Raw genomic sequence first — 115,343 nt, forward strand, 5'->3', positions numbered from 1 at the left:
AAAAGCATTATCACTCAGGCAACGGCTGCTGGGAGAAGAGCATCCCGATGTCGCCCTCAGTTACAACAACCTGGCAGCACTCTACTACTCCCAAGGACGGTACAGCAAAGCCGAGCCACTGTATAAAAAAGCTTTGTCAATTGCTGAACTTAGCTTAGGAGTAGATCATCCCAATACATCCAAGATCCGTGAAAATCTGAAATTGTTGGGCGATAATTATACTTAATGCTAGTGTAGTAAAAAAATTATAAATTATCTGTTCCTTTGATGAAACCGCGATCGCCTCTTCCACATTAGAAAAGCGATCGCTCTCTCAAGTCGAGTGATTTCATTTTGACCCGCGATCGCCAATGACAATCAAAAAAAGGGGGGAAGCAAGCTACGCGTAGCGTCTCGCAGAGAAGGGATGCCCAATCCCCAATTAATTCAACGGCTCCACAATAGCTCTTAAACCTTTGCTAGAAAGTGTTTTAAGCATTTCTTTAGCATTATATTCACTGTTAAATACTCCTGCTTGCATAACTTTTTGACCTTGCCAAACTGTGGGAAACGCATCAGGAGCAAGGAATCGCACTAAATCTTGATCTCTCTCGGTTGCTAGTGGCACTACCACGCGATAACGTACACCGAACTGCGTCGCAGAGTTACCGCCATAAGGAATACTTGCAGAACTTGTTTGCATATTGCGAGTCTTGCTAATGGGGATATTGTGACTAGGAAGTGGTAAAAGTGCTGAAGCACCTGGGGCAGAAGTTTCTAGTATTGGCAATGACTGCTGTGCAACTGGATTGGATGGGTACTCAGGGGCAGTAAACTCAATCGTATTAGGATCAATCCGCACATAATTTAACTGTCGTGTATCAGACTGCTGTGCTGGACTGGAATTTGCAACTCTTGAAGTGTTAGTTGGTATTTGTCTACCTGACAAGCTGCTAGGAGTAGGAAAACCCGCGACTCCAGAGGTGGGGAGTTGTTGATTGGATCTAGGCGTGGAAACTGATGTATTGACTGGCGCTAATGGCAGCATTTGACTGTTTAATTGTGTAGAAACAGGATTATTTGCTGAAATGCTGTTGCTGCTTTGCCCATTGGTAGTTTCAGAGATTTCGGGAGCCGAGAAAGTGATTTCTCCAGTTGGTGGTATTTCTCGTAACACGTTGTTGGGAGCGGGTTGAGAATTTTGGGTTGCTATTGCTGTTGTACCGTCAATATCTACTTTGCCAGTGATGCGATCGCTCACAAGGTTGTTACCAGCAGCAACAATTACCTGTTTAGCAGCGCTAGCGTTAATGTCGTAGCGGCCATTATTTTGAAATTGATTACCCCCAGGTTCGGATGCACTACCCAAATCTGGCATTGATTGAGCGATCGCAACTAAACCATCTTCTTTATTATCTTGAATAGAATTATTCCGCAAAATCGGGCGGGCATTTGCTTGCACCACAATTCCCGATCTATTATTTTGGATTTGATTGCCGATGACTACAGGAGCGGCATTTTGGGCAATATTAATCCCAAAACCCGTTTGGTGAAAGATATTTTCCTTCACTTGGGGACTGGAGTTACCGGAAATTGTGATCCCATTGGCTCCATTGCGATCAAAGTAATTCTTGGTAATAGTCGGTGCAGCATTACCACTGACGGAAATCCCATCTTGAGTACTGCCAGTAAATGTATTTTCCGCGACTACTGGATTGCTAGATTCAATCCATAAACCGTAACCACGGGGGTTAGAGTTTGTCACTGTTACCCCAGTGAGTAAAGCTTGATTTGCTCCAACAATTGTGACATTTTGACCGGCGAAGCTCCGACTCAGGTAATCACCACCTCCCTGAATGATAATATCTTTGCCTTGATTGCTAGGGTTGCCTTGAATTAAAATACCCGGTTTTAGCATTAAGGGAAATTCCTCTCCTGTCTCGGCGCTATAAGTGCCCGTAGAGAGCATAATTACAGTATTGGCGTTAGCTAATCGCAACGCTTGAGTAATCGTTTTCACAGGAGCGGATTCGCTGCCATTACCTGCGCTGTCATCTCCAACCTTTGGGTTGACAAACAGCACATTAACCTGAGATGGTGTTTTTTCACCAGAGGGTATAGAATCTGGTGTCGATGGTATTTGAGCGATCGCGCTACCCAAGCTTGTACCCAGGAACGCCATACTTGCCGCTATCATACTTAATGTAAAATATAATACCGAATTACTAAAAAATAAAAGCCTTGCTGATTTCAGAAACTTCAGCTTTGCAAGCATAACATCTACTCTACGGTACTTAGGAAACACACGATAGTGAATCATCTTTAACACGACTCCTTAGAAGTATCAATAAATTCTTATACTCTTAGAGAGTATTATGTCGATAATATTACTCACAATATTGACCGATTGGCGATTTTTAATACAGAGTATTGAAAAAGAAGGCAGGAGGCAGAAGGAGTAAATCAGTAGGGGATTCAGACTCTTCCTGAATAAGACTCCTTTAGTCGCGGTACTTGAGAGAGGGCAGTTTTCCTCCAGCAAGACTGCCTTTCTTGATAAATTAATGTGAGTTCCACTTATTTAGAACTTACGCACTGTACAACTTAATCATGGTATGAATATACAAAAATGGGTCGTTTCAGCCTTTTATTAATCGTTCTTCGATGGTCAGCTGTAGGGGTTTAGCATTGCGCTTTCCCCCTACGACAGTCGTGCTTTTTCAAAGAATTCATATTTGGTATTTTCTGTCAATGCGTAAATCCTATTTTTGAAAAAAAGATTTTTGTTAGATATTTTTAGTCTCGGCGTTTTTTGTGACTTTTTTAAGGCTGAAAATAAAACTCAGTAGTCTTAGAGGACTTTTAAAACATCCTCTAATTGAACAAAATTTGTTGCTAGCAATTTTACGGTAAAATCTAACTGGTTAAATCACCGCAATACATCAAGCGTGAAAACTGACAGCATTTTTTATCGCCTTTTTCAAGAACTTCCTGGCATCTTTTTTGAATTAATTGGTAATCCACCCCAAACCGCAGAGACTTATCAATTTTCCTCAATTGAAATCAAGCAAACTGCCTTCCGTATAGATGGTGTTTTTCTCCCAACACAAGGAGAAGAAAATCCGATTTACTTTGTTGAAGTCCAGTTTCAAACCGACACAGAAATTTATTCACGCCTATTTTCAGAAATTTCTTTATACTTACGCCAAAATAAACCTAAAAATTCTTGGCGAGGAGTAGTTATTTATCCCAATCGCAGTCTAGATACAGCAGATATCAAGAATTACAGCGAATTTTTCACTAGCCAGCGCATCAGTCGCATTTATCTTAATGAATTAGGTGAAACAGCATCGCTGCCAGTTGGAATTGCTACTATGAAATTAGTGGTCGATGAAGAGGATACAGCAATTACATCTGCTAGGCAGTTAATAGGCAGAACCCAGCAAGAAATCAACATTGAACCACAACGGCGGCAGTTACTAGAATTGATAGAGACAATTTTGGTTTACAAGTTTCCGGCAATGAGTCGAGAGGAGATTGAAGGTATGTTTGGGTTAAGTGATTTGAAACAAACACGAGTTTATCAAGAAGGCAAGCAAGAAGGTAAGCAAGAGGGCAAACAAGAGGGAGCGCGTGAAGAAAAGTTGAGAATGATACCTTTGTTGTTGAGATTGGGATTGAGTTTTGAAGAAACAGCGAAAGAGTTAGGTTTGAGTCTAAAAGAGATTCAGCAAGAAATGCAAAAACAGCCTCCAAGTCAGGATACGTAACCGACAATTAGCACTGATCACAAATCCCTCTAAATATTCCTGCTATTTTTTATCCGCACAATTTTTAATTTTTTCTATGATTTCCCTGTCTCCCATTCTCCAAGCTAGACTTTCCCAACCCTTGAAAATTGGCTCCTTCGAGGTAAAAAGTCGGGTTCTCCAGTCGCCTCTATCTGGGGTTACAGATATGGTGTTTCGCCGTCTGGTGCGTCGCTATGCCCCAGATTCCATGATGTATACCGAAATGGTGAATGCTACAGGGTTGCATTATGTCAAGCAGTTACCCAAAATCATGGAGGTAGACCCTAACGAACGCCCAATTAGCGTTCAACTATTTGATTGTCGTCCAGATTTTCTAGCAGAAGCAGCAATCAAGGCAGTTGCAGAAGGTGCTGATACTGTTGATATTAATATGGGTTGTCCAGTAAATAAAATAACTAAAAATGGTGGTGGTTCTTCGTTATTGCGCCAACCAGAAATAGCAGAAGCAATTGTGCGGGAAGTGGTAAAAGCTGTTGATGTACCTGTGACAGTAAAAACCCGCATTGGCTGGAATGACAACGAAATTACTATTCTCGACTTTGCCAAGCGAATGGAAGATGCCGGGGCAAAAATGATCACAGTCCACGGACGTACCCGCGCTCAAGGGTACAATGGCAATGCTCGTTGGGAATGGATTACCCGTGTAAAAGAAGTGCTTTCTATCCCAGTAATTGGGAATGGAGATATTTTTTCTGTTGAAGCGGCGGTGAGATGTTTAGAACAAACTGGCGCTGATGGCGTTATGTGTTCTCGTGGAACTTTGGGTTATCCGTTTTTGGTGGGAGAAATTGATCATTTCCTGAAAACTGGGGAAATATTACCGAAACCTACCCCGATTCAGCGGTTGGAATGTGCAAGAGATCATTTACAAGCCTTGTGGGAATATAAAGGCGATCGCGGCGTGCGTCAAGCCCGTAAGCACATGACTTGGTATGCTAAGGGTTTCGTTGGTGCTGCCGAACTGCGAGGACAGCTAAGTTTAGTTGAAAAAGTAGATCAAGGTTTGGCAATGCTTGACCAAGCAATTGAAAAACTGGCCAATGGTTATGAACTTGAAGAAGAAGCAGAAGGTAGTTTGGTAATGCTTTAGAAAATTGATTTTACCATTAGCTTGGGATGATATTGGTGATTGCGAAAAGTGACGCGATCGCTTAGATACTGCTAACTTATTTTATTTGGACAAATTTAACAGTAAAGTAAAAAGTCAAGCAAAATTATTAAATCACAATACAAATTTTAGCTTATCTGATAATAAAATCAGGATATTTCTTAAATTCACGGTTGCAGTTTCAGTCCCTAATAAGAAATTTGGTTATAGCGTTTCTTTGTGAAGCTGCATATAATTCAATACAGTTCAGATAAGACCAAAACACTTGTAGAGACGGCGATTTATCGCGTCTCAAAAACCCACGTTTTTGTACAAGTAGCGCTTAACTAAACCGTATTGGCATATAATTTCCCCCCCGGCTATCGCCGTCCCCCTGATGCCTTGGGGGGACTACAGGGGGTATTATGATGTGCATCTTCATACAGAATTGGTATTAATTACAATCATTTTCAGCAAAGAATTTCATCACCTTCAATCAGGTTTCAATCCCTAATAGGGATTTTGTTGAATTGCAATTACTTACTCTCTACTTGCAAGAAAGAGCCACACACAGTTTCAATCCCTAATAGGGATTTTGTTGAATTGCAATGATATTTTACCAAGTTCTAATAGTGATAGGGATGGTTTCAATCCCTAATAGGGATTTTGTTGAATTGCAATACTCTGACCCTAAAAGTTAACTAATCAAATGTAGTTGTTTCAATCCCTAATAGGGATTTTGTTGAATTGCAATGGCATCAGATAAACGGGAACCAGGCAGCCTCCACGTTTCAATCCCTAATAGGGATTTTGTTGAATTGCAATTACCTGGTAGAGATGGTAGACCTGGTAGGGATGGGTTTCAATCCCTAATAGGGATTTTGTTGAATTGCAATACCATCGTTTCACCCTATGCCAGAGCAAGATACACGTTTCAATCCCTAATAGGGATTTTGTTGAATTGCAATAGCTGGCGTCTGAAAGCGCTGCTGTATTTGATTTTCAAGGTGCGGTTGCGCGAATGAGTGAATCATAACACAGGGAATAGTCATGGCATAAGATGCAAATCGCTGAAAACCAGTCCCCATAAGGTGCGCGGATGTTTTCAGAGTAACATTGCCCTCAAAGTCTTGTATAGATAGAGTGTGCAGCTTTTTTTGCCCCATCTCATTTTGTACACCTACCCATCCGCGCATTTTGCAAGTAAATTAGTCAGATTGCTGAGAACTAAGCTTACTACTTGATGATTTGGGAATACTGAGATTAGAGGTATATATTGCAAATCCAGTAACCTTTAAGATCATGTTGACACTTTTAAACTATCCTTTGCACTCAATTGGTTTTATTCCCCACGGACATTGTTATCTCTGGCAAACGGGGCTAGTTTGGTTACACATTATTTCTGATGCAACGATCGCACTCGCCTATTATTCTATTCCCTTCTTGCTGATTTACTTTATTTCCAAGCGCCAAGACGTTCCTTTTAATGGAGTCTTTATATTATTTGGTGCTTTTATTATTGCTTGCGGAACTGGACACTTGATCGACATTTGGACGCTTTGGCATCCAGATTACTGGGTTGCAGGTAGTCTCAAAGCTTTAACTGCCATTATTTCAATATATACAGCCTTTGCCTTATTTTATCTCATGCCTCAAGCTCTAACATTGCCTAGCCCTGCCCAGCTAGAAGTAATTAATCGAGCGCTCACAAGTGAAATTGTACAGCGCAAGCGTATAGAGCAAGAACTGCGTAAAGCTGAGGAAGTTGCTCAAAATGCTAGCCAAGCAAAAAGTGAATTTCTTGCCAATATGAGTCATGAATTACGCACACCCCTTAATGGCATCCTGGGCTATACACAAATTCTCCAACGCACAGAATCTTTAAGCGAGAAAGGACGCAAAGGAGTCAGCATCATTTACCAATGTGGTTCTCATCTATTAAACCTAATTAATGATGTCCTGGATCTCTCCAAGATTGAAGCCCGGAAACTGGAATTAAATCGTGTTGGTTTCTACTTTCCTGCTTTTATAGACAGTGTGGTTGAAATTTGCCGTATCCAGGCAGAACAAAAGGTTATTGCATTTCATCTTCAATTAGATCCTGATTTGCCAACAGGCATTTATGCTGATGAAAAACGCTTGCGACAAGTACTGATTAACTTGCTAAGTAATGCCATCAAATTTACTCATGAAGGTAGCGTTAGCTTTCAGGCTAAGGTTATTAGTCAAGAATCAAATGCCGATGGAAAAATAACAAACTACAAAATTCGTTTTGAGATAGCAGATACTGGCGCGGGTATAACCCCTGAGCAAACTCAGAAAATCTTCCAGCCCTTTGAGCAAGTGGGAAATCAGAAACGACAAAGTGAAGGTACTGGCTTGGGATTAGCAATCAGCCAACAAATTATTTTACTGATGGGTGGTCAAATTCAGGTGCAGAGTGAGCTTGGTAAAGGTAGCACTTTCTGGTTTGAGGTGCAATTGCCAGAATCTAAAGATTGGGCAAAGGTTTCCAGAGTGGTAGAGCAGGGAACTATTATTGGTTATCAAGGACAAAAACGCACCATTTTGATTGTGGATGACAAATGGGAAAATCGCTCGGTAATTGTAAATTTACTAGAGCCAGTTGGGTTTACAGTTATAGAAGCTAGTCATGGTCAGGAAGGATGGGAACAAGCTGTAGCTCATAAACCAGACTTGATTATCACTGACTTAGTTATGCCTGTAAGCGATGGATTTAAGTTCATCAAACGTTTACGTTGGTCTAACCAATTTAAAAAGATTGCTGTTATTGCTTCGTCAGCTAGTGTATTTGCAGCCGATCAGTACAAGAGTGTTGATGCTGGTGCGAATATATTTTTACCAAAGCCTATAGAAGCTGAAGCCCTGCTGGAATTACTACGAAAACTTTTGCAACTGCAATGGATTTTTGATGGCAAAGCAGACACAATCAAAAAAACTGATGCAGGTGGTATGGATCATCTAGAGAAGATGATTTCTCCTAGTAATGAGGTTTTACAACAGTTACTCGAACTAGCACAAGACGGCGATATTCAACTACTTTTAGAATCAGTTCAGGAACTTTCTACATCTGATGAGCAGCTTAGTACTTTTACTGAGCAAATCATCCAGCTTGCTAGTAATTTCCAACTTAAACGTTTGGAAAGCTTCATTCAACAACATATTAATTAATTAGAATCAAATTTCGCTTTTTAATCCATCATGCTCAAGACCTCAAATACTGGATTTCTTTTGATTGTGGATGATAATCCGACAAATTTATCTGTCCTGTGCGAAGCGCTCAGTATTGAGGGGTTTCGTTTTCGTGTTGCAGTGGATGGAGAAACTGCGATCGCTCTTGCAGAACGTAATCGACCAGAGTTAATTTTGCTCGATGTACAAATGCCTGGGATTGATGGATTTGAAACCTGTCGCCGCCTCAAAGCCAATCCTGTTACTCAAAACATTCCCATTATTTTCACCACAGCTTTAGCGGATACGGAGAGCAAAACCAAGGGATTTTCTCTTGGTGCAGTAGACTACATTCCCAAACCTTTTGCCCAAGAGGAAGTTATTGCGAGAGTGCGTGTGCATTTACAAGTCAAACACCTGACTGAATCTTTAGAACAACAGGTGAGCGATCGCACCGCTGCTTTGCAACAAATCCAAGTCCAACTAGTACAGCAAGAGAAACTCTCAACACTAGGAGAATTAATTGCTGGTGTCGCCCATGAAATCAACAATCCTCTCAGTTTTATCACTAGCAATATTCCACCTTTAGAGGAATATTTTGCAGGAATAAGTAAAATTATCCAACTGTATCAACAAGATTATCCCAACCCGACAGCTAAAATTAGCACTGCTATTGATGAATTGGATCTGGAATTTATTCTTGAAGATATAACAAAAATCCTGAACTCACTTAAGCTAGGTAGTGAACGGATTCAAAATCTTTCTACCTCACTACGCAACTTTTACCGCTCGGATAGTGATGAAAAATTACTTGCAGATTTGCACCAAGGACTGGATAGCACATTAATGATTTTGCAGCACCGCCTCAAAGGTAATGGCGATCGTCCTGCTATTGAAGTGATTAAGAGTTATGGAACATTGCCAGAGATAAACTGCTATCTCGGTCAAATGAATCAAGTATTTATGAATATTCTAGCTAATGCAATTGATGCTCTTGATGAAGCTCTGATATTAGGCAAAATCAGTGATCAAATTCCTCAAATTCAGATTACTACAGAAGTAGATTCCGAACAATGGATTGTAATTCGGATTGCTGATAATGGCACCGGCATTCCTGAATCTGTGAAACAACGGCTGTTTGAGCCTTTGTTTACCACAAAACCTGTCGGTAAAGGCACTGGACTCGGCTTATCGATTGCCCATCAAATAGTTTTGGAAAAACACAATGGTACATTGGAAGTGAATTCTCAAATGGGGATGGGAACCGAGTTTACGATTAGAATTCCAATCATCAGCAGTGTAGATTAAGAAAACATCCACCTTTTCTATGGCTAATATCAAAAGCCAAATAGAATTCGGGGCTATAGAGACAAAACACAAATGACAATGCTTTCAAATTTCTGAAGTCCGCGTATCCTTCGCAAAAATCGCAGGTTACGCGGACTGCATTAATAGGAATTTTGGTGAATTGCAATCCGTATCCTTTTGCTGCCATTTAGCCCCAAAATCCGAGTTTCAATCCCTAATAGGGATTTTGATGAATTGCAATTCCAGATATGCTTTTTATCTGTTAGGAATTGAGTGTTTCAATCCCTAATAGGGATTTTGATGAATTGCAATGTCAGCAAGCCAACACTGCTGCCAGAATTTTAAGTTTCAATCCCTAATAGGGATTTTGATGAATTGCAATATAATCAGTTGTTTCAATCTGATTTTTACCGTCCGACGTTTCAATCCCTAATAGGGATTTTGATGAATTGCAATGAGTAAATCAATGGCTTGGATACGTATTTCGGTTAGTAAAAGTTTCAATCCCTAATAGGGATTTTGATGAATTGCAATCAAGTAATCAACATTCGCACTAAAGAGGCTTTGTTGTTTCAATCCCTAATAGGGATTTTGATGAATTGCAATTCTAAAGAGCGTGGTAGTGGTAGATGACTTATTTAAAGTTTCAATCCCTAATAGGGATTTTGATGAATTGCAATGGAAGCGATCGCGTCTTTGCCGGGGCGATCGCTTTTGTTTCAATCCCTAATAGGGATTTTGATGAATTGCAATCATGCACTTAACACAGCCTTGGGTAATCTACGTAGTTTCAATCCCTAATAGGGATTTTGATGAATTGCAATGCAGTATCCCAGCCTAATGCCATACCAGATATGTTTCAATCCCTAATAGGGATTTTGATGAATTGCAATTCACTTGCTTATAGAGTGGCCTTGCAGTCCATCAGAAGTTTCAATCCCTAATAGGGATTTTGATGAATTGCAATAGTGATGTGTGGCTGGGATGTTTGCCTTGTGGCTTGTTTCAATCCCTAATAGGGATTTTGATGAATTGCAATGATATTATTCAGCATGGCGTTTATATTCCTTACGGTTTCAATCCCTAATAGGGATTTTGATGAATTGCAATTTAGAGCAATTTGTAAAAGAGTATGAAGAAGATGTTTCAATCCCTAATAGGGATTTTGATGAATTGCAATTTCGTCAATACCTTGACTGCTATCCGCTTCAATGTTGCACGGGTTTCAATCCCTAATAGGGATTTTGATGAATTGCAATCGCTGGCGTCCGAAAGCGTTGCTGTATTTGGTTTTCAAGGTGCAGTTGCGCGAATGAGTGAATCATAGCACAGGGAATAGTCATAACACAAGATACAAATCGCTGAAAACCAGTTCCCATAAGGTGCGCGGATGGTTTAAAAGTACCATTGCCCTCAAAGCCTTGTATGGATGCAACATACAGGCTTTTTTGCCCCATCTCATTTTGTACACCTACCCATCCGCGCATTTGGCAAGAAAATTAGTCTAACTAGCGATCGCTACCACCATTAAAATAAGCGATCGCCTAGCACTTGCAAACCTTAATTTACCAAATCAGGGAATACCTCTTGCACAGCCGGATGCACTAAATTATGATTCCGCACGTTCACACCCTTAGCTAATGCTGGGTTAACTTCCAGTGCCATAATTCCCAAATTTGCCAACTGGACAACATAAGGTAATGTACTATTGTTAAGTGCCTGAGTTGCTGTCCAAGGTACTGCTCCTGGCATATTGGGAACGCCATAATGCACCACGCCCTCTTCAATGTATACCGGATTAGTGTGGGATGTAGGGTGTAAGGTTTCTATGCAACCACCTTGGTCAACAGCTACATCAACTATTACAGAACCAGGACGCATTTGTTTGACCAATTCGCGAGATACTAATATTGGTGCCCTACGTCCTAACACTAAAACTGCACCGATGAGTAAATCTGCTTCTTTAACGGCGGCTTCAATATGAGCAGAGTTGCTGTAAAGTAATTCAACTCTAGAGCCAAATAAGGTTTCTAAGTAAGATAAACGCTCGACACTCACATCTAAAATCTGGACGATCGCACCCATGCCCACGGCAATTTTAGCTGCTTCTGTGCCGACAACGCCGCCACCTAAAATTACTACTTTGCCTGGTTGGACTCCAGGTACACCGCCCAAAAGGACGCCTCTACCACCTTGCTGACGTTCTAGGAATCTGGCCCCAAATTGTACTGCTAGCCGACCGGCAATTACGCTCATGGGCGTGAGCAAGGGTAGTTTGTTGGCACCAGGTTGTTCTACAGTTTCGTAGGCGATCGCAGTTGTGCCACAATCAATTAAATGCTCTGTCAATTTGCGATCGGCTGCTAAATGTAAATAAGTAAATAATATCTGCCCTTTCTGCAAAAATTTATACTCAGATGTCAGCGGCTCTTTAACTTTAACAACCAATTCTCTATTCCAAGCTGTTTCTGATGTCGGGACAATCTCGGCTCCAGCACTTTTGTAATCGTCATCAGAGAATCCAGCACCATTACCCGCTTGCGTCTCGACGAAGATGCTATGACCATTTTCTCGCAGCACCCGCACGCTAGAAGGACTTAAACCTACACGAAATTCTTGATCCTTATTTTCCTTGGGAACGCCGATTTCCATATATCGCCTCTGATATTTTTTTTGTTTAACTGTAGCCTGCCAATCTCAAGCTTGCTACTTCTGTCTTGCTACTTCAGTATTAGAGATAGCTGTATTAGAGATAGCTAATCTCTGTTCTAAGTTTCTCAATTCAATCTGAGTAGCCCAAACTCTTGCCCTTGACTATTGCCCCAGTATTTATACAATATATAAAGAATAGTAACAATTTATTAAAAGACCGATTGTATAGCTCCCGACTAGGAAGCTTTTGCTGAATTTCTCAAGTCATCTTGGTATTCAAGCACTGCAATCAGCTTTTAAGCTACCAAGTGTAGGGCAAAAGTTAAGGGGAAAAAACGAATCTATTCCTTTAACCTTTACCACTTATCACCACTTTCCCCGACTTCTGCTGCGAAGTCTGATATCATGTCCCGTTTGCCGAAAAAGGTTTCTTAAAAATGACACAAACACAACCAACGATTACACCTAAACTAGAGGAGCCTAAGTTTGGCTTTAACGAATATGCCGAACGCTTGAATGGTCGAGCTGCAATGATTGGCTTCGCTTTGATGTTGGTGATTGAATATGTCACCAATCAAGGGGTGCTATCATGGCTGGGTCTGAAGTAGTGCCATAAACAAGCACGATATTGAAGTTGTAAGCTAGTAATTAAAAGAGTTTTAACCAGCTGGAACAACCAGTTGGTTTTGACTTTAACAATTGATAGCCAAGTACTTCACCTTACATACTTTAATTAGACTTATTTATAAATAATTGACCTAGAATGTAAGCAAGAGAGGAATGGAAATACCTATTAGTGATTGAAATATCATAGACTTGCAACTAATATATGCAAGGTATATGCAAGGCAATTAATGAGTAAACTTCCTCCCCTACTAAAGAAAATCATAATTAATGCCTGCCTTGGATAAGAAAGGCAAATGACGGGTGAGGTATTCTGGGTAAATATACACAAAAGGTGAACTGGAACCAACCAAGCTGTGATGAATGCTGTATTACCTCGTTTTTTGAAGTCAACTTACCGAAAAGAGCCAATAGTCACTGTATTGATGACGATGGGCGTTATGGATGCCCTGATTGGCGGTTTGAATGATAGCTGGTCATTGTTCGCTTTTGGTTTGGGAACAGCAGGGATAGCGCTCGGCTTTAAGTTGTGGCGTGTCCAGCAGCGTCGTCCCTTACCAGAGGAACCTGTAGTGCAACATTATTTGCCCTCTCGTTCTTCTAGTCCGCCTTTACCAATGTTAAGCGTTTCTAAGAAAAAACCACCTCTTTAGGATATGCAGAGTTATTACTTAAATAACTCTGCAAAATGTATGGGGGTAACCGTATCTATAAAAGTGAGGAAAAAGAGTGAGTAGTGAGGGAAGAGGTGGGGGTAGTTTTCTGCGTCCGTATATTATCCTGGCATTTATGGCAGCTGTTGCCCTTCCAGTGACTACCTGGGAAGGGTTTTACATTCATCAAGCTCATGCTGTCGTTGAAGTAACGCCAAATTCCCAAGCTACCAGCAGCTTTGGTAATGCTCAACTACTTTACACACTTAGAGGACATAGAGGAACCGTTAAATCCCTCGCTTTTAGTCCAGATAGCAGAATACTTGTGAGTGGAGGTGCAGAAAACGAGGGTATAATTCGCCTCTGGAATTCCGCAAACGGCAAAAAGTTGGCGGATATTAACAAAGCACACAAAACATCTGTAGAATCTTTAGTTATTTCGCCAGATGGTCAAACCCTCGTTAGCTGTAGTAATGACAACACGATTAACCTCTGGAGCCTGAAAAATTTTAAATTTAGCCGCTCTTTTGTCGGACATACCAGTAACGTCTTATCTTTAGCGGTGTCTCCTGATAGTAAAGTTCTCATTAGTGGAGCTTTGGATGGGATTCGTATATGGGATTTGCTACAGCAACGCCCTCTAGGAACTCTAGTGCGCTTTGATAATTTGATTTATACCCTAGCTATTAGTCCAGATGGACAGACCTTGGCTAGTGGTGATAATAAGGGTGTAATCAAGCTGTGGAATTTGAGTACTGGTCAATTAGTTAGTGAATTGCCAGCTCATTCTAATGGTGTGAGCGCTGTAATCTTTACACCAGATGGACAAACATTAGTTAGTGCAAGCCGCGATCGCACAGTCAAACTGTGGAATATTAATACTGGAGAAATAGTCCGTACCCTCACAGGACATAATAACTGGGTAAATGCGATCGCCATTAACCCTGATGGAGAAACCCTTGCTAGTGCTGGTAGGGATGGGATTAAATTGTGGAATTTAACTACAGGCGAGTTAGTAAATACACTAAGTGGACATACAGACTGGGTAAGTGCGATCGCTTTTAGTCCAAATGGTAAAATTCTTGCCAGTGGTGGTTTTGATCAACAAATCAAGATTTGGGGGATTCCACCAAAACGTAAATAATCGCGATGGTACAAAATAATTGAACTAGTGAAGTAGATCCCCGACTTCTTAAAGAAGTCGGGGATATAAATTGTCTTATATTTTGACCGAAAAGGGGACTGGAGACTAGGGGATGGGGACTTTCAGCATTTACCCAACTCAGCACTCTTCATCGTGTTTGCTAAACTGTGGTCTTGCATTTTTAGAGTTTTTATAGTAAAAAATCAACCAAAGCTCAGATCAGATTTTGCGAGAACTAGCCAAAAGCAATCATGGTAGTAACCAAGAGCAATGTCTAAGACGGGCTACGCCTACCCCAAATGTTCAATAACTGTGAATACTTGATGAAAATACAGCCAAGCTAATATCTTATCCAGCAAATTACTGTAAGTATAAACATAGGTAACTTCAAATCATCTATGCAGCTACTTGCCCTCTAGATCGGAACAATTTCTCAACTTAGACAATCTTAGAAATGGTTATCGTCAGTAAATGCACTCAGGTAAAAATTACTATCTTGGCTGAAGCAAAGGTTTGTAGCGTTTAAGCGCTATTTGAAAGGTAGGATAACTTGCTACTGAAATGATATTTAATTTTCCCGAACTGCTTTTGATCCCCATTTCGATAGAATGACTAGGCAGAACCCTAAAACTCAAAACCGCTTTTGACTGCGACGCCCATGAATCAATTGAACAATGGTTTTACGCTATTTTTAAGTCTGCTAGTCGAGGCGATGCCTTTTTTGCTTCTTGGGGTTTTATTCTCCAGTTTGCTGCTATTTTTTGTTGATGAGCGCAAACTAGTAGAAAAAATGCCCAAAAATCCGCTGCTAGGTGCTTTAGTTGGCAGCATGATCGGCTTTTTATTTCCGGTGTGTGAGTGTGGGAATGTACCGGTAGCGCGGCGGTTCCTAATTCAGGGAGTACCCACACCAGTTGCAATTGGTTTTTTGCTCGCAGCACCAACAATTAACCCAGTTGTAATTTGGGCAACTTGGACAGCATTTCGAGATCAGCCAGAAATAGTGGTCTTACGAGTCGTATTTTCTTTATCCATTGCCACAATTATCGGGTTTGTTTTCAGTTTTCAAAAGGACTTAAATCCCATAGTCCAACCTGCGATCGCTCGTTATATGAAGTATAATCCGCCCGCACAACCTGAAACCAAACGCCGTGGTAAGCGTTATCAAGTACAACAGGAAGCACCTGTATCGAATCTCTTACAATCCGGGACTTATATCTTAGGAGGAAAAGCAGGTATACCTCTGCGGATAGATCCGAATTTGGTACCGCCTACCATAATTTCTACTGCCAGTAAACCGCTTGGAGATAAACTGCGCCTAGTGGTGGATAATAGCATCCAAGAATTGCGAGAATTGGGCGGAGTGATGATTTTAGGAAGTGCGATCGCAGCTGCTATTCAAGTCCTAGCTCCCCGTGAATTAATTCTCAGTTTGGGTGCTGGGCCCATTAGCTCAATTGTGGTGATGCTGATATTAGCAGTAGTGGTGTCAATTTGTTCTACAGTCGATTCTTTCTTTGCCCTATCTTTTGCCTCAACATTTAGCAGCGGTTCATTGCTGGCATTTCTAGTCTTTGGGCCAATGATTGACATCAAAAGCGTTGGTTTGATGTTATCTATTTTTAAACCCAAAACTATCTTTTACTTATTTGCCTTAGCAGGACAATTGACATTTTTGTTTACTCTTTTCCTGAACTTACACGTCTTTTAAGAAATTATTTGTCATTTGTCCTTTGTTAATGACTAATGACCAATGACTAATGACCAAATGACCAATGACTAATGGCTAACAAAAATTCCAAATCTAAAATCCCAAATTTGTTACTCCCTTGGCTGGATACCCTAGCAATTACTGCTTGGGGCATTTTGATGTTGAGATATTGGCTAACTAATAAGCTGAACCTGTTGATTCACCCAAATTACTTTTGGTTGGTGATTGTGTGTGGTATCAGCTTCATCATTATTGGTTTATTCAAGATGCAGGAACTTTGGCAACGGCATCGCCGTGATGTTACACCAAACACCCAGCATATTAGTTTATTTCCCCCTGGTTGGGGCAGTGCTTTGTTGTTGACTACGGCGATTCTAGGTTTTATCATTACACCGCAAGTTTTTGCTAGTGACAAAGCACTCCAAAGGGGTGTGACGACTGATCTACTGGGAAGCACACGTGTTAAACCCCAAGCCTTTCGGGTTACTGTTCGTCCAGAAGAGCGATCGCTTGTAGACTGGGTACGCACCGTCAATGTCTATCCAGAACCAGACGCATATACAGGGCAAAAAGTCAAGGTGCAGGGATTTGTGATCCACCCGCCCGATATAGGAAAAGAATATTTGTTTTTAGCACGATTTGTCTTAACTTGCTGTGCAGCAGATGCTTACCCTGTGGGATTGCCCGTTAAACTACAAAATAATCAAGAGCGTTACTCCCCTGATACCTGGCTAGAAGTTGAAGGACAAATGGTGACAGAAAATTTGGCAGGTAAACGCCAACTTACCATTGCCGCTACCTCTTTCAAAAAGATTCCTCAACCGGAGAATCCTTATAGTTATTAGTCATTAGTCCTTTGTCCTTTGTCATTTGTGGATGACTAACGACCAATAGCCCAATGCCCCATGCCCCATGCCCAATGCCTAATGCCCAATAATCAATGACTAAATCTAAAGCATTTATTCAACCACTGGATCGGATAGCGATCGCACTAATGCTACTGCTGAGTGTGCTGATTGGGTTACTCGTATTGCAAGGTGATGTGGTAACTGCTCGTGTCCGGGAATTTACCTGGCAAAATCAACAAATTGGGGCAGAAGATAACTCCTTCACCCTCACCTTCAGCCGCCCAATGGAAGTAAAAAGTGTCGAGGATAACTTGAAAATTGAACCACCCCTAGCAGGTAAATTCAGTTGGGCAGGGCGGCGGATGGTTTATACACTGGTGACACCAGCACCTTATGGCACGAATTATAAAGTGCAGTTACAGGGAGCCAAAGATAAGTTTGCCCAGCAAGAAGGCAAAAATCGGGTGATACAGGCCTTTACAGGTAGCTTCCGCACACGCGATCGCGTCATCCTTTACATCGGAACCAATCAAGAAGAACAGGGACGATTAGTTCTTTACAACTTAACCGAAGAGCAAAAAAGGGTACTTACCCCCAAAGATTTGGTAGTAATGGACTTTGAATCGTTTCCTGATGGCGAGAAAATTTTATTTTCTGCTCGCACCAGCAACAATCAAGACTTACTTTCAGCCCAGCTGTACACAGTGACAACAGGCGTTTCTGGTAAATCTGAACAAGAAGTAGAACCAGCAGGTAGAGTTGACCTGATTTTAGATAGTAAAGATTATCAAAATCTCAAATTTGACTTATCACCTGATGGGGAAACTATTGTCATCCAGCGGGGAAACAAAACTAATCCCGGCGACTTTGGACTATGGTTTATGCCAGCAAACAGCGACGGTTCAGCAGAAAAACCCACCCCTAAACGTCTGCAAAGCCAACCTGGGGGAGACTTTATGATCACACCAGATAGTCAAGCCGTAGCAGTTGCTCAAGGACAAGGGGCAGCCATTCTACCACTGCAAGGTGATGCTAGCAAACCCCTAGATTTTCTGCCGCAGTTTGGTTTGGTACAGGCTTTCTCCAAAGATGGCTCTCAAGCAGCGATGGTAAAGTTTAATACAGATTACACGCGAGATTTGTTTTTAGTGACAAACCAAGGTGTGCAGAAACAACTATTAAAAACTACAGGCTCAATTCTCAGCTGCCAATTTGACATCGCCTCACCCACTCTCTACTGCTTGCTAACACAGCTAGTATCCAAAGAACAATATATAGAACAGCCTTATGTGGTGGCAATTGATCTGAAAAGCGGACAACAAAAACCACTGCTAGTACTGCCTCCCGCTCAACGAAATGTGCAAATGAGTTTATCTGCCGACGGTTTAGGCTTGTTATTTGACCAAGTAGTACCGCAGACAAATCCCCCAACATCATTACCTCCAAACACTTTGAAAACTGATGATGGAGATGCGATCGATACCAGTAGCCTGTGGTTAATGCCTTTGTTACCCATCGCTGATGCTGCGACAGTTGAAATTAGACCAGAACAACTCCCCTTTGCTGGATTTCGTCCCCGATGGCTACCTTGACGAACCAAATTCTGAGTTCAAAATGCTTAACCGAGTAGTATTGGGACTAGGAGGATCTTAAAACTTTGCTCCTGACAGTAGTTAGAAGGTTCGGGAATTTAAAAGAAGGGATAAATCTCTCCTACTCCTGCCTTGGTTAGTAAGAGTTTTGAACTACGAACTACGAATTATCATGACTCTTTCTTGGTAAAAAGCTAACAAATTTTCATTTACTGGAGATTTTAAAACCATGAATTGATAATTTGTCCAAGCTTCCCAAAAAATATAGATTGATAGTATTCCTAAGAAAATACGAAGTCCTAAACTCACTGTGGAATCTGGTAGTTTTGGCAATGTGCGAGTACTCATTTGAACGCCTAAAAGACCTCCACATCCCAAAACTATACCTTGAACAAACAGAATATTTCCCTCTAATGTGTGTCCTGTACAGGCAGCTAAAGCAGTGATGACAATTACACCCAAACTAGTTTGAATTGCTACTTTAATGTCTTCTCCTAGTAGCAACATTTGCAGTGGCACCATAATCGTACCGCCACCTAAGCCGAATAAACCTGCTAAAATACCTGCTGCTCCCCCAGTGCCGATTTTAGAAATTAATGGGTTAAATATTGGTGCTGTATTCTCTGTATCTTTAAAGGCCAATTGCTTACGAAGCTCAATCAAATAGATATTAGCGAGTAGGATGATGCCAAATGTAAAAAGTATTATATAAGATGGAATTTTATTGGCGAAATATACACCTATTCCAGTAGTTAGAAAAGCTGGAATTCCTAAGTAAATTACTCGTTTAAAGTCAAAGTAGCCCATCCACCAATTCTGCAAACTTCCAGAAATTGAAGTAATCACAATAGCAAGGCTACTAGTAGCGATCGCCTGAACGGGAGTATAACCTAGTGTGACTAAAAGAGGAATTGTGACAATACCGCCACCTATTCCTAAAAGTCCAGCTATGATTCCAGATATTAGACCCCCCGTCACTAAAATCAACCAACTATAATCAATCATAAATAGGTCTTTTTCTAGAGAACTGATAGTGCTGAGTGGGCATTGGGCATGGATTATTTTTGTTGTCCCCCTCATCCCCGTACTGTCACTGGATGGCTAACAATGCCTCCGTATAGCAATCCAGAATCATTCCACGGAACTTTAGTCGGTTGTGTATTACCTAAATTGTCAGTAGCACGAGCTTGGAGAAAATATTCCCCAGGAATTGGGTTCCATTCAATATCCCAGCGTACCCATGCAAATGGAAAGTTTGGTTCTCTGAGTCGTGCGAATTGCCAAGTTTTACCGCCATCTAGGCTGACTTCCACACGCGTAATCTTTCCTTTCCCAGACCAAGAACGTCCACGCAGTAAGTGAGTTCGAGCCGAAAGTGTAGCGGGCCAAGCCAACTCGAAAGCGCTCTTAACATTTTGATAGGTAATTAGTTTACCTTTATATGGTGCGATCGCTGGATAATCTGCACCAACCAGCACCATTTGCTCTGTCACCCACTGGGTATATATCGGTGTTTCCGAAACTTCAATCCGCTCAATCCATTTAACGTTGGCGTTTCCTCCCCAACCAGGGAATAAAACACGGCATGGCTGACCGTGATCTGGAGGTAATGGTTCTCCGTTCATTGCATAGACGACAAGCGAGTTATCTGCTAATGCCTTACTAATTGGAACTACACTGCTGAACTTGGATTTATTTGTCTCCTTTGAATCCAGCGAATCCACATCTGCACCTTCAACTAGTACATCTTTCGCTGTGGCTTTCAATCCAGCTCGCTCTAATAACATGCCAAGCGGTACACCAGTCCACTCAGCCACACCAATAGCTCCAAGTCTCCATTTTGCTCCAGAGAGTGGTGTGTTGTAAGCTTCTTCAAAGAAGCGCCGACCATTAGCAGCACACTCAATGGCACAAGTGACTGAGATGGACGGCATGGCAACGATTTCATCGTAAGTGAACTCACAGGGTGCAGAAACGCCAGTTCCGTGAATCTGCAAACGCCATGTAATCGGGTCAAAAGGGGGAGGTGTATGGCGGTTGTGAACATAGAACCAATCATTTGGTACTAAATAACCACGCCCATACATTGCTTCCCAGTTCATCTCTAATGTGCCTTTGCTATGAGAGATATACCCTGGTGGCAATGGCTTAAGTATTTTACTGCCTTTAGTTTTAATAGATGTCTGGCTGTGAGCAGGTGCAGGTTTAGCTAACCCAGCGACGGCTGTTGCACCAACCATAGTGGCTAGTATTTTTAGAAAGCGCTGGCGCGAAATACCTGCATCTGTACTTTTTTGCCAGATACACTCATCAACCCGTGCCTGTAAATAATCTTCCTGATCAAAGAGGTTTTCATCGCTCAAGCTATTACCCCCTTTTAATTCGTAATTCGTAATTCGTAATTAAGGCACAGAGAATAAGGCTTGATGAAGGAGCAGGGGAAATAGGGGAAGAACTATTGCCCAATGCCCAATAAATGCCCTATGCTCTGAAAAAACTAGCTGTTTATTGCTGTCCAGACACCAGTCATCTGATCTTGTGTGTAGTTGGGCAAATAATGAGTCAATCCGTTTTTAGCTATTTGAGCGATCGCATCTATAAAGCGATCGCAGTCTTCCAATGTATTATATACAGCAAAGCTGGCTCGGATAATACTAGGAATGTTACGTGTAATTCCTCTGTCTACTTCCTTGGCAATCTCACAGTCTTGCTCGTCTGAAATATTCTTGAGCTTGCGAATGTATTCATAAGTGCAGAAAGCCCCAGCCCGAACCCCAATGCCATATTCTTGTGCCAGAATTTCTGCCACTAAGCGTCCATCAAACCCATCAATATCAAAGGGAATAACATGGGCTAAATTATCTCCTGGAATATGTACTTTGACCCCAGGAATCAGCCCCAGCCGTGTATATGTGAATTCAACTAGAGAGTGTTCATACTGAGCGATGCGATCGCGCCCTAATGCTTCGATAATTTGAATTGCCTTGGCAATGGCGATCGCACCCATTGCGTTTGGTGTTCCAGGGTCATGGGCCCGTTCTGTATAAAAACGCTTGATCTCTAGATTCCTGGTGATATAAGGCAGGTTTCCACCCCCGATTTGATAAGGGTAAGAGCTATCAAAAAATTCCTTTGGCCCCAGCAAAACCCCGGTTCCATAGGGTGCATACATCTTGTGTCCAGAGAAAGCTACGAAATCTAAATGACATGGGTCATCATCTGCACCCATGTTTACTTGTTCATGCTGAATTAACTGACACACATCGGCAAATATCTTTGCACCATACCGATGTGCTAAAGCTGCAATTTCGTAAATCGGGGGTCTGTAACCTGTAATTGTTGAAGCACCTGTAATAGTTACTAACTTAATTTGCTCGGCTTCGGGGAGATTTTGGTGTGCCTTGAATATATCCTCAATTTCTGCAACACTTACACTTCCATCCGGCTGGGTTCTGTACTGCACAACTTCGTCTCTAGTGACCCAAGGTAGCAGGTTGGATGAATGCTCAATATCAGAAACTAAGATTTTCCCAGGTTTTTTTGCCCAAAGTGTGGCGGCTCCATTAATTGCTTCTGTTGTATTCTTCGCAAAGATTACATAGTTGTCTGAAGATGACCCGACAAAGTCCCGAATCACGTTCCGACTAGCGTCATATTCTCGTGTCGTAATGACGGATTTTTGCCCAGAACCTCGATGCACACTGCCATAAGTGTCAAGCATTTCGTCCACATGCTGCTTAAGGGTTGCAAAGGGTGTGGTTGTAGCTCCATTATCCAAGTTGACGTACTTGACATATTTTCCGTTAAGAGTTTTCACCTTAAAAGATAGAGATTCATCTGTGAATAACGGTCTGATTTCTTTATCCCAAAAACTGTCAAAATTTTCTGCAACCAGCGGTAATTGGGCAGCTTCTTGCTTTATATTTGCGCCCATTGCAAGTACGTCAGTCATCTTTAGCACCCCTATTTTAAATTTGGATTTTTTGGACAAGCCTAACTGCCACAACGCTTTATTTCGCGCCACATTTATATAAATAGGCAGTAATCATGGTCTTTATAACTACTTTGTTGCTAGTGGAAAACTCGGTTCTTACAATTATTCTTTAATAAGTTAATTAAAAATGATATCCGTACTAACACTTGATTAGAATAAAAATTCTGTTAATAAATATACAATGTAAACAATATTAATAAGTAGTCAAGTATACTTTAGACAATTTTCTTGTAGTCATTAAACAAACTTGACATATTGAAGGTAAGTTGAGATGAAAAGCCTCTCACTAACCAAGCCTGGAATTGCCCACTAGGACTGTATTTACTGAGAAAAAAGCCCATACTAAGTTGAGATTACTCTTTAAAAAAAATTTATTAATTTACTTAGATGGTTTGCTACTTCTACAACAATTATTTATAAGTATTTATTCTTATTTGTCACAATTTCATAACATTGTAGTTATGGCAGAAGCTCTTACTTGTTTGCTGACATTAAATAGCGATCGCTCAGATTACAGAATAATCATCGAATAGTAGATACTTGTACGGGCATCTATCTTAAGTAAGAAATGAGTCAGTATAAAATTGTGTTGAAGGAGACATTTTTGATTTGTATCTTAAGACGGATGCGATTATAAAAAATAAACTATAAGGTGAGGCAGTTTTTTCATGTAAAAAAACTTCATCAGCTAATAAAGTTTAGTTTTTAACGTATCGGGTTTCTCCTCCCTGCCGCCTACCTTCGAAGGCGGCCCGAGTTCCCCTTCCACTTCTTCTTGACGGCGCAGAGCATCATAGTGTTATAACGGCATCAGTCTAGATACAAAATAGGGAACACCAATTGATGATTAATTGCTGGTGCTTGGAGAGAGTTAAACTTAGCTTCTAGAGCAAACCCTGATTAGACACAGTTAATAAGCAATGCTAATGCCAGCACTGCTGAATTATTTTTAAGCGGGTGAGTCAAGAGTGATGAATGAAGCTGACACCTCAAACAAGGGGGCTGTGATGGAATCCCTAAATTCTGCTAATTCGCCACAATCAGAGCAGGCGAGTTGTCCCTTTTACTCAGTTGTGCCTAATGACAATATGACAGTTAGAAAACTGCCACTCCTCATGCCAGCTGAAGATACACAATTTTCACAAGATACTACCCAGCAGGACTGGGTTGCAGAGCCTGAAAGCGGCAAACAAGCACTTATTGACTCGGAATTTCAGAACCTGCTGGCATTGAACGAAGAATTACGTGCAGCTAACAATAACTTGTATGAACAAGTAGAGCAGCTAAAAGACAACCTAACTGAGTCAGAAAAGGTTTTGCAGTGGCAGAAAACGCGTTCCAGCGTGAGTGAGTCGATGCTCAACCAACATACTCAGGAACTGGCGGCGGCTCAAGAACAGATAAAGTCTTTATTTCAACAACTAGAAACTGCTGTACAAACTGTTCAACGCCAGGAAATTTTCATTGATACTTATAAAGCACAGCTACAAATTAGCCAACAACGCCTTGCCCAGCTAGAGCGAGAATGTACGTTGTTACACACTAACAACAGCGAACAGTCTCAGCAGCTATTGCAGTCAGAAACTGCTTGTCGGGAGTTACGTACTAGGCTGATGCGACAGCAACGCCAGACGCTGCAATTCAAAGCAGCTCTAGAAAAATGTTTAGATACATCGGTTCCTAGCTATGATTCCCTAGAAGATGCTGCAAAACATCCTAAAGACATAACTAGTGGACAAGGAAGATTCTCTAGAAAAGCTCGGTCTTTGTTTCCGAATGCACATCCAATTCAACCTTGGTCAGCAGAATCAGAATCTTTGACTGATAATCTAGATAATTCTTGGGGTGAACCCTCAGCACCAATCCCATTCCAAAGAAATGAAGCCACTCCGACGCCATCATCTCCTTGGAACTGGACAGTTAAGAAAGATACGCCAACACCAACACAGCCAGGATCATCTCCAGAAATTGATGATTCTTCAGATACAACGGAAGTTGTTTCACCTTTGGGTTCATCAAATTTAGATCAGCAATTAGATAGTCTAATCCAAATGTTTTTTACTTCCCAGCCTGCATCAGTATCACCACCACCACCTGCGAAAACTGATGTAGGTGATTCGCCCATCTGGGAGACTTTAGCAACAATCTTAGAAGACGATGAAGAACTAGAAAATCCACAGAAGGAGCAGTTGGAGGCAGAAATTAATCCCCCTGCAACTACCTCTAATTCTTGGAAAACAGATTCTGTGATTTCACCAGCCAATAACTTACCGATTTCCTCCACTCCACCTGACACCGAGACGCCTGTTGGAGAAACTGAAGACTACTGGTCAGAAGTTTCCCAATTGTCAGCAAGTGATTTGTCTTCAGAGTTATTAGGTGATAATACCAATGATGACAATTCACCTTCACCAGTAGTTTATCCTCAGCGTCCACCCAAGGGGCGTAAGTCATTGGCATCTGTGGAACTGCCGAATTTTCGCCCCAAGAGTTAAGAGAGACGCGATTAATCGCGTCTGTACAAGAGTTGGGAGTAATAAAGTGATTAGTGATTAATGACTAATGACTAATTCTTACTTCTGACTTCGGAATTATGGCTTCTGGGTTGGATTTTACTACCTGACTGCGCGATCGCGGTTTGCCTGTGGCGATCGCATAGTTAATCGCCAATAGCCACAGCCATAAGCCGGGATTCCGGGGTTCTAGCCAAAAACCTACCCGATTCAAGAAGCGCCCAAACCACGGACTCAGCAAAGCGCTAATTAGGGCATGACGACCAAAGTTGAAATAACTACCAAGCCATCTCAGCAAATCTCTTGGGCCAGCAAGTTCCCAAATCCATAAAAGCAAGGCAGGATTTTTCCTAGCTGCTTTCAGTGCGAGGCGGTTAAAGGTTAACCAATCACACCGATCTTTGATGAAGTTATCTGCCACCTCTGGCGGTTCATCTGCTAACAGCCCAAAAAAGGTGTTGAGCATGGAGTTAATTCGCTGGGGTGGTAAAAATTTCCCTGTGGGTACCATCATCCCTTTGGAAAATAACCAAGTCACTGAAACGTTGCTTTGGTAGGCGCGTATTTGGTTCAAGTGGCGGAAACTCAACAAGTCATGTTTGAGAGCAGTATCCAACAGCATTGTTAAGCGCTCTAAGTTGCGAACTAGGGAACCAAAACCGGTGAAGACGAGGGGAGACTGGAGTGATGCGGCATCACCGATCGCAATCAATCGATCAAAGGCAACTGTGCGATCGCGACTTCCCAGACTAAAATGCCCCGGTATATACCCAAATGTCGGCTTCTTCCACACCAATTTGTCCATATCGCACCTGCGATACTCTGGCAAAATTGTGAAAAAGTCTTCGTACATCTCTAGCAAGGAACCGGGATTTTCAGCATTGACTTCGTGGTAATGAAATAAATAAATCGTCAGTTCATCATCTGCTGCGGGAAACAATTCCCAAATCAACTGCCTTCCCCGCGAAATGTCTCCATGACTGTAAAGAACGTCCCCATATTGCGAATCCCATACTCCCGGCTCAAATCCGCTCTCAATTGCCGCTCCCACTGTTGGACAGACACTATCAAAAGCACGACCACCATTTAATTGCCAAGCGATGGGGGACGCAGTTCCCATTGCATCTATCAGCAGTCGTCCACTTACTTGCTTCTCAATCTGACTGGGCAAGTGCTTGACTTGCAAAACTACTTGTGATATATCAATATCTGCACGGATAAACTCTGTTTCATCCCAAATTTCACCGCCTGCCGCTTGCAGTTTTTGCCCACACATTTGGAGCCATTTTTCGGAATCTAAACCTAAATTTAGGACTGTGGGTGTGTGGAGGACGGGCGATCGCAGTTTGGCTGGATTATTAGCATCAAAAAACTTATTGAATCCGTCTTTGTATTCTCTGGCAATGATGGTTTCTAACTCAGCGGGGGTGACTAAACCCAGATTAACCAAGCTTTGAATCTCATCGCGGGAAATATTCCATTCTCGGTTCATTCGCCCAAAGGGCATCCGTTCCACCAGCAGGACTTTATATCCCAATTTTGCCATCAGTGCTGCATGGATTGCGCCTAGTGCGCCACCGATGTAGATGATGTCGTAAGTAGGGGATGAGGAGGATGAGGGGGATATTATTTTTCCATCTCCCCCTGCTCCCTCATCTCCCCCTGCTCCCCCTGCTCTTGTTCCTGAGTGGGAAAACACCACCTGACGCGGTTGCTGCGGATTCCGTACCCCTTCGCGCCATCGTTGTTCCCACCAGTAGGCACGCGTTAGATCATATTCACCGTTGGGCATTTTCTGAAAATACTTGACGGTGAGGGGGTAAGCAGAGCCTAGTGCGGCAAAAATCGATTGCTGGGATAAATCAATTGCTGGCGGTTCTGGGTAATGATGCGGAAAACGGCTTCTGATTTCCTTGGTCAGGCGTTGCAGGATTTGTCCCTCACAGGGAAAGGTTTGTTCTGCCCAACGAAACACTTTTAGATAGGTAGTTCGTTGCACCGACCAGACAAATACCGAAAGTTCCGCAGGCAAGTTTTCGGAAAGAGCCACTCCAGCAGTTGTAGTAGCACTGGGTATTTTGAGGCGAAAGCCTTCCGAGGTAAGCACTTTTTCTCCATTACCGGGTTCAAAATCTGTTTGTAACCAGTTACGCACAGTTGCTATATCCGGAGTTGGAATTTCTAAATAAAGGATTTCTCTCATCTTTTCCTGACATTTCCGATCAATCTACTCACTAAGACAGATTTTATTAAGGCACAAAGTAAGGTAAACTCCGCCCTAACTAGCTTCGTAAAGATTCAGTGAAGAAATTTTAAGAGTTTGTCAAATTTATTGTTCATTTTGTATTTCTGTAAACCCACGCCATGAATTATCCCATTCCAGACAGTCCCCAAGAAATTATTGACCTACGACAACAGCCGATTGATGAAGAACTAGTTGCTAGTGCGATCGCTGGAGTTATTAAAATTGTCCGCGCTCAAGGTCAATCTTTGGAAGAATTAACCGCTCAGTTGCTAGCAGATGATTCACTGCTGGATCAGCAACAACGTCGCTGGTTGAGCCAATTAGTTGCTCAATCCTGGGAAAATTTCTCCTAAAACCTTGTATATGATAAAGTTTTTGTCGCAGCATTAGATTTCTAGGTCTGTACCTAAATGTTAGCGATGCCTGCGGCGGGCTGCGCCTACGCATTTTAGATATAAAGTAACAATAATTGCCAGCATGGAATTGGCAATAGGTTTACTATTTTTGCATTTATGGCACAGCAGCCACTAAATTAACCATATCAGCACCGGGCACTAATCAGGAAAAAGGCGAAAGGTAAAAGTAATTACTTTTACCTTTTTAAATTGAGTTAGATTGCTTGAAAAAGAATTTTAGCTAAACCATTTCAGCTTATAGCGTTTCCTAATCACATGAGCTATATAATAATCCCCTCATTGCCTGCGGGGAGGGGGTTGGGGTGGTGTTCTTGTACCTCACCCAAGCGAGATTTCCTTAGATAAGCTTCGGAAAATGCTTATTAAGGCAAGTTTTATTTTTTACTTAATAATAAATAATTACCATACTTGAGGCTTTTTTGTGGTCTAAAAACCCATGCCTAATCACCTACGAAATTCGGGAAGCTCTTTTCCGAAATCTTATCAATTCATCTTGTGTAATATATTAATGTTTAAAAAATTCAATATACTATTACGCAATAACTAGTATTAAATAATACGTAATCACGTATTGCAATCCAACATATAAATCCTATTTTTTTTTTGAAAAAACTCAGTACATATCTATTTACTTCTTGGCTGTTCAGAGTTCCCTCCCTATACAAGTAAGTTCAGGAATAAAATCGGATTCCTATATAATATTTATGCCAGACTCACAGTTTCGACGAAATAACTCCCGACCTAAAAAGATATACAGTTTTTTTAAAAAGATGCAAAAGCTATCACTTTTCTCTATTACTTTTGCATACAATAGCGGAGTTGTTTTTTTGACAACACTTTACGCTATTGGCTTGAGCCTTGCAATAATCTTTTCTCTGACCAATAAGAATATTTTAGATATTAATAATAGTGGCTTTTATATAAGCTTTTTAGTTGTGATCATAGCAACAGTAGGAATATTTCCTGCTTCATATTTTGCTTATCTTTTTTATAGAAGAGAACGAACTCAAGCTGAACGTATTAAAAATGATTTAAAGCTATTAGGCTTGGTTACTGAAGATGAATATAATAATTTTGATCAGCTATATAAAACAGTTTACGATCCAATTCAGTTTGGAAGTTTTATACTTCTACTTACTTCAATATCAACACTTGTTTTGACAGTTTATTATATCAGTAAAGTAGAACCAGATAATCCAATTAAAAATTTACTTACTAGTACTCAATTAGGAATAATTTTTTATTCTTTCTTAGGAGCTTATTTGTTTGGAATTCGGCTTGTAATACGTCGTTACAATACATTTGACCTACAACCTCAAGTTTATGCCACTATCGTCCTACGTATTCTAGTTTCTGGAGCAATAGCATTTGGAATAGGGTTATTAATTGAACAAGGATATCTGATATCAGAAATGCCCCAGGAATCATTATCTCCTATTTCAAGCGCTGCGAAGGTATCTGATAGTAGCATCGTACAACAAAATCCATCTTCTGAACAACAGATACCTGATAAAGATAAATCAAATATCAATCGGAAAAATGATTATGCAGAAAAACTTCTTCCGTGGCAGATATTAGCTTTTCTGATTGGATTTTTCCCAGAACAAGGTTTACGCTGGATTGTTCTTGTTGGTAAACGCGCTTTTCGAGATCCAACACTTTATCAATATAATGAGCTTCCTTTAAGGAAAATTTTAGGTATCAATGAATGGCATCAAGCGCGATTAGAAGAATTGGGAATTGATGATGCTCAAAGTTTAGCGACTGCTGATATTTCCAAACTGCTTTTAACTACCCAATTTGATACTATGCAAGTAATAAATTGGATTGATCAAGCCATCTTACATATGAAAGCAGGAACAAGAACTGAACAATTTATTGCGTTTCAAATTACAACATATCACGAGTTATATACTCTACTCAACCAAATAAAATTAAAAGTATACGAAGCTGAAGTAAAACGAGAAGGTAGAAATAATTATAGTCAAGAGATCCCTAATGAAACTAAACAAAATCTAACAGATGAGAAATACAAACTATTAGATATTTTAAATGAAATTAGTTCTCACGTTAAAACAACGCCTAATAAAATTTCGCTTCAAGAGGATTACAGCAAACTTTTAGTTGCATTAGGATTTAACTTAACAGAATTAGAGCGTCTTTGTGATTACTCAAATTATCCTAATTATGTGCGGATAGAGGAGTATTACAAGAATCTTGAAAATATTACGCGTGAGCAAGCAAAGCGAGGGGCAAAGGAAATAATACGCTCTATAGATTTCGGTGGCGAAGTTGTTGATTTTACCAGAGGTAGTTATGGAGAAAGCTTAACTTCGCAGCAAAGAGAGGTAATTGAAAATCAAGTTAGTAGAATTTATGCTCAATTGCAATTTAGCCGCCCGACTCGTTCAACCGCTGAGGGATGGGTGCAATTGGGAATACGATATTATTTGCTCAATAAATTAGAGAATGCTCTAGAGGCTTATGAACGCTCTTTAAAAATTGACCTTCAAGTTGGGGCTTATATCGGACGGAGTTTGATATACATTGCTCTGGGAAATCAAGAAAGAGATCAGGGAAACTTGAAAGATGCCCTGAAAAAACAGAAAGAGAAAGATGTTCTGGTAAAACAGAAGCCAAATGAAGATATACCTGTCAATGCAACCAATGAAATCACAAAATTGCAAAACGAAATCCTATTTCATTATACCAACGCTCAAAATTACTATGAAAAAGCTATTTCTGACAACACATTTGCTATCAGAATAGTGCCTTATAATGCAGACGCATTTAATAATCGTGCAGTAGCTTACATGGAACAAGGTAACTTCATTACAGCCTTGGAAAATCTTGAAATAGCTTTACAGCATAATGATAGTCTTGCTACTGCTTACTACAATCGAGGAACAATTAGAAACACTCTAGGAACATCAGAAAAGAATTTTATAGAAGCAGCTTTTGACCTGGAACGGGCGTATTTATTAGGCTATCGCCCTGCTGCACTATGGGCAACTTGGGGATTAGTCTTACTTAACACAGGGCATTATCAAAAGGCAGTTGAAAAAATTAGTCAAGCTATTGCTCTTAGCGATGAAAATCCCGCACTACACTATGCGCGACGGGGGTTTGCTTATGTAGAATTGAGTAAGGAAGCGAAAGTGCAAAAGTTAAATTATTCCTCGGAATATGCCAAGCAAGCTAGTCGTGATTTTGATAGAGCAATTGAACTGTCTCCAGAGCTTACTATCACTTATATTCACTATGGATATCTCAAGATATTTGAAGGGAAATACGACAAAGCTATTAAGTACTACAAAAAAGCAATTGAGCAAGGAGCTAAAGATTACATAATCTACGCAAATCTAGCTGAAGTTTATTTCCAATGGGGGCAATTTAAGAACACAGGAATGACTGCGGATAATACAGATGCCAAACAGGATTATGAAGAATCCATAAAAAACTATGAAAAAGCAATTGAGCTAGAAGATAAAAGACCCGAAACCTTCTTCAATTTAGCAGTAGCATATTATATTACTAACAATATAGACAAAGCAAGAGAGAAGGCCTTAGAATCTGATAGAATAGTAAGTGAAATGACATCTTTGGAATCTTCTAGATATAGCTATCTCGTAGAGATTAACCAACTCAAAGTAGAAGTTTCTGATTTTCTAAAGGGACTTCCAAAGGATGGAGTCATTTAAGTATATTCAATTTGTAATGAAAAGCGAAGATTTGTAGTCATGAACATCACAATGTATTCTCCCAATAGTGCCCAAAAAGAAGATATAAGCGAAACAGATCCATCAATAAGCATGGGAATTAATATCTATAATCTTCCTCGTGAAAGTTGTGACAGCAAACGATCCTCGGTAAAGATGCCATACGGGGTTTATTTTGGCGGAGATATTTCTACAGGAGGTGGAGAGCCTGTTGGAGTTAAGAGATGGGTTGCTAATTGGCGCGATCTAGAAGGGAGCAACGCAAAAAAATGAAGTTCAGTTTTTGCAGTTGATTGCTATTAAAAAATCTGCATTTTTTATGTAAATATTTGTACTTTTTTTGGCATTGAGTGAAATTAAGTCGCCCCATTACCAGGGTGACTTAGTTTTACTCGTGCCCTAAAGAAAGAATTGATTTGTCAAAAGGGATTTTTTTGAGCCATTCTCGGACACAAGCAGTACAGAGATGGTATATAAATGCCAATAAGACAGCGACGGCATTCAATACGGTTCAGATAAGCACTCTTCACTTTCCTTGTGGTCTGGGAAAAGGTTAAAGGGTAAGCGGTAGCTGTATTTAAAACCTTTCCCCTTTAACCGAACCGTATTGCGACGGCATCCACCTACTGTCGTGCCATAACAGTACGCATCTCGGCTTCTGTGTCTTGAATCAAATCTCCACTAACATCAACGATCGCACGATAAATCTTGCCTGTAAACTTGAAGGGCGGTTCATAATCGGGTGTTACAGGCGCACCAGGGGCTATCCCACAGGTCACGCCACTGGTTAGACCTAGTGCTAAGGGAGTAGTTACAGGGATATCAGCTTGTCCGACTAATTTCCCGTCGATATAAAGTTGGGCGCGACCCGGCGATCCTTTCCCCTTCGCTAAATCCGGCTGACCCGTTACTTTGAACTCAAAGCGCAACTGATGGCGACCCTCCGGGACTGACTCTACAGACTCTACATGATAGAGCGATCGCGCTACATAGTTATGAACCCAGTGAAGTTTACCATTTTTGATATAAAAGGAGTAGCCACTATCATTACCCCCGTGAGCAAGTAATACTCCTTCTGCACCACCGATGGGAATTTCGACATCAGCCGTAATACTATGGGGACGATTTAACACTCTAACGGCACTATTGGCTGGAATCGCCTGAGTATCGGGATAGTAAATATAGCGGGTACGATTGACAGCAATCTGAGGACGTTCTTCTGCCAATCGTTGCGTGCCACGTCCATCCACAGGCAACACATTATATTTACCCGCCTCTACATACCAAGTAGCAATCATCTCAATTAGCTTAGGGCGGTTGTCAGCAGCAATGTTGTGATTTTCCGCAAAATCCTTAGCGACATGATACAGTTCCCAATGATGGGTATCCAAGTCTGTAAGGGTTTGGGCTGAGATTGACGCACCAAAAAACTGCCCTGCTTCTGTAAATGATGGCCCAGGCCAAGGACAAACCGCCCGCCAGCCATCATAGTAAAGAGAGCGATGTCCCATCATCTCGAAATACTGGGTAAGATGCTTAGTGGGTGCGTCAGTATGATTAAAAGTATGGGCGAAGCTTACACCTTCAAGGGGGGATTGAGTAACACCCTTGATAGTTGTGGGTGGTTCAATTTCTAGTAGGTCAAGCACCGTCGGCACTAGGTCAATGGCATGGGCATACTGAGTACGGATTTCGCCTTTTGCCTCAATGCCTTTAGTCCAATGGACGATCAAAGGATCGCTGATTCCACCCCGATAGGTTTCCCGTTTCCAACGACGAAAAGGCGTATTACCTGCCCAAGTCCAGCCCCACGCATAATGGTTGAAGGTTTCTGGACTGCCTAGCTTGTCGAGTGCCTTGAGATTTTCCTCTAGGGATTCTGGCACATTGTTAAAAAAGAGGTTCTCATTAACCGAACCAGTGGGCCCACCTTCCGAACTTGCCCCATTGTCCGAGATGACCATAATTACAGTATTGTCGAACTCGCCGATAGATTTGAGGAAGTCGAGTAAGCGACCAATGTGGTAGTCAGTATGGGTTAAAAAGCCAGCAAAGACTTCCATCATACGGGCATAAAGCCGTTTTTCTGCTGCTGAGAGAGTATCCCAGTGAGAGACATCGGGATCATGGCGGGAGAGTTCGGCATCGGCGGGGACGATACCCATTTCCTGCTGACGGGCAAAAACCTTTTCCCTGTAAGCTTCCCAACCATCATCAAACTGTCCGGCGTAGGCATCAGCCCATTCTTTCGGCACATGATGAGGGGCGTGCATCGCCCCAGGACAGAAATACATGAAGAAGGGCTTATCGGGGGCAACCTGCTTGGCATCAGCGATGAAGCTAATTGCTTTATCTGCTAAGTCTTCAGTTAAATGGTAGCCTTCTGCGGGGGTCTTTTCTGGCTTGACGGTGTGGTTATCATAAACCAATTCGGGATAATACTGGTGGGTTTCTCCTCCCAGAAAACCATAAAAACGTTCAAAACCGCGACCAAGAGGCCAGCGATCATAGGGGCCGGCGGCAGAAAGCTGGTGTGAGGGTGTTAAATGCCATTTCCCGATCGCATAGGTGTTATAACCCTTCTGTAGTAATATCTCCGAGAGAAACCCATTTTCAAAGGGAATATTCCCGTTACCACCGGGATAACCGGTAGAACCTTCTGTAATGCAGGACATGGCGTTGGAATGGTGATTGCGCCCAGTCAGCAGACAAGAACGGGTGGGTGAACACAACGCTGTCGTGTGTAAATTGTTGTAGCGCAAGCCATTGGCGGCTAATGTGTCTAGGTTGGGTGTTTTGATCGGACTTCCGTAACTCCCAAATTGCCCAAAGCCCGTATCATCGAAGACAATAAATAGCACGTTTGGTGTGCCTTCTTTGGCTCGCAAAGGTTCTGGCCAAGCAGGACTGGATTTATCAACTGTCCGTCCTATCACACCAGGGAAAGTATTTCCGGATTTGTATTCACGTAGAGACATAAACCTAAACTCCTTATCTAGGTTGACGGGTGGCTGACTATAACGAGTTAATTTCCCTACTCAATCCGGCTAATCTGCGCTTATTCCAGATTGAGTAAGGAACACCTACAAAAGCTCCCAAAATTACATAAGCTACCAGCGTTGGAATCACCTGCTGCTGTATATGATTCAAAATAGCGATAAATAAAGCTAAACCAAAATTGCGAGCAATACAGAAAATTGCCAAGATAGCCCGCGTATCATCATCAAGTCTGCCTAAAGCGTGTCCAATTCCTAAAGAAGCAATCACCATAATCGAGATCGCAACGAGTGGTAATTCCCCAACTTGGAAAAACAGCGGAAGCCCTAAGATGCAAGCTAAAACGACCAATACCGAAAAAACACCATTAGCAATAAAAGTTAAATGTTGGGCAATCTTTTCGGCAAATGTAGGAGCGAACTTTTGAATCAAAAGACCGAGGCTGACAGGCAATAACTGTACCAAAATGACTTGCTGGGCAACTTCTGAAATTGCCACCTTTTGCGAAATATTTTTAAATAAAGTGGCAAAAATCTCCAAAGTGAGGGGAGTAACAAAAACCGCAAGTATTGCCAGGGTTACCTGAAGACTCGCTGCGTAGCATAACCTGCCTCCAGCCGTTTGCGATCGCTTTGTGCTTAGAGGCGCACCTGGTGAAGCTGCTAACAAAGCCAACCCTATCATTACTTCTGATGGTAAGTTAAACAGTTTCAGCAAGAAAATAACCACTAGAGGAACTAGCACAATAACGGCTAGAAGCACACGGAATACTAAGGCAGGTTTTCGCCAGAAGGAAAGCATCTTTTCAAAAGAGAGGTTGCTCCCTATGGCTAACATCAGAGAAAAAATAGTGACTTTAACGAGAATCAATAGTAAAGGATGATGCATACCTTTAAAATGGCTGATATTGGGTGTGGTCAACTCACCCTGATTCAATAGTTTATCTAGTCAATATTTCAACTCATCTACTAATTTTAATAGACGATAAGCAATGCATTCTTTACACAAAAATCAGACTAATTTAATGATGTTGTAATCCGAATTATATGCGGGTAAAAACTTTAGTTGAAAGTTATGAAGTACTTGGATAACTAATCTAGCAATATCTTGAGGTTGATGAAAACTAGCATTAGGGACTTGCAGAGAAATAAGATAACAGCTAGTGTAAAAGATTAACCCCAAAGCATTTGTAAATGGTGGCTAGTACCACAAGGCAGAAATAAACCAATCATTCCAAATCAACGAAACTCTTATGCTGTATTCATTTTTAATTTTTAATTTTTAATTTTTAATTCCGCCTTGCGGTACTAGGTGGTTAAATTATCTGGCTGATGATTACCCAATTGTTGATAAATAATCGGAGAAAGCGATCGCACATTGGCGATCGCTTCCCCTTCTCATCCAAAAACGCAAACTTTTATTACACTACACGTCCCTTTTGTCAACTAGAAGCTTTCACCGCCGCTTCCGCTTGGGAGTGTAATAACAAACCATATTCCAAGCCCTCCACCACAGCTTGATAGGAAGCCGCCAAAATATTGGTAGAAACCCCTACCGTCGTCCAGCGTTGACGACCATTACCCGATTCTACCAACACACGAGTTTTTGCCGCAGTGCCCGTATGTCCGTTGAGAATCCGTACTTTGTAATCTGTCAAATCAAAGGTTGCAATTTGGGGATAAAAATTCACCAAAGCCTTACGTAAAGCCGCATCCAAAGCTGCCACGGGGCCGTTACCTTCCGCCGCCTCCAAAATATTTTTCCCTTCAACGGCGACTTTGACAGTAGCTAGGGCATTGCTAGTTTCTTTCCCTTCAATCAAGTCACAGTGGACTTGGAAACCTTTGACTTCAAAAAACTTCTGGCGATCTCCCAAAGCTTCGTGCATCAACAGCACAAAACTAGCCTCGGCTGCTTCAAATTGAAATCCTTCACTCTCCAAATCTTTGAGGCGCTGGAGAATTTCCCTAGCCTCTGCCTTTTGCTGATCCAGTTCAATGCCAAAACTGCGGGCTTTGGCTAAAACATTACTGAGTCCAGACTGTTCAGAAATCACGATGCGGCGACGATTTCCGACTTGTTCCGGTTGAATGTGTTCGTAAGTTAGGGGATTACGTTCCACAGCTGATACATGAATACCGCCCTTGTGGGCAAAAGCCGAACGTCCCACAAAGGGAGCATGTTCATCTGGCGCGAGGTTGACGACCTCACTCACAAAACGACTAGCTTCTGTAAGTTGTGTGAGCTGGTCTTCTGTGATACAACTGTAACCCGCCTTCAGTTGTAAATTGGGAATTAACGAACAGAGGTTAGCATTGCCGCAACGTTCACCGTAACCATTAATTGTGCCCTGTACCATCTTTGCCCCTGCCATCACGGCAGCTATTGCGTTAGCAACCGCCATTTCCGAATCGTTATGAGTATGAATTCCAATTTGAGGAATTGTCCTTTGTCCTACCCTGCGGGAAGCCGCTGGCGCGTCTATGTCCTTCGTCATTGGTTCTTGACAAATGACTAATGACAAATGACTAATGACATCTTGAACAATTTGGGTAATTTCGTGGGGTAAAGTGCCACCATTGGTATCACAAAGAACTAGCCATTCAGCACCAGATGCGATCGCAGCCTCTAATGTCTGTAAAGCATAATCTCGATTGTGCTTGTAGCCATCAAACCAATGTTCGGCATCGTAGATAATACGACGACCTTGAGAACGGAGGTACTCAATAGTGTCGCGAATCATCGCCAAATTTTCTTCTAATGTCGTCTTGAGGCCTGTTGTGACATGTAAATCCCAAGACTTACCAAAAATCGTTACCCAGCGAGTTCCCGCAGCCAAAATATCCTGTAGCATCGGTTCGGTGGCGGCAGTAGAATTGGGGCGTCGAGTCGAACAAAAAGCAACAATTTCAGCTTGTTTGAGCGGATCTTCTTGAAGTTGCCAGAAAAATTGTACATCCTTAGGATTGGCACCAGGCCAACCGCCTTCAATGAAGGGAATTCCCAGTTGATCAAGTCTACGGGCAATGCGTAACTTATCTTCTATCGATACCGATAGCCCCTCGCGCTGAGTGCCATCCCGTAGTGTAGTGTCATAGAGCCAAAGTTGAGGTGAGGAATTTGTGGTCATAAAACTGGGACCGACGAGACAACTTTCGAGGCAATGTGTCAATATACAACAAAAAGCCAGTTTGGCAATTTAAAAATGCCTAAAGTACTAGCTGAAGGTAAAACAATTGATTGCGAACAGGGAAGCAATCTCCGAAAAATTTTGCTGCAAAATAGTATTGAACTCTACAATGACGGTGCTAAGGTAATAAACTGTCGGGGCATTGGCAGTTGCGGTACCTGTACGGTTAAGGTAGAGGGCAAAGTATCAGCAGCGAATTGGCGTGATCGAGCACGGCGTTCGCTTCCTCCCCATTCTCCTACAACAGACTTGCGTTTAGCCTGTCAAACTCAGGTTTTGGGCGATGTGAAAGTGACAAAGTTTGATGGATTTTGGGGACAAGGTTCTCGAATAGTGTGGACACCAAAAGGTTAAAAAGGAGTTAAGACAAGATGGGTAGATGGACACCCTTAATTTTAATGGCTGGAGGTTTAGCCATTCTGCTTGGTACATTACTGGGCATCAACTTTCCTATGGGCGTACAAAGCGCTAACGCTCCCAGCGACAAGAAATCAGAAGTCCTGCCAGCTAATATCAATGTTAATAGCAGTGCTGGCAGCAAGAATGAAGAAACTGCAACTGAAGGAAACGAAACTGCTGAAACTAACGAACCCAGACGTAGTATTGTAGCCCCAAGACCTGACAACAGGAGTAGCGTTGCTCAGAATCCTTCTGATGACTCAACATCACCTGCTGACAGTACAACAGACGGCACAGATACTTCTGGAACAGACACGCCATCAAGCGATGTCAATCAAGGCAACGAACCAATTCGAGCTTTGTGGTAACTGAACAGTGCTAAGTTCTGTTAGCGGTAGCGGGGCGTTTAGCTCGTAACGAGTGCTGAGTAAAAAATAAAATTAATTGCACTCAGCATTCCTGATGAAGATAGATCCGTCTTTAGTTACGAGTTATAAGTTATAAGTTATGAGTTATTAGTTATGAGTTATTAGTTATGTACTAATGATAAATGGCTAATGATAGATGACTAATGACTAATGACTAATGACTAGTGAGACTGTAATTATTGGTGGCGGCGTTATTGGTTTAGCGATCGCCATTGAACTAAAACTGCGCGGGACACAGGTCACCGTGCTTTGTCGTGACTTCAAGGCTGCCGCTACCCACGCCGCCGCTGGGATGTTAGCACCAGATGCGGAAAACATTTCTAATGAGGCAATGCGCTCCTTGTGTTGGCGATCGCGTGCTTTATATCCCGACTGGACGCGCAAATTAGAAGAACTGACCGGCTTAAATACTGGCTACCGTCCCTGCGGTATTCTTGCACCCCTCTTTGAAGAGGCAGGGGGGCAGGGGGGCAGGGGAGCAGGGGAGCAGGGGAGCAGGGGGGAAAGTCTTTCCCCTTCATCCCCGGCTTACTGGTTAACCAAAGAGGCAATTCATCAATATCAGCCAGGATTGGGAGCAGATGTAGTTGGTGGGTGGTGGTATCCTGAAGACGCACAAGTTGATAATCAGGCTCTAGCTCAGGTATTGTGGACGGCGGCTGAGTCTGTTGGTGTTGAACTGAAAGACGGGATTACAGTAGAAGCATTTTTACAGCAGCAGGGACAAGTAGTTGGCGTGCAAACCAATGCTGGAATAATTCGCGCCGCGCACTATATTTTAGCTTCAGGTGCTTGGTCAAATGAATTGTTACCATTACCTGTGCGTCCCCGAAAAGGACAAATGCTGAGTGTGAGAGTACCGGAATTTGTACCGGAATTGCCCTTAAAGCGGGTTTTATTTGGACAGGATATTTACATCGTACCAAGACGCGATCGCCTTGTTCTTGGGGCAACCAGCGAAGACGTTGGCTTCATCCCTGACAATACCCCAGAAGGTATTCAAAAATTACTACAAGCTGCTATCCGGCTGTATCCCCAACTCAAGCATTATCCCATCCAAGAATTCTGGTGGGGATTTCGCCCAGCCACCCCTGATGAGTTGCCCATCCTTGGCACTAGCCACTGTCAAAATTTAACCCTTGCTACTGGTCATTACCGCAACGGAATTCTACTTGCGCCCATAACCGCCGCATTGATTGCCGATTTCATCTTGGAACAAAAATCTGACCCCCTACTTGCTAATTTTCACTATTCGCGCTTCCAGTCCAAGCCATCTACCTCCACCCCAATGCTGACTCACTCTGCCAATTTCTCCAATGGGCATCGTACCCTAGACACGATGAATCGCGTCTCTACAGATTCCCCATTAATTATTGCTGGTAAAACCTTTCAATCTCGTTTGATGACGGGAACTGGTAAGTATCGCAGCATTGAGGAAATGCAGCAAAGCGTCGCCGCTAGCGATTGCCAGATTGTCACCGTAGCAGTACGACGGGTACAAACCAAGGCCCCCGGACATGAAGGTTTAGCTGAAGCCTTAGATTGGACAAAAATCTGGATGTTACCCAATACCGCAGGTTGCCAAACTGCTGAAGAGGCGATTCGGGTAGCGCGTTTAGGGCGAGAAATGGCGAAATTGTTGGGACAGGAAGACAATAACTTTATCAAGTTAGAAGTAATACCAGACCTTAAGTATTTACTTCCAGATCCAATCGGGACGCTGCAAGCCGCAGAACAATTAGTCAAAGAAGGTTTTGCAGTATTGCCTTATATCAACGCTGACCCCATGTTAGCCAAGCGCTTAGAAGAAGTAGGCTGTGCTACGGTAATGCCTTTGGCATCGCCAATTGGATCTGGACAAGGGCTGAAAACAACCGCCAATATCCAAATCATCATCGAAAATGCAGGTGTACCAGTGGTAGTCGATGCAGGTATTGGTTCACCCTCAGAAGCCGCTCAGGCAATGGAATTGGGAGCAGATGCCTTGTTGATTAATAGTGCGATCGCACTTTCTCCAAATCCAGCAGCAATGGCTCGTGCTATGAATTTAGCAACAGTTGCCGGTCGTCTAGCATACCTTGCTGGCAGAATGCCTATTAAAGACTACGCCAGTCCTAGTTCACCTCTAACCGGGACAATTACTAGTTAGGGAATGGGGAATGGGGAATGGGGAATGGGAAATGGGGAATGGGAGAAGAGTTTTCCCTTTTTCCCCCGCACCCCTGCCTTTTTTCAATGCCCCATGCCCCATGCCCAATCAATGCCCAGTCCCTAGTCCCCAGTCCCCAGTCCCCAATGTAACGATTTGTCTAGCAGTTTCAGAGCGGATCTAGCATTTATGTAACATTAAATGAACAATAAAGATAAAGGAATTAATTCATGCCCTATACGAATGAAGAAGGCGGTCTTCTGAATAATTTTGCCCGTGAACCAAAGATTTATCAAGCAGAACCTCCCACGGAAGGGCAAAAACGAACTTATATCTTACTAGGAATCGCCGCTACAGCTTTGGTTGTCGGTTTGATTCTAGTCGCCTTCTTTGTTTCTAAGAGCAGTTGAGCATAAAACATTTTAATAAAATTTCAACTTTTTTACAGTTTTTCAGGTTCCAATCTTAAGAGGGGCCTGCTTTTTTATAAGAAGAACTCAGGAGTCAGAATTCAGAATTCAGAATTGAATTCTGTACGACTGGGTAATGAATATTGGTTTAAAACCTTGCCTACAAGTGGCGCGAAAAAAATTAAAATATTCTCACTTTAAAACTTTATCCCTTTATGGGTAGAGTATTCACCAATTCTGAATTCTGACTCCTGTTTTATTTTTTGTTAAAATTGAGTTAGCAATTAAAGTATAATTACATACTTTATTATTTATGTAGACCTGAAGGCTTAGTTTATCCTGAGCAGCACAATATCTACTTAAAAATAATTTTTATTATGAGTTTAGTCCACTTGGATGCACCCAGAAAGGTGATATACACTGTGTTTTGGCTCTTTAGCCGCTATGAGCGTGAATGATACTGCACACAACAATAATTCTACTTGGAATCGGCAAGTATACCACCGCCTGAAACTTGCCCTAAGTCTTGGTTTACGACGACAACTTTTTTTAGCTGTATGTGATGATTTACACTTAAGAAATCAGGTAGCAGCCCGTTTGCATTCTACATTGGCTTATCCTGTTGGACAGGTGCTATATCAGTCATCAAATGCTCAGGAAAATAGCACTCCAGCTTATCCGCGATTAGTCACATTGCGTTTGAATTTAAATGATCCCGATCCCATAGTCCAGATTAATCAATGGTTGGCTAATTATCCCCCGCCAATTGTCGGAGCATCAAAAGATACGCCTGGAAGACCTTTTCCAGTACCAGCTTTTCAGATTGTAGGCGTGGAGCATCTCACCAAGCAACCAGTTGCGACACAGCGTTTATTTTTGCACTATCTCCGCTTAAGCGAACAATATTTTTCTACACAAGAATCCGGCCGATTCTTAGAATCTAACTTGCTGTTGTGGATACCGCGCCCTTGGTTATCTGCTATTAAGCAATCAGCACCACAGTTTTGGCGTTCCCGGACTGGCGTATTTGTGTTTGCTGGAGAACCCACACCAGCAACTCAGAATTCCGGCTATCCAGAACGTTTTTCACGTTCTGGAAGTTTGGATTTAGGAAATATTGAGCAGTCGATTTTAGATGAATCAGTTAACCAAGAAGAACTTAGAACCGCAGCCACCGGGTTAAACTTTGAAAATAATTCCGATTTTCCCGCAGAGATACAAGGGAATGGCATACATAAAACCCAGGAAGTTTCGCCGTCAACAGCAGATTTATTGAAGGTTGCACCACAACAGCAGGAATCTACTACTAGATATGGTAGTGGAAGTAATAATCAATCACTGTCGTCTTTATCTTATGTTAGCAGTGAGTTAACGGAGCTAGTAATTGCAACAATCAACACAAATACTGCTCAGAATACTGAGGATTACTTACAACCGCAGCAGATTTTGTTGGAGATTGAAAAATTACACGAAAAGCAAGTTTCGGCGGAGATACTGGCAGAAGCTTATCATCGATTGGGTACTTTATACCGTCTTCGGATTGAACAAGGAGAGTCAACCCTAGAAAACCTGATGGTAGCAATTATTGCCTATCAGGAAGCAATTAGCTATGACGAAAGCTCACCGCAACTCCCAGATATCTTGAATGATTTGGGTACACTTTACTGGATGTTATACCGTACACCACCCAATTCGGAGGAAGGACAAACTTATATAGATCAGGCAATAGAATTTTATCAGTTGGCGTTAAAGATGATTTCGCCCCAGACACATTTGGAAACTTACGCTCGTGTGCAAAATAATTTGGGGACGGCTTATGGTGACTTAGCTCGTTTTTCTCACCCATCTGAAAATTGGCAGCAAGCAATTTTAGCTTACAGTGAAGCACTCAGCTATCGTACAGCCGAGATGGATTCATTAAAGTATGCGGCTTGCCAGAACAATTTGGGTACTGCTTATTGGCATCTGGGTCAATATAATCAACCGATTGTCCATTTAAAGAAAGCGATCGCAGCTTACAATGAAGCACTTGTACACTACAACCCCGAAGAGGAGCCGCTCAAGTATGGCATGATTCAAAATAATATCGGTACTGCCTGTTGGAATCTGGCACAATACGAACAACCTGCCCAAAATCTCCAGCGAGCTATAGTTGTCTACAGCGATGCTCTCAAGTATCGCACTCCAGCTAATGTTCCCAGTGCCTGCGCCGCTACACAAAATAATCTGGGTACTGCCTACTGGCATCTAGCAAACCTATCTCAGACAACTAAAGAGGCACGGCAAAAGTATCTGAAATTATGTATCAGCGCTTATGAAGAAGCTATAGCTTTGGCTCACTCACTTAGCGGGACTTCTTTAAGTTTTGATTTGCTTGCCTCTTATAATAATTTGGGACTAGCCCATTATCAGCTAGTAATAGATAAGTCTTTTAATGGCGAGAAAGCAATACGTTCTCAACACTTAGAAATAGCATTAGATAACCATTTACAAGCCTTAAACGGATTAAGTAAACAACCAGAGGCTTATCAAACAACCTTCGCTTATGTGGTGAAAACTATTCGTGCTTTTCATAATGAATTAGGAATACAGGGACAAAATCTAGCTTTATCTAAAGTTCCTAGTCAGTTGTTGCCAGAGATTTTGTCAAAATTGTGAAGAAGGCAGGAGGCAGGAGACAGGAGGCAGGAGGTAGAAACTCTCTATAATCTGATGCGTGAGTCCTGCATGTTGTACTTCAGTTACTTGCAAACTGCTGCAAGCAATTATAAATAAAAATTTAGAGAAGCTATTAATAGCTTCTCTAAAAGGGTTTGACGTTTTTTGAGATAACTCTATGCAGGGTTAGGTTGAGTTCGGTTTTGAAGTAGCTGGATAATTGCAGCTTTTTCTAAGATTCCAACTAGAACGCCATTCTCACGAATCACGGGAAGTACAGATAGCTTTTGTTGTTCGAGTAGCTGCATGACTTCCAGCAGAGGTTGATCGGATTGAACTGTGGTAGATTCAGTAATTGGTCGCATGACTTCTTTAACTTGAGTTTCTGACCACATTACTGTTGGGATGCTTCGTAAATTATCAACTGCGATCGCACCTACTAATTGTCCATCATCATCAGTCACTAAGAATCGATGCCAGTTTTGCCCACTGATGACTCGCTCATCGGCAAACTCTCTTAAGCTAAGATTACCAGATACAATCGGGCTGTCATGAGTTACAGCATCTTCAGCTGTCAAACCTGTAAGTTTTTCTTGCACTCTGGCAAATTGAGCCGCATTACCAGCATTTTGCAACAAGAAGAAGCCAATTAACAAATTCCAGATGTTACCGAAGCTGCCAAACAATAGTAGGGGAACTATACCTGAAAGAATTGCTACCCAACCAAAGATTTGCCCAACTCGACTAGCAAAGGTGACACCTTTATAAGGATTACCTGTAATTTTCCAAACGATGGATTTCAGTATATTTCCGCCATCCAAAGGTAAGCCAGGAATCAGGTTAAATAGAGCTAATGCCAAGTTAACAGAAGCTAGAACACCAAGAATTGCAGCTAACGGCCCTGATGCAGTGGTAGTAACACCAATCGCTGTAACGATACCGCACAATAGTAGACTAACTAAAGGCCCTGCGATCGCAACCCAGAAAGCCTCACCTGGGGTTTTCGACTCTTTTTCTAAACTCGCCAAACCGCCAAATATAAACAGTGTGATGGATTTGACATCAATCCCCTGACGAATAGCAACGAAACTGTGGCCTAATTCATGGGCGACGACAGAGGCAAATAACATCAGCGCTGTCATCAATCCTAGTAGCAAAGCTAATCCCGCAGATAATTGGGGAAATTGTGCCGCCAGTCCACCGCTATAACTCCAAGTTACTAAACCCAGAACTAAAAACCAGGACGGATGGATATAGAAGGGAATTCCGAAGAGATTACCAACGCGAATTGTGCCATTCATGTCGTTCACCTTTGATTTCAGCTTTGAGAAGTTCGTTTTCGTCCTTCTCGATGTCTCTAGTGTAACGAAAGGTTAAGAGATTTTAATCTTCGTGACGGTAGTGGTGTCCGTCTGTAAAGGTGCGGTTATTGGTAATCAGGAGGCAGGAGGAAAGAAGTATTAACAAAAAGTTGTGAGTATAGCACAATACAGATCAGACCAAAACACTTGTAGAGACGGCGATTTATCGCGTCTCGAAAACCCACAATTTTGTATAATTAGCCCCTAACCCAAGCGTATTTGGGTATAGCAAGCCCACTAGTATAAAAAAATTGTATCAAGAGGCGCTTTCGATGTGATCCAAAGCGTCCTCGATCCTTAAGTGTCGATTCCTTCTGCCTCCTGACTTCTCACTACCTCTCGATGGCTACATCAGGCAGGCGACTCCATTCATTCCAAGAGCCATCGTAATTCCGAACATTCGGATAGCCCAATAAATACTTCAAGACAAACCAGGTATATCCAGAACGCCCGCCGATGGCACAGTAGGGAAACACTTCCTTATCAGCTGTAATCCCCTTACTGTGATAAAGATTTTTCAATTCGTTGAATGATTTAAAAGTTCCATCCTCGTTGAGAGTTAAGATATGCTCAAGATGGACTGCACCTGGAATATGTCCAGTCCGTTCACCTTCTTTTGGTGGCTGATCGAAAAACCACTCGCCACAGTATTCTTGAAGTGTTCGGACATCTAACAACACGCAATCGCTTCGACCAATTGATGCTTTAACTTCATCATGTAATACTCTCAGACTAGGATCAGTAGCTTTGGCACGGTAATCAGTAGCAGAAAACGTAGATAACTCAGTTGCTAGCGGACGACTTTCTGATTTCCATTTTTGGTAGCCGCCATTGAGAACTTTTACATTTTTATGCCCAAAGACTTGTAACAACCAGAAAATCCAGGCTCCGGTTCCAGGATAACTGCCATAGGCAATCACTGTAGTGTCATTGGTGATGCCTGAACGTGCCATTAGCCTCTCAAAAGCTCGCACATACCAATTTATCTTCAAATCGGGCAATAATAAGTCTGTAAAGATGTTCCAGAAGACAGCACCAGGTATGTGAGCATTTGTGTACGGCTTTGGACTGATATCAACTTCGATAATGCGGACATTTGGATCGTTGAGATGATCTGTAAGCCAGTGAGTATCAACGAGAACTGATGGATCAGCGTATTGAGACACTTGTATTTCTCCTGTAATAGCACGAAAAGAATTGAAAGTTGTGTTTCCTCTTCGGATTTAGTCTTGGTTGTGGTTGGGAAATACGATGTGTGATGTCCGATGCACTAGGGTTGTGGAAATAGAGAATAAAGAAAAGCCAATGAGTGGGTGAAACACTGCTAAAGGAAAAGGAGTGTGTAAATGAATTGTGAGAAATTGCAGTCCCAGCAGTACTGGCATACTTGCTGTAAGGCTTTGGATTCTTCGAGGAAACGGGATTAAAAATACCCATACCAACAAAATTAGCGAGAGTCCGCTATATCCTCGCACGAGCCAAATATGTAGATTCCACCAATCAGAGTTGTAAAAGTAAGCCAGTCCAACACTGAATACTTGGGTTGCTAAACAGAGATTGAAAAACACTGCTGCGATAAAAAAACTGATTTGAATCCAGCGCCCGGATCTCTGTGTATTATCAATGCCAGAATTTACATTCATGGTTAAGTAATCCAAAAAAAGCAACCAAATTAGTCATTGGTCATTGATAAAGAGTTTGTTAGTACATATCTCGCAAGAGAGTGGCCAAAAAACTAATGACAAATGACAAATGACAAAAGCTAGGATAAGTCTGGTTGTTATACTGCGCCTAGACCTCGAAAGGGTACAATTTGCCAATCATGATTGCATTACAAACTCTATTTCATGCAATTGCTCAAGCTAAAGATGAACAGACATTGCGATCGCACATATCCGTAGAAGTGAGTGAGTATTTTTCAGCTACACGATGTGGGCTGTTCTTCTTTGCCCAAATTTCTCAAATTGACAGCAAGATTCAAAAAACACTGCAAATTGCATTATCACCGCAATACAATCCAGTTGCACGCTACTTGCTAGAACGCCATGCCCCTGTTCATGAAGCTTTGGTAGTAGAACCTAAGACATGGAAGTTGATTTGTCCTCGTGCTGACCACTGGCACGTTATGGCAGGGCCAATTGTCAATAATGGTAAGTTAGTGGGCGTGGTAGGTTTGACCCGTGAGCAAGGAATGCCTGCATTTGATTCACAAAATCTCACGGATTTAAGTGCCATTTGTCTGCACATTTCTACTTGGGTGGCAATGGCGAGATTGCAACAACCATTATTACAGACAGAGCTTTTAACACCTCGTGAAATGCAAATTGCTTCCTTAGTGGCTCAAGGACAAACCAATGCAGAAATTAGTGCTGAACTTTGGATTACTGAAAACTCTGTCAAGCAAGCCTTAAAAAGGATGTTTCGCAAGCTTGAGGTTTCATCTCGTACTCACATGGTTGCAAAGCTTTCCACTGTTTCAAAATAAATGACCTTTTATTCGCTTCATTTCCCCCTGATAACCATTTATTATCAAAATTCAACTGAAACGCTATCAGGGGGGAGATTTTCTGGCTTAAGCATTCACTTATGCTGCAATTGTCTCCATCTGTTGAGAACTTTTCTGCAACATCTGGACAATTATATCAGCGGGAACAGGACAACTGAAATAGAAACCCTGACCTTCGTGACATCCCTGCATTTGCAGGTAGTCAAGTTGTTCTTGGGTTTCCACACCCTCTGCGGTGATTTTCAACCGGAGGCTCTTTGCGAGGGCAATAATGGCATCAGTGACGGCGGCGCTATCAGGATTGGACATGACATCTTGTACAAATGACTGATCAATCTTGAGCATATTCACGGGAAAGCGCTTCAAGTAGTTGAGGGAAGAATAACCAGTGCCGAAGTCATCTAGAGCCAACCATATACCCAGTTCGCGTAATTCTTTTAAAGTTTTAACTGATCGCTCCATGTCAGCCATCAAGAAGCTTTCTGTCACTTCCAGTTCCAGGCAAGATGCTGGGAGTTCCGTCTCCTCAAGAACTTGGCTGACGATTTCAACTAGATTCGGTTGTTCAAACTGTCGAGCTGACAGATTCACAGATATCCGAATTGGGGTAAATCCAGCAAGTTGCCAAGCACGGTTTTGGGCACAAGCAGTTCGCAAAACCCATTCATCAATTGGCACGATCAAACCATTGGCTTCTGCGATCGGAATAAACTTTGCAGGAGAAATCAAACCTAATGTAGGATGCTGCCAGCGAACCAATGCTTCCATCGCTGTAATTTGTCTGCTGTGTAAATCAATCAGAGGTTGATAATAAACCAGCATTTCATTACGCTCAAGCGCTCCATATAATTCATTTTCTAAACTCAGTCGCTCCTGTAACTGAGCATTAATTTCCGGCGAATAGAATTGGTATTGGCTACGCCCTCGCTGTTTCGCCTGGTACAGTGCCATGTGAGCCTGTTGCAAGAGTTGATCTACGCTATTACGATCATTTAGTCCATTAATTGTAATGCCGATACTAGCGGTGATATGAATCAAGTTACCCTCTAAAGAAAAAGGTTTACTCAGAGTACTTAACAGCAACTGAGATAGCTTAATCACACTTTCAAAAGAAACAATTTCTATGCGGGCGATGGCAAATTCATCTCCGCTTAAATGGGCAAGGATATCTGTTTTCGCCACACAGTTTGATAATCTCTGGGCAACTGTTCTTAACAACAAATTTGTTGTCTGAGGCTCCAACCCATGACTCATACCAGTGAAATCATCAATACTCAGCAAAAAGATAGCTACAAGGCGCTGGTTGTTTTCAGGTTGAGATAGGGTCTGATAGAGGCGATCGCGAAATAAATCACGATTGGGCAATCCAGTTAGATCATCATAATTACTGATGTAGTGAATTAATTCATCTAATTTGTGAAGAGTTTGTGAGGTATCCGCCATCAATGTACCCGCTTCATCAGCAAATTCTGTGGGCAATCCAGGTAGGGTTTTGGTGTTCAGATAATTTTGCAATGCAGCAGATGTCAAAATAACCGGTTTGAGAAGGTGGTGTATTGCGTAGAGGGTGGCAGCAGTACCTGCTAATGTTGCCAAGAGAGCAACAATCATAACTCGCACTGCCATCTCTAAGGAGTAAGAGTTTGAGATAACGAAACTGAAAAGTAAGGTCAGAAGCGGTACGTGAGTGCCCAAAAATGCCACCAACATGATTTTAGCGGTGTAACTTTTCTTGAGCCATCCAAAATTAGCTAGGAACGAGTACAGGTAGAGGTTGTGATTGAGCTTCATAAATTCTGTTTGATAGTTGGTAAATTAGTTCCGAGCTATGCTGACAAAAGAAGATTTTTGATTCATATTCCAGTGGAATTAGCTCTCATGGAACCCAACCCTGATAAGGTCATATATTATGTTTCCCAATATCGCTTTCTACTTGATATGTATAACGATAAAGTTTCTGTAAAACTTATTCCAAAAGTGATTTCACAATCAATACCGAAATTATATTGATTGTTACGCTATTAATATTTATTAGGTTGTCTTAATGTGATATGGCAGTCCTAACTCATTCGTGAACAATAAGAATAAGATCCCCGACTTCTCAAAGAAGTCGGGGATCTGAAGCTCTCGATTTTCGCAAATCATTTAGGATCGCTATATAGCAATCTTGAATCATTCGTGAGAAACAAGATTACCTATTTCTAGAATTTTTATAACAAAGACGCAACAGATTATTTATAGCTATAGCCTGAAAAGAGTAGATTTGTAACTTGCTTTAACACCTTTAATGCTGTTAATGAACCTCGAATCAGCCGAGCAGCAGCAACGGGTTGTTGAAGCATTCCCATCGCTAAAGGAAAAGGGTTTAGGGAGCCATCAGAATTAATTGCTGATGTGAGATCGGGGATATTATGCTGACAATCATCGCTAACTACTCGTAGTATTGCTACGTCTACCCCAGCGGCATTGAAAAACTCTAGGGCGGTAAATCCTTCCATATCAACAACATCAGCCGCTAAAGTTTCACCCAAATGACGTTTTTCGGCAGCAGACCAAATCACACGATCGCTTGTCAGTGACTTGACTAAGGATACTTTATCTGATATTGAAGAGTGCAATTGTGCTGTAAAAGTGCGATCGCATTCTTGCAGTTTCCCCTGATAAATACAATCTTGATACAGCACAATATCACCAACTGTGTGGCGATCGCTCAAGCTGCCACATATACCCATAATCAGTACTCTGGATTTTGGAGCTATCAATTGGGATTGTTGCAAATATTTGAGCAAAGGCTTCATCCCAACAGGTATGGCTACTACTGTTGGGATGGAGCCAGTAACGCCGCTTAATCCGCGACACACAGCTTTATATTCTGCTCCTTGAGGCACCAGAATTGTGTTGATAAGTGGAAAATTAGACATTAGCGCTCTTGAGAGTCTGAGTTTGCGTCTGAATTTTTATGCTCAACAGAGCTAATTTTGTCTTTAAAGTTCGATTAAATATTGGTTCATATTTGAGTGACAATAAGTAATATTACTGCTTGGTGAGGATCAAAACTCGCAAACCAAAGCCGATTGCTGTAGCATGACTAAATAATTGTGTCACCCACACGATAATTTTCCAAGATGGTAAAGCTTCGTAACTCAAAATCCGCACGAGAACTCTTCAATATCTCTAAATTGGCGATTCAATTTTCGTGGCTGACGGTGAGTTTTTGGATTGCCGTAACGGTAGCTGGTGTTCTGGCTTTCAGTTCTCTCAAGTATGCTTTGTTTCCAGATATTACCTTTCCAGTGGTGGTTGTAAATGCTACAGCCCCTCTGGCAACTGCCCTGGATACAGAGGCGAAGCTCACCCAACCCCTAGAAGAACGCCTCCGCTCCCTAGAAGGACTGGAGAATATCCGCTCATCTACTTATCCTAGTCAAACAGCCGTTGCCCTCTCTTTTGCCGTTGGAACGAATTTAGAAACATCAACAAAAGAAGTTGAAGCTGCTCTCAAGCAGTTGACTCTACCTCAAGGAGCAACTTCCAAAATTATTCCCCTGAATCTAAACGAGTCAGCCGCCATTAGCTATGCCATTGAGAGTCCGACGCGGAATCTTACAGATTTGACGAAGTTAGCGCAAGATGAAATTGTCAGTGCGATCGCTAAACTACCAGGAGTCCTGAAAGTTTCATTGCTAGGCGCTGCTACTGCAACTCCTCCGGTAAATCCAGCGAATGCGAGTGCAGCGGCTCTACCCCAGGGTGGCGCAACATTAGTCAGGTTTAATGGCCAAGATGCACTGGCATTTCAAGTCATCAAACGCGGTAGCGCTAACACCTTAGAAGTAGTGAGTTTAGTTGAAAAAGAAGTTCAAAGGCTACGCTCTACCCTCAAGGATGTTAACCTCACTTTAGCTGCAACCCAAGCAGAATATATTCGCCAAGCCACCCAGTCAACAATCGATGCGCTGATGGAAGCCGTTGTCTTGTCGATAGTGGTAATTTTTCCGTTTTTATGGAATTGGCGGGCAACTCTCATCTCTGCTTTGGCGATTCCGACATCTTTGTTGGCGACGTTTATCGTCATGGCAATTTTTGGCTTCAACTTAGAAACGATTACGTTGCTGGCTTTGGCTTTAGTTATTGGCAGTGTAATTGATGATGCGATCATCGATGTCGAAAACATCATGCGGCACATTGATGAAGGGGAAACTCCTCGCCAAGCCGCTTTTTCAGCTACAGATGAAATTGGCTTAACAGTCATCGCCACCACTGCTACAGCAGTAGCGGTTTTTTTGCCCATTGGTTTGATGGGAGGAGTCATCGGACAGTTCTTCAAGCCATTTGGAATCACAGTTTCGGCAGCCATGATTGCTTCAACATTGGTTGCTCGTACATTGTCACCAGCCTTAGCTACTTATTGGTTAAAACCTGCTAATTCAACTCCCCAACACCGCCAGGAAGCAAACATCTGGGCGAATTTTACCCGATTTTACAGAAACTTACTCCACTGGTCTTTAAACCACCGCAAGACAGTCGTCGCATTAGCCATACTTAGTTTTATTGCAGGTATGGCACTGAGTCTACTAATTCCCAAAGGATTTATTCCGAAATTAGATCGCGGCGAGTTCAATATTACTTACACCGCCCCCTTGCCGAGTATTCCTGGTAGAGCAGAGGGACAGGAAGGCAGAGGGGCAGGGGAGCAGGGGAGCAGGGGAGAAATTTCAATCGCCAATCGCCAATCGCCAATCCCCAACCCCTTAAACGATTCCCTAGAGGTTGCTAAGAAACTAGAAGATGTGGTGAGAAAATCTCCAGTAGTGGAAACAGTCTTTACTACTGTTGGTTCTCGTGAAGGTGAGCCAAATAAAGGTACGCTTTATGTGAAGCTCAAAGAAGACCGCAACATCAAGACTGCGGAAGTACAAGACCAATTACGCTCGTCTTTGCCTAATCTCCCTGGTGTGAGTACCAGTGTGGAAGATATTCAATTTGTTGACACTGGTGGACAAAAACCTTTACAGGCATCATTACGAGGCGATAACCTCCAAAGCCTCAGCAAAGCTGCCCAGGCAATTAAAGAGCGCATTGAGAAACTACCGGGATTTGCTGATGTGACTGTAACAAGTGAAACAAATTCACAGGGTACAGTTTTTCAAATTGAGCGGCTCAACAATCAAAGGGTCGCCTATATCAGTGCCAATTTGGGCAGAGATTTGTCTTTAGGTAGTGCCACAGATCAATTGGTAGCGGAAGCAAAAGCAGTGTTACCTGCTGGTGTAACTTTAGACTTGGGAGGAGATTCTGCCCGCCAAGGTGAAGTATTTGCTAGTTTTGGCACTACTTTGGTATTATCAGCACTCTGTATTGTTGTGGTGCTGATTTTGCTGTTCAAAAGCTGGATAGACCCAGTAGTTATTGGTGTTTCTTTACCCTTATCAATTGTCGGTGCCATGCTGGCCTTACTCTTCACCAAGAGTGACTTTGGCATGATCTCGCTGATTGGTTTTGTCTTTTTGTTGGGACTAGCAAACAAAAATGCCATCTTACTGGTAGATTACATCAACCAACTCCGCAAATCTGGCTTAGACCGCACAGAGGCGATTCTCAGAGCAGGGCCAGTGCGCCTCAGACCAATTATGATGACCACAGCCTCCACCCTCTTAGGAATGCTACCGATCGCATTGGGTTTTGGTGCTGGTTCTGAATTGCGATCGCCAATGGCTGTTGCGATCGCAGGTGGACTCGTAACTTCAACTATCCTCAGTTTAATTGTCGTGCCAGTCGTCTACGCCATTTTAGATGATTGGTTTCCCCGATTTCAGAAGCAGGGGAGCAGGGGAGCAGGAGAGCAGGGGGGAAGTTGATGCAAGTCTTTGTCACAGGGGGTACTGGTTTTATTGGCGCTCACTTGGTACGGTTGCTTCTGCAACAGGGATATGCAGTGAAAGCGCTGGTACGCTCAAGCAGTAATTTGGAGAACCTACGCGGTTTGGATGTGGAAATTGTCAAAGGCGATTTGAATGATCCAAATCTCTGGCAACAAATGAGAGGTTGTAAATACCTATTTCATGTGGCAGCCCATTATTCTCTGTGGCAAACAGACCGAGAGTTACTCCACCGTCATAATGTCCTGGGTACGCGCAATGTTTTGGCAGCCGCTCGCAAAGCTAACATTGAGCGCACCGTCTACACCAGTTCAGTGGCAGCAATTGGGGTAGGATCATCAGGGGAGGTTGTGGATGAAACACATCAGAGTCCCTTAGAAAAGTTGGTGGGTGACTACAAAAAGTCTAAGTTTCTGGCTGAACAAGAAGCCATGCAAGCCGTTGCTACAGGTCAGGAGGTAGTTATAGTCAATCCCAGTAGCCCTATTGGCTCGTTGGATATCAAACCTACCCCGACGGGTGATATCATCCTGCGATTTTTGCGGCGACAAATGCCCTTTTACTTAGATACTGGTCTAAATTTTATCGATGTGCAAGATGTGGCATGGGGACATTTACTGGCTTTGCAGCGGGGTAAATCAGGCGATCGCTATATCTTAGGTCATCAAAACCTCAGTCTAAAGCAACTACTTGAACAACTCGCTGATATCACCGGTCTAAGCGCACCTCAACGAACCGTACCCCCTTGGTTGCCCCTTAGCGTTGCCTGGGTTGATGAAAAGATTCTCGCACCCTTGGGAAAATTGCCTTCAGTGCCATTAGATGGCGTGCGGATGGCGAAACAACCTATGTATTACAATGCTGCAAAGGCTGTCCGAGAGTTGGGTCTACCCCAATCTTCGCTGAATGGGGCACTCAAAAATGCTGTAGATTGGTTTGTTGCTCAGGGATATGTCAACCCCTCTGGGAAATTCAAAATTCAAAATTCAAAATTCAAAATTGAAGACCCCACAGATAAATCTTGGGGTTGAGAAAGTGGTGCATTTATCTTTAAAAGAGGAGCGATCGCAACAATGGCAGTTAATCTACAACAAGCTATGGATATCGGGAAGTATCTTGTTACGCAGCGTTTGAAAGGACGTAAACGCTTTCCTTTAGTATTGATGTTGGAACCTCTTTTTCGGTGTAATCTAGCTTGTACGGGTTGTGGTAAGATCCAACATCCCAAGGAAATTTTAAAGCAAAATCTCACCCCAGAACAGTGCTTTGCCGCAGTGGAAGAGTGCGGCGCACCGGTTGTCTCAATTCCTGGAGGAGAACCTCTGCTACATCCCCAGATTGATGAGATTGTTCAGGGATTAATTGAGCGCAAGAAATATATTTACTTGTGTACCAATGGTTTGCTGTTAGAAAAGAGTTTAAATAAGTTTCAACCTTCCCCTTACCTAACTTTTAGTGTGCATTTAGATGGAATGCGGGAGTTGCATGATCAGTGTGTCGATCGCCAAGGTGTTTTTGATATTGCTGTCAAAGCCATTCGCGCAGCTAAAGCTAAAGGCTTTCGTGTTACAACTAACACCACTATATTTGAGGGGACTAAACCCCAAGATATGCAAGAGTTCTTCAACTTTCTGGAAACACTAAATACTGACGGGATGATGATTTCTCCCGGCTATAGTTACGAGTGGGCACCAGATCAAGATCATTTTCTCCACCGTGAACAAACCCGCGCCCTTTTTCGAGAAATTCTAGCTCCATACAAAAGTGGTGAGAAAAACTGGAACTTCAATCACAATCCGCTGTTCCTAGATTTTCTCACTGGTGAGAAGGACTACGAATGTACGCCTTGGGGTAGCCCTAGTTATAGCGTTCTCGGTTGGCAAAAACCTTGCTATCTGCTGAACGAAGGTTATTACTCTACCTTCAAGGAATTACTGGCACAAACTGACTGGAGTCAATACGGCCAGAAGAGTGGTAATCCCAAATGTGCCGATTGTATGGTTCACTGCGGCTACGAACCCACCGCCGCAATGGATGCAATGCAACCGCAAAATATGGCACGCGCCCTTGGCAGTGTGTTTGGCAGGAATTAGTAGGTATTAAATAGTACATACTAAGGGTGCGATGCCTGCCTGCTCACGATACGTATAATCGACTTTCTCGGATGCATCTTCCCGTTTATATCTGCGGTGGTCGTTACGATGGTATATCTTCTCCTGCTAATCTTGAGAAAATGTATAAAAAGATACCAAATGCGTATTTAGAGTTCTTTAAGGGTGGTCATCGCTTTCTTTACCAAGATACCCAAGCATTTAAGCGAATCATAGCGCAATACAGTTCAGATAAGACCAAAACACTTGTAGAGACGGCGATTTATCGCGTCTTGAAAACCCACAATTTTGTACTATTAGCCCTTAACCCAAGCGTATTGAATCATAGCGTTCCTGCAAGATAAATTCGATTAGGTAATTGTATGACCGCATTGTTGACCCCGGCGATGAATCTACGGTTGCAGTGTCGTTGTTAGAAGCGAGAAATTAGTTAAATATTACACCAATTTAGGGTGCGATACCTATTCTTTAAGGGATTTTCCATCACATAGGTTGTGATTGCCCTTCTTTTGATGTGCAGAGATGTCAGTACGGGTGTCGATCGCTCGAATATTCTCGTATCAGCATACATACTTAGCTCCAGAAAGCAGAAGAGTACTGCTTATTTCATCAGCTTTTTAGCTTTTTTCAAGTGGAGAGTAATTTTTATTATCCTGTACTAACCTCTCATAAACTAAAGAGACAAAGTGTTAACTTATGTAAATCAAATTAACAAACATAACAATAATTTGTAATAAATTATGATGCGGCAGCATTGTATAAAGAGAACTTGGAAGTGAAAAACAACATCTTAATCAGGTTTTCCAGTCGTTCGCAGAAGTTTGAAGTTTTCTAACAAAAGTTTTAATCTGAAAGCCTGGAGATCGTAAACTTATTCCTTGGATGTCTGTTTTAAACCTTTCGTAACTCGTCAGGCAGTGCTGACATCGGAAAATAAACTGAACCATTCAGTTTTGAGTCCAATTATTCTTAACCGAGCAAATTAGGAGATTTAACGCAATGGTTTTAGATGCATTTGCAAAAGTAGTTTCCCAAGCTGATACACGTGGGGAATATCTCTCCGATGCACAATTGGATGCATTGAGCGAACTAGTCAAAGATGGTAACAAGCGTGCAGATGCTGTTAACCGTATTACCAGCAATGCGTCAGCTCTTGTTGCTGCTGCGGCTCGTGATTTGTGGGCAGAACAACCCCAATTGATCACTCCCGGTGGTAATGCTTACACCAGCCGTCGTGCAGCTGCTTGTATCAGAGACTTGGACATCATTCTTCGCTATATCACCTACGCTATCTTTGCTGGCGATTCCAGTGTGCTAGATGACCGCGCCCTCAATGGCTTGCGTGAAACCTACTTAGCATTGGGAACCCCAGGAGCTTCAGTTGCTGTTGGTATTCAAAAGCTGAAAGCAGCTTCTTTGGCAATTGTTAACGATACAAACAACATCACCAGAGGCGATTGCAGTGCTTTGGCATCTGAAATAGCTAGCTATTTTGATCGTGCTGCTGCTGCTGTTGCTTAAGCAAAGCTTGCATTGCTGAATGTTGACTAAATAATTGTCCATAGGACAAAACAAAATTTCAACCATAACGTTTGTAAAAGGGAAATACCAAAAATGACAAAAACACCTCTAACTGAAGCAATTGCATCAGCTGACTCTCAAGGTCGCTACCTCAGCAGCACCGAAATTCAAGTTGCTTTTGGTCGCTTCCGCCAAGCACCAGCTAGCTTACAAGCAGCAAAAGCATTGAGCGCTAATGCTCAACGTTTGACCGAAGGTGCTGCTCAAGCAGTGTATAACAAATTCCCTTACACCACCCAACAACAAGGCCCCAACTTCGCGTCTGATGCACGCGGCAAAGGCAAGTGTGTTCGTGATGTTGGCTACTACTTGCGGATTATCACATACGCTTTAGTTGTTGGTGGCACAGGCCCCTTGGATGATTTCTTGATTTCTGGCTTGGCTGAAATCAACCGGACTTTTGACCTGTCTCCTAGCTGGTACATTGAAGCTCTCAAGTACATCAAAGCTAACCACGGTCTAAGCGGCGACCCAGCTGTTGAAGCCAATTCTTACATCGACTATGTAATCAATACTCTAAGCTAGAGTGTTCTTTAGCCCGGAGAGGAAATCAGCTCTTATGACAAGTAAGTTCTATGAGTTGTTTACTTCTCCGGGCAGTTTTATTTTCAAAAGACTGTTAAAAGACTAGAAAAAAAATTTTCTAAAAAGTTTTCAGTTTTGCAGTTAAAACTGAGGAGGTTAAGGATGGCGGCTTTGGGACAAGCAGCAAGATTAGGGATTGGAGCATTTGAAAACTCAGCACTGGTAGAACTACGTCCCGATAGAACAGAAGCGGATGTTGCAGTGGTTATCCGGGCGGCTTACCGTCAGGTTTTGGGTAATGCATATCTACTAGAAGGAGAACGTCTAGAGAGTGCAGAATCACTGTTGCAGCAAGGTGCAATCTCCGTCCGGGGATTTGTGCAAGCTATTGCTCAATCGGAACTCTATCGGGATAAGTTTTTCCACTCCAATTCCCAAACTCGGTTTATCGAGTTGAATTATAAGCATTTATTGGGGCGTGCCCCGGAAGATGAGTCAGAGATTTCATACCATGTTGAGCTTTACAACTCAGAAGGTTATGAAGCTGAGATTAATTCCTACATTGACTCACTAGAATATCAAGAAAGTTTTGGCGAGAACATTGTACCCTACTATCGAGGCTTTAAAAGTCAAGTAGGACTGAAAAACGTTGGATTTGGCCGACTGTTCCAACTGTATCGGGGTTATGCCAATAGCGATCGCGCTCAAGGGCAAAAACAAGGACGGCTAACCTGGGAAGTGGCTAAGAATCTAGCCTCACCCATTTATCCAGTCTCCGCCGGAGCCTTAACAGGACTCTCTACAGGTGGTCGTGGAGAAACATACCGCATCAGAGTGCTACAAGCAGCTTCCCCGAACTCAACAGTAGTGCGGCGCGGTACTGCGGAATTGATCGTACCCTACGAGCAACTGTCTAGTAAATTGCAGCAGTTGAATCGCAAGGGCAGTAAGGTTATTAGCATTACAGCCGTATAAATAGAGATTGGGGACTGGGGACTGGAGACTGGGAACTAGGAATTGGGGACAAGGAGGACGAAGGGGATAACCAATACCCAATACCCAATACCCAACGCCCGATCCCTAATCCCCAGTCCCCAACTATTAATTACAAAAGGAAAATTACCAATGGCTATTACAACAGCAGCTTCCCGTCTGGGAACAGAACCTTTTAGTGACCAGTCTCCTGTGGAATTGCGTCCTAATGCAACCAAAGAAGACATTGAGAGAGTAATTGCTGCGGTCTATCGTCAGGTGTTGGGCAATAACTACATATTGACATCTGACCGCCTCACAAGTGCTGAATCTATCCTGCGCGATGGTAAAAGCACAGTACAAGAGTTTGTACGTCAAGTAGCTAAATCAGAACTGTACAAATCCAGGTTTTTCTACGACAACTTCCAAACTCGCGTCATCGAACTGAACTATAAACATTTGTTGGGTCGTGCCCCTTATGATGAGTCTGAAGTGGTTTATCACTTGGACTTGTACCAAAACAAGGGATATGAAGCCGACATTGATTCTTATATTGATTCACCAGAGTATCAATCTAGTTTTGGTGAAAATATAGTCCCTTACTATCGCGGTTTTCAAACCCAAACAGGACAGAAAACTGTAGGATTTAGCCGGATATTCCAACTTTATCGCGGCTATGCCAGTAGCGATACCTCCCAACTTAAAGGGAAATCTTCTCGCCTTGCTAGCGAACTAGGTCGCAATAGTGCATCCATCGTTGTTCCCCCCTCTGGTGGCCCCTCTGGCTTTTCATACGTTGCTTCTGAAAAAGGCGTTACCCCCAACAGTACTTTTGGTGGTGCGGGAACTTTTGGCAAAGAAGGCAGACTTTACCGCATTGAAGTAGCAGGCGTTTTTGGTGCCGGATATCCTAGCACACGCCGTGTAAATCAAGCGGTGATCATACCTTATGAAGAACTATCAACTTACTTCCAGAGAGTGGTAAAACAAGGTGGTAAAATAGCGAGTGTGAAACCACTTTAGTATCATTTGTCAATAGTCATTAATAATGACTATTGAAAACTTAAAATTTAAAATTTGGAAGTGATTTATGGTTGGACAAATTGGTAGTAGAAGTAGTAGTCGTTACTTTCGATATGAAGTAGTGGGTCTGCGCCAAAGCGAAGAAACCGAAAAAACTAATTATCCTATTCGTTCTAGTGCCTCTGTGTTTTTCACAGTACCAGAGAACCGAATGAATCAAGAAATGCAGCGGATTACTCGCTTGGGTGGGAAAATAGTCAGCATTCAGCCATTAAACGCTGAAGCTAAAACAGATAGCGAACAAAGCGATCCTCCTTCTTCATAATGAATTCCAGTCCGCAGAAATTTGAAGATTTGTCACCGACAGGTAACTCTGGCGATGGTGAATCTTTGACAGTAGAGCAAGCGATCGCTAATCTTGAGAGTGCAGATTTAGGTCTGCGCTTTTATGCTGCCTGGTGGTTGGGTAGGTTTCGGATATGTGAAGCAGCTGCGGTGACAAAATTGATCGCAGCTTTAGAGGATGAAGCCGATCGGACACCAGAAGGCGGATATCCTCTGCGACGGAACGCCGCTAGGGCTTTAGGGAAACTAGGCGATCGCCAGGCAGTCTCACCTTTAATTGTGTGTTTAGACTGCTCAGATTTTTATGTGCGGGAAGCAGCGGCACAATCTTTAGAAATGCTGGGCGATCCGGTTTGCATCCCCCCCCTGATTAAGCTATTAAAAGTAGGCTTGCAGGGAGAGCAGCTGATATCAAAGCAGCCTGATTTATCTCAACCCTATGAGGCCATTTTAGAAGCCTTGGGAACCTTGAGGGCAACTGAGTCTACTCCTTTAGTAAAGCCATTCTTAGAGCATCCAATTGAATTGGTGCAATATGCTGCTGCGAGAGCTATGTATCAATTAACCCAAGAACCAGTTTATGGAGAACGGTTGGTAAAGGCTTTGGCGGGTGAAAGATTGCAATTGCGTCGAGCAGTGTTAGCAGACTTGGGAGCGATTGGATATCTACCCGCAGCAGATGCGATCGCACAGACTCTTGCCGAAAATAGCCTGAAGCTAATTTCTCTTAAAGGATTACTAGAACATCAAGTTAATCACACAACAGCAAGCACTTTGTCAGCAGGTGCAATCAAAGTGATTAATTTAATGGACTCGCTGTTGTAGTCCTAAGTTCTAAGTAATGAGTTTTCATTAATACGTTTAAATCAAATGTTTAACACACATAAACCTCCAACCCAACTGCAAAATCAGGGCTAGGGGGTTTATGTATGATGTCAACTACGGAGAAGTTCAGCTACAATTGGCTGACCACTAATGACTCATGAAAAATTATTATGAATAACAGTGAGCTTGCCCAAATATTGATTCGTGCTGTGGAAGAAGCAGACTCCTCAGATCGCTTATTAGACGCAGTTCAGGAGTTAGCAGCAGCTGGTATAGAAGAATCTGTTCCTACTTTGATTGCAGCTTTGGGCTACAACAATCCAGGAGCGGCGGTGGCGGCGGTAGATGGGCTGATTGCGATCGGGGAAGCCGCAGTACCGTCACTATTGGAACTGATTGATGACTACAACTACAGTGCTAGAGCTTGGGCTATTCGTGCCTTAGCGGGAATTGGTGATGTCCGGGCGCTGGATACCTTGTTAGAGGCAGCAAAAAACGATTTTTCCTTAAGTGTGCGGCGAGCTGCTGCTAGGGGATTAGGCACTTTGCGCTGGCATCAACTACCGCCTGAGAAACTAGAATCTTTTCAGACTCAGGTATTAGAGGCGCTATTACTAATTTCTCAAGATCCAGAGTGGGTAGTGCGCTATGCAGCAGTGACAAGTTTAGAAACATTAGCCATTGCCACAGCAGTCAGTTTACCCGATCAAGCGTCGCAGATTACAAATCAACTTCAGCAAATGCTCAATACTGATGCCGATCTGGGAGTTCGCACCCGTGTAAAGTTTGCACAGGAAAAAATTCAGCAGCAACAGCATCAAGAAGTGTTTGCACCGAAAAGAAAGCTACAAGATGCTGAAGTTGAAGTGCCTCATCGTGGCGGTGGTAGACGTTAACTAAGGGATTTCCAGCAAATTTATAAGTGATACCAGAGGGAGAAGGCAGCGACTATTGGTATATTGCGTACACATCAATGGCCAAGCCTTCTGCCTAACCCTCGCGCACTTAATAAAAAGGAGTCAGAAGACAGAATTCAGAATTCAGAATACTCTACCCATAAAGGGATAGAGTTTTAAGGCGAGAATATTTTAATTTTTTTTCGCGCCACTTGCGGGCGTTAGCGTAGCGGGACGAAGTACGGTTTTAACCAATATTCATCAACCACTCGTACAGAATTCATGCTGAATTCTGACTCCTGATTTCTGAATTCTTCTTATAAACTCAAATTATAGGATTCTGACGCTTAACAGGTTTGGGCTTAGGAATCGGTTTAGTGTTTGTAGGAAGTATCAAGTTTTCAACAGCTTGGGCAATTGCCTGCACTTGCATTGGAGTTAAACAATCAGGAGAACTATTTATCATCTGTAGCAGTGCAGGGATACCTTGTAAAACTGGAACTGAGCAATCATTTGCTCCTATCCATGTAGCAATTGGGAAGACTACTGGAGCCGCAACAAACCCATTAGGAAGGTTAGGCATTAATGAAGTAATCCACTGACTAAACATTTTTTCATGGTAAATACTTTGAGAAGTCGGACTATTGTCAACTGCTACCCAATTGTTACCTTCACGCCGTTTCCATTTATCTTTATAAGCGCTAAATGAACCTTTCCAGGTTTTGACCTCTACTAAAAAAACACCACTTTCACCGATAATTAAATGGTCTATTTCCGTTAGAGAGCCTGAGTTAGTGGGGATGAAGGCATTATTAAATATCACCCATGTATCGGGGAAAGATTGCAAAAGTAGTGATACTCCCCATTCCCCCATATTGCCTTTGAATTTATTTTTTGCTTGCTTAAATTCAAACATGAATGAACCCAACCCACCTAAAAAGCCATCACCTAATCTTTCATGAATTTCTTGGTGTTTGGTAGATTTTTTGGTGTCGATTTTTTGTTGGAATACTGCCCTAAGTGAGGGTGATTGTTGAAGAGTTCTCATCAAAGTTGTAGTAATGTTTGTCAGTAACTGCCATTTTTAGAGTTCCCAGAATTAGAGGGAAATCGCTCTCCCCTAATTCATATAGAAAAAATTTCATGTTACTAACAGTGATAAAGCTAACGAGACAACAAAGATTGAATTTCTGCCTGGATATTGCCACGGGCAGATGGTTCGGCGAACTCTAACATTAAAGGCGTAAAGTAGATACGCGATCGCTTTAAAAATCGTTCTAAAACCTGCTGACGACCTGTGATATACTCTGCCTCTGACACCCAGCTATATTCCTGGCGAATGGCATGGGCGTATTCTCCATACTCCACTTGGTTAGTAGCCAAAATCGCTAAATCTGCATCAAGTAAAACTTGGCTATCACAATCATCTACCGCAGCTTGGTGGTCTTTAGTGTTCAGAATAAGACGGGTGACAGTAGCTATGGTACTTTCTGGAATACCCAAATTACTCAGCAATTCCAAAGCATAGTCTGCGCTTCGTTCTTCATTATCTTGAGCTTCAGTGTCATATACTACATCATGGAACCAGGCAGCTAGTTGAACAGCAGCTAGGTTGTTGGTGTAGCCTTGTAAAATCTGAATTGTGCTGAGGACGTGATCAACGTGTTTCAGTGTATGGTAGTAGCGACCAGGGGTAGAGTAAGCTGCAACCAAAGAATTAAAGGCTTTATCAGCCGCTACCTGGTCAACGCCAAAGGGTTGGAGTGTGTGTTGCCAGTTAGAAAATAAAATATGCGTGAGGTTTTCTGTAGGCATAAATGTAGTATTCACACTCTTAGTATGACTGAGCTAATCTCTTGTGTTGCAACATCTGTCAATCAAGTTAGAAATAGATCAACAAAAGGATAACATTTGTTATTCAATTGGGCATTGTGATTAGGGGAGAGGAGACAGGTGAGAGGTTATAGGGCAATACGCTTGTATTAAGGGCTAATTGTACAAAATTGTGGGTTTTCGAGACGGCGATAAATCGCCGTCTCTACAAGTGTTTTGATTTTATCTGAACTGTATTGGGTTATAGGGAATAATCTCTATCCTGTAACCTATTCCCTTCTTTACTCCCCACTAAATATGGTGACAGCTAAATGAAAGCGTCAAAATAGAAGACACAGGCTTTGAACAAAAAGCCTCGCCTTGATTAACGGAGTTTATTATCAGTGGTATTACAAGTACAAACAAGCACCTACGAAGCTAAAACCCAAGAAATTGCTAAACAACTTCTCGCAGCAACGCAGGAAAATCGTTCGTTTTTTTCTTCCCTGCGGGATCAAATGCGTTGGGATGATAAATTACTAGCTTGGGCGATGAGTAATCCTGGGTTGCGGGTGCAACTATTTCGCTTTATAGATACGCTACCTGCTTTGCACAGTAAATCAGAAATTGCCTCACATTTACAAGAATATTTAGGAGATGAATCTGTAGAATTACCGGCAGCTTTGAAGGGAATGCTAAACTTTGCTAATCCCGACTCGATGCCAGGACAAGTTGCTGCTACAACCGTTGGGACAGCGGTTGAGACTCTTGCCCATAAATATATTTCTGGGGAAAATATTAAACAAGTCATCAAAACAGTTGAACGACTGCGAAAAGAGAAAATGGCTTTCACCATCGACTTACTGGGTGAAGCAGTAATTACCGAAGCCGAAGCGCAGTCTTATCTAGAACGCTATCTAGAATTAATGCAACAATTGGTGGAAGCATCGAAGAATTGGACAGCTATTCCATCTATTGATGAGGCTGATGGCGAATCAATACCAAAAGTTCAGGTTTCTGTTAAGTTAACGGCGTTTTATTCCCAATTTGATCCTCTGGATGCTAAAGGTAGTGAGGAGCGAGTTAGCGATCGCATTCGGATTCTCTTACGTCGTGCTAAAGAGTTGGGCGCAGCTGTGCATTTTGATATGGAACAGTATGCCTACAAGAATATAACTCTCAGCATCCTGAAAAAACTCTTACTAGAAGAAGAGTTTCGGCAACGCACAGATATCGGGATGACAATCCAAGCATATCTGCGTGATAGTGAGCAAGATACCAAAGACCTAATTTCTTGGTTGAAAGAACGTGGTTATCCTTTGACAATCCGCTTGGTAAAAGGCGCATATTGGGATCAGGAAACTATCAAAGCAGCCCAAAAGCATTGGCCACAGCCAGTTTACAACGATAAAGCGGCAACTGATGTTAACTTTGAAACCATCACTCAGCTATTGTTAGAAAATCATCAATATGTGTATTCTGCCATTGGTAGCCATAATGTGCGATCGCACTCTCGCGCCATTGCGATCGCTGAAAGTTTAAATGTCCCTCGCCGTCGCTTTGAATTACAAGTCCTCTACGGTATGGGTGATAAAGTTGCCAAGGCGTTGGTTGATAAAGGTTATCGGGTGAGAGTTTACTGTCCCTACGGTGAGTTATTACCTGGAATGGCGTATTTAATTCGCCGATTGTTGGAAAATACAGCTAATAGTTCTTTTTTACGGCAAAATCTCGAAAATCGACCGATTGAAGAATTATTAGCACCGCCGATTGTCAAAGAAGAAAAATCTTTAACTCCTAACTCTCATTTTCTCGGTGCGGCTGATACTGATTACGCAGAAGAAGAGGTGAGAACAAAGACGGCGCAAGCTTTCCAAAGTGTTCGTCAACAGTTGGGTAAAACTTATTTGCCGCTAATTAATGGGGAATATGTCAAAACACCGGAATATGTTGATTCTCTCAATCCTTCTAATTTCAGTGAGGTAATTGGTAAAGTTGGGTTGATTAGCGTTGAACAGGCACAACAGGCGATGCAAGCTGCAAAAGCGGCGTTTCCTGGGTGGAAGAAAACACCAGCTAAACAACGCGCTGATATTTTGCGGAAAGCGGGTGATTTGATGGAACTCCGCCGCGCTGAACTTTCGGCTTGGATAGTTTTGGAAGTTGGGAAACCAGTTAAGGAAGCTGATGGAGAGGTTTCGGAAGCGATAGATTTCTGTCGGTACTACGCTGATGAGATTGAACGGCTAGAAGAAGGTGTGAATTATGACATTCCTGGTGAAACTAATCGTTATATCTACCAGCCACGCGGCATTGCTGTAGTGATTTCTCCCTGGAATTTCCCGCTAGCGATCGCTTGTGGAATGACTGTCGCAGCTTTGGTTTCAGGTAATTGCACTCTCCTCAAACCTGCGGAAACATCTTCTGTCATTACGGCAAAACTTACAGAAATCTTAATCGAGGCTGGTTTCCCTAAAGGTGTATTTCAATACGTACCTGGCAAGGGTTCTCAAGTCGGCGCTTATTTGGTAAATCATCCAGATACTCATGTAATTGCTTTTACAGGTTCCCAGGAAGTCGGCTGTAGAATTTACGCAGAAGCGGCAACTTTGAAACCCGGACAGAAGCATATGAAACGGGTGATTGCTGAAATGGGTGGCAAGAATGCGATTATTGTCGATGAAAGTGCTGATTTAGACCAAGCTGTTGTGGGAGTAGTACAGTCAGCATTTGGTTACAGTGGACAAAAATGTTCTGCCGCCTCCAGGGTGATTGTGCTGCAACCGATTTATGATGCCTTTGTGCAGCGATTGGTGGAAGCGACAAAATCCTTGAATATTGGGGAAGCAGAGTTACCTAGTACCCAAGTTGGCCCAGTGATTGATGCTAATGCCCGCGATCGCATTCGCGAGTATATTGAGAAGGGTAAGGCAGAAGCACAACTAGCCTTGGAGTTGTCAGCACCCGAACAAGGATATTTTATCGGCCCAGTTATCTTTAGTGAAGTATCGCCAAATGCGGTAATTTCCCAGCAAGAAATTTTTGGCCCTGTGCTGGCGGTAATTCGGGTGAAAGATTTCCAGGAAGCTTTAGCAGTCGCCAATGGTACAAACTACGCCTTGACTGGCGGACTTTATTCTAGAACACCTTCGCATATTCAGCAGGCGCAGACAGAATTTGAAGTCGGTAATTTGTACATCAACCGTAATATTACCGGAGCGATCGTTGGGCGGCAACCCTTTGGTGGATTCAAACTTTCTGGAGTAGGTTCTAAAGCAGGTGGCCCTGATTACCTCCTGCAATTTTTGGAACCACGTGCGGTAACAGAAAATATTCAGCGCCAAGGTTTTGCACCAATTGAAGGTGCAGATTAAACTACAAGAGTAGGTAGGGTATATGCCCTACCTATTTGATAAAAATCGCTCCAACTTGCATTAATGCAATGACAAATATAGGAATCCGCTTTGATTTCTGAACTAATTTGCGTAGGCAGGCAATAGGCAACAGGCAACAGTCAAGAAGGCTTCTTAGTTGTACTGAGTTTTTTCAGAAATCAAATATGAGTCCTATATATTGGCAGGTTTCGTGTGAGTATTCCTCTCGATATAGTCATATATGAATATGCTTTACCGCTCGAATCTCAGCAATTAGATGCTTGGAAATAGATTTGCCTAAATGTTTTAATCTTATTAAAGAATCTAAGTCTATTACAGGATGTTTGAAAAGTGGTTAGCTGTGATTTCAGGCACTTATTGAACTCTCTAAGCAAGCCTTAAAAAGGCGAGTATAATCAAATTTAAGGGTAATTTAGGGATATATAGAAGTTTTACTACTGACGAGATGACTTTTAAAACATCCTCTGACCCATAAACCACCTGGTAATTTTTGTAGATTAATAACCTTTAGCTAAGTGGCAATTTCAAATAATGGAAAATACATTAGTTGATAAAACATTCCGTGACAGCAATGGCAATATTGTTTTGGCACAGATGCCAAATTTACCGCTTATTGTTTGGATAGTATCTAGTTTACTAGCTCTAATTTTTACAAGTGGCAAAATTAATATAGTATTAGATGTACTGGCAAATGGCTCCTTGTTTACTTGGGCGTGGCTGGAATTATTTCAAGGCGTTAATTATTTTCGGAGAGCGCTAGGTCTTGCCGTATTTATTGGTATTATCGTATCAAAAATCCAGTAGTTATAACGGACTAAGTAACTAAGCCAAATTATTTATATATATAGGAATTCGATTTGGTTCCTGAACTTACTTGCGTAGGAACAGGAATACCTAACTATATTACAAACCAAGATGAATTATTGAATGCCAGATTGGAACAGACAACTCGATTTGGTCATAATTTTGCCAAGATTTCGCGTAATCAAAAAAAACGACCGTCCAGAACATTCATCTTGACTTATTTTTTAAGCCTAGCTAATTCTGAAACTTCAGAATATGGCGACTTTTCAGATACTTCCGCCTTCTCAACCTCTAAAGAACGCAGCAATTCCCGAATCACATCAGTAGCGGGTCTTCCTGTTTTTGCACAGTATTCTTCTAGTTTCTGCGCTTCTGTTGATGTAAGATTTACTGTCAGTCGTTTGACAGCCCATTTTTTATTGACCATTTACTTTTACTATTGCTATATTGCTCCTCGTAGAGAAAATTATACCTTTGTTTCTAAGTCTATCCTAATGTGGGTTTTAGCCTATTTAGATGACATCAAACTGGATTCCCAGATAATTGACGAAACTTCGACCTTCAACTATTGTTTGTAGTTTCTACACTGTTTTTTCTAGCCGTTTCCCCGTTATTTGCTATTGTTACTGGATTACACAAATCGTGGTGACAACGGCTTTCTCCAGATGTTATTGCAGAAGCCCAGCGGTGAAAGCAGAATTTTAGAGGATCGTTTGCAGACATGGGTACGCCCCACAGAACTTACAACTACGTCGAGTTCAGATAAATACATTTGCGATCGCACCACTAATCTTGCTCGATCACCTGCTTTATCTGTGGTGCTTTTCCAGTACTAAGTAGGTGGGAGTGCTAGCGTTATGAGTAAGTTAGGGTTATCGCGATCGCTTTTGTTGGAGTGGCTAAAAAAAGTAACCTATGAGGTAAATGAAGGATGTTATATTTTGTGTAGCAAGTAATTAGTACAGTTAGATCAAGTTTTTCAGGTAAAAAGCCATGAAAAAGCCCGCCAGTTCTTTGAAAAAGACTAGCAGGTATGGCTTATCATCAATCGGAGCGGCGGGATTCGAACCCACGACCTCCACTACCCCAAAGTGGCGCGCTACCAAGCTGCGCTACGCCCCGGTCAGAATTACTATCATATAGCAAAACTCTCGGATAATCAAGAGGTAAATTTAAAAAACCTTCAGCATCCCAGTAGCTTGCAGTAAATCTGGAACAGCAGAGGCATCCCATTTACCCTCTACACATCGCCCTGTATTCAAGATGAAGCGCAAACTGTAGGCATGAGAATAGCCTTCCACCTCCATCCATAATAAATCGCTTTCGGCTTCACAAGCAATTTTTTCCTCTTCCATTAATTCAGCTGCGAGTTGCTTCATGGTGTCTGCTAGCTGGGCTAATAGACGGCAAAAATCATTCAACTCGGCTTCGCTTAACTCAATTGCCCAATCATCTGTACCGACTAAACCTTTAAATTCAAATGCATCAGGGTTCCAGCCAATACGCCAACCAAATCCGCTTTTGACAACGCGTTCCATAAAAAGTTAGGAATTAGTAACTCTCTCGTTATCTTAGTAAGTCGGCACCTCCCCCTTGGGATGGCTGTGGGGTAGTTGATCTACTAGGACTCGGTGCGATATTGGGGCTAGGAGATAGGGTATTTTGGGCAGTAGGATTAAATATATTCACTAATACTTGTACTAGAGCATCTCGCTGGCTGCGGGTGAGACTTGTGATGGTTTTGCGATCGCCTTCTAGAGGATTTTCCCGCAGTGTATCATTGCCTGGATAGCTAGCATCATACATAATTTCATTCGCACCCAGGTAATCAGCTAAAGTCAGCTTCCAATCGAAACGATAAATTGGGGCCCGCCCTTTTGTATAAATATGATATCTAATCAGGCGATTTACCAGGGTGTTGTTTTCGGCAACTTTCCCATTTTCTTTGCTGATATACTTATTTTCCCGTGGAAAATCTGGCAATTGCTGATATACTACCTGCCAAACATCGCTAGGAGTGATTCTCTGCGCGTATGCAGGTTGGATACTAAATAAATTTCTATGGATTGATTTGCCCGTTCCTGAACCCAAAAGGATTACACTTACTACCATTAAGGCAAAGAGTAGTGAATGCGGAGTTCCAAGTTTTGAGAGTATTGATCTAGGTAGAAGTTTTTTCTTTTTCATAAAACGATATTTTGAAATGAGAGTGCTATCTCACTGCATTTTCACTCAGCACTGGCTCAACCCTAGCTATCCGCTAACAGCACTCTCAACTCAGAACTATTTTTATAGTTCACCGATAATTTCTGGCTGAGTCAACTCATCGGACATTTCAATAATTGCCCTTAGCACTGGCTTCATCATCGCATCTTCGTTACTCTCAAAGTCTTCATAACGCCGACGTTTAGCACGATTTGCCACCTGAACCGTAATGCGGTAACGATTTGAGGCTGCACTAATCAGATCCTCAGAACGGTGCATAATCTGAGATTGAGTTGTCTCGAACTTAGAACGCTTTAGCATAATCAGTGGTTTTTGGGGTCATTCCCCAGTGTAGCAGTACTGATAAATCTACTGCTGTGTGTTTAATTGCTAGCAACCTCTCTCTTGATAGAGGTTGAGAGTGTTTTAGTCACTATAAATTACTTATAAATAATCTTACCCGACTAAAGTCACACATCCTTATGGCTGACCTTGTGGAAACTGCTGTCAACGCAGGAAACTTCAATACCCTGGTGAAGGCTGCTAAAGCTGCAAATCTCATAGAAATTTTGAAAAGTCCTGGTTCTTTCACACTATTTGCACCAACTGACGAAGCCTTTGCCAAGCTGCCAAAGGGAACTTTAGATTCGCTACTACAAGATATCCCCAAGCTAAAGAAAATTGTGGCGTATCATATCGCTAGTGGGGATGTTCGGTCTGATGACTTGGTACAGATTAATGAGGCAGAGACACTTGAAGGGTCAATTGTAGCGATTGAATCTGCCGACGGTAAATTTAAGGTGAATAACGCCAATGTCCTCAAAACAGATATTCTGACAGACAATGGCGTGATCCATATTATTGATGCGGTGTTGATGCCTGCAATGGTAGCAGGGAAGTAAGGGCATTGGGCATTGGTTATTGGTTATTATCCTCATCCCAATACGGTTCGGTTAAGGTTTTTTGATGAAAATTCTAGATCCAAAGACGCGATAAATCGCCGTCTCTACAAGGATCAATTCTTTCGTCTTGACGGCGATTTATCGCGTCTCTTGCCTTAACCGAACCGTATTTCCCTTCATCACCCTACTCTCAGGATGCACCCACTGCGTGCAGGAACAGTCAACGACAACTGCTGAGTTTCTCCTTGACTATTCCACTCAACTTCAGCAGTGCCATATAACAGTTTGTTGGGTTGAGTACGCAAACTGGCGATATCTGCATTTGCTGTTGCCGAACTTGTGCCAGCGTTGACGGCAATTATCAACTCCTCTGTCTCTAAAGTTCGCGCAAAGATATAAAGTTGTCCTTGAGCATGGAGGACTTGGTAATCACCTGTACGTAGGGCTGGGTAAGTGTGGCGGAGGGCAATTAATTGACGATGAGTATTAAAAATTTCTTGATTCCAGTTACTCTCTAAAGGAAAGCCACGGCGCGAGTCGGGATCTATGCCACCAGGTAAACCAACTTCATCACCATAGTAAATACTAGGGGCACCAGGAAAGGTGAGTAGCAATAGAGTTGATAATTCCACACTGGCTATATCGTCGCCTGCAATGGTCATTAATCGGGCTGTATCGTGACTAGCGAGTAAATTGAGTTGAGTTAGCTGAATTTCCCACGGGTAAAGTTGCAGTACTTCCTGAATTTTGGTGGCGTACTCGGCGGCAAATAAGGGTGGATAAGGTTGATAGTCACGGCTTTGAACTTGTTCTAAGACTACGCGATCGCCAGCCGCAAAGGCAATTGTTGGCCCAGTAAATAGATAATTCATCACCCCGTCAAATTGTGTCCCATCTAGCCACTGGCGGGAATCTCCCCACACTTCGCCCACAATGTAAGCTTCGGGATTGATGGCTTTAGTGCGATCGCGAAATTCCTGCCAAAAACCAGGAGTTTTTATTTCAAATGGTACATCTAACCGCCAACCGTCGATGCCGAATTTAATCCAATATTCGGCAATCTCCATAATGTATTCCCGCACTTCTGGATTGTCGTGGTTAAATTCTGGTAAAGCACGATTTCCAGCCCAACCCCCGTAATTGGCAGGTAAATCACCAGTGTACGGTGCTAAAGGCCAGCCTTCAATTTTGAACCAATTAACCCAAGGGGAATGGGGCCCATTCTCTAAAACGTCATGGAAAAAGAAAAATCCCCGGCTGGAATGGTTAAACACCCCATCCAGAACGACTTTGATATTCCGTTGATGGGCTGCATCGAGCAATTCTTTAAAAGCTTCGTTGCCCCCTAACATCGGGTCAACTTGGTAATAATCGTGGGTATGATAGCGATGATTGCTGGCGGATTGAAAAATGGGTGTGAAGTAAATCGCGTTAACCCCCAAATCCTGGATGTAGTCTAAACCCTCCATGATCCCCCATAAATCGCCGCCTTTATAACCCTGGAGGGTTGGCATAGCGTCCCAATCTTCCCAACGGGCTTCGTGCAACAGCCGTTTGCGCGGCTTTTTGCTTCTGGCAAAGCGATCTGGGAAGATTTGGTAGAAAACAGCGTGCTTCACCCAGTCTGGTGTTTGAATTTGCATGAATAACTTTTTGTACGTTCAGAAGCGATCGTTGCAAATATTAGCTTCTTTATGGCTCTTACTTATGATAGAGAATCTGTAATTTGTCATTTGTCATTTGTCATTTGTCATTAAAAAAATAATTGACATACTGCACCTCCCATGCACCATTCCCCATTCCCCTTTTTATTTTCTTCACTTTGTCCGTAATGATTTAGGCAGACCTTGGATTAGTTTAATAGCTTCATACAAATTACCTGTTACCCCAGTTTTGGGTAATTCTTAGATGCAGCTGCTCAAAGATGTCTCACGAGCCACAGCAAATCATTATCAAGGAGACATAATTCAGGAATATGAGTTATTAATTAGCAATTGTCTTAGGAATAACTTACCGCCTCCTAAGCTTATTTGATGTTATCTATGAAAAAAAATAGATAACTATAGTCGCATCAAATAATCAAGACGGAAAAACTACGATTTTAGAGCGGCTGATCTTACTAAAATCACTACTTTGCTTTCAGTAAATAAATTGAATTTGAGGTAACAATGAGACACGAAAAACTTTCTCCCGGACTACTGTTGGCATTTCAAGATTATCAACATGAAGGAAATCAAGCTTTAGTTACACACAAGCGATCGCTCGGCATCATTGCCCACAAAAGTCCAGTCAAACCCACTAAGAGCGTCGTTTTTATCTACTGCGACCCTGATGCAGACTTAAGTTACTTATCACAATATAATATAGAAGTCAATCAAAATTCTGGAAGTGTGCGAACAGCTTTCTTACCATTAGATAGTTTAGATGTCTTATCTGAAGAAGATGTGATTCAGCGAATTAAGCCATCACGCAAACTTCATTTGAGGATGGACACTGCACTAGAAAAAGTCAAACTACCGGAGTTCAAAAATCAAACCGGATTGACTGGTAAAGGAGTAATCATTGGCATTATAGACAGTGGCATTGATCCGAAACACCCTGCATTTGCTGGACGAATTTTACACATTTGGGATCAAACACTACCAGGGCCAGGAGTCACAGAGGGCGGCTATGGGGCTGAATTTACGGGAGCGCAACTGACAGTTTCTCAGGATACTAGCGGTCATGGTACTCACGTTGCTGGAATTGCCGCCGGTGCCGATGCTAGCTATGGCGGTGTCGCACCAGAAGCGGAATTAGTTGTCGTCAGGTCAGATTTACAGGATGCCCACATTGCTGATGGCGTCCGCTACATTTTCCGAATTGCTAGAGAGTTGGGACGCCCAGCAGTAGTAAATCTTAGCTTGGGTGGACATGCTGATGCCCATGACGGTAGTGATTCACTTTCAAAAGTCATTGACGCTGAAACTGGCCCTGGAAGAATTGTTTGCTGTGCTGCGGGTAACGAAGGAAATGATAACATTCATGGACAAGCGACGATACCCAGTGGACGCACCCGTGGTATCCGCTTTAATGTTCCTTTGAATCAAGTAGGCATAGTTTGGTTAAATGCTTGGTATGCCAAAGACAGCGAATTGGAAGTGTCTGTGCGGAGTCCTAACGGTTTTGTCACCCCCTTTCAAAAAATCATTACTGACGGCAACGCCGCACAAGATCATCAGTTACCAGATGCACGGGTGCAATTAGCAACACCAGGGCCAGATCAAGCAAACAGCGACCATAATTTCTTTGTGCAAATACGTGGCATTGGCCCCTCGCAAGTAATGGGAGGTGTTTGGCAGCTACGAGTCCGCAACACTTCTTCAACTGATGCACGTTTAGATGTGTGGACACTAGATGACACTTCGTCAGTGTTTTTCACAGGTAAAAGCGTGAAGGATGCGGTAAAAATTGGTTCACCAGGAGCCGCCAGCAGTGCAATTACAGTTGCCGCCTATACAACTAAAACCAGATATACAGATATTGATAACCAAGTACGAGAAATGGGCTTAGAATTACATACTATTTCGGAATTTAGTAGTGAAGGCCCACTACGGAATGATGGACACAAGCCCGACGTAGCAGCACCAGGAGCAATGATTATTTCCACGCTTTCTGCCGATGCAAATTTTGACCGCTCATCGATGATTAATTCTAAGTTTGTGGTGCAAGCTGGTACTAGTATGGCGACACCATTTGTTAGTGGGTTAGTGGCACTGCTGTTGCAGCGCGATCCCAAACTTGATCCGGCTGCGGTGAAAGACTTGCTACGTAAAAATAGTGCCATTCCCGGAAAACCCGCAGGCACATTTGATGACAAATGGGGTTATGGAGTGATTAACGCTTTAAATCTGTAATTAGACTGAGAAAGGTGGATATTATTTCTGTACAAGGATAGGCAATAATAACCTATAAATTTGATAGGTTAGGGTAGGCATAAATTGCCTACCCTCTTTACTAAGGAGTTGCTGATGAATTATCAGAAACTAGATGCCGCTCTTGCTACAGCGCTGAATGATGTTCAAGACCCAGAAGAGACTAGTTTAGGGGTTTTCATCCATACTGAACCAATTTTAGATTCTGCTGCGATCGCTATTTTAGAAAGTTTGGGCGTTAATGATGTTACTAGTGGCAAAGATATTTTCACAGCAACACTCTCAGCAAATGCTATTTCCCAGTTGTCAGAGGAATCTTGGGTGAAGTATTTGAAGCGATCGCAACAATTGCATTTACTAAGTATGAGAAAAAGTTTAGGTAGCTTCAATGTTTGATACAATGCTTTGTTGATTTGTGGGGTGTAGTCTTCACCGAAGGTGTTGGCACAGCCATTGATTATCCAATTAATACAAATGTTCTATTTATTTATTTGCTAGCAGCACAATCCATCCTCAGCAACATTTTGTAAAATTCATCCCTGAGAATATTTGATCCCCCCTTACCTGTGGTGGCAGACAGTCCTAAACTGAAGATGAGAGTTGAAAGGCAGCTGGGAGAAATTTTGTGAAAAAAGTTTTATCAATCATTCTTGGTGGTGGCGCGGGTACTCGACTTTACCCACTAACCAAACTCCGCGCTAAACCGGCAGTACCAGTGGCGGGGAAGTACCGCTTAATCGATATCCCTGTCAGTAATTGCATAAATTCCGAAATATTCAAAATCTACGTCCTGACACAATTCAACTCAGCTTCCCTGAATCGCCATATCGCCCGTACCTACAACTTTACTGGCTTTAATGAGGGGTTTGTGGAAGTGTTAGCCGCACAGCAAACACCAGAAAACCCTAATTGGTTCCAAGGGACTGCGGATGCTGTACGTCAGTACCTATGGTTAATGGAAGAATGGGACGCAGAGGAATATCTGATCCTCTCTGGTGATCACCTCTACCGCATGGATTATCGCAAGTTTATCCAGCGTCATAGAGAGACGGGGGCTGATATTACTCTCTCAGTTATCCCCATAGACGAGCGCCGCGCCTCAGATTTTGGTTTGATGAAAATCGATGACTCCGGTAGGATCATTGACTTTAGCGAAAAACCCAAAGGCGAAGCTTTAATCAAAATGCGCGTTGATACAAGCGTACTGGGATTATCAAAAGAACAAGCCCAGCAACAGCCTTACATTGCCTCAATGGGGATTTATGTCTTTAAAAAAGAGGTTTTGTTTAAGTTGTTAAGAGAGGCTGTAGAAAGAACTGATTTCGGCAAAGAAATTATTCCTGATGCCTCTAAAGATTACAACGTTCAAGCTTATCTATTTGATGACTATTGGGAAGATATTGGAACAATTGAGGCATTTTATCATGCTAATTTAGCGCTGACTCAGCAACCCCTGCCGCCATTTAGTTTCTACGATGAAAAAGCACCAATTTATACCCGCGCTCGTTACTTACCTCCAAGTAAACTTTTAGATTGCCAGGTAACAGAATCAATTATCGGCGAAGGTTGCATTTTGAAAAATTGCCGCATTCAACATTCAGTATTGGGAGTGCGATCGCGAATTGAATCTGGCTGCATCATCGAAGAATCTTTGCTCATGGGTGCAGATTTTTACCAAGCCTATGTGGAACGCCAATGCAACGTAGAAAAAGGTGACATACCTGTAGGTATTGGTACTGACTCGATTATTCGCGGTGCGATCATTGATAAAAACGCCAGTATCGGTCACGATGTCAAAATTATCAATAAAGATAACGTGCAAGAAGCTGACCGCGAAAGTCAAGGTTTCTACATCCGCAGTGGCATCGTCGTCGTGATGAAAAATGCTGTAATTCCTGATGGAACAATCATTTAGTCATTAGTCATTAGTCATTAGTCATTAGTCATTGGTTAATAGTTACAAGCAACAAAAGACAAAGGACAAAGGACAAAGGACTAATGACTAAACTCATTTTGCTGATTGGTCTTCCAGGTAGCGGTAAGTCAACTTTGACAAAACAATTACTGGCAGAATGCCCCCAGATGTCGCTGATTTCTACGGATGTCATCCGGGGGCAATTGTTTGGTTCCCAAGCCGTTCAGGGGCCGTGGCTGCTGATTTGGCGCGAAATTGAGCGGCAATTTCAGCAAGCTATTTTTACAGAGAATACAGCTATTTTCGACGCCACCAACGCCCAGCGCCGCCATCGTCGTGAGGTCATTGCTTTAGCTCGTAATTTGGGCTTTAGCCAGATTACGGGAATTTGGGTTGACACACCAGTTTGGTTGTGTTTGGCACGTAATAAAAGGCGATCGCGCCGGGTTCCAGAAGAAATTATTTTGCGGATGCACCGCCAACTCCGGGATGCTCCCCCAAGCCTAGAAGAAGGACTAGATAACCTGATCCGCTTATCAGAAAAATCAGAGTACGGAAATTGCGATCGCTTGGTGAGCGAGAACCACACTTGATTTTATATATTTTTTGTTAATTTAAAATCAGATTCTTTTTGTTTGGCACTATACCAGACAAATTAAACATCTCTCATCTTAAAAAAAAACATAACGGGAATTTCTATAGGAGGCTGGTAGATGGCTGCAACCGACTTCAAGGACTATTACGCTATTTTGGGAGTTAGTAAGACTGCCAGTCCAGAGGAAATTAAACAAGCTTTTCGTAAACTAGCTCGCAAATATCACCCTGATGTCAACCCAAACAACAAACAGGCAGAAGCACGCTTCAAAGAAGTTAGTGAAGCCTACGAAGTTGTATCAGATCCAGATAAACGCAAAAAATACGACCAATTCGGTCAATATTGGAAACAAGCTGGTGAAGGTTTTCCATCTGGCGGTGTTGGAGCCGATATGGGTAACTTTGACTTCAGTCAATACGGCAATTTTGATGAGTTCATTAATGAGTTGCTAGGACGCTTTGGTGGTGCTGCTCCTCGTGGTGGGCGACAAAGTTACTCACAAAGTTACTCTCCCCGTAATCCTACAGGTGCGCCAAGTGGTTTTGGCGGCTTTAACGATTTTGGGTTTCAAGATGCAGGTGCAGGTACTAACCAGGATAGTGAAGCTGCGATCGCTCTAACTTTTGCTGAAGCATTTAATGGTGTGCAAAAGCGGTTCAGTTTAGGTAACGAAACAATAGATGTCCGCATCCCATCTGGTTCTAAAACTGGTACTCGCCTGCGCGTGCGGGGCAAAGGTCAAATCAACCCCATGACTCAACAACGTGGGGATTTATACTTAAAAGTTGAACTTCAGCCGCACTCGTTCTTCCAAATGGAAGGCGATAACTTGATGTGCGAAGTGGCAATCACACCAGATGAAGCTACTTTGGGAGCATCTATTGATGTACCCACTCCCGATGGTTCAGTTAATGTCAAGCTACCAGCAGGGGTGCGTTCTGGTCAATCTCTGCGTTTACGTGGCAAAGGTTGGCCTTTGGCCAAGGGTGGACGCGGCGATCAGTTGGTGAAGGTGGCGATCGTTCCACCAAAAGACCTCAGCCAACAAGAGCGGGAATATTATGAAAAAATCCGCGCTATACGTACTTATAATCCCCGTAGTCATTTGAACCAAGTCAGGCTGTGAATATTTTGGATTTGTAGAGACGCATTGTAAAGCAGCAGGAAGTGCTGTTTCGCGTCTCTACTGCTGATGACTTCACCCTGAGTTTTGCTGCGCTATTCTGGCCGCCATGACAGACTTAAAAGCTTCCATTGCTTCCGGTGTAGTCTCGGTAGTTTGCCACGATGGACGTACAATTAAGCGATCGCGCCAAGCCTTTAATTTTGGATATTCACTCAAAGATATGCCTACCATTGGCATCAAAGGTACTACAGTCCCAGCCACAACTTCGGTAAGAGTGAGGTTTTGACTACCAAAGTAAGGGCGATCATCTAATAAATTTTCAAAAAACTTCAGCACTGTTGAAATTTTCTGCTTCGCTTGCTCAATTTTTTCTGGATCTGCTCCAGGAAATCCTAATATTTGAGGTAAAAACGTGGTGGTTGCTGGCAAAAGCTCATTCACTGTTACCAGTTGTACCATGCGTGCGATCGCTAAATCCTTGGCATCTTTAGGCAACATCGCAGGTGTAGGGTATTTTGCCTCTAAATAGTCGAGAATTGCTAAAGATTCTACTACATTAAAGCCATCATCTACCAAAACTGGAATGTGATGGAAAGGGTTAATTGCTAAAAAATCTGGTTTAAATTGCTCCCCATTCAGTTTTATCTCTACCAATTCAAACTCAAGTCCTTTTTCCAGCAGAGTAATCCAGACGCGGCGCGAGTTGGGAGAAATTGGCGCGTGATAAAGTGTCAGCATTAGAAAACCTCACAGCTTTATAAGTAGGCCGAACATTGCCAATCTTACACCTTATACTCCAATACGGTTCGGTTAAGGTTGTTTGATGAAAATTTTAGATCCCAAAGACGCGATAAATCGCCGCCAAGACAAAAGACTGATTATTGTAGAGACGGCGATTCATCGCGTCTCTTGCCTTAGATTCAATTGAATTGTTCTAACAATGTCTCAACGCTAGCATTGTGATCTAAAAAAGAAAATAAATGCCAGTAACGGAGTTTTCCCTCTTTATCTAATACAAACTGTGCTGGCAAAGGCGCTCCCAGTGCTTGTCCTACTTGATAGGTACGAAATACTCGACAGCTAGGATCACTCAATAACGGCATTTTTAAGCCTAAATCTTTCACAACTATTTGACTCTGCCGTTCATCGGTACTAGTAATCATTAAAACTTCGATGCCGCGATTTTTGAATTGTTCGTAGTTTTCATTTAAAGCTTTAATGTGAGGAAAACAAAAGGGACAATATTGTTTTTCAGTAAAGATCCGAGTAAAGGCAATTAACACTGGTTGCTTGCCTTTATAATCAGACAACTTTACTAATGTTCCGTTGGTAATATCTGGCAATTGAAAGTCTGGTGTTCCCACTCCCAATCTGAGTTTATTGCTAGCTGGAACTGGCAAAAAGTTGCGGAAGAATCGCTCATTTAATAAGCCACTAAAATCAGTTGAAGTAAGCATAATAAAATTTTGGATTTTGGATTATCAAAGATTTATTGGATAAGCTTTTGGGTGCTTCATAAGTCACAACCTTTGTGAAAGCTGATATCTTTTTAACGTTGATTATGTAAATATCATTTTATGAAAAAACCACAGATAAATACGGAGGTTGACATTGTTTAATGTTTATCTCTGTCTATCTGTGGTTTTCATTGATTTTGCTCTCAACTCCAACAGGATGGATTAGAGTTTGCTAGCTAGAGAAATTTAGACAGCAGAGAAGTAAACTTTAGACTTCACTGGATCAGGGTTCATTGTCTTATCACCAGGTTGCCAACCAGCTGGGCAAACTTCATCGGGGTGAGACTGAACATACTGAATTGCTTGTAATGTCCGCAGGGTTTCATCAACGCTGCGACCAAAAGCTAGATTGTTAATGGTAGCGTGCTGTATGATACCATCTTTATCGATGATGAACAGACCACGCAAGGCAATGCCAGCTGCTGGGTCAAGAACGTTGTAAGCGGCGCTAATCTCTTTCTTGATGTCGGAGACTAGAGGATAATTTAGGTCGCCGACGCCACCAGACTTACGATCAGTTTGAATCCAAGCGAGGTGGGAGAATTCACTGTCAACGGAAGCCCCAAGGACTTCTGTATTGATTTTCTTGAATTCTTCGTAGCGATCGCTAAATGCTGTGATTTCAGTGGGACAAACAAAGGTAAAGTCTAGTGGGTAGAAAAACAGGACGACATACTTACCGCGATAATCGGAAAGTTTGATTGTCTTAAATTCCTGATCTACCACAGCCGTTGCTGTGAAATCGGGAGCTTGCTGACCAACGCGGAGGCTTCCTTCGGTTCCGTAAGTAAGGGACATTAACCTAATTCTCCTTTATCGGTTTAGTAGCGTTGAAATTTGGGTTAAGTAAACTCACCCATCCACGCTCTCACAGTTTAATTACGATCTGTTACGACTATATCATACTCATAACGATTTTGAGTAGCAAATGTCTGATTTAGATACAAGAGAATGGTTGCTCACCAATGGCTTGGGAAGTTTTGCCAGTGGTACAGTTTCTGGTGTCCGCACCCGCACTTATCATGGTTGGCTGTTTGCCGCTACAAATCCACCCTCTGGGCGGACTCTGTTGTTTTCGCACCTAGAAGCTAGCTTAGAAGTCTTAGGGAAAGTTGTAGCACTGGGGACAAATTTTTGGGGTAACGGTCAGATTGAGCCGACAGGCTACAAACTGCTACGCTGCTTTGATATTAACCCAGTTCCAAAATGGACTTGGGGACAAGATAACTGGCAGTTAACCAGACAATTGTTGATGCCCTATGGCTTGGTGGGGACTGGGGACTGGGGAAGAAGCAGGGGAGCAGGGAGCAGAGAGCAGGGTGAAAATTTCTCTCCTCAACACCCCGCACCCCGCCCTTCTAATGCTCAATGCCCAATGCCCAATGCCGCCCATGCCCAATTTTGCCATAGGACTTTAATTCAGTATCGTTACGATGGAACTGAAACAGCGATTTTACGGTTGCGACTGTTGATAGCAGAACGTGACTTTCACCACCAGCAGACTGCTAGTGAAGAATTAAAGTTTTCACAATTGCTAGGGCAACAGCAAATCTGTCTACAAGCAATCAATTCTGGGCGCTTCGGTATACCTTGGCACTTGCGCTGGACACAAGGAAATTATCAACCAGATGCCGTTTGGTATTGGCATTATGGATTGTCTGAGGAGACGAAACGGGGATTAGGCGACAAGGAAGACCTTTATAGTCCTGGTTACTTGATAGTCATACTTCAACCAGGAGATGCTGTGACTCTAGAGGCACGAGTAGGTTTTCCTGACTCGGGGTCAGGCGTTCTCACCCCCAAAACCTTTGCAGAAGCTGTAGAGGCAGAACAAGAACGGCTCTCACAGATTTTTGGATGGAGTGAGGGAGGGACTGGGGTAAAGTTTTCCAGTACTCAATCCCCAATCCCTAATCCCCAGTCCCCAGTCCCCAATACCCACTCCCCAATCTGGCAAAAACTACTCAAAGCAAGCGATCAGTTTATCGTCTATCGAGCCTCAATTGCAGGCCCCACAGTCATTACTGGTTATCACTGGTTTAATGACTGGGGACGCAACACATTAATCTCCTTACCGGGGTTAGCACTAGTTCCCCAGCGCTTTGATTTGGCAAAAGGAGTATTGCGGACTTTTGGGCATTATTGTCGCCAGGGTTTGATTCCTAATGTATTTCCTGATATCAATGGTGAACCAATTTATAACAGTATCGATGCGGCGTTGTGGTGGGTTGAAACTTTAGGACTTTATTTAGAAGCTACCCAAGACTGGGAATTTTTGGCAGAGCAATTCCCCGTAGTGCAGCAAATCTACAAAGCATTTGTTGGTGGTACACATTTTCATATTCAAGTTGATGCTACTGATGGGCTAATTAGTTGGGATGCTCGTGGTGTAGCCCTCACTTGGATGGATGTGGTAATTGATTCACACCCCGTCACTCACCGTCACGGGAAGCCAGTGGAAATCAATGCGCTGTGGTATTCTGCTTTATGTTGGTTGGGTCAGTGGGCAGAGCGCTTGAGCCAACTTGATTTTGGTGAGCCAGTGCGTCTCACCAAGCAAGCACAGCGTTATGCTCAACAAGCGCAACACGTGAAAACCTCGCTGCAAAAGTTCTGGAATCCTCAGTTGGGCTATTTGTACGATACTATTGAGCCGGACGATCGCCGGAATTTTCAAGTTCGTCCCAATGCCGTTTTGGCGCTGTCACTGCACCATTGTGGGTTTTCTGAACAGCAAGGGTGTCAGATATTAGATTTGGCAACTACCAGCTTGCTTACTCCCTATGGTCTTCGCAGTCTTGATCCAGGAGATCCAGAATACAAAGGGAAATATGAGGGCAACCAAGAGCAACGCGATCGCGCTTATCATCAAGGCACTGTTTGGGCTTGGCTAATTGGGCCATATATTCGGGCTTGGCAACGTTTTTACCCACAACAATCACTGCCTTTTGATTGGCAACCTCTACTAGATCACTTCCTATTGGACGCTTGTCTTGGTTCTATTTCTGAGATTTTTGATGGAGATGTACCTCATACACCCAGAGGTGCGATCGCTCAAGCTTGGTCAGTTGCCGAAGTAATCCGTCACATTAAATAATGCTAGGTTCTGAGTGCTGACTATGAAAAATAGCTATAGTTCACCACTCACTACTTGTAAATTTTTAAGTGGCTCAGGTCGGAGTTGAACCAACGACCCCAGGCTTATGAGTCCCAAAATAAAGCCAACTATATCAAGAGCTTCAGCTCCAGGTATCTTATTTCATAGTCAGGTAATAGTCAACACTTGTTTTATAATCTTATCATATTGAGTGATTATTGACACTAAAGTTTTCACTGACTAAGCTTGATACAGCTTGTAAGTAATAAACAGCTATTAGGTCTATTGTGGCTAAGTTCACGCCCCTGCCAATAGAAGAGGGGTGTTGTGGTATCTCAGGAAACCTCAGCAACAGATTTGCTTGGGCAAATTACTAAAATTAACCATTCTCAGGTTTTTGTCTTTGGTGGGCTATAAAGGGTCAATTATATTTCTATAAATACATGACTAAAACAAAACAGCTACTAATTACGGTAGGCTTACTTATTCCTTTATTTATGATTATGAACCAAGTAGCTGATAACTCAAAAAATCAAATAAAAAGTAACCTCAACCTCTGCGAACTAAAAGCAGGGGAAAGGGGCTTTGCTAAAGGTCAAGTTACCTCAGTCAATAAAGGGGACTGGGGTAATAAAATAGTGACTATTGGAGAAGGAACTGAGGGGTGTAGATTAAATATAAAAACCAACCCAAATCAAAACTTCCTCCTTCAGCAAGTAGGCAATAGAGTTAAAGTACTAGTAAAAATGGATACAGAGTACTTTGCTAGCGCAATTGGTGATACTGCCAAAGAAGATATAGAAGTTATAGATGCAGATGGAAATGCAGTACCTATAGAAAGTATTGAGCAGACCATGAGTCTCAATATACTAACCAAACTCAAAAAGTATGAAGAGGCAACATTAAATGTAGCTTATGAAAACACCAGCTATAGGTTTAAAAAAGAAATACTAAATCAGCTTGAGCCCAAAAAACCTTACAAATGGTACTACCAAACCAGTATGTCAGGCTTAAGAATAGTTAACCGTGTTGAGCCAGTAAAGTAAAGGAGTTTTCTAAAATGGAACTTATTATAGGTATCTTATTAGGTTCCATTTTAGGAATCCTACTTAACTTCATACCAGGATTTAACATTGGATTTGCCTTAATGTCAGCTTCTATAATCCCTGACGCTAGATTTGCAATTGGATTAATAATAGGGGTTGATGTAGTTACATCTAGCTTCAAACACCTATCATTACTACATGCTAAGCATAGAGAAGATTTAGATGAGAATATAACCAATGCAGAAAACAAACAAAACTTATGTATTGAATCTGCGTATCAATACTTCTTTATTAAAATCCTGTTTGGGTTGGCTGCTTGTGGGATGGTGTTCTTCTATGGTAACTCTATCTTTGACATAGGTAGTAAAACAATCGCAATGTTAGGTTTTGGAGGAGCTATCATCCTATGGGGAAGCTTAATTCAGTTATCTAAATACAAATGGGTAGCTGCAATAGCTTTCTTAACCTACTGTAGCTTCAGTTGGATTGCTAAAGATTTAGGTATCCAGCAGTCAATGTTTGTAATTGCATCAAGTTTGTTCTCAGCTAACTTAATTAATACATTCAGATACAAACCTGAAAAAATTCAGTTAAGCAATGAAATCTACCATACTAAAGGCACTTGGAATAATATAATTGAGGGTAGTATAGCGGGAATAGCTTCAGCTTTCTTATGGGGTTTACCTACCAATGCTGTCTGTAGATTGTTTGAAGACAACGACGCAACGGAACTCAAAGTAGCTAGACACGCTGTAGCTGATGCAGTTGCCTCTATTGGAGGTATAACTATCCTACTAACTACTGGTGGGGCTAAAAGTGCAGCAGCCTCAAGTGCAGCAGCTTTTAATGAAAGCTTCCACCATACTGAAGTAGTAGTCATTTTGTTTATAATAGTAATTCTAACTGGAGTAATAGCTCACAATTGGGATACTATTATGACCGTCTACTCAGCCATTCATAACAAAATACCACATCTACTATCTAGAATTATAGTTATCTTTACTGTAGCTGCTTTAGTAATAATGTCAAATGGGTTATTTCCGGTAACATGCCTTATCTGTTTTATGATAAATAAGTTGACTAAAGTAGCGGAAACACCTAGAGAATTAAGTTTAAGTTCTCTAGTTTTTGTACCAATTATAGGTCTAGGAATATTTTAGTAATATCAATTAAGCTAAACTCTATCCAGGTAGCTTTCCATAAGGGATAATAACACAATCTGTAGCTGATTTACCAAGAAGTCAGATTTACCCTATTCACCTAAAGTAAACAATAAATTTGACTCCAGAAGCCTTAATAGGCAAGCTGTTTAAGCTTTGTAATTAGTTCTATAAATTGTATTAGCTTAATTATTATGCAAGTTTATGCAAGTTAAGTCAAGACAACTTTATTAAGAAACGTAAAATGACAGCTTTAATATATTCAGGCATCAATAGAAAGGAAATTGAGATTAGATAGACTAGTAAACTAAGCAGCTCTCAACATTGAAGACTCAGTTACTTCCTGTTCCTCTTCACCCCACAAATCATCACCGTAAATATTGGCACTTCTTCTCCTCTTCCAAGCATAAGCAGCCAAAGCTAAAGCCATCACACAGTCAGTAGCCAGTCCTTTATCATCCAATTTATAAAACCTTAGTTCAGTCTTGAGTTGCTTTAACCTGTCCTGCTCATCATAAGGAATTATCAGTTTACCTTTCTCCACCGCACCAGCTAAATTAGACAGCATTAAAGTTTTGTGATTATGCTTTTGATTTTTACCAGGTTTCTTAGTGGAATTAATTGGTATACATTTCTCAGCTAAATCAACAGGTAATTCTTTCTCCAATGATTCCTTCAAATATTGTCCAGCCAATGCAGTAGAATCATAATAAAGTTCACCAGGGAATTGATTTAACCTACGCCTAATCCTCTCTAGCACCCCATTCTGATCAAACAGAGGAGTTTTGCTAATCCTTTCAAAAGCAGCAATTCTAAGTTCCCTGTCAATAAATTGAAGTGTGATCAAAACTGTAGAGTCACCATTAGTAGAACCAGCTACATCACAACCAGTAAAGAACTGTGAACCTGGGCCACCTTTAGGTAAATATGGAAACTCCAAACTAGCACCATGTTCAGGTAAACAATGTCCTGTAACTGGGTCATCATAAGGGAAGAAACAAATATGCTTTTCACCCTTTTCAATAGCTTTATCTAGATAGTTACCAGCAAAGAAAGTAGCACCATAATTAGCAAATTTACCATAGACTTCTTCTCTGACTTGAGCTTGAGTCATGTTCACCATGTTTGACCTGATGGTTTCTTCAGGGTTAACAGGATTATCAAACTGACTGAACTCAGCAATGACTACAGATTTATCTTGTTTAAGTCTCCTTTCCTTAAACTCATTCCACATTTTCCTAAAGTAAATAGCACCCTGTCCAGCAGTGTCACCTTCACCTTGGGGAGTAGAAATAAAGTATTTACGTCCACTAACTTCAGTACCCCTGACATTTAATATCTTCATTCTCAAATGTTCTAGGGCATACTCAGAAGCAGACTCATCTAATGTAGCTACATCTAAATAGAAACCTAAAATAAATCTACCTTTCTGAACAGTAGCTTGAAACCAAATAATACTATTAAAACAAGTTTCTATAAAAGGTTGTTGTCCATCAGAAATGTGTTTAATAAAACCTATGCTGGTCAAGAAAGGGCTATCATTAACTAGGTTGATAATTTCATCCTTGACTAACTTTGCTTGCTTCAGAGAGGGCGCACAGTTAATAGATTGAAACCTTTTACTATAGTCACCATAGAAAACAGAAGTGCTAGGTCTTTTCCTATAGAATAAAAACCATAAGTGCATAAGGGCAGTAACAAAGGTTTTACCACTTCTAGACCCTGCTTTTAATACCCCTTCCTGAGCATTTACAGCTTGCCTTAGCCATTGTCTCTGTTTAGGATGTCCTTTGACTATTGCACCTGTTTCAGGGTGTATCCTTTCAACTTCATTTAAGTAATGGTTTACCTTCTCACCAAGGAAATACTTAACAAATAAAACAGGGTCATTAGCACCAGCAATAAATTGATATCTCAATGTATCTGACTTAAGGATGCCCTCTAAATCAGAAGGGATAGAGTTAAAATCCATTAGTCATCATCTCCTAACTCATACTCAATTTCTACATCTGCTGGTTTAAGAGCAAATAATTCATCAACTTTAGTTTCAGGATTAGATGTCAGGTATGCTTTAACTAAATCTTGGATTAATTCTTTGGGATCTACACTTAACTGTTCATACAAAGCCTTGAGTGTAAGTTCATTTTCATTCTTATCTCTGAGGTCTTTTCTAGTTTTTAAGGTAGCATTAATCTGAGCTTGATGAATCTGAATCACTTTAGATAAATCAGTGATAGCTTTACTCAGACCATTTATATTATTGGCAGCTACCTCTGCTTCTCTAGCAGAAGAATCAGTTACAGAAGCAGTCAATTGTACTGCTGTATTATACCTTTCTATTAACTCTGATTGATGGTCAATCAGCCTACCAATCATGGCATCAGACAGCATAATGCTATTGTCTAACAAAGTTTCTTTACTGTAATCAGTAGCTAATAACTCCTTTCTTTCCTTGGCAGATAATGATTTAATTGCTCTCATATTTTCTTGTTTAACTAATTTAGAATGTAGACCATGTGTGATTCTAGCTTTAGCTGCTTTACCTCCATGTGCTGCACAACATTTGTAGCCAAGCATTATGTTGTTTTTACACTGATTACCATCTTTTTTTATATAAGAACACCTAACTGGTAAAGGTCTTTTACCTGATAGATATCTATGTTTATATACTGCACTTTCTTTATATGAAGACAAAAAATACCCTCCAACTACTTACATAATTAAAGGATATCATATTGAGATTTAACATAAATAGGACAATTACACCTTTAACTCTTACTTATTATTATTTTAATTTCTTTAACATCTATCTCTATCTCGTTTAACTTATCAATTATCCTGGCATGGTCTGTACTAGTATCTTTTTCTAGCACTATAAGGTTTTTTTTAATCTCTTCAGAGTTAGAGTTAATTGCTTTAATAAAAGTTTCTTGAGTAGATAAATAGGATTCTAGTTTGGGTAGTATTTTGGTAGTAAAGAACTGAGAAAACTTACTAGCAATAATAGCTACTCCTGCACTTACTGCTACTAGAGTTATAAGAACAGATAGTGAATTACTTGTAACAGAGTCTTTGGCTATTTCATAAGCATCCTGTTGAGCTTGGTGTTGAATACTAGTAGTCATAATTTTATTAACTAGCTGTTTTAAAGAACATAATAGGGTGAACTCCTGTAATTTCAGTCAAATCATTTATTACAGCAGTTGTAGGTAGAGTAGCGTTAGTGTAAGTTAAATCATTCCTATAACCATAAACAATATTACTAGTAGCAATACCAAAGGTAGAACTTCCCACATAATAGCTAACAGCAGGATACCCAGTTTCAGAACTAAAACTACCAGTACCACTAGTTTGATTTAAAGCTTTCCAATACCAACCAGGGGTTAGAGTAGTTGTAGTATCAAAGCCTTTATCTCCAATACCAGATAAAGTAATTTCAGCGCTACTAGCTATTAAAGTTTGAGGTAAGAATGTACTGGGGTTGTTAGAATAAATACCAAATCTGAATAATGCTGTAGCAGTAGAAACAGTTTGGTTAAAAGAAAACCTAACTATGTTTACTGGTCTAAAAATTTGAAAAGGATAATAGCTTACTGTGTTAGTTGTGGAGGTATTTGCAGAGGCAGTAAAAGCATCAAATAAAATAGTATCTGTATACCATTTATTTGGTAAATAACCTGGGTGTAAGTTAGCTTCAGTAAGCAGTTGTTCAGTATTATTTAACTTAATAATATTTGAACCACTTCTATTTAAAGTAGGGCCACCTTTACCTATTTTAAATGAATCAATTGTTGTACCTTTTAAATCAAAATAAGAAGCCATATATTTTATTATCTTTATTTATAAAAAGTCATTAGGGTAACCTTTAATTACCCTAATGTTAATATTACTCAATAGCTAAATTGTTAAGCAGGGTTGCTGTAATAAACTAGGACTCTAGCGGCTCCAGCAGTAGAACTAGATGCAGCATAAGTAATGATTAAAGATTCAGCAGAACCACTAGCAGTTTCACCAGGGGTAGAAACATAGATATCTTTAGCTGCACCATACAAATCAATAAGGTTACTACCAGCATATTTAGATGTAGTACCTGAAATTCCTACAGTCATAGTAGCTGTACCAGTTACCCAAGGGGTATCAATTATAACTTCAACTTTATGTACTACTGCGTTAGCTGGTAAGGTGAACATAGCTACACTAGAAGCGCTGTTGAAAGCTAGTGAAGTCGTATCAATCAGTACCCCATTAGAAGTACCTCCACTTACCGTAGTCCAGCTTGTAACACCTGAACCATTGGTAGTAAGTACTTGGGAAGGTGAACCTGCGCTGGTAGGTAGAGTTAAAGTATAGTCAGCAGTTTGTCCACTGGTAGGTCTAGCTAGAGTAATTTTCCAGTCTGCACCTGAACCAGCAGCATCTGAGTTAATTACTAAACCTGTATCAGAAGTAGCTTCTAAACTGAGAGCAGTTACCTTTTTAAATGCGGTATCTGCACTATCTTTAACTTCTAGGTCACCTGCATTGTTCTTTAGTCTTACACCTGCTTTTTCAATTTGAATAGAGGGTAAAGAAGTTCCTTTTAAATCAATAATTTGAGCCATAATATTTCTTTATTTATTTTACTATTTACTTTCAATTAAGATGTAACCATTACCTTGAGTTGCTCCAGCACCAGCAGTTAAATATAAATTAATTGGGGTGGCTGAAGTGTATTTATAAGTAGGGTTAGTAGCATACTCTCCTACTTCACTAAGATAAATCTGGGTATTGTTAGCCAATCTATCATTTACTGTTGAATCTCCTATTGAAATAGAAGGATTTGTTCCATTAAAAGGAGTTAAGATTACGACGGTTACAGTTAATATAATTTCATTTGTACCTGTAGTATAAATTAATCTACTTGAAACATCTGAGTAAGAAAAATAGATATCTTTATCTACTGTGCTACCTATATCAGCAGCTCCTTGGGCTAATACATCCCATTCTGTGCTTTCAGTGGAAGGCTCTTGAGTGGTGGTATCAGTAGCTCTATAGCTGGAGCCTTCATGGAAGACTGCTTGATTCTTATAATAAGTTTTAGTAGAAGACCAAACCCCTGCCCAGATAACAGAGATACCATTAACTATTAAAGGGTGAGGTGGTTTGTGAGGTTTATTTGGAGTTAATTCTAATGCCATAAATATATGTTAACCTGCTAATTCCATAAGAGTTAAAGAACATAAAGCTGACTGTGCTAATTGAAAGTTAATACCTTGCAATTGAATTTGAACTGTATAGCTTCTAGTAGTAGTACTAGCTGAGTTTACTCTTAAGTTTATAGCTACAGCTTCAGGATAAGCATCTGATCTTCTACCTACATTTAAAGCTTGAATTAAGTTAGAGCTAGCATCACTAGCAGAAACTCTAACATTAAAATAATTACTTGAATTTGTAGTAGTTTTAACGCAATTAATGTTACCCATAATTTGAATAACAGAACTTGCACTAATAGGAGTTATTTCTAAGGTTAAGTTAGTACTAAACCAAGTATTACTAGGGCTACCTCCTACTCCTAAATTACTATTAAAAGCAACAGTTTGAATGTGTTTAGTCTGTAAAACTATACTAGACCCCCCTCCAGAAGGGGTAGCAGGTTCATATCTACTATTAGCAGAACTATAGACTAATACTTGACCATCAGTAGGCGTAGTAGTGTGAACATCTACACCTTGTAATTTATTAGCATTCCACTGTGCAGTAGAGTTCCCAACTTGAGACGGAGTAACAGAGTGAGGGTTAGATGTATTGCTAACGTGATTAGATAAGTTAGTTGTTACAGCTAAATTAGTTTCATTAATATCAATATCTATTTCAGAGTTACTAGTATCGTTAGTAATAGTTACTTTATTTGAGCCACTATTAATCTTTTTAAATTCTAAGTTAACTCCACTCTTTTGTTTAAATATTCCAACTCCATCAGTACCAACATTAGAAGCAGTATTAGCTTCACCTTCTCCACCTCCACCACCTCCTCCTGCTATGTCATCTACATATTCTAAAGTGTTAGAAGTACTATTAAACTTAAGGATTTTACCATTAGCTTTGTTAGTATCATCTACTTCAACACCTTTAATCTTATTAGCATTCCATTGTGCAGTATCTTTACCCACTTGAGTAGGTGTTACAGAGTGTGGATTAGAGGTATTAGTAGTGTGATTAGTTAAGTCAGTTGAAGTAGCTAAACCAAGACTAGAAGTAGGTTGATTATCCCATGTAGAAGTGATTGAATCATAGATTAATATGTCACCTGCATTGGGGCTAGAAAGCTCTACATCAGTCAAATCAATTAAGCCAATAGGATTAGATTCTGAGCTAGCTGACTGGGCTATTAACTCCCAATCTATAGCTTCAATTGATGGTGTTTCAGTAGTAGTCTTATTGGCTCTATAGCTAGAACCATTATAGAAAACTCCTTGATTCTTTCTATATACTTTACTATTAGACCAATTCCCAGCCCATAGAACTGAGATTCCTGTACAAGACATTAGCTTAAAGCCTCCGCATCAATGTAGATTTCAGTGTTAGGCTCCATACCAGTTATTTCAATTCTGTAAGCTGTGGTATTGGTTAATGAATATCTCTTAATAATATTGTTATCTGTAACTGGGTCGCCTATTGTTTCATAGGATAAACCTATTAATGCTTTGAAAGTGTAGGTAATATTTGCAGATGCAGTTATTTCTATGTTTATCTCTTTATAATTAGAATTATCAATAGTCTGACCAATGTAAGTCTGAGCTTGGATAAGCGTTGGAATACCAAAGTCTGTGTTGTCTAATTTTTTAGAGAACATAGGCACAGTGTCTTCCATCTCTACCCCATAGTCAACTAAGTAGCTGTAGGTAAATTGACCTGCTGATGTCCATATACCATTGGTAGCTGGCTTTTCCCTTAAGGCTTCTTTATCTTCTAACTTGTACTTTCTATCAATTTCTTTTAACTCAATAGCTGTAAGTCTTTTCTGGTCTTGTAGAGTGATTTCTTTATCTTCTTCTCTGGCGATCTCAGCTAACTTAGCATTCTTTTCAGCTTCAATAATTGCTAATTTTTCTTCTAAAGTATCTTTACAACAAGTAGTAGAAGCCCCATTGCCTATAGCTTCTATTACATCACGTTGAGTCCAGAATTGAGCAGCAGTTAATGTAGCTAACTTATGAATTGTAATATAGGCTCTTAAGTGTAGAAAATAATCTGTTTGAGCTTTTTCAATTAACTCTCTATCTCTAGTAATAGATGTACCAGAACTAGAATCAAACTTAACTACTGGGTCATTTACATAATAATATTTGACTCCAAAGCCTATTAGATTCCAAGCATCAATAACGCTAGCTTCTATAGAAGTAATCACATTACTAGATATGGTGGTTTGTATATCTTCTAATCCTTTTGCTTGAAGGTCAGATATAACAAATAAGGTTAATAAGTTTGCTCTATTAATATCGACAATACTAGTGCTTGTATCATTAAGAGAGGTTCTTATATAGTTATTAAAAAAATCATTCCAAGTAATTGATACTGGCATATTTTTATTAAATTAATCTATTAGGGAATCTTTTAACATAATTAATAATAGTGTTTTTATCTAACCCATTTAAAAAAGTGGTAGGAGTGTAGTTACTATAAGTAAGACTTGAAGAAAGCACTACTACATCTGTATTGTTATTAAAGCTTGGATTGTTTTTAAAGCGTTGCTCTATGCTTACAGTAATTAAACCTGACTCATTCCTTAAATGATATAAAAGTGTACCGCTATATACTTTAGATGTACCTATATGAAAGAAATAACTAACACCAAAAGGGCTTTGTCTTAACCTACCCCATATATTGTCTGGAAAGTTATTTGGATACCATAGATTAGTTTCTATATGGGTTACCAAATATTCATCATCAAGAAAGTCTACATAATCAAAATTACCTAAATCAACTGTAGCGTTACTTAATGACGCTACTTCAGCTATATATCCTGGTATAAAATATGCTGGGTAATCAGTTGCGCCCAAGGTACAGCTTGCATTATCAACATTTATTATTACAGTACCTTGGGATTGTAAACTAGAGCTAAATGATGTGGTTAATGCAGGGACATATACTAAACCAGAAAACTGATTTATTATTGAACTTCTTACTATATCTCTTTCTAAAGCTTTGTACCTTTCTAAATCTGCAAACATAATATTTTATAGGAGGGAATTAACCCTCCAATTTAATTAAAGGTTACTAGGAATAGAGTAACTAGTAGCACTTAATTGTAGAACTGCTACAGCACCTCTATGGTTAGCTGCATAACCCCAACCATCACTCATGATCGTGTTCTCTAAAGCAAAGCTAGATTTAATATCAGTTTGTAATCCAGCTAAACTAGCAACAGTAGGAATTCTGCTGAGGAAAGGTGTTTTGTTAGCCCCACCATCAACACCCACACAGATTGCATAACCTACAGGAACTATAGGTGTTTTGATAATAGGAGTATTGCTAATAAAACCCACCAAACCTTCCCAAGGTGATAGCTGTCTCATTCTGTCATTAGAAGCTCCACCAGTAGCAATTTCAAGGTTGCGTCCAATTTGGTTTTCTGCTGGTACAAACCCACTCAAAGCTTCCAAAGAATATTCATAATCACAAATCCAGATTTCTAATTGCTTGTAACCATGATGCCTGACTTTATCAATTAGCTTTGTGCGTATCTCAGCTACAGTGGGGGAACCTGCACTAGCAACAGCAGTATAGTGTTGTAAATCCCCAGCTTGGAAAGTATATCCATTAACAGCAGGGGCAGCAACAGAACTATCACTATTGTAGAAAGGAATACTGGTAGTTTGATATTTGTTAATAGAGTCAATTATTACTCTGTTAGTATTAGTGAAAATGGTTTGACGTAATGCACTAAACCTAGCTTTTTGAAAAGAAGTTAATTTAGCTTGTACATAACCAGCTAACTCATCTCCAGTCATCAGTTTTACTGCTCTAGAAGAAAGAGTTAATGCAGTCATAAACTCTTCATAAGGAATTTCTTGAGTGTAATCCCAAACAGTAGAGCGAGAGCTAGGTCTAGCTGACTCAGTTAAACTTTCAAGAGTTTCCCCATCATAATATTTGACAACTTTCTGAGGGGTATTAATTGCTTCTACTAGTGGTTCAAAGAACCTGGAGTTCATGTCACCATAGAACAACATATCCTGGTCTAATTCTCTCAAGATAGATACAACAGATTGATTATCAACTGTTACTAAATCAGCATCATTAGAGCTAAGTTCACCAAAAAAAGTAGTGTTGTAAGTCATATATTTTTAAATAATTAATTATTTGAATTAAACAGAAATTTTAACTTTATTAGCAGTTAGAGCAATCCCAACTTTCTTAGTTCCTGTACCTGCAACAATCCCAGCAGCACCAGCGAATACAGCAGCGCCAGGTGTAAGAGCTAATGAAGTGCCTTTGTTCTCAATAATGCAGTCATTATCTACTGCTAAAGTTGTACCTGCCTTGCGAGAGTATCTAGCCACTCCTATAGGCTCAAGAGAAGCAGTACATAGGATTGCTTGACCTGAACTATTAACAGCTACTACTGCACCTTCAGGAATGTCTACTGCACACACTAAGTTAACAATAGAACCATCCAAATGAGATGAGTTAATAAATCTATAAAGGACTGTGTTGTAAGCTACGTTTTGCATAATTTTAATTGTTAGTAATTTATATTTACTTGTGTTTATTTAATAACCACGCCAAGCTTTCACTTTGCGATCTTCTTCAGTAGAAGTCTTGTTAACAGATACTCCAGGTTTTGTAACCACAGAGTTACCATTAGTATTGGGTTTTTTTGCTAAAACAGCCTGTAAAGCAGTCTGTATTTTAGGAACTAAATTTTCTCTTAATTCTGCTTCCAAAGCTTGCTGTTTAGCTAACAAATCTGCAACTACTTCTTCCTGAGAAGAACCTGTTGGTTTTATCCCTAGAAGTTTAACCATTCTTTGAAAGTCAGGTTTAGTTTGAGCTAAGGCAGCCTCATAATCAATCTCAGGAGTGGGAGGTGTAATGGAAGTTTCTAAACCTAAATCCAATTCTTGTGTTTGCTCATCCATATTTAAACTTTTTGTAGTAGTTGCGGTATTTCATTTAGAGGAATATTAATTAAGAAGTTTGGGTCATTTTCATAGTAGATGGCATCTAACTGTGCTAATACCCTAAAGGTGCCATCTTTCCATACTGTTATGTAAAACTCATCATCCTCAAGGGAAACTTTTCTCATATTAGTTAATTACGCTATCTTCAAATAAATTATTACTATCTGCATTAGCTTTATCCTTAGAGTCAGTCAAAGCAGCAGAATACTGAATATTCAATCCCTTCTCTGCATCTAACTGTTCTAGCTCTTTTAATGCTTCCTCTTCAGTTAAACCTTCAACTTCAACTAGGTATCTCTTTCTAGAAATTAGTTTATTTACAACAGCTTCAATTTGCAGTTTCTTATCCTGTAAATCTTTAGGCATCATGTCAGGTAATTCCACTCTAAAAGGAATGTCAACACCGGACTCTGCAAAGATATTCTTAATAGATGAAATTAAATAGTTAGCTCTACTTAATGTAGCCCTCTGTAGTGGTTCATAAAGGACACTGAGAGAAGATGAACTAGAAGCTGATCTAGCATTCTGTAGCTCAAGAAGCATTACCCCAGTTAGAGAATAAATGTCTTGTAAAATAATTAATCTTTGTCTTTCAAGATAAGGTGAGTCTACTGGTTGTAAGTAACCAATATGAGGAGTTATACCAAGTTCAGCAGCAGCATTACTGATAGGAAGATGAAGAATACTAGCCCCATGATCAGTGAATGCTGTTTGGAAAGCTGCACTACCTGTAGGTGAGTCTACACTTTCAAGTTGACTTGCATTAGTCCGACCAATAATAGCTGGTGCAGAAGTTCCAATTGTGTAAATTTGAGGCTTATGATGTTTACCATTTAAATTAATTCTTGACCTGACTTCACCATATTCAAGCTGAAGATTAATCAATCTTTCAATAGCAGATATAGCTTGTCTCCCATCCAATGAATTCACTAATCTAACTATGGGAATGTGATCACCCATCTCTAGAGGTTCATTACTTCCTACTTTGATAAAGTATTTATATTCAGGTAGGTTGAATAAATCTAGAGTAGTCTGGTTCTCTGCGGAGAGACTCAGATAATGTTCTACTTTTACCTTTTTGTAAGTGTTACCATCTGGGTCATAAGTTTCTCTGTTCTCCTTTAAGTAAACAACTTTTAAAGGGTCAAGAGGGTCAACCTTTATGTCATCAATGTCTACTGTCTTAATATGACGTAATTTGCCATCAGAAACCTCAATATAAGCCTCTCCAAAAATGGGGACATCATTGTAAACATCATGGAGTAAACTATAAAGCTTTAGCTGTTCTAATTGTAAATTTAATTGTTCTTGCTGTTCTGGATTTATAGCTAAAAGTTTTATTTTCTTTTGATAGCCATCACCCAGTAAAAATGCTTTAATTTGCTCTACAACTAGCTGAATTAATTTAATAGGTAACTCTCTATTGCCAGAAGGGTTTATCCCTAAATAGGCATCTAGTAGTTCTGATTTTGTAGCCATCTAAAATAACAGTTTACTTATACTTATTATATACATTAAATAAAATGATAAAAAGTGGGATGAATGATAAATATGAATTACTTTTAGTCAGACTAAAAGTATTTTTGTAATTAGATAACTGAGTTGTTTAATATATATGTATCTCTAGGGGTAGCTAGGGGCAGGTGACTTATGGCGGCAGGGTTGATTAAACTTTTATTAATTAACTGTATTAATGTTTAATGATAGGGGGTATACTATCCCTTTTTTATTATCATGTTAATGCCCTTAACATCAGCGCAACAAGATTGTGTAAGAACCTATTCTGCTTCTTAGGAAGATTGTGTGTCGGTTCAATTCTGCTTGGTGAATGAAGTTAGTTATCTAACTTACTTATAGCTTTGCTACTCCAGAGGTGCTAGTCACAGGAGTTAAGGTAAAGATATAAGTTCTCTATATGCAATATTCCAGAGGTGTTTTAACACAGGAGTAAAGTGTATAGAGACTAGCTGATTGCCTTACTGAAAGCTGTTATTTATGTGAATACTTATTACTGAACGCTTTGGGTTAGTAAGTAATAAGTAGCTCTCTAATAACTAATGGAAAAGCATCTATGTGTATGAGTACGGTGAGCTATGCTTGCCAGAGGTACCATACAACTGTAATAAGACTGGAAGTGAAAACAATGGTTAGTAACTTCCAAAGAGTCTATTACTTTAATAGGTGAGCTTAGTACATTAGTTAGTCCTACCTTTGGTGGGGAGAGTTAGCATAGATGATTAGGCTAGTAGGCAAGGCGAGGGTGTATACTCCCTAAGTTTACTTATAACTATTCTTTATTCTTTTCATTCTATAAGAGACTTTTAGCTTCTCACTTATGCTAACTATTGCTACGCTTAAGCTCTAAGAGATGTCTGGTTTATCTTCTCACTTATGAGTAGAAAACTGCACTTATTAAACCACCTTTAGGTGCAGTCATCTTAACATAGCAATCTTCTTACACACAGCAGAAGATTAGCTTGCTGATATTCAGTAACGGTTTAATTAAGACTATCAATAAGTAGACAGCAGAGTTTAAGTTAACTACACTTCATTAACAGATTAACAAAGCTTTTAAATAAGTTTATTTAGTGGTAGACAGCAAAGTAATACGCTCCATCAACATTAAGGAATAATAAAATGAGTACAACATATTTGCAGCCAGCACTAACAGAAGTCCAATCACAAGAGTTTGCTGAGGGTATGAAGGCTGTAGTTAGGTTTACATTTAAGTTAGCTAGGGTGATAGCTTTATTGTTATTAACTTTGTTTAGTTTAATTAAACAAACTGTAGACAGCAGAAGACAGGTGGCTAAGGTAAGTCAACTAACTGAAGTAGACTTAGTGGAAGTAGTATCGTTAATTACGCACCTGAAAGATAAGGAAAGCTATATTCAGTCTGCTACAACTTTTCAGCCATCTAAACTGAAGTGAACTGAGTTTAGCTGAGTTAATTAAGGTATTAGACTGAAGCGAACTAAGTTAGTTGAATTCAAGTGAGCTGACTTAGTTGATTAACTTAGAAGATGGCTGAGGTAAGAAACCTAAATTCAGATAAGTTATTGCAGTTATCAGAAATTACAGGTTGTAAAGGTTGCCTTACTTGACTGAAGTTATCTTTGAGTTTTTATTAATGGGAAAATGTATTAGTTATCTTCTATTACTGTATATATGTTTATGATTGGCGGCTTGATTAGGTTGCTCAATTACTGCACTTTTAACTATTGGCATTAGTATATTAAGAGATTATAATAGAGGGTATAAGAATACAATTAATCAAAATTTATGAAACTAGATAGGATTACAAGTATCAGATTATTTCAAGGTGATGGTGACAAGCTTCAAACAGTAGCTAAACTTGAGGGGCTTGATAAATCAGATGTTATACGAAGGGCAGTTAAGCTTTATTTAGATGATTATGCTCTTAACCCATTTGCCACTCTAACTAAATAACTAATGAGAGGGGAGTAAACTAAAAACTTCCCTCTAGTATATAAATAACCTAACTTAATTATATTTATATGAAAACTATTAAACTAAATCAACAATACCTCAACTTCAATAATCCTGATACTAGAATTTTAGTAATTGAATCAGGTAAGGGTACAGGTAAAACCAGATGGATGCAAGATAACTTAGCTGATGTTTCTGCTTTATTCTTAAGCCATAGAGTGGCACTAACAAAAGATTTAGCTAATCGTACTAACTCTGCTCACTATTCAGATAATGCTGCTTATCATTCAAAAAGGTTAGTAATCTGTGTTAACTCTCTAATGAATTTAACTAACTCTGATACTCATAAAAATGCCACTATAGTAATTGATGAGGCGACTCAGGTTCTGAGGCATCTAATAGGGGAAACTTGTTCAGGTGATAGACAAGAGATACTGAATACTTTGGCTAATAAAGTTTACAACTGTAAGCAACTAGTCCTACTGGATGCTGATATGAATCAGGAAACATTAGATTACTTTGTTGAGATGTTTAACTATAGAGATGTTCAAGTAAGTCAAGAAGATATTACTTGGGTGACTAATACTTATAAATCCAATGATAGAGTATTTATTGAGTTTCCTAGTTCAGATAGTTTACAAGTTGAGTTACTTAAAGATTTGGCGGCTGGGTTAAATTGTTATGTTGCTTGTGATACCCAAGCTAAAGTAGACCTTATCAGTTCTGTAATAACTAAATCACCCATAGAAATTAAAGGTAAGTTAACTGTACATGGTGGTAACTCAAACCAACTAAAACAAACTGAGTTTATTAATGATGTAAATTTGATACAAAAGAATTATCAAGTTGTGGTAGCTTCTCCAAGTTTATTTACTGGAATGGATATTAACCAACCCCACTTTGATAAAGTGTACTTATTTGCTGATGGCGCTTTTGCTACTGCAACTGATTTACTACAAGCTTCAGCAAGAGTTAGAACTGTAAAAGAAGTTAAGTTCTGGGTTACTACAAGTAAAAGTAGTGAACTTACTGATTGGAAACAGATACTATCTAATAAAGAGAGAGTTGCTTTTGGTACTGGTTGGACTGGTACAGTTAACCAGGCGTTAGCAGAGGCAAGAAATGGAGATGTTTGGGCTTGGGATTTTGATATTGCAACTGGGATATATAAGGTTAAAGACTCTGCTTACATGAAGATGTTTTGTCAACTACAAGCTATACAAAATAAATCCCTTAATGATTTACATTCTTCATTCCTTGAAGCTGCTAATAAGGAAGGTAGAGTTGTATCACATGCGGTAAGTGAGGATGAAGTTAGACAATCAGAAGCTATGAAGCAGGCTAGTAAAGTAATCAAGCAGCAGAATAGAGAATTTAAACATCAAGCTATTCTTAATGCCCCTGTCATTGATTCAGATAGATTATTTATTCTAAAGCTTGACCCATCTCTTTTATCTACGGAGGAAACTAATTCAATTAAGAGATATAAGTTACTTGAAATGGTTGGCGGTTTAGTTGAGTATCTACCTGAGGCAGTTAGACATGAGAGTAAGATGTTTAATGCAGTTAAGTTCCAAAGTTGGTTGAGTAGAAGTTTAGAAGACTTGGCTATTCAAGATGAAAAGGATTTACTAAAGGCTCCTTCTGAACGTAAGTATAGGGTCAAGACGGTTAACTTAATCAGAGAGTTTTTAAACATAGTTAACTATGATGGTTCATTAAAGGGTGAGGAACTAAAAGCTTTCCGCTTAGAGAGAAAAGGGAATCCTCACTTGGCTAACCATAAATGGTTTACTCAGAATGCTGTTGAATTTAAGGAATTACTAGGTGTATCAGTTCCTAAGGATGTAGAAGAGAAACCATTCCAGTTTATTCAAGCAGTCCTAAATACTTTAGGGTTGGCCACTATAGATAAAAGAGTGAGTGTAAGGAAAGGGGATGTCTTAGTTAATAGCTGGTGTGGTGGTGTTTATCCAGATGTAGATGCGGATGAGAAGATTAGAGTTAGAAAATACTATCTTGACTTAAGTTCAGTTGAGATGATGAATAAGATTCTGAAAGCTAAGGAAGAGAACTTTGCTAAAAAAGGAGAGATGGTAGGTTTGCCATTCTAGCAGTATAAGGTTAGTTGAGTGCTGGCCAACCTTTTCTGTTAAAGAAGAAGATAAAAAAGGTTGGCCACTACTTGAGTTATAGAAAGCATAGTTATGAGTAACTCAAGCTAACTTATACTTGATTTACAGTAAGCTTGGGTTACATTTAACATTAGTTATAGTTAATGTTTTCTATAACCTTGGTTTACAGTAAACTCTATAATCTCTATGCCCCCAGAATGAAACCCCCTCTACTACCATATAGTAATCATTAGTAGGGCGATCGCACTGGGGGTGACTTCTATCACATACATAAGCTAAATGATGCTTTAGGGTAGGTAAGTACTTAACCAGGTGTGATTATGCAGGAGCAAAAGAAGGAAGCAATTAATAATTTATTTTACTCCTATGTACTTTTAAAGAAAGTCCTTCTGTTATCTGACAATGGTGAATTATCTAAAGATAATGAAAAACTTAAAGCGACAATTTCAAATATAAATATTGAAATTGGGGAGCTTATTCAAGATATAGGCATATCTGAAGGAGTATCTTTTTTAAATTCTGATCCTAATTCTGTTAATACTTTTGACCCTAAAAAATTAGGGGAGTTTATTCAAGCCAGAATAAATATAGGTTTAGATGACCCGTTATAGATTAACAACCAGTAGCATCCCTATCGATATTCACAAAGCTAGAGCTGATTACAACAAAAGTTAACTGCCTAGTAAAATTTTAGAGTGTAAAGCAAAAATAAGCATTTAGTAAAAGAGGCTAGGCTTCTGACAATAAGCTAACTAACATTACCCTTTTCACAACAAAAAACCTGATGAGTCAACTACAAGATTAGCTAACTCATGAGGTTATTATTTTTATAATTTAGTCTCATTTATCCTCTTCACCTTCTATAATTTCTTCATCAATTTCATCTTCTTCATCATAATCAAAAATATGTTGCCAAATTTTATTACCTTCTCGCTTGATAGTATACCCATTAATACAAATTTCATCTCCATCTTCTAATTCACAAAGTAAATTCAAATATTTTATTAAAGCAGAAAGGTTAACTTGCATAAGGACTCCTTGGTTGATTGATGTTTAAAATATTTCTGGAACTTCAAGTTGTTTGATTACTCCTGAATAATGCTTATAAATTACTTCAGGAGAATTACCCACCATATCAGCAACTTGTTTAACACTAATACCTGCCTCCAAACATAGGGTGATAAAAGTGTGACGACAGTTATATTGAGGTAAATAATATCTAATCAACTTATCATTGACTAAATTAGTTAATACTGGTTTCCATACTCTATTGAGAAAATTATGAGTATTTAGCTCTCTACCATTGCGATTATAGAAAAGTAATTTCTCAGCTTCTTCATACCCAATAGAATTTAAGAGTTCTTTTAGCTGATTATTAATCGGGAATAATCTTATTTGGTGAGTTTTAGTATCCTTCCTCACCCTTACATCAGAGGGTACAGCTTCAGCAAAAGTGATATGTGTTGAGCTAATATGTTTCCATTTCAAAGCTACAGCTTCTTCAGGTCTACAGCCTGAGAGAAATAATAGACGAACATAATTGGCATAATATGAATGAGGCAGTGGTGAATACTTAGGACAATATTTATTGCTAATAAAAGCATCAACAATAATACTTATTTCCTCTCTGTTAAAAGTGAGTATAGTACTATCTTTTCTTTTGGTCTTAATACCTTTAGCTAAATCATGAAAAGAATTAACTTCTATTAACTTAGATAGAACAGCCCAATTACAACAAGCATTCATTTGTTTAAGAGTACGCTTGGCTGTTTCAGCAGAATAAGTACTCAGTAAATGATTCCTTATCATCACTGCTTGATTAGCATCAGTAGTAGGTAATGCTCTGATGCGCTTCTCTATTAATGAGTAGTCACGGACAAGAGTTGATTCCTGTACTTGACCACTTTTAAACTGAGTATACTTTTCCCATAACTCAAGTAGGCTGTATACCTTTTGTTTCTTAGGGGTAGCGGTGTGGCCAGCTTTGTATTTGGCAAGGGTAGGGTCAAAATAACCAGCTAGGATATCTAACTCTATTCGTCGTGCCTGAATCTCAGCAGCAACTTTATTCTCAAGAGTGTCAGTTAGATTCAAAGATAAGTATTTCTGATTGCCATTAAATAAAGCTCTAGGAAATCTTAATCTAAGATAACCTTTAGATACTTCAATACCAACTTTCATGGTAATCCTTTGACTATTTTGGATAGTCATTGGATAGTCAAAGGAGAGTTAAAACAAAGATTCAGCTTCCATGACCACCAATGTACAGAAGCTGAAACCCTTATATAGATTAAATTTTTAAGTGGCTCAGGTCGGAGTTGAACCAACGACCCCAGGCTTATGAGTCCCGTGCTCTAACCAACTGAGCTACTGAGCCAGATTTCATTCAAGTCATTTAATAATATAGCATACAAATTTGCTCAAGACTAGACCCTTTTGCAATTTTATTAGAACTTCCATCCCTGTTGAGGTCATACAAAGCAAAAGAGGGAGGTAAACTCCCTCAACTAACAAGGCAATAATTTAGTTACAGACAGCCAAGATTTACAGGCGATCCGGTAACATAGCGATTGGGTTAACAGCACCCTTGCCTGATTTATGGATTTCAAAGTGGGTGTGTGGCCCAGTACTATGACCAGTGCTACCCATTAAAGCAATTGTTTCTCCTTGATTCACCTGCTGACCTGCTTGCACCAGAATCTTGCTGTTATGAGCATAGCGAGTCGTGCTGCCATCAGGATGGCGGATTTCGACAAGGTTGCCATAACCACCTTTGTTCCAACCAGCTTTTTCTATTGTCCCCTCAGCTGAGGCGACAACTGGCGTACCAGTGGAGTTGGCAACGTCAATTCCTTTGTGCATTCTACCCCAACGCCAGCCATAACCAGAGGTGAGAGTACCCTTTGCTGGCCATGTGTAAGCTATGGTTGAGGAAGATGGAGGAGGTGTGAGTTCGTCAATGGGTCTGGGCAGATATTGATCCACTGCTGCCAAAGGCGGTAGTATCTGTGGAGAAACGGTGGTTCCCCGCATCTTTCCTAAGGAGTCAGAGGAATTTACTCTTCCAACAGGCGTTGCGACTCTTGTTGGAGATGGAGTGCGAGAGGGAGTCCACTGGCTAGCAGAACCTAGATTAGGCAAGAACTCTGGGTTTACTGCCTCGTTAGGGCGTACAGTAGTACGGAATTGGGTCTTAATTGGTTGAGCGCTATAGTTAGCCCGAATCGGTGTTGGAACTGGAATTGGTATCGCTACACTATTCGGTCGAGGAGCAGAGTTCGGTATGGGGAAATTATTGGGGGTAGAAATAGGAGTGAGCATCGCAGCATTATTAGTTTCGGTAGCTGCTGCTGGCACAACTAAGTTTCCAGACTGTTGAGCGCGATATTTCTGCTGTAACCTCTGGATTTCAGCTTGTAAGCCCCGCAAACGGTCATTATTGTTATTGTTTCCCCTTGCTACCCTATTTGCTGCTGTTTTAGGCTGTTGCATTTCGGCAAAAGCTTGTGGCACTGGAATGTCACCACCAACGCCATAAGACCTAACAGTGGGGGGGGCTGTTTCTAAGTCAGTTGCACTATTTGCCTGAATCTGAACAGTTACTGGTGTAGGGACAGCAACGCTACTGTTGTCGGCAATGGTTGGTGATTGTGAACTAGGTAGGTATGAGTTGGCACTACCAATATTCACAGGGGAAGTGGCTACTTTTGGAGTTTTGCTGGACTCTACAAAAGTGGGCTTAGTGGCTACAGTTGCCTCAACTTGAACAGCAGGAATAACTAGTTTTTGACTAATTTTCAGTTCATTTGGATTATTGAGGTTATTTGCCTTAACTATTTCTGATACTGAAGTGTTGTATCTGCTGGCGATCGCTGCTAGTGTATCTCCAGGCTTCACTTCGTAGGCAGTTCGAGTCGAAGATGCAATAACTGTTGGTGTAACTGGTACTGGTACACTTGCACTAGTCTGTGTCTTCTGTTTTAACCTCGATATCAGGTTCGCTTTGCTGGCATCGTCAGAAGTATCCGATTGGGCTAATACAGTCTTCTCAACCACAGTTGTTGGCTGTGCCAACTCTATATCAGCTTGTGATAAATTTTGGCTTTCCCCAGACCGCAACTGTGCCAGACTCTTTCTTAAACGGTTCGATTTTTCTTGTAATCGATTTAGTGCGAACTCTTGTTGCGCCTTAAGTTGTGCATTTATTTCACTGTTGACTGCGCCAGATGTTGCCACTGTTTGTGGCTCGGCAGTTAGTGATGCATTTGTACTACCAAAACCATCAGCACTAGAGTCAGACAGATTATTGACTGTTGGGAAACTAGTTTCGGCTAAGGTATTGTTCAATCCCTGTGCCAGTTGAGGCTTCAGGTAAGGGGAATTTTTATAATCAGCTGTTGCTTGGGAAAACGTTTCTGATGCAGGAACTTGCAAAGACATTCCACTTGCGGCAACTTGCCATTTAGCTTCAAGCCCAGGCACTTGTGAGACTGCCGTTGGTTCCACGATCACAGGACTTTCCGGCACGCTCGCTGATGAGACTGCTTGGGACTCCAGCTTTGTGGAGGCGAATTTCACCTCAGTGTCAGGAACAGCAGGAATCGCTGAGGTTGCCTTTTGGCTGCCTACTGGCACCGCTGCTTGGGCTTGATCGCTTTGTCGAGTCACCAAAAGGCTGGTTGCTCCCATAGAGATTGCCAAGCCAATCATGGCGGCTTTTGTCCGCACCCGGCGGTTAACTTTTGGATTCATCACATTTAGCAGTTCCACCGGGGCATCATCGCTGCTGGGGTTATTGTTCAACACAGCTTTTACTCTCTTTTTTAATGCTCGTTTCAAAGACGACCTCCTATGATCACTAGCGCTTAACTGACCTCGATTTTTCAGTTGGATACTAGTCAATGATTTAGATCACAACAAATGATAGATCAAGATCACATTCACCAGAGATGCTTACGCAAGATTAACCTGCTTCTCTGATTTAGACAAGTTCACACGTGTTAGCAAAACTTAAAATTTGCTGTGTTTACTTGTCCGAACCACTCCTAACACCACTTAGGACGTTTTACTCTTTACCATTGTCCGCGCTTGTCTTGCGTCAATCGCGGGGACTGGACAAACATATTTGCCAAGTCCATAGTCGCTGCTGAGAATCAAATTGCTGCCTGCGACTTCTGGAAAATTGATGCCCCCTGCTGTAGATATCTTCAAGATATTTCTACCCAATCCGTCTTCTCAACACGAGACTTTACGTTGATTATTCCCTAAAAAACAACCGTATTAACTATCGGCGACTTTTTGGCTGCTTTCTGCCGTTCATTGAGCCAAAATAGCTCAAATGTAAGACATGACTGGATTTTAGCGCATTTGTTCCCAAATTTAGGATGTTTCAAATTCATCAAAATCTATCATTCAAATTTGGCAATACCCCAAGTTTTATATACAAATTTCTTATAATAACCTTCCTTTGTTTGTAAGTATCTTCCACTACATTTTGGTAATAAACCTAATTTTCGGTATATTGTTTTACATATTATTACAGTAAAGAAGAGAATTTTTGCCGCCAAAAATAAATCGTCTAATAGATTCTGGGAGACGCCGTAAGTAAATATACTTATGAGTATAAAGGTAATCAACTATTGTAAATAGCCTAACTGACGACGGGTTTCAAATAAGCCAATTGCCACACTTACCGACAGATTCAAGCTGCGAACCCCCGGTTGGCTCATGGGAATATACAGAGTAGCATCGCAATCTGACAGAATTGCTGGTGGTAGACCCGTGGTTTCACTACCAAACAACAGCCAATCATCAGCTTGAAACTGAAAGTTTACATAATTACAACTTCCACCAACTGTATAACCCAGCCATCTACCTCCACGCTCCTGATGTAATGTTTTAAAGGCTTCTAGGGATTCGTGATAGTGGAGTTTGACATAAGGCCAGTAATCTAAGCCCGCTCTTTTGAGGTAGCGATCGCTAATTTCAAATCCCAAAGGCCCCACCAAATGCAATTCTGTACCTGTAGCTGCACAAGTACGGGCAATATTACCTGTATTAGGAGGGATTTGGGGGTTAACTAAAACTACCTGAGGCATTGTCCGTATAATTTACGTATTGTATAAAACAATCTATTGTCAATGTTAAATCTACCAAAAGGTAGAGGTGATTCATAGGTTTTGTTAATAATAATCAAGCATCATCCATCGATTAGATTTTTAAAACGAATCGCAAACCCTCCCAGAGCAATGCCTGAGAGGATATTTGGCTAAAATCAGTAAATGTTAAGTTTTGTGTAGAAAAAGTAAGTATTTGTGTCTTTTAGGGATGGTAGTCTCTCCAAGAGAATCTACCATTTGTATGAAGACGGGAGTGGGGAGTGGGGAGTGGGGAGTAAGGGATTGGGGATTGGGGAGATGAGGGAGACAAGGAGAAATTATTGAATCAGTCTCTTCTCTTCCTTGTCTCCCCCCTCTCTTTTGTATGCCCAATGCCCCATACCCAATGCCCGATATCTCTTAGATTAAGCCAGTAGTGACGAACACAATTTGTCTTCGAGTTCGATTTCGCGCTCTTGAGTGGCGATAATAGCCTGAGTGATGACGCGTTGGCTATCAAAACCGACTGCGTGTAATTGCAACCACTGTTGAGCTTCATTACCTTCGCGGAGGATTTTGTGCAAAGGGGAAAGGAAACAGCTAAAGCCTCGTTGTTTGGCGATCGCCCAAACATCTTGGTACATTTCAGAAATCCAATCTCTGGCTAGGATATTTCTACCATCTTGCCAATGCCTCAACTGAGCATCAAGACTACCAGCAGCAGCAGCAGCTTCGTTCTCAGCAGTCAGGGTGACGAGTTCTTCAGCAGAAAAGCTACTTTGGGTTAATGGCTCGATACTAGGATTTTCGATTACTTGCAACAAACGCGCTTCTAATAAGGCAGTAATCGCCAGCAAGGCAATGGGATCTGTGACTAAATCACAAATTCGCAATTCTAGGCGATTTAAGTCATAAGGACGGCGATCGCCATTTGGCCGTACTGATGCCCACAAATGCCGCACATTTTGCATGGTTCCGGCAACGAGTTGATCTTCCACCCACTGGATATGATCGGCGTGGCTGGCAAATAACGGCACATGGCTAGGTGTTTGTGGGAAGACGCCCCAACGGGTGGAGTGATAGCCAGTAGTTTTGCCATCCAGAAAGGGAGATGAGGCGCTGAGGGCGAGAAATAGAGGTGCTTCCATGCGGATCACCCTACATGCCCGCATTAATACTTCTGGATCGCTGATTCCTATATTTATGTGTACGCTAGCAGTAACTACTTTCGTCCCGTAGGTATTCTCAATGTAGTCATGATAAGTATTTGCTGGATCGGAACGGAGAAAGCGATCGCCGCCACCCAAAGATAAAGTGCTTCCCGGTATCAAGGTATAATCGCCTAAACGATTGAGGTAGTTTCGCAACTCCCGCCGGGGACGCAGCAAGGCACACAATAAATTATCGTAATTATGGGATGGTTGGGTTATGTATTCAACATTGCGGCTATCTGGCTCCCGCATAAACCCACCCAAAGCGGCAACAATTTTGTCGGAGAGACCGACGATTTCACCTTGAGGCGTGCCAGTGTACATCTCAATCTCAAAGCCTTTTAATAAGACCACCTTGTTCTCCTCGGCTCTCTCTACCTACAAATTGTATCGAATAAGACGAATCTCTGGATCTATCTTTCGGTCAATCAAAGGTTAAGAATCATTTAATTGCCAATCCCGGCGAAATCAAGACGGCATATTTCTGCGCTGTCTTCCGATAAATTGAAGTATGAAAAATATCCTAGTACAGCACGGCGGAAATAAACCACCCATTCCCAATCAACAAAACCCTTACGCTGTCTTCATTTTTAATTTTTAATTTTTAATTCCGCCTTGCGGTACTAGTGTGGATTAAGGACGGTACAAAATAAAATCATTACGTGAATCACTCTCTTGAACAATCTTGAGACGTATAAACTGTTCCCACACTTCATCACTAAGTAAGTTTAAAGCAGTTTCGGGATGGTTAATTGCGATCGCGCCGATAACTTTACGCCATCCCTGTTGCAATAATTCAATAAAATCCTCTTCAATAGAAACCAGATTCAGCAACGAAAGTGCAGTTTTAAAAATGGCTGAATCAGCTTGTATATTCTTGGACTTTAACCCTTGAAGTGCCACATTTGACCACACAGGTAGAAGTTCTAGCCAGTTCTTTTGCTGTATCTCTTTGAGTGCAATATCTTCCATACCTAGCGCACCCCACACACATAAAGTCTCTACAGCCAGTTTATAATCGCGGTTTTCTAGAGCATTTTGCCATAAATATTGAGCGTGATTTTGGAAGCGATTCGCGAGAAATTCATAAGCTTCCTGGACTTGATGAGGAATTGTAACTTTATAAACTGACTCGCCTCGTGGTAAATAATCGCCGCGATAAGATAGCCAGTTATGAGATCCGCAAAGATGGATTTCTTTATCAACTATTACTTCTTTAACATGGGAATCTCCCAACCAAAAAACCTGTACAGATGGTAAACCATCAGGTGTTTTTATCGCTCGAAGTTTTTTCTCTATTTCTGATGGAATTGGTTTATCTTCATCTTCTTGTCGCCGCGCAATTCCATGTCCAATTAAAATCCAAACTCCGCGATTAGCTAATTTCTGTAACAGAGTCAGAAATTTTTCATTGACAACTGCCTGATTCACCCAAGGAGAATAGATTATAACTTGACTTTTAGCCGAATTTAAAACTTCTAAAAAAACTTGGCTAATTTGCCCATCCCGTAACTGTACGGCATCCCCTAGTACTTTAGACTTATCTATTTCATCACTGGCTTTAGTCGCAATTTCTAGCGCCTTTTGGCGAATCTTTTCGAGTCTAGCTTCTATTTCTGTGTTTTTCTGCTTGAGAATGGCTTCACGTTCAAAATTTATAGCTTCGGTTGACAATTTACATAATGCTTGCAAAGATATTTTGCCTTCATTATGTAGCACTTCTAACCAATTGGATGCTGACTCTAAAATTTGCTTTCCATTTCTTATTTTAATGCTCAATTTATCTTCAAGGGCATCGAAGATAACGAAAAGCGATATCTTTCTCCAAATTTTTTGAGTCGAAGCAAGCACTTTACAGGAAGTGACGATTTTTCCCTCTTCTGGTACATGAAGTGCTAAACCTGAAGTTTGAATGCTTTTTTGTATTTTCTCAAGCGGTAAGGAAGCAATATCAGCAATTGTATTATCAATAGTTATAAAGTCTGCCAAATCAGGCAAATTTATCACTGTTTCATTTAAAGATTCAGATTGAAAGGTAATCTTGTCGCTTAAAGGGTCTGTAATAGCATTAATTTGTATAGGATATGGTGGCTGTGGCACAGATCCTTTTTCATAAAATGAGCGACCTTCAGGAGTAACTGTTAGTGGCGATGTTGGTGATAAAGTTTGTAATGAACGAAGAGTTGCAGTAGTAGTTTTAATAAATACAGAATCAAGCCCAAGTACAGAGGCTAATTCATCTTCTGTTGGCGGAGGTTGAAATTCAATAGCAGCACGGATGATAAATTCTTCGAGGACGTTAAACTGGCGGGGTTCCTTGATATTTAGTTCTACAGGAGTTTGACGTAAGCTATAACGAAATTGACGCGCTGTTAAAACTGACAAACTAGGACTTTGCGCTTCAATTTCATCTACAAAATTCTTGAGATTTTCATCAATCGGTTTAGCAGAAGAGGCAAAAAACATTAACGTAACAAGATGGGATATTTAATTTGTACAAATACTTGTAACCCATGAGGCAAAGTACTTTTATGCTTTCAACAAGCGTTGACGACGACTAGCCCACCAAGCAAATCCAGCACCAGTGACAAACATTAGCAAACCATAAATTGCCCCAGGAATAGCCATTGTAGGACTATTCAGCAGCGTAGGTGTAGAAGCGATCGCGATCGCTAGAGTCCCATTTTGAATTCCTACTTCTACTGTAATTGCCGTAACGCGTTTTTCTCCTAAGCGGGTTAAAGTCGCGATCGCAAAACCTAAAGCCATTGCAACCACATTCAAAACCAGAGTTGCCAAGCCTACATCTATTACGTAAGAAACAAAATTATTCCGTTCTCGCAGCAGCACTCCAGTAATTACCACCGCCAGGAAAAATAAAGACAGCCACTTCACTGGTTTATCTGCCTTGTCTGCCAATCCGGGTGCATACCGCTTGGCTATCATCCCAATTGCTATAGGTAGAAGTGTAATCACCGCAATCTGCAAAACAGTATTTAAGAAAGGTAACTGTAGCGTTGTTCCTTCCCCCAAAAATCTCTGCATGGACAAATTTACTACCAGAGGAATCGTAAAAACTGTAATGAAACTACTAATAGCTGTTAGCGTCACAGAAAGAGCAACATCACCCCCGGCCAAAAACGTAATCATATTAGAAGTAGCGCCACCGGGACAGGCTGCTAAAATCATCACACCTACTGCTAATTGTGGTTCAAGGGGAAACACCGACGCAATGCCAAAGCCCACAATCGGCAACATGATCAACTGGGCCACCAAGCCAATCACCACCGCTTTGGGATAGATTACAACTCGCTTGAAGTCCTCTAGGGTCAAGGTTAACCCCATGCCTAACATGATAATAAATAGAGCTAGGGGCAGAAAAACAGCCGTCAGAAAATTTGCTTCCATCCTTAACCCGCGTTGGTAACAATAAAAGTGCCTTTGGATTGTACCGTGTTTCCCCTTAGGGAATTGATGGCTGTTGCAAATTAAGCTCTTGAAATGGTTCAGAAGACTCTTCTAATTTCAAGCTACCGGCAGATTTACCGTTGATTTGTAGAGTGTATTTACCCTGTGGCAAGCCTTCTAAATAATAGACTCCAGCGCCGTTGGTGACAGAAAAACGCCGAGTCCCCCGATCTGGTTGTATAGCTTCTACCCGTGCGCCTGCGATCGCTTGACCTTGAGCATCCGTGACTACCCCTGATCGTGTATAAGAACGAATTAGCGGAATCATCACAGAGGTGTAACTACCAGCAATCACATCAACAGCTAAGGATTCCGCCGCAGCCTGCCAATCAGGAGGTAAACCTGCTGGATCAACGTCGAGGCGATAAACGCCAGGAGACATCCTTATTAAAGTGCGATCGCCCTGGATTTGTGGTAAAAACGACTTCAGAGGTTTATTGTTCAAAGTCAACAATAAATCAGCGTTATCTGTATAAACTTCTTCCCCTCGATCTTGTTTGCCGTTATTGTTTCGGTCAAAAAATGGCTTAATCAAAAGTCCGCCTTGTGTACGGAAGTAATTAGAACGGCGATCGCCTGGACTAATACCCCCTTGTAAATTCAGGCTAGAAGCTAAATCTATGCTGAAAGTTGCTTCATCGGAACTTGCCGATACTCCTTGATAACGCGCCCGTAATAGCAAACCTGGTAAAACTGTTGTGGAGAATGTGGCTAGTAGTCCACTACCCTGAGAACCAATACCATAGCCCAACTGTGCTTCCCACTGATAGCTACCATCAATTGCCTGTTGTTGTGAACGATAGCGCCAACTTACACTTAGCAAGCTGTCGCTACGATTTTGATTCTGTGTTTCATAATTTAACAGCAGTGCGCTGCCACCATTAGAAAAGCTGTTTTTAGAAAATTTGTAAGTCAGTTCCGACAAAGTACTGATTTCGTTACCGCGTTGCGTTAATTCTAGTCTCCCAAGACGTTGCAGCAAATTCCAGCGCAGGCGGTTTTTAGTATCTAAGCTGACACGGGCAAAGGTAAAGGCATCTTTGCCACTCAAGTTAATTTGCATTCCGCCAGATGTTGCATCAGCCGTGTCAGTACTAGTGAATAAGGTGAATTGAGGCAAAACTCGCCAATCTAAATTAAAACGACTAGACAAGCGATCGCTAATAAATGCAGCACTCAAGCTAGAAGATGGATTATAACGAATATCTGTATTTACATCCCACTTATTACCCGTCAGTGCTGAAACTGCTACCTGCAAAGGTAACTTTCCCGGACGCCAAAATAATTCTGCTAAGGCTCTAGGCGATTCGTCATACACTCCACCTAAGCCTACTGTCAGATTTTCTGATAAACCCCAACGCCCAGCAATTCCACCCCGAAAGTCAGAAAAGTTTCCCAACAGACTTTGATTTCCCACAAAATCCCGTCGTAAACCACCAGAAACGATTAATGCTGAAGCACCTGCTGGTAATTGTCCTGGGACTGTAGAAAAAGTAGCCTGTTGAATTTCTGGTTGTGCGGTGAGTCGTCCTTGGGGATAAAGCAAGACGCGATAATTGTTGCCCAAAAATTGATTTTGGCTTTTAATATTTTCAAAGCGGTAAATCCCAGAAGAATCAACTAAAATTTCGGCAATCACGCGATCGCCAAAACCTTGTACCAACCGCACTAATGTACCTGGTTCAGCCTTACCAGAAATTGTGCGTCCAATAGCATCTGCTTGTAACCGTTGGCGAGGATCGGAAGAACCGCCACCGAAGGGTTGAGGTGGTACAAACCCCTGTCGTTGAATGGATGTAAAACCCCAATAGTCTCCTGTTCCTTGAGTCTGCCAAAACGTTGGCTGGGAACCTACAAAATAATCAGCTGAATTAGTTTGTCGAAGAAACTGCGCTTCGGCAATATTCCAAGTTTGCGGATTTTCTAAATTTGCTTGATCGGTGCGGATGAACCATGAACCACCAAAAGCACTACCAACAGCAAGAAAATCACCTCTATAGTTTGTCGATCTGGTAGCACTACCGCTAGCATTTACCTTCTGTTCAATTGCGGCGATACTAAACTTTTGAGGTGCAACGTGTGGTAATCCTTCTAGTTGAATTGGAGTTTCCGTTTCTGCTAGTTTGCCACTAGATTGATCTAGTCCTGGAACATCTAAAACTATGGCGTATTCATTGATATCAAATTTCGCGGTTACGCCAAATAGAGTTTGTAAATCTTGAATTGTAAAGACTAATCCTAATTCTGGATCAGTACGAAGTTTTTTTGGATCAATGCGAGTCACAACACCAGGCGATCGCACTTCTAATTGACCATCAGGTAAAGTGGTAATATTTAATTTCAACCCTTGAATTACAGCATCATAGGGTAACAGCCAATTTGCAAAATCAATTGCTTCAGAACCATCTTCTTGACCACGCACTAAAACGCTAGGATTGACATTGCGGCTCCCTACATTCAAACCTACGGGAAAAACTTTAAATTCAGAATTCTGAGCTAATTCGGTACTTATAGGGGTTTGTGGATTTGAAATTGCAGGTGTATCTGCCTTAGCTGGGGCAATGGTAATTTGACAGATGAGAGCGATCGCAGCTAGCAGACATTTGCCTCTATTTACTAACCGAAGTTGCACAAATTTTTCATTTCTCAGTAAATTTATTTATAAAAATAGAAGCGTTGCATTGCAACGTCTTTACAAACATATAATTCCCATACACCAAACAAAATTATCGATATTCTTGCTATATTTGACAGCAATACAAATTCTCCAAAGTCAGGCTACAGATACTAACCGGAAAAGAGACGCGATAAATCGCCGTCTTTACAAGAAGAATTCCTTTGTAGAGACGGCGATTTATCGCGTCTTTGTAATTGAGATTAAATCTGAATTTCTTAATTACGAATTGTTATACAAGCTATTTCTTCTGTGATGAAGACATTTGTGTGGGAATAGTAATATTTAGATTGAAAGGCAACTTACTTTTTTTACTGTCTTCACCCCAAAACAACTCACCACTAAGCTGATATTGGCCGGGTTTGAGGGCTGGTTGGTCTTTGCTGGGGTAATTTAATAAGAAATTGCGATCGCTATTTGCCACCACAGCATTAGCATCTACCTGCCCAGTTTTGACAACAGTTTGCCCTTGACGTAAAGTCCAATTTAAGCTAGGTAAAACAGTCGCTTGACCGTTATTGCGAACTAAGAGTTGAATTTGTTTTTGCTCTGGGTTAAAGCTAGCACTATCAATCGCTAATTGTGGAGAAAGATTGCCTTTTCTGACGTAGAATGTCACGCCAATTCTTGCCACCAAAGTAACGTTATTACCAGCAGCATCTTTGGATTCACTGAGAGTTTCATTAAACACTACCGCACGATATTCCCCATCAGGTAAATTAGGAGCCAAGCGGCTTATGAGGCGTACCCGGCGAACTTCTCCTGGTTTGACAGTCAACTCACGTGGTGAGAATTGTAGATATTTTGTCAGATCACTGGGACTAGAGGATAAGGTTTGAAACCCTGCATCACGGCTATATGTGAAAGGTTGAGCATAGATCCGAATCCGAGAAGGGATCTTACTGGTATTGG

At 41.1% G+C, this 115,343-nt stretch carries 94 protein-coding genes, 2 tRNA genes, 1 pseudogene and 2 CRISPR repeat arrays (1 of these 99 running past the window's edge); of the genes and pseudogenes, 46 read left to right on the forward strand and 51 right to left on the reverse strand.

From position 1 onward, the window contains the following. Positions 1-226 (forward strand): tetratricopeptide repeat protein (locus ABF638_RS01960; RefSeq protein WP_435019784.1); only part of this gene is annotated, 226 nt, incomplete at its 5' end. Positions 227-421: 195 nt separating this feature from the next. Here ABF638_RS01960 and ABF638_RS01965 read toward each other — a convergent pair. Next, positions 422-2,299, reverse strand: coding sequence for a DUF1565 domain-containing protein (locus ABF638_RS01965; protein WP_435019786.1), 1,878 nt, complete (start codon positions 2,297-2,299; stop codon positions 422-424). A gap of 628 nt (positions 2,300-2,927) precedes the next feature. Here ABF638_RS01965 and ABF638_RS01970 point away from each other — a divergent pair. The 4 genes from ABF638_RS01970 to ABF638_RS01985 all read left to right on the forward strand — a co-directional run bounded on the left by ABF638_RS01970 (position 2,928) and on the right by ABF638_RS01985 (position 9,378). Further along, positions 2,928-3,749, forward strand: a complete 822-nt coding sequence (locus ABF638_RS01970; protein ID WP_435019788.1) for an Rpn family recombination-promoting nuclease/putative transposase — start codon at positions 2,928-2,930, stop codon at positions 3,747-3,749. Positions 3,750-3,825: 76 nt separating this feature from the next. Continuing rightward, the gene (dusB, locus tag ABF638_RS01975; RefSeq protein ID WP_435019790.1) at positions 3,826-4,881 is read left to right on the forward strand and encodes a tRNA dihydrouridine synthase DusB; all 1,056 of its coding nucleotides are present in this window, start codon (positions 3,826-3,828) and stop codon (positions 4,879-4,881) included. Positions 4,882-5,378: 497 nt separating this feature from the next. Then, a CRISPR array of direct repeats spans positions 5,379-5,846; the repeat unit is 37 nt; unit sequence GTTTCAATCCCTAATAGGGATTTTGTTGAATTGCAAT. A 334-nt stretch (positions 5,847-6,180) separates the two neighbouring features. Then, entirely contained in the window at positions 6,181-8,070 is a 1,890-nt protein-coding gene (locus ABF638_RS01980; RefSeq protein ID WP_435019792.1) for an ATP-binding protein, read from the forward strand. Between the two features lie 30 nt (positions 8,071-8,100). Continuing rightward, a complete protein-coding gene (locus tag ABF638_RS01985) occupies positions 8,101-9,378 on the forward strand; it encodes a sensor histidine kinase (protein WP_435019795.1) in 1,278 nt (425 codons plus the stop codon). Positions 9,379-9,582: 204 nt separating this feature from the next. Further along, positions 9,583-10,637: direct repeats of the CRISPR family, unit length 37 nt; unit sequence GTTTCAATCCCTAATAGGGATTTTGATGAATTGCAAT. Positions 10,638-10,938: 301 nt separating this feature from the next. Here the strand turns inward: ABF638_RS01985 and ald are convergent. Beyond that, positions 10,939-12,030: an alanine dehydrogenase gene (gene ald / locus ABF638_RS01990; protein WP_435019797.1), complete on the reverse strand. Its 1,092-nt coding sequence runs from the start codon at positions 12,028-12,030 to the stop codon at positions 10,939-10,941. A 437-nt stretch (positions 12,031-12,467) separates the two neighbouring features. On the opposite strand from ald, the gene ABF638_RS01995 reads away from it, so the two are divergent. The 6 genes from ABF638_RS01995 to ABF638_RS02020 all read left to right on the forward strand — a co-directional run bounded on the left by ABF638_RS01995 (position 12,468) and on the right by ABF638_RS02020 (position 18,602). Further along, the gene (locus ABF638_RS01995; protein WP_012410338.1) at positions 12,468-12,638 is read left to right on the forward strand and encodes a chlorophyll a/b-binding protein; all 171 of its coding nucleotides are present in this window, start codon (positions 12,468-12,470) and stop codon (positions 12,636-12,638) included. Between the two features lie 375 nt (positions 12,639-13,013). After that, positions 13,014-13,307 (forward strand): hypothetical protein, encoded by a 294-nt coding sequence (locus ABF638_RS02000; protein ID WP_435019800.1) that lies wholly within the window; start codon positions 13,014-13,016, stop codon positions 13,305-13,307. Positions 13,308-13,443: 136 nt separating this feature from the next. Then, on the forward strand, positions 13,444-14,451 hold the full coding sequence (locus ABF638_RS02005; RefSeq protein ID WP_435019970.1) for a WD40 repeat domain-containing protein: 1,008 nt from the start codon (positions 13,444-13,446) through the stop codon (positions 14,449-14,451). A 658-nt stretch (positions 14,452-15,109) separates the two neighbouring features. After that, positions 15,110-16,162, forward strand: a complete 1,053-nt coding sequence (locus ABF638_RS02010; protein WP_435019802.1) for a permease — start codon at positions 15,110-15,112, stop codon at positions 16,160-16,162. Positions 16,163-16,233: 71 nt separating this feature from the next. After that, complete coding sequence (locus ABF638_RS02015; protein ID WP_435019804.1) at positions 16,234-17,007, forward strand: TIGR03943 family putative permease subunit; 774 nt, start codon at positions 16,234-16,236, stop codon at positions 17,005-17,007. Between the two features lie 95 nt (positions 17,008-17,102). Next, positions 17,103-18,602, forward strand: coding sequence for a hypothetical protein (locus ABF638_RS02020; protein ID WP_435019806.1), 1,500 nt, complete (start codon positions 17,103-17,105; stop codon positions 18,600-18,602). A 153-nt stretch (positions 18,603-18,755) separates the two neighbouring features. Here the strand turns inward: ABF638_RS02020 and ABF638_RS02025 are convergent, their stop codons facing one another. The 3 genes from ABF638_RS02025 to ABF638_RS02035 form a co-directional block, all read right to left on the reverse strand. Then, positions 18,756-19,607, reverse strand: a complete 852-nt coding sequence (locus tag ABF638_RS02025) for a sulfite exporter TauE/SafE family protein (protein WP_435019808.1) — start codon at positions 19,605-19,607, stop codon at positions 18,756-18,758. Between the two features lie 71 nt (positions 19,608-19,678). Next, positions 19,679-20,965 carry a sulfite oxidase gene (locus ABF638_RS02030; protein ID WP_435019810.1) on the reverse strand — a complete coding sequence of 429 codons (1,287 nt, stop codon included), beginning with the start codon at positions 20,963-20,965 and terminating at the stop codon, positions 19,679-19,681. Positions 20,966-21,099: 134 nt separating this feature from the next. After that, positions 21,100-22,554, reverse strand: a complete 1,455-nt coding sequence (locus ABF638_RS02035; RefSeq protein WP_435019812.1) for an aminotransferase class V-fold PLP-dependent enzyme — start codon at positions 22,552-22,554, stop codon at positions 21,100-21,102. 1,013 nt (positions 22,555-23,567) lie between these two features. Here ABF638_RS02035 and ABF638_RS02040 point away from each other — a divergent pair. Beyond that, entirely contained in the window at positions 23,568-25,091 is a 1,524-nt protein-coding gene (locus tag ABF638_RS02040) for a hypothetical protein (RefSeq protein WP_435019814.1), read from the forward strand. Positions 25,092-25,155: 64 nt separating this feature from the next. On the opposite strand, the gene ABF638_RS02045 is transcribed toward ABF638_RS02040, so the two are convergent. After that, positions 25,156-27,312: an NAD(P)/FAD-dependent oxidoreductase gene (locus tag ABF638_RS02045; RefSeq protein ID WP_435019816.1), complete on the reverse strand. Its 2,157-nt coding sequence runs from the start codon at positions 27,310-27,312 to the stop codon at positions 25,156-25,158. A gap of 161 nt (positions 27,313-27,473) precedes the next feature. Between ABF638_RS02045 and ABF638_RS02050 the strand changes: the two genes are divergently transcribed. The 3 genes from ABF638_RS02050 (at position 27,474) to ABF638_RS02060 (ending at position 31,762) form a co-directional block, all read left to right on the forward strand. Beyond that, on the forward strand, positions 27,474-27,707 hold the full coding sequence (locus tag ABF638_RS02050; RefSeq protein WP_069071020.1) for a hypothetical protein: 234 nt from the start codon (positions 27,474-27,476) through the stop codon (positions 27,705-27,707). An 833-nt stretch (positions 27,708-28,540) separates the two neighbouring features. After that, on the forward strand, positions 28,541-31,471 hold the full coding sequence (locus ABF638_RS02055; protein WP_435019818.1) for a tetratricopeptide repeat protein: 2,931 nt from the start codon (positions 28,541-28,543) through the stop codon (positions 31,469-31,471). Between the two features lie 39 nt (positions 31,472-31,510). Beyond that, positions 31,511-31,762, forward strand: coding sequence for a hypothetical protein (locus tag ABF638_RS02060; RefSeq protein ID WP_435019820.1), 252 nt, complete (start codon positions 31,511-31,513; stop codon positions 31,760-31,762). 350 nt (positions 31,763-32,112) lie between these two features. On the opposite strand, the gene ABF638_RS02065 is transcribed toward ABF638_RS02060, so the two are convergent. The 4 genes and pseudogenes from ABF638_RS02065 to cimA all read right to left on the reverse strand — a co-directional run bounded on the left by ABF638_RS02065 (position 32,113) and on the right by cimA (position 37,616). Then, on the reverse strand, positions 32,113-34,467 hold the full coding sequence (locus ABF638_RS02065) for an arylsulfatase (RefSeq protein ID WP_435019822.1): 2,355 nt from the start codon (positions 34,465-34,467) through the stop codon (positions 32,113-32,115). Positions 34,468-34,504: 37 nt separating this feature from the next. Beyond that, positions 34,505-35,422: a bile acid:sodium symporter family protein gene (locus ABF638_RS02070; protein ID WP_435019824.1), complete on the reverse strand. Its 918-nt coding sequence runs from the start codon at positions 35,420-35,422 to the stop codon at positions 34,505-34,507. A 15-nt stretch (positions 35,423-35,437) separates the two neighbouring features. Further along, positions 35,438-35,635: pseudogene (locus tag ABF638_RS02075) on the reverse strand (transposase); the annotation flags it as partial. 292 nt (positions 35,636-35,927) lie between these two features. Continuing rightward, positions 35,928-37,616 (reverse strand): citramalate synthase, encoded by a 1,689-nt coding sequence (gene cimA, locus ABF638_RS02080; protein WP_435019826.1) that lies wholly within the window; start codon positions 37,614-37,616, stop codon positions 35,928-35,930. A gap of 75 nt (positions 37,617-37,691) precedes the next feature. On the opposite strand from cimA, the gene ABF638_RS02085 reads away from it, so the two are divergent. The 5 genes from ABF638_RS02085 to ABF638_RS02105 all read left to right on the forward strand — a co-directional run bounded on the left by ABF638_RS02085 (position 37,692) and on the right by ABF638_RS02105 (position 43,720). Beyond that, positions 37,692-38,030, forward strand: coding sequence for a 2Fe-2S iron-sulfur cluster-binding protein (locus tag ABF638_RS02085; protein ID WP_181931696.1), 339 nt, complete (start codon positions 37,692-37,694; stop codon positions 38,028-38,030). 17 nt (positions 38,031-38,047) lie between these two features. Next, positions 38,048-38,443, forward strand: coding sequence for a hypothetical protein (locus tag ABF638_RS02090; protein WP_435019828.1), 396 nt, complete (start codon positions 38,048-38,050; stop codon positions 38,441-38,443). Between the two features lie 217 nt (positions 38,444-38,660). Continuing rightward, entirely contained in the window at positions 38,661-40,652 is a 1,992-nt protein-coding gene (thiO, locus tag ABF638_RS02095) for a glycine oxidase ThiO (protein ID WP_435019830.1), read from the forward strand. A 230-nt stretch (positions 40,653-40,882) separates the two neighbouring features. Beyond that, complete coding sequence (gene psb34, locus ABF638_RS02100; RefSeq protein WP_181931693.1) at positions 40,883-41,062, forward strand: photosystem II assembly protein Psb34; 180 nt, start codon at positions 40,883-40,885, stop codon at positions 41,060-41,062. 444 nt (positions 41,063-41,506) lie between these two features. Further along, a complete protein-coding gene (locus ABF638_RS02105) occupies positions 41,507-43,720 on the forward strand; it encodes a tetratricopeptide repeat protein (protein ID WP_435019832.1) in 2,214 nt (737 codons plus the stop codon). 176 nt (positions 43,721-43,896) lie between these two features. Here ABF638_RS02105 and ABF638_RS02110 read toward each other — a convergent pair whose 3' ends face one another. The 3 genes from ABF638_RS02110 to ABF638_RS02120 all read right to left on the reverse strand — a co-directional run bounded on the left by ABF638_RS02110 (position 43,897) and on the right by ABF638_RS02120 (position 46,724). Continuing rightward, positions 43,897-45,021, reverse strand: coding sequence for a site-2 protease family protein (locus ABF638_RS02110; RefSeq protein ID WP_435019834.1), 1,125 nt, complete (start codon positions 45,019-45,021; stop codon positions 43,897-43,899). A gap of 392 nt (positions 45,022-45,413) precedes the next feature. After that, positions 45,414-46,247 (reverse strand): sulfurtransferase, encoded by an 834-nt coding sequence (locus ABF638_RS02115; RefSeq protein ID WP_435019836.1) that lies wholly within the window; start codon positions 46,245-46,247, stop codon positions 45,414-45,416. 57 nt (positions 46,248-46,304) lie between these two features. Beyond that, positions 46,305-46,724: a DUF6220 domain-containing protein gene (locus ABF638_RS02120; RefSeq protein ID WP_435019838.1), complete on the reverse strand. Its 420-nt coding sequence runs from the start codon at positions 46,722-46,724 to the stop codon at positions 46,305-46,307. A 179-nt stretch (positions 46,725-46,903) separates the two neighbouring features. On the opposite strand from ABF638_RS02120, the gene ABF638_RS02125 reads away from it, so the two are divergent. Beyond that, positions 46,904-47,566: a LuxR C-terminal-related transcriptional regulator gene (locus ABF638_RS02125; RefSeq protein ID WP_435019840.1), complete on the forward strand. Its 663-nt coding sequence runs from the start codon at positions 46,904-46,906 to the stop codon at positions 47,564-47,566. Between the two features lie 99 nt (positions 47,567-47,665). Here ABF638_RS02125 and ABF638_RS02130 read toward each other — a convergent pair whose 3' ends face one another. From ABF638_RS02130 to ABF638_RS02140, 3 genes are all read right to left on the reverse strand, one after another. Further along, on the reverse strand, positions 47,666-49,378 hold the full coding sequence (locus tag ABF638_RS02130; RefSeq protein ID WP_435019842.1) for a putative bifunctional diguanylate cyclase/phosphodiesterase: 1,713 nt from the start codon (positions 49,376-49,378) through the stop codon (positions 47,666-47,668). Positions 49,379-49,818: 440 nt separating this feature from the next. Further along, positions 49,819-50,508: a phosphorylase gene (locus ABF638_RS02135; RefSeq protein ID WP_435019844.1), complete on the reverse strand. Its 690-nt coding sequence runs from the start codon at positions 50,506-50,508 to the stop codon at positions 49,819-49,821. A 112-nt stretch (positions 50,509-50,620) separates the two neighbouring features. Then, positions 50,621-50,743 carry a hypothetical protein gene (locus ABF638_RS02140; RefSeq protein WP_256090806.1) on the reverse strand — a complete coding sequence of 41 codons (123 nt, stop codon included), beginning with the start codon at positions 50,741-50,743 and terminating at the stop codon, positions 50,621-50,623. Here ABF638_RS02140 and ABF638_RS02145 point away from each other — a divergent pair. From ABF638_RS02145 to ABF638_RS02195, 11 genes are all read left to right on the forward strand, one after another. Next, positions 50,713-53,445, forward strand: coding sequence for an efflux RND transporter permease subunit (locus ABF638_RS02145; RefSeq protein WP_435019846.1), 2,733 nt, complete (start codon positions 50,713-50,715; stop codon positions 53,443-53,445). The two genes, ABF638_RS02140 and ABF638_RS02145, sit on opposite strands and share 31 nt — an antisense overlap. Continuing rightward, positions 53,445-54,497 (forward strand): hopanoid-associated sugar epimerase, encoded by a 1,053-nt coding sequence (gene hpnA, locus ABF638_RS02150; RefSeq protein WP_435019848.1) that lies wholly within the window; start codon positions 53,445-53,447, stop codon positions 54,495-54,497. The genes ABF638_RS02145 and hpnA overlap by 1 nt, the downstream gene beginning before the upstream one ends. Before the next feature lie 42 nt (positions 54,498-54,539). Next, on the forward strand, positions 54,540-55,559 hold the full coding sequence (gene hpnH, locus ABF638_RS02155) for an adenosyl-hopene transferase HpnH (protein WP_435019850.1): 1,020 nt from the start codon (positions 54,540-54,542) through the stop codon (positions 55,557-55,559). Between the two features lie 71 nt (positions 55,560-55,630). After that, positions 55,631-55,921 carry an alpha/beta fold hydrolase gene (locus tag ABF638_RS02160; protein ID WP_435019852.1) on the forward strand — a complete coding sequence of 97 codons (291 nt, stop codon included), beginning with the start codon at positions 55,631-55,633 and terminating at the stop codon, positions 55,919-55,921. Between the two features lie 655 nt (positions 55,922-56,576). Beyond that, entirely contained in the window at positions 56,577-57,098 is a 522-nt protein-coding gene (locus ABF638_RS02165) for a phycocyanin subunit beta (RefSeq protein WP_069068364.1), read from the forward strand. Positions 57,099-57,191: 93 nt separating this feature from the next. After that, positions 57,192-57,683 (forward strand): phycocyanin subunit alpha, encoded by a 492-nt coding sequence (gene cpcA, locus ABF638_RS02170; protein ID WP_012411562.1) that lies wholly within the window; start codon positions 57,192-57,194, stop codon positions 57,681-57,683. Positions 57,684-57,845: 162 nt separating this feature from the next. Then, the gene (locus tag ABF638_RS02175; RefSeq protein WP_181931682.1) at positions 57,846-58,658 is read left to right on the forward strand and encodes a phycobilisome linker polypeptide; all 813 of its coding nucleotides are present in this window, start codon (positions 57,846-57,848) and stop codon (positions 58,656-58,658) included. A 150-nt stretch (positions 58,659-58,808) separates the two neighbouring features. Continuing rightward, positions 58,809-59,678, forward strand: a complete 870-nt coding sequence (locus ABF638_RS02180; RefSeq protein ID WP_435019856.1) for a phycobilisome rod-core linker polypeptide — start codon at positions 58,809-58,811, stop codon at positions 59,676-59,678. A gap of 67 nt (positions 59,679-59,745) precedes the next feature. Beyond that, the gene (locus ABF638_RS02185; RefSeq protein ID WP_181931680.1) at positions 59,746-60,003 is read left to right on the forward strand and encodes a phycobilisome linker polypeptide; all 258 of its coding nucleotides are present in this window, start codon (positions 59,746-59,748) and stop codon (positions 60,001-60,003) included. After that, on the forward strand, positions 60,003-60,848 hold the full coding sequence (locus tag ABF638_RS02190) for a HEAT repeat domain-containing protein (RefSeq protein WP_435019858.1): 846 nt from the start codon (positions 60,003-60,005) through the stop codon (positions 60,846-60,848). The genes ABF638_RS02185 and ABF638_RS02190 overlap by 1 nt, the downstream gene beginning before the upstream one ends. A 170-nt stretch (positions 60,849-61,018) precedes the next feature. After that, on the forward strand, positions 61,019-61,744 hold the full coding sequence (locus ABF638_RS02195; protein ID WP_435019860.1) for a HEAT repeat domain-containing protein: 726 nt from the start codon (positions 61,019-61,021) through the stop codon (positions 61,742-61,744). A 325-nt stretch (positions 61,745-62,069) separates the two neighbouring features. Here the strand turns inward: ABF638_RS02195 and ABF638_RS02200 are convergent, their stop codons facing one another. Both ABF638_RS02200 and ABF638_RS02205 read right to left on the reverse strand, forming a co-directional pair. Next, positions 62,070-62,792, reverse strand: a complete 723-nt coding sequence (locus tag ABF638_RS02200; RefSeq protein ID WP_435019862.1) for a nuclease-related domain-containing protein — start codon at positions 62,790-62,792, stop codon at positions 62,070-62,072. A gap of 116 nt (positions 62,793-62,908) precedes the next feature. Further along, the gene (locus ABF638_RS02205; RefSeq protein WP_435019864.1) at positions 62,909-63,559 is read right to left on the reverse strand and encodes an HD domain-containing protein; all 651 of its coding nucleotides are present in this window, start codon (positions 63,557-63,559) and stop codon (positions 62,909-62,911) included. Positions 63,560-63,960: 401 nt separating this feature from the next. On the opposite strand from ABF638_RS02205, the gene pruA reads away from it, so the two are divergent. Together pruA and ABF638_RS02215 are read left to right on the forward strand one after the other, a co-directional pair. Next, a complete protein-coding gene (pruA, locus tag ABF638_RS02210) occupies positions 63,961-66,930 on the forward strand; it encodes an L-glutamate gamma-semialdehyde dehydrogenase (protein WP_435019866.1) in 2,970 nt (989 codons plus the stop codon). Between the two features lie 552 nt (positions 66,931-67,482). Then, positions 67,483-67,755: a hypothetical protein gene (locus ABF638_RS02215; protein WP_435019868.1), complete on the forward strand. Its 273-nt coding sequence runs from the start codon at positions 67,483-67,485 to the stop codon at positions 67,753-67,755. A gap of 217 nt (positions 67,756-67,972) precedes the next feature. On the opposite strand, the gene ABF638_RS02220 is transcribed toward ABF638_RS02215, so the two are convergent. The 5 genes from ABF638_RS02220 to ABF638_RS02240 all read right to left on the reverse strand — a co-directional run bounded on the left by ABF638_RS02220 (position 67,973) and on the right by ABF638_RS02240 (position 70,281). After that, the gene (locus ABF638_RS02220; protein ID WP_435019870.1) at positions 67,973-68,182 is read right to left on the reverse strand and encodes a CopG family transcriptional regulator; all 210 of its coding nucleotides are present in this window, start codon (positions 68,180-68,182) and stop codon (positions 67,973-67,975) included. 621 nt (positions 68,183-68,803) lie between these two features. Continuing rightward, positions 68,804-68,877 (reverse strand) — tRNA-Pro (locus ABF638_RS02225). 50 nt (positions 68,878-68,927) lie between these two features. Next, on the reverse strand, positions 68,928-69,293 hold the full coding sequence (locus ABF638_RS02230; protein WP_435019872.1) for a DUF1818 family protein: 366 nt from the start codon (positions 69,291-69,293) through the stop codon (positions 68,928-68,930). A 28-nt stretch (positions 69,294-69,321) separates the two neighbouring features. Next, a complete protein-coding gene (locus tag ABF638_RS02235; protein WP_435019874.1) occupies positions 69,322-69,942 on the reverse strand; it encodes a hypothetical protein in 621 nt (206 codons plus the stop codon). 102 nt (positions 69,943-70,044) lie between these two features. After that, positions 70,045-70,281, reverse strand: coding sequence for a DNA-directed RNA polymerase subunit omega (locus tag ABF638_RS02240; protein ID WP_069068377.1), 237 nt, complete (start codon positions 70,279-70,281; stop codon positions 70,045-70,047). A 161-nt stretch (positions 70,282-70,442) separates the two neighbouring features. Between ABF638_RS02240 and ABF638_RS02245 the strand changes: the two genes are divergently transcribed. After that, positions 70,443-70,862, forward strand: a complete 420-nt coding sequence (locus ABF638_RS02245; RefSeq protein WP_435019876.1) for a fasciclin domain-containing protein — start codon at positions 70,443-70,445, stop codon at positions 70,860-70,862. Between the two features lie 179 nt (positions 70,863-71,041). Here the strand turns inward: ABF638_RS02245 and ABF638_RS02250 are convergent, their stop codons facing one another. After that, on the reverse strand, positions 71,042-72,505 hold the full coding sequence (locus ABF638_RS02250) for a glycoside hydrolase family 13 protein (RefSeq protein WP_435019878.1): 1,464 nt from the start codon (positions 72,503-72,505) through the stop codon (positions 71,042-71,044). Positions 72,506-73,030: 525 nt separating this feature from the next. Here ABF638_RS02250 and ABF638_RS02255 point away from each other — a divergent pair. From ABF638_RS02255 to ABF638_RS02275, 5 genes are all read left to right on the forward strand, one after another. Further along, positions 73,031-74,758: a S8 family peptidase gene (locus ABF638_RS02255; RefSeq protein ID WP_435019880.1), complete on the forward strand. Its 1,728-nt coding sequence runs from the start codon at positions 73,031-73,033 to the stop codon at positions 74,756-74,758. 114 nt (positions 74,759-74,872) lie between these two features. Continuing rightward, positions 74,873-75,172, forward strand: a complete 300-nt coding sequence (locus tag ABF638_RS02260) for a hypothetical protein (protein ID WP_435019882.1) — start codon at positions 74,873-74,875, stop codon at positions 75,170-75,172. Between the two features lie 229 nt (positions 75,173-75,401). Beyond that, a complete protein-coding gene (locus tag ABF638_RS02265; protein WP_435019884.1) occupies positions 75,402-76,691 on the forward strand; it encodes a glucose-1-phosphate adenylyltransferase in 1,290 nt (429 codons plus the stop codon). A gap of 83 nt (positions 76,692-76,774) precedes the next feature. Beyond that, a complete protein-coding gene (locus tag ABF638_RS02270) occupies positions 76,775-77,284 on the forward strand; it encodes an AAA family ATPase (RefSeq protein ID WP_435019886.1) in 510 nt (169 codons plus the stop codon). Between the two features lie 120 nt (positions 77,285-77,404). Continuing rightward, positions 77,405-78,412 (forward strand): DnaJ C-terminal domain-containing protein, encoded by a 1,008-nt coding sequence (locus ABF638_RS02275; protein WP_181931665.1) that lies wholly within the window; start codon positions 77,405-77,407, stop codon positions 78,410-78,412. Between the two features lie 72 nt (positions 78,413-78,484). Here ABF638_RS02275 and ABF638_RS02280 read toward each other — a convergent pair whose 3' ends face one another. The 3 genes from ABF638_RS02280 to ABF638_RS02290 all read right to left on the reverse strand — a co-directional run bounded on the left by ABF638_RS02280 (position 78,485) and on the right by ABF638_RS02290 (position 80,727). Beyond that, the gene (locus ABF638_RS02280; RefSeq protein ID WP_420759135.1) at positions 78,485-79,150 is read right to left on the reverse strand and encodes a glutathione S-transferase family protein; all 666 of its coding nucleotides are present in this window, start codon (positions 79,148-79,150) and stop codon (positions 78,485-78,487) included. A gap of 182 nt (positions 79,151-79,332) precedes the next feature. Then, complete coding sequence (locus tag ABF638_RS02285; protein ID WP_435019889.1) at positions 79,333-79,869, reverse strand: peroxiredoxin family protein; 537 nt, start codon at positions 79,867-79,869, stop codon at positions 79,333-79,335. A 246-nt stretch (positions 79,870-80,115) separates the two neighbouring features. After that, positions 80,116-80,727 (reverse strand): peroxiredoxin, encoded by a 612-nt coding sequence (locus ABF638_RS02290; protein WP_069068387.1) that lies wholly within the window; start codon positions 80,725-80,727, stop codon positions 80,116-80,118. A 130-nt stretch (positions 80,728-80,857) separates the two neighbouring features. Between ABF638_RS02290 and ABF638_RS02295 the strand changes: the two genes are divergently transcribed. From ABF638_RS02295 to ABF638_RS02305, 3 genes are all read left to right on the forward strand, one after another. Further along, positions 80,858-83,026: an amylo-alpha-1,6-glucosidase gene (locus tag ABF638_RS02295; protein WP_435019891.1), complete on the forward strand. Its 2,169-nt coding sequence runs from the start codon at positions 80,858-80,860 to the stop codon at positions 83,024-83,026. Between the two features lie 443 nt (positions 83,027-83,469). Next, entirely contained in the window at positions 83,470-84,072 is a 603-nt protein-coding gene (locus tag ABF638_RS02300) for a hypothetical protein (RefSeq protein WP_435019893.1), read from the forward strand. A gap of 14 nt (positions 84,073-84,086) precedes the next feature. Continuing rightward, complete coding sequence (locus ABF638_RS02305; RefSeq protein WP_435019895.1) at positions 84,087-85,232, forward strand: hypothetical protein; 1,146 nt, start codon at positions 84,087-84,089, stop codon at positions 85,230-85,232. A 307-nt stretch (positions 85,233-85,539) separates the two neighbouring features. Here the strand turns inward: ABF638_RS02305 and ABF638_RS02310 are convergent, their stop codons facing one another. The 14 genes from ABF638_RS02310 to ABF638_RS02375 all read right to left on the reverse strand — a co-directional run bounded on the left by ABF638_RS02310 (position 85,540) and on the right by ABF638_RS02375 (position 96,874). Continuing rightward, positions 85,540-87,204, reverse strand: coding sequence for a hypothetical protein (locus ABF638_RS02310; RefSeq protein ID WP_435019897.1), 1,665 nt, complete (start codon positions 87,202-87,204; stop codon positions 85,540-85,542). Continuing rightward, positions 87,204-87,926: a hypothetical protein gene (locus tag ABF638_RS02315; protein ID WP_435019899.1), complete on the reverse strand. Its 723-nt coding sequence runs from the start codon at positions 87,924-87,926 to the stop codon at positions 87,204-87,206. The genes ABF638_RS02310 and ABF638_RS02315 overlap by 1 nt, the downstream gene beginning before the upstream one ends. A 74-nt stretch (positions 87,927-88,000) precedes the next feature. After that, positions 88,001-88,357: a hypothetical protein gene (locus ABF638_RS02320; protein ID WP_435019901.1), complete on the reverse strand. Its 357-nt coding sequence runs from the start codon at positions 88,355-88,357 to the stop codon at positions 88,001-88,003. 7 nt (positions 88,358-88,364) lie between these two features. Further along, positions 88,365-89,054 carry a hypothetical protein gene (locus tag ABF638_RS02325; RefSeq protein ID WP_435019903.1) on the reverse strand — a complete coding sequence of 230 codons (690 nt, stop codon included), beginning with the start codon at positions 89,052-89,054 and terminating at the stop codon, positions 88,365-88,367. 83 nt (positions 89,055-89,137) lie between these two features. Next, positions 89,138-89,833, reverse strand: coding sequence for a hypothetical protein (locus ABF638_RS02330; protein ID WP_435019904.1), 696 nt, complete (start codon positions 89,831-89,833; stop codon positions 89,138-89,140). 21 nt (positions 89,834-89,854) lie between these two features. Next, positions 89,855-90,409, reverse strand: coding sequence for a hypothetical protein (locus ABF638_RS02335; protein WP_435019906.1), 555 nt, complete (start codon positions 90,407-90,409; stop codon positions 89,855-89,857). A 9-nt stretch (positions 90,410-90,418) separates the two neighbouring features. Beyond that, positions 90,419-91,756, reverse strand: coding sequence for a hypothetical protein (locus tag ABF638_RS02340; protein ID WP_435019908.1), 1,338 nt, complete (start codon positions 91,754-91,756; stop codon positions 90,419-90,421). Then, positions 91,756-92,793 (reverse strand): hypothetical protein, encoded by a 1,038-nt coding sequence (locus ABF638_RS02345; RefSeq protein ID WP_435019910.1) that lies wholly within the window; start codon positions 92,791-92,793, stop codon positions 91,756-91,758. Before ABF638_RS02345 ends, ABF638_RS02340 begins: the two co-directional genes overlap by 1 nt. A gap of 7 nt (positions 92,794-92,800) precedes the next feature. Then, positions 92,801-93,442 (reverse strand): hypothetical protein, encoded by a 642-nt coding sequence (locus ABF638_RS02350; RefSeq protein WP_435019912.1) that lies wholly within the window; start codon positions 93,440-93,442, stop codon positions 92,801-92,803. A gap of 36 nt (positions 93,443-93,478) precedes the next feature. Beyond that, a complete protein-coding gene (locus ABF638_RS02355; RefSeq protein ID WP_435019914.1) occupies positions 93,479-94,552 on the reverse strand; it encodes a hypothetical protein in 1,074 nt (357 codons plus the stop codon). A 27-nt stretch (positions 94,553-94,579) separates the two neighbouring features. Then, positions 94,580-94,945: a hypothetical protein gene (locus ABF638_RS02360; protein WP_435019916.1), complete on the reverse strand. Its 366-nt coding sequence runs from the start codon at positions 94,943-94,945 to the stop codon at positions 94,580-94,582. A gap of 39 nt (positions 94,946-94,984) precedes the next feature. Next, positions 94,985-95,353 carry a hypothetical protein gene (locus tag ABF638_RS02365; protein WP_435019918.1) on the reverse strand — a complete coding sequence of 123 codons (369 nt, stop codon included), beginning with the start codon at positions 95,351-95,353 and terminating at the stop codon, positions 94,985-94,987. 2 nt (positions 95,354-95,355) lie between these two features. Continuing rightward, entirely contained in the window at positions 95,356-95,520 is a 165-nt protein-coding gene (locus ABF638_RS02370) for a hypothetical protein (RefSeq protein ID WP_435019920.1), read from the reverse strand. A gap of 1 nt (position 95,521) precedes the next feature. After that, on the reverse strand, positions 95,522-96,874 hold the full coding sequence (locus tag ABF638_RS02375) for a hypothetical protein (RefSeq protein ID WP_435019922.1): 1,353 nt from the start codon (positions 96,872-96,874) through the stop codon (positions 95,522-95,524). Positions 96,875-98,032: 1,158 nt separating this feature from the next. Here ABF638_RS02375 and ABF638_RS02380 point away from each other — a divergent pair. From ABF638_RS02380 to ABF638_RS02390, 3 genes are all read left to right on the forward strand, one after another. Further along, positions 98,033-98,326 (forward strand): hypothetical protein, encoded by a 294-nt coding sequence (locus ABF638_RS02380; RefSeq protein WP_435019924.1) that lies wholly within the window; start codon positions 98,033-98,035, stop codon positions 98,324-98,326. A 587-nt stretch (positions 98,327-98,913) separates the two neighbouring features. Then, a complete protein-coding gene (locus tag ABF638_RS02385) occupies positions 98,914-100,959 on the forward strand; it encodes a plasmid replication protein, CyRepA1 family (RefSeq protein ID WP_435019926.1) in 2,046 nt (681 codons plus the stop codon). 341 nt (positions 100,960-101,300) lie between these two features. Beyond that, on the forward strand, positions 101,301-101,591 hold the full coding sequence (locus ABF638_RS02390) for a hypothetical protein (protein ID WP_435019928.1): 291 nt from the start codon (positions 101,301-101,303) through the stop codon (positions 101,589-101,591). 229 nt (positions 101,592-101,820) lie between these two features. On the opposite strand, the gene ABF638_RS02395 is transcribed toward ABF638_RS02390, so the two are convergent. The 10 genes from ABF638_RS02395 to ABF638_RS02440 all read right to left on the reverse strand — a co-directional run. Then, a complete protein-coding gene (locus ABF638_RS02395) occupies positions 101,821-102,009 on the reverse strand; it encodes a hypothetical protein (RefSeq protein WP_435019930.1) in 189 nt (62 codons plus the stop codon). Positions 102,010-102,033: 24 nt separating this feature from the next. Next, entirely contained in the window at positions 102,034-103,161 is a 1,128-nt protein-coding gene (locus ABF638_RS02400) for a tyrosine-type recombinase/integrase (protein ID WP_435019932.1), read from the reverse strand. Between the two features lie 122 nt (positions 103,162-103,283). Continuing rightward, a tRNA-Met gene (locus ABF638_RS02405) sits at positions 103,284-103,357 on the reverse strand. A gap of 167 nt (positions 103,358-103,524) precedes the next feature. After that, a complete protein-coding gene (locus tag ABF638_RS02410) occupies positions 103,525-105,819 on the reverse strand; it encodes a peptidoglycan DD-metalloendopeptidase family protein (RefSeq protein WP_435019934.1) in 2,295 nt (764 codons plus the stop codon). Between the two features lie 797 nt (positions 105,820-106,616). Next, positions 106,617-107,078: a tRNA (cytidine(34)-2'-O)-methyltransferase gene (locus tag ABF638_RS02415; protein ID WP_069068390.1), complete on the reverse strand. Its 462-nt coding sequence runs from the start codon at positions 107,076-107,078 to the stop codon at positions 106,617-106,619. 425 nt (positions 107,079-107,503) lie between these two features. Continuing rightward, positions 107,504-108,643, reverse strand: coding sequence for a glutamate--cysteine ligase (gene gshA, locus ABF638_RS02420; RefSeq protein ID WP_435019936.1), 1,140 nt, complete (start codon positions 108,641-108,643; stop codon positions 107,504-107,506). A 279-nt stretch (positions 108,644-108,922) separates the two neighbouring features. After that, positions 108,923-110,755: a hypothetical protein gene (locus ABF638_RS02425; protein WP_435019938.1), complete on the reverse strand. Its 1,833-nt coding sequence runs from the start codon at positions 110,753-110,755 to the stop codon at positions 108,923-108,925. A 63-nt stretch (positions 110,756-110,818) separates the two neighbouring features. Next, positions 110,819-111,697, reverse strand: coding sequence for a bile acid:sodium symporter family protein (locus ABF638_RS02430; protein WP_435019940.1), 879 nt, complete (start codon positions 111,695-111,697; stop codon positions 110,819-110,821). Positions 111,698-111,752: 55 nt separating this feature from the next. Continuing rightward, complete coding sequence (locus ABF638_RS02435; RefSeq protein WP_435019942.1) at positions 111,753-114,389, reverse strand: carboxypeptidase-like regulatory domain-containing protein; 2,637 nt, start codon at positions 114,387-114,389, stop codon at positions 111,753-111,755. 283 nt (positions 114,390-114,672) lie between these two features. Continuing rightward, on the reverse strand, positions 114,673-115,343 hold the 3' portion of the coding sequence (locus ABF638_RS02440; protein ID WP_435019944.1) for a P pilus assembly protein, chaperone PapD. It continues 157 nt past the right edge of the window; only the last 671 of its 828 coding nucleotides appear in the window; its start codon lies off the right edge, out of view — the gene reads right to left on this strand; the stop codon is at positions 114,673-114,675.

Origin of the sequence: Nostoc sp. CALU 1950, assembly GCF_051172895.1 — a bacterium.
In the GTDB taxonomy this organism is placed as follows: domain Bacteria; phylum Cyanobacteriota; class Cyanobacteriia; order Cyanobacteriales; family Nostocaceae; genus Nostoc; species Nostoc edaphicum_A.

Coding starts and splice junctions, on each gene's coding strand:
- ABF638_RS01965 (WP_435019786.1), bottom strand. CDS start 2,299: ATGATTCACTATCGTGTGTTTCCTAAGTACCGTAGAGTAGATGTTATG.
- dusB (WP_435019790.1), top strand. CDS start 3,826: ATGATTTCCCTGTCTCCCATTCTCCAAGCTAGACTTTCCCAACCCTTG.
- ABF638_RS01980 (WP_435019792.1), top strand. CDS start 6,181: ATGTTGACACTTTTAAACTATCCTTTGCACTCAATTGGTTTTATTCCC.
- ABF638_RS01985 (WP_435019795.1), top strand. CDS start 8,101: ATGCTCAAGACCTCAAATACTGGATTTCTTTTGATTGTGGATGATAAT.
- ald (WP_435019797.1), bottom strand. CDS start 12,030: ATGGAAATCGGCGTTCCCAAGGAAAATAAGGATCAAGAATTTCGTGTA.
- ABF638_RS01995 (WP_012410338.1), top strand. CDS start 12,468: ATGACACAAACACAACCAACGATTACACCTAAACTAGAGGAGCCTAAG.
- ABF638_RS02000 (WP_435019800.1), top strand. CDS start 13,014: ATGAATGCTGTATTACCTCGTTTTTTGAAGTCAACTTACCGAAAAGAG.
- ABF638_RS02005 (WP_435019970.1), top strand. CDS start 13,444: ATGGCAGCTGTTGCCCTTCCAGTGACTACCTGGGAAGGGTTTTACATT.
- ABF638_RS02010 (WP_435019802.1), top strand. CDS start 15,110: ATGAATCAATTGAACAATGGTTTTACGCTATTTTTAAGTCTGCTAGTC.
- ABF638_RS02015 (WP_435019804.1), top strand. CDS start 16,234: ATGGCTAACAAAAATTCCAAATCTAAAATCCCAAATTTGTTACTCCCT.
- ABF638_RS02020 (WP_435019806.1), top strand. CDS start 17,103: ATGACTAAATCTAAAGCATTTATTCAACCACTGGATCGGATAGCGATC.
- ABF638_RS02025 (WP_435019808.1), bottom strand. CDS start 19,607: ATGATTGATTATAGTTGGTTGATTTTAGTGACGGGGGGTCTAATATCT.
- ABF638_RS02035 (WP_435019812.1), bottom strand. CDS start 22,554: ATGACTGACGTACTTGCAATGGGCGCAAATATAAAGCAAGAAGCTGCC.
- ABF638_RS02040 (WP_435019814.1), top strand. CDS start 23,568: ATGAATGAAGCTGACACCTCAAACAAGGGGGCTGTGATGGAATCCCTA.
- ABF638_RS02045 (WP_435019816.1), bottom strand. CDS start 27,312: ATGAGAGAAATCCTTTATTTAGAAATTCCAACTCCGGATATAGCAACT.
- ABF638_RS02050 (WP_069071020.1), top strand. CDS start 27,474: ATGAATTATCCCATTCCAGACAGTCCCCAAGAAATTATTGACCTACGA.
- ABF638_RS02055 (WP_435019818.1), top strand. CDS start 28,541: ATGCAAAAGCTATCACTTTTCTCTATTACTTTTGCATACAATAGCGGA.
- ABF638_RS02060 (WP_435019820.1), top strand. CDS start 31,511: ATGAACATCACAATGTATTCTCCCAATAGTGCCCAAAAAGAAGATATA.
- ABF638_RS02065 (WP_435019822.1), bottom strand. CDS start 34,467: ATGTCTCTACGTGAATACAAATCCGGAAATACTTTCCCTGGTGTGATA.
- cimA (WP_435019826.1), bottom strand. CDS start 37,616: ATGACCACAAATTCCTCACCTCAACTTTGGCTCTATGACACTACACTA.
- ABF638_RS02085 (WP_181931696.1), top strand. CDS start 37,692: ATGCCTAAAGTACTAGCTGAAGGTAAAACAATTGATTGCGAACAGGGA.
- ABF638_RS02090 (WP_435019828.1), top strand. CDS start 38,048: ATGGGTAGATGGACACCCTTAATTTTAATGGCTGGAGGTTTAGCCATT.
- thiO (WP_435019830.1), top strand. CDS start 38,661: ATGACTAGTGAGACTGTAATTATTGGTGGCGGCGTTATTGGTTTAGCG.
- psb34 (WP_181931693.1), top strand. CDS start 40,883: ATGCCCTATACGAATGAAGAAGGCGGTCTTCTGAATAATTTTGCCCGT.
- ABF638_RS02105 (WP_435019832.1), top strand. CDS start 41,507: ATGAGCGTGAATGATACTGCACACAACAATAATTCTACTTGGAATCGG.
- ABF638_RS02110 (WP_435019834.1), bottom strand. CDS start 45,021: ATGAATGGCACAATTCGCGTTGGTAATCTCTTCGGAATTCCCTTCTAT.
- ABF638_RS02120 (WP_435019838.1), bottom strand. CDS start 46,724: ATGAATGTAAATTCTGGCATTGATAATACACAGAGATCCGGGCGCTGG.
- ABF638_RS02125 (WP_435019840.1), top strand. CDS start 46,904: ATGATTGCATTACAAACTCTATTTCATGCAATTGCTCAAGCTAAAGAT.
- ABF638_RS02130 (WP_435019842.1), bottom strand. CDS start 49,378: ATGAAGCTCAATCACAACCTCTACCTGTACTCGTTCCTAGCTAATTTT.
- ABF638_RS02135 (WP_435019844.1), bottom strand. CDS start 50,508: ATGTCTAATTTTCCACTTATCAACACAATTCTGGTGCCTCAAGGAGCA.
- ABF638_RS02145 (WP_435019846.1), top strand. CDS start 50,713: ATGGTAAAGCTTCGTAACTCAAAATCCGCACGAGAACTCTTCAATATC.
- hpnA (WP_435019848.1), top strand. CDS start 53,445: ATGCAAGTCTTTGTCACAGGGGGTACTGGTTTTATTGGCGCTCACTTG.
- hpnH (WP_435019850.1), top strand. CDS start 54,540: ATGGCAGTTAATCTACAACAAGCTATGGATATCGGGAAGTATCTTGTT.
- ABF638_RS02160 (WP_435019852.1), top strand. CDS start 55,631: ATGCATCTTCCCGTTTATATCTGCGGTGGTCGTTACGATGGTATATCT.
- ABF638_RS02165 (WP_069068364.1), top strand. CDS start 56,577: ATGGTTTTAGATGCATTTGCAAAAGTAGTTTCCCAAGCTGATACACGT.
- cpcA (WP_012411562.1), top strand. CDS start 57,192: ATGACAAAAACACCTCTAACTGAAGCAATTGCATCAGCTGACTCTCAA.
- ABF638_RS02175 (WP_181931682.1), top strand. CDS start 57,846: ATGGCGGCTTTGGGACAAGCAGCAAGATTAGGGATTGGAGCATTTGAA.
- ABF638_RS02180 (WP_435019856.1), top strand. CDS start 58,809: ATGGCTATTACAACAGCAGCTTCCCGTCTGGGAACAGAACCTTTTAGT.
- ABF638_RS02185 (WP_181931680.1), top strand. CDS start 59,746: ATGGTTGGACAAATTGGTAGTAGAAGTAGTAGTCGTTACTTTCGATAT.
- ABF638_RS02190 (WP_435019858.1), top strand. CDS start 60,003: ATGAATTCCAGTCCGCAGAAATTTGAAGATTTGTCACCGACAGGTAAC.
- ABF638_RS02195 (WP_435019860.1), top strand. CDS start 61,019: ATGAATAACAGTGAGCTTGCCCAAATATTGATTCGTGCTGTGGAAGAA.
- ABF638_RS02200 (WP_435019862.1), bottom strand. CDS start 62,792: ATGAGAACTCTTCAACAATCACCCTCACTTAGGGCAGTATTCCAACAA.
- ABF638_RS02205 (WP_435019864.1), bottom strand. CDS start 63,559: ATGCCTACAGAAAACCTCACGCATATTTTATTTTCTAACTGGCAACAC.
- ABF638_RS02215 (WP_435019868.1), top strand. CDS start 67,483: ATGGAAAATACATTAGTTGATAAAACATTCCGTGACAGCAATGGCAAT.
- ABF638_RS02220 (WP_435019870.1), bottom strand. CDS start 68,182: ATGGTCAATAAAAAATGGGCTGTCAAACGACTGACAGTAAATCTTACA.
- ABF638_RS02230 (WP_435019872.1), bottom strand. CDS start 69,293: ATGGAACGCGTTGTCAAAAGCGGATTTGGTTGGCGTATTGGCTGGAAC.
- ABF638_RS02235 (WP_435019874.1), bottom strand. CDS start 69,942: ATGAAAAAGAAAAAACTTCTACCTAGATCAATACTCTCAAAACTTGGA.
- ABF638_RS02240 (WP_069068377.1), bottom strand. CDS start 70,281: ATGCTAAAGCGTTCTAAGTTCGAGACAACTCAATCTCAGATTATGCAC.
- ABF638_RS02245 (WP_435019876.1), top strand. CDS start 70,443: ATGGCTGACCTTGTGGAAACTGCTGTCAACGCAGGAAACTTCAATACC.
- ABF638_RS02250 (WP_435019878.1), bottom strand. CDS start 72,505: ATGCAAATTCAAACACCAGACTGGGTGAAGCACGCTGTTTTCTACCAA.
- ABF638_RS02255 (WP_435019880.1), top strand. CDS start 73,031: ATGAGACACGAAAAACTTTCTCCCGGACTACTGTTGGCATTTCAAGAT.
- ABF638_RS02260 (WP_435019882.1), top strand. CDS start 74,873: ATGAATTATCAGAAACTAGATGCCGCTCTTGCTACAGCGCTGAATGAT.
- ABF638_RS02270 (WP_435019886.1), top strand. CDS start 76,775: ATGACTAAACTCATTTTGCTGATTGGTCTTCCAGGTAGCGGTAAGTCA.
- ABF638_RS02275 (WP_181931665.1), top strand. CDS start 77,405: ATGGCTGCAACCGACTTCAAGGACTATTACGCTATTTTGGGAGTTAGT.
- ABF638_RS02280 (WP_420759135.1), bottom strand. CDS start 79,150: ATGCTGACACTTTATCACGCGCCAATTTCTCCCAACTCGCGCCGCGTC.
- ABF638_RS02285 (WP_435019889.1), bottom strand. CDS start 79,869: ATGCTTACTTCAACTGATTTTAGTGGCTTATTAAATGAGCGATTCTTC.
- ABF638_RS02290 (WP_069068387.1), bottom strand. CDS start 80,727: ATGTCCCTTACTTACGGAACCGAAGGAAGCCTCCGCGTTGGTCAGCAA.
- ABF638_RS02295 (WP_435019891.1), top strand. CDS start 80,858: ATGTCTGATTTAGATACAAGAGAATGGTTGCTCACCAATGGCTTGGGA.
- ABF638_RS02300 (WP_435019893.1), top strand. CDS start 83,470: ATGACTAAAACAAAACAGCTACTAATTACGGTAGGCTTACTTATTCCT.
- ABF638_RS02305 (WP_435019895.1), top strand. CDS start 84,087: ATGGAACTTATTATAGGTATCTTATTAGGTTCCATTTTAGGAATCCTA.
- ABF638_RS02310 (WP_435019897.1), bottom strand. CDS start 87,204: ATGGATTTTAACTCTATCCCTTCTGATTTAGAGGGCATCCTTAAGTCA.
- ABF638_RS02320 (WP_435019901.1), bottom strand. CDS start 88,357: ATGACTACTAGTATTCAACACCAAGCTCAACAGGATGCTTATGAAATA.
- ABF638_RS02325 (WP_435019903.1), bottom strand. CDS start 89,054: ATGGCTTCTTATTTTGATTTAAAAGGTACAACAATTGATTCATTTAAA.
- ABF638_RS02330 (WP_435019904.1), bottom strand. CDS start 89,833: ATGGCTCAAATTATTGATTTAAAAGGAACTTCTTTACCCTCTATTCAA.
- ABF638_RS02335 (WP_435019906.1), bottom strand. CDS start 90,409: ATGGCATTAGAATTAACTCCAAATAAACCTCACAAACCACCTCACCCT.
- ABF638_RS02340 (WP_435019908.1), bottom strand. CDS start 91,756: ATGTCTTGTACAGGAATCTCAGTTCTATGGGCTGGGAATTGGTCTAAT.
- ABF638_RS02345 (WP_435019910.1), bottom strand. CDS start 92,793: ATGCCAGTATCAATTACTTGGAATGATTTTTTTAATAACTATATAAGA.
- ABF638_RS02350 (WP_435019912.1), bottom strand. CDS start 93,442: ATGTTTGCAGATTTAGAAAGGTACAAAGCTTTAGAAAGAGATATAGTA.
- ABF638_RS02355 (WP_435019914.1), bottom strand. CDS start 94,552: ATGACTTACAACACTACTTTTTTTGGTGAACTTAGCTCTAATGATGCT.
- ABF638_RS02360 (WP_435019916.1), bottom strand. CDS start 94,945: ATGCAAAACGTAGCTTACAACACAGTCCTTTATAGATTTATTAACTCA.
- ABF638_RS02365 (WP_435019918.1), bottom strand. CDS start 95,353: ATGGATGAGCAAACACAAGAATTGGATTTAGGTTTAGAAACTTCCATT.
- ABF638_RS02370 (WP_435019920.1), bottom strand. CDS start 95,520: ATGAGAAAAGTTTCCCTTGAGGATGATGAGTTTTACATAACAGTATGG.
- ABF638_RS02375 (WP_435019922.1), bottom strand. CDS start 96,874: ATGGCTACAAAATCAGAACTACTAGATGCCTATTTAGGGATAAACCCT.
- ABF638_RS02380 (WP_435019924.1), top strand. CDS start 98,033: ATGAGTACAACATATTTGCAGCCAGCACTAACAGAAGTCCAATCACAA.
- ABF638_RS02385 (WP_435019926.1), top strand. CDS start 98,914: ATGAAAACTATTAAACTAAATCAACAATACCTCAACTTCAATAATCCT.
- ABF638_RS02390 (WP_435019928.1), top strand. CDS start 101,301: ATGCAGGAGCAAAAGAAGGAAGCAATTAATAATTTATTTTACTCCTAT.
- ABF638_RS02395 (WP_435019930.1), bottom strand. CDS start 102,009: ATGCAAGTTAACCTTTCTGCTTTAATAAAATATTTGAATTTACTTTGT.
- ABF638_RS02400 (WP_435019932.1), bottom strand. CDS start 103,161: ATGAAAGTTGGTATTGAAGTATCTAAAGGTTATCTTAGATTAAGATTT.
- ABF638_RS02415 (WP_069068390.1), bottom strand. CDS start 107,078: ATGCCTCAGGTAGTTTTAGTTAACCCCCAAATCCCTCCTAATACAGGT.
- ABF638_RS02425 (WP_435019938.1), bottom strand. CDS start 110,755: ATGTTTTTTGCCTCTTCTGCTAAACCGATTGATGAAAATCTCAAGAAT.
- ABF638_RS02430 (WP_435019940.1), bottom strand. CDS start 111,697: ATGGAAGCAAATTTTCTGACGGCTGTTTTTCTGCCCCTAGCTCTATTT.